Annotated in this window: 116 protein-coding genes and 1 pseudogene (2 of these 117 only partly in view); 51 read left to right on the top strand and 66 right to left on the bottom strand. The window is 56.4% G+C overall.

Translation table 11 applies throughout. The features are described from left to right. The 8 genes from AO242_RS12450 to AO242_RS12415 all read right to left on the bottom strand — a co-directional run. Positions 1-607, bottom strand: the beginning of a protein-coding gene (locus tag AO242_RS12450) for a phage tail tape measure protein (protein WP_099268905.1). The gene continues 2,357 nt to the left of window position 1, outside the view; only the first 607 of its 2,964 coding nucleotides appear in the window; the start codon lies at positions 605-607; its stop codon lies off the left edge, out of view. A 10-nt stretch (positions 608-617) separates the two neighbouring features. Continuing rightward, positions 618-866: a DUF1799 domain-containing protein gene (locus AO242_RS12445; protein ID WP_099268904.1), complete on the bottom strand. Its 249-nt coding sequence runs from the start codon at positions 864-866 to the stop codon at positions 618-620. Between the two features lie 62 nt (positions 867-928). Then, the gene (locus tag AO242_RS12440; RefSeq protein ID WP_099268903.1) at positions 929-1,312 is read right to left on the bottom strand and encodes a phage tail assembly chaperone; all 384 of its coding nucleotides are present in this window, start codon (positions 1,310-1,312) and stop codon (positions 929-931) included. A gap of 3 nt (positions 1,313-1,315) precedes the next feature. Next, positions 1,316-1,969 carry a phage tail protein gene (locus tag AO242_RS12435; RefSeq protein WP_099268902.1) on the bottom strand — a complete coding sequence of 218 codons (654 nt, stop codon included), beginning with the start codon at positions 1,967-1,969 and terminating at the stop codon, positions 1,316-1,318. 69 nt (positions 1,970-2,038) lie between these two features. Continuing rightward, positions 2,039-2,272, bottom strand: a complete 234-nt coding sequence (locus AO242_RS12430) for a hypothetical protein (RefSeq protein ID WP_099268901.1) — start codon at positions 2,270-2,272, stop codon at positions 2,039-2,041. A 14-nt stretch (positions 2,273-2,286) separates the two neighbouring features. After that, positions 2,287-2,697, bottom strand: coding sequence for a phage tail terminator-like protein (locus AO242_RS12425; protein ID WP_099268900.1), 411 nt, complete (start codon positions 2,695-2,697; stop codon positions 2,287-2,289). Beyond that, positions 2,694-3,347, bottom strand: coding sequence for a hypothetical protein (locus AO242_RS12420; RefSeq protein ID WP_099268899.1), 654 nt, complete (start codon positions 3,345-3,347; stop codon positions 2,694-2,696). Before AO242_RS12420 ends, AO242_RS12425 begins: the two co-directional genes overlap by 4 nt. Further along, a complete protein-coding gene (locus AO242_RS12415) occupies positions 3,344-3,712 on the bottom strand; it encodes a hypothetical protein (RefSeq protein ID WP_099268898.1) in 369 nt (122 codons plus the stop codon). Before AO242_RS12415 ends, AO242_RS12420 begins: the two co-directional genes overlap by 4 nt. Positions 3,713-3,732: 20 nt before the next feature. On the opposite strand from AO242_RS12415, the gene AO242_RS12410 reads away from it, so the two are divergent. Continuing rightward, a complete protein-coding gene (locus tag AO242_RS12410) occupies positions 3,733-4,044 on the top strand; it encodes a hypothetical protein (protein ID WP_099268897.1) in 312 nt (103 codons plus the stop codon). Here the strand turns inward: AO242_RS12410 and AO242_RS12405 are convergent. The 11 genes and pseudogenes from AO242_RS12405 to AO242_RS12360 form a co-directional block, all read right to left on the bottom strand. Continuing rightward, a complete protein-coding gene (locus AO242_RS12405; RefSeq protein ID WP_099268896.1) occupies positions 4,041-4,541 on the bottom strand; it encodes a DnaT-like ssDNA-binding protein in 501 nt (166 codons plus the stop codon). The two genes, AO242_RS12410 and AO242_RS12405, sit on opposite strands and share 4 nt — an antisense overlap. 3 nt (positions 4,542-4,544) lie before the next feature. Beyond that, positions 4,545-4,970, bottom strand: coding sequence for a CTP synthase (locus AO242_RS12400; RefSeq protein ID WP_257153423.1), 426 nt, complete (start codon positions 4,968-4,970; stop codon positions 4,545-4,547). Between the two features lie 45 nt (positions 4,971-5,015). Further along, positions 5,016-5,966 carry a major capsid protein gene (locus AO242_RS12395; protein WP_095093848.1) on the bottom strand — a complete coding sequence of 317 codons (951 nt, stop codon included), beginning with the start codon at positions 5,964-5,966 and terminating at the stop codon, positions 5,016-5,018. 12 nt (positions 5,967-5,978) lie between these two features. After that, positions 5,979-6,707 (bottom strand): hypothetical protein, encoded by a 729-nt coding sequence (locus tag AO242_RS12390; RefSeq protein ID WP_099268894.1) that lies wholly within the window; start codon positions 6,705-6,707, stop codon positions 5,979-5,981. A gap of 83 nt (positions 6,708-6,790) precedes the next feature. Next, a complete protein-coding gene (locus AO242_RS29690) occupies positions 6,791-7,060 on the bottom strand; it encodes a hypothetical protein (RefSeq protein WP_257153422.1) in 270 nt (89 codons plus the stop codon). A gap of 45 nt (positions 7,061-7,105) precedes the next feature. After that, positions 7,106-7,351: pseudogene (locus AO242_RS30150) on the bottom strand (HNH endonuclease signature motif containing protein); the annotation flags it as partial. A gap of 37 nt (positions 7,352-7,388) precedes the next feature. Then, positions 7,389-8,465: a minor capsid protein gene (locus AO242_RS12380; RefSeq protein WP_099268892.1), complete on the bottom strand. Its 1,077-nt coding sequence runs from the start codon at positions 8,463-8,465 to the stop codon at positions 7,389-7,391. Beyond that, a complete protein-coding gene (locus AO242_RS12375; RefSeq protein ID WP_099268891.1) occupies positions 8,440-9,873 on the bottom strand; it encodes a DUF4055 domain-containing protein in 1,434 nt (477 codons plus the stop codon). The genes AO242_RS12380 and AO242_RS12375 overlap by 26 nt, the downstream gene beginning before the upstream one ends. Continuing rightward, entirely contained in the window at positions 9,870-11,171 is a 1,302-nt protein-coding gene (locus AO242_RS12370) for a terminase large subunit domain-containing protein (RefSeq protein ID WP_099268890.1), read from the bottom strand. Before AO242_RS12370 ends, AO242_RS12375 begins: the two co-directional genes overlap by 4 nt. Beyond that, entirely contained in the window at positions 11,158-11,619 is a 462-nt protein-coding gene (locus AO242_RS12365) for a DUF2280 domain-containing protein (RefSeq protein WP_099268889.1), read from the bottom strand. The genes AO242_RS12370 and AO242_RS12365 overlap by 14 nt, the downstream gene beginning before the upstream one ends. 31 nt (positions 11,620-11,650) lie before the next feature. Beyond that, complete coding sequence (locus tag AO242_RS12360) at positions 11,651-12,274, bottom strand: putative metallopeptidase (RefSeq protein WP_099268888.1); 624 nt, start codon at positions 12,272-12,274, stop codon at positions 11,651-11,653. Positions 12,275-12,350: 76 nt separating this feature from the next. Here AO242_RS12360 and AO242_RS12355 point away from each other — a divergent pair, with 76 nt between their 5' ends. The 3 genes from AO242_RS12355 (at position 12,351) to AO242_RS12345 (ending at position 13,764) form a co-directional block, all read left to right on the top strand. Further along, a complete protein-coding gene (locus AO242_RS12355; protein ID WP_099268887.1) occupies positions 12,351-12,797 on the top strand; it encodes a hypothetical protein in 447 nt (148 codons plus the stop codon). A 61-nt stretch (positions 12,798-12,858) separates the two neighbouring features. Beyond that, entirely contained in the window at positions 12,859-13,206 is a 348-nt protein-coding gene (locus AO242_RS12350) for a hypothetical protein (RefSeq protein ID WP_099268886.1), read from the top strand. A gap of 213 nt (positions 13,207-13,419) precedes the next feature. Continuing rightward, positions 13,420-13,764, top strand: coding sequence for a hypothetical protein (locus AO242_RS12345; RefSeq protein ID WP_099268885.1), 345 nt, complete (start codon positions 13,420-13,422; stop codon positions 13,762-13,764). Between the two features lie 44 nt (positions 13,765-13,808). Here AO242_RS12345 and AO242_RS12340 read toward each other — a convergent pair whose 3' ends face one another. The 12 genes from AO242_RS12340 to AO242_RS12285 form a co-directional block, all read right to left on the bottom strand. After that, a complete protein-coding gene (locus AO242_RS12340) occupies positions 13,809-14,147 on the bottom strand; it encodes a hypothetical protein (protein ID WP_099268884.1) in 339 nt (112 codons plus the stop codon). Beyond that, the gene (locus tag AO242_RS12335) at positions 14,147-14,518 is read right to left on the bottom strand and encodes a chemotaxis protein (RefSeq protein WP_099268883.1); all 372 of its coding nucleotides are present in this window, start codon (positions 14,516-14,518) and stop codon (positions 14,147-14,149) included. Before AO242_RS12335 ends, AO242_RS12340 begins: the two co-directional genes overlap by 1 nt. Before the next feature lie 152 nt (positions 14,519-14,670). Further along, entirely contained in the window at positions 14,671-15,162 is a 492-nt protein-coding gene (locus AO242_RS12330; RefSeq protein WP_099268882.1) for a hypothetical protein, read from the bottom strand. Positions 15,163-15,342: 180 nt separating this feature from the next. Next, a complete protein-coding gene (locus AO242_RS30145; RefSeq protein ID WP_099268881.1) occupies positions 15,343-16,014 on the bottom strand; it encodes a hypothetical protein in 672 nt (223 codons plus the stop codon). Next, positions 16,011-16,595, bottom strand: a complete 585-nt coding sequence (locus tag AO242_RS12320; protein WP_099268880.1) for a recombination protein NinG — start codon at positions 16,593-16,595, stop codon at positions 16,011-16,013. The genes AO242_RS30145 and AO242_RS12320 overlap by 4 nt, the downstream gene beginning before the upstream one ends. Further along, positions 16,592-17,062, bottom strand: a complete 471-nt coding sequence (locus AO242_RS12315) for a hypothetical protein (RefSeq protein WP_099268879.1) — start codon at positions 17,060-17,062, stop codon at positions 16,592-16,594. Before AO242_RS12315 ends, AO242_RS12320 begins: the two co-directional genes overlap by 4 nt. Next, positions 17,059-17,844 carry a hypothetical protein gene (locus tag AO242_RS12310; protein ID WP_099268878.1) on the bottom strand — a complete coding sequence of 262 codons (786 nt, stop codon included), beginning with the start codon at positions 17,842-17,844 and terminating at the stop codon, positions 17,059-17,061. The genes AO242_RS12315 and AO242_RS12310 overlap by 4 nt, the downstream gene beginning before the upstream one ends. Next, complete coding sequence (locus tag AO242_RS12305; RefSeq protein WP_099268877.1) at positions 17,831-18,733, bottom strand: helix-turn-helix domain-containing protein; 903 nt, start codon at positions 18,731-18,733, stop codon at positions 17,831-17,833. The genes AO242_RS12310 and AO242_RS12305 overlap by 14 nt, the downstream gene beginning before the upstream one ends. Continuing rightward, a complete protein-coding gene (locus tag AO242_RS12300) occupies positions 18,730-19,521 on the bottom strand; it encodes a Rha family transcriptional regulator (protein WP_257153421.1) in 792 nt (263 codons plus the stop codon). Before AO242_RS12300 ends, AO242_RS12305 begins: the two co-directional genes overlap by 4 nt. An 84-nt stretch (positions 19,522-19,605) precedes the next feature. Continuing rightward, positions 19,606-19,848: a hypothetical protein gene (locus AO242_RS12295; RefSeq protein ID WP_099268875.1), complete on the bottom strand. Its 243-nt coding sequence runs from the start codon at positions 19,846-19,848 to the stop codon at positions 19,606-19,608. A gap of 20 nt (positions 19,849-19,868) precedes the next feature. After that, entirely contained in the window at positions 19,869-20,063 is a 195-nt protein-coding gene (locus AO242_RS12290; RefSeq protein WP_095093870.1) for a hypothetical protein, read from the bottom strand. 30 nt (positions 20,064-20,093) lie between these two features. Further along, a complete protein-coding gene (locus AO242_RS12285; RefSeq protein ID WP_373562218.1) occupies positions 20,094-20,303 on the bottom strand; it encodes a helix-turn-helix domain-containing protein in 210 nt (69 codons plus the stop codon). A 119-nt stretch (positions 20,304-20,422) separates the two neighbouring features. On the opposite strand from AO242_RS12285, the gene AO242_RS12280 reads away from it, so the two are divergent. From AO242_RS12280 to AO242_RS12265, 4 genes are all read left to right on the top strand, one after another. Then, positions 20,423-21,247, top strand: coding sequence for an XRE family transcriptional regulator (locus AO242_RS12280; protein ID WP_099268874.1), 825 nt, complete (start codon positions 20,423-20,425; stop codon positions 21,245-21,247). A gap of 291 nt (positions 21,248-21,538) precedes the next feature. Next, a complete protein-coding gene (locus AO242_RS12275) occupies positions 21,539-21,778 on the top strand; it encodes a hypothetical protein (protein WP_099268873.1) in 240 nt (79 codons plus the stop codon). Positions 21,779-21,868: 90 nt separating this feature from the next. Continuing rightward, positions 21,869-22,927, top strand: a complete 1,059-nt coding sequence (locus tag AO242_RS12270) for an N-acetyltransferase (protein WP_099268872.1) — start codon at positions 21,869-21,871, stop codon at positions 22,925-22,927. Further along, positions 22,905-23,276 (top strand): ASCH domain-containing protein, encoded by a 372-nt coding sequence (locus AO242_RS12265; protein ID WP_099268871.1) that lies wholly within the window; start codon positions 22,905-22,907, stop codon positions 23,274-23,276. The genes AO242_RS12270 and AO242_RS12265 overlap by 23 nt, the downstream gene beginning before the upstream one ends. A 133-nt stretch (positions 23,277-23,409) precedes the next feature. On the opposite strand, the gene AO242_RS12260 is transcribed toward AO242_RS12265, so the two are convergent. Further along, complete coding sequence (locus AO242_RS12260) at positions 23,410-23,712, bottom strand: DUF1654 domain-containing protein (protein WP_099268972.1); 303 nt, start codon at positions 23,710-23,712, stop codon at positions 23,410-23,412. Between the two features lie 375 nt (positions 23,713-24,087). Between AO242_RS12260 and AO242_RS12255 the strand changes: the two genes are divergently transcribed. From AO242_RS12255 to AO242_RS12200, 13 genes are all read left to right on the top strand, one after another. After that, complete coding sequence (locus AO242_RS12255; protein ID WP_141562212.1) at positions 24,088-24,441, top strand: hypothetical protein; 354 nt, start codon at positions 24,088-24,090, stop codon at positions 24,439-24,441. 137 nt (positions 24,442-24,578) lie between these two features. Next, positions 24,579-24,746, top strand: coding sequence for a hypothetical protein (locus tag AO242_RS29415; RefSeq protein ID WP_176560612.1), 168 nt, complete (start codon positions 24,579-24,581; stop codon positions 24,744-24,746). Between the two features lie 128 nt (positions 24,747-24,874). Further along, positions 24,875-25,177, top strand: a complete 303-nt coding sequence (locus AO242_RS12250; RefSeq protein WP_099268869.1) for a hypothetical protein — start codon at positions 24,875-24,877, stop codon at positions 25,175-25,177. 474 nt (positions 25,178-25,651) lie between these two features. Next, positions 25,652-25,897: a hypothetical protein gene (locus AO242_RS12245; protein WP_099268868.1), complete on the top strand. Its 246-nt coding sequence runs from the start codon at positions 25,652-25,654 to the stop codon at positions 25,895-25,897. Continuing rightward, entirely contained in the window at positions 25,894-26,121 is a 228-nt protein-coding gene (locus tag AO242_RS12240; protein WP_099268867.1) for a hypothetical protein, read from the top strand. The genes AO242_RS12245 and AO242_RS12240 overlap by 4 nt, the downstream gene beginning before the upstream one ends. Continuing rightward, positions 26,118-26,297: a hypothetical protein gene (locus AO242_RS12235; RefSeq protein ID WP_099268866.1), complete on the top strand. Its 180-nt coding sequence runs from the start codon at positions 26,118-26,120 to the stop codon at positions 26,295-26,297. Before AO242_RS12240 ends, AO242_RS12235 begins: the two co-directional genes overlap by 4 nt. A gap of 214 nt (positions 26,298-26,511) precedes the next feature. Next, positions 26,512-27,684 carry a hypothetical protein gene (locus tag AO242_RS12230; protein WP_257153420.1) on the top strand — a complete coding sequence of 391 codons (1,173 nt, stop codon included), beginning with the start codon at positions 26,512-26,514 and terminating at the stop codon, positions 27,682-27,684. A gap of 55 nt (positions 27,685-27,739) precedes the next feature. Beyond that, complete coding sequence (locus AO242_RS12225; RefSeq protein ID WP_099268865.1) at positions 27,740-28,720, top strand: RecT family recombinase; 981 nt, start codon at positions 27,740-27,742, stop codon at positions 28,718-28,720. Further along, positions 28,717-29,385 carry a lambda exonuclease family protein gene (locus AO242_RS12220; RefSeq protein ID WP_099268864.1) on the top strand — a complete coding sequence of 223 codons (669 nt, stop codon included), beginning with the start codon at positions 28,717-28,719 and terminating at the stop codon, positions 29,383-29,385. The genes AO242_RS12225 and AO242_RS12220 overlap by 4 nt, the downstream gene beginning before the upstream one ends. Before the next feature lie 2 nt (positions 29,386-29,387). Further along, on the top strand, positions 29,388-29,621 hold the full coding sequence (locus AO242_RS12215) for a hypothetical protein (protein WP_099268863.1): 234 nt from the start codon (positions 29,388-29,390) through the stop codon (positions 29,619-29,621). Continuing rightward, positions 29,618-30,079 carry a hypothetical protein gene (locus tag AO242_RS12210; RefSeq protein WP_099268862.1) on the top strand — a complete coding sequence of 154 codons (462 nt, stop codon included), beginning with the start codon at positions 29,618-29,620 and terminating at the stop codon, positions 30,077-30,079. The genes AO242_RS12215 and AO242_RS12210 overlap by 4 nt, the downstream gene beginning before the upstream one ends. A 91-nt stretch (positions 30,080-30,170) precedes the next feature. Beyond that, the gene (locus AO242_RS12205; protein ID WP_099268861.1) at positions 30,171-30,518 is read left to right on the top strand and encodes a hypothetical protein; all 348 of its coding nucleotides are present in this window, start codon (positions 30,171-30,173) and stop codon (positions 30,516-30,518) included. A gap of 38 nt (positions 30,519-30,556) precedes the next feature. After that, positions 30,557-31,372 carry a YfdQ family protein gene (locus AO242_RS12200; protein WP_099268860.1) on the top strand — a complete coding sequence of 272 codons (816 nt, stop codon included), beginning with the start codon at positions 30,557-30,559 and terminating at the stop codon, positions 31,370-31,372. 57 nt (positions 31,373-31,429) lie between these two features. Here the strand turns inward: AO242_RS12200 and AO242_RS12195 are convergent, their stop codons facing one another. From AO242_RS12195 to AO242_RS12175, 5 genes are all read right to left on the bottom strand, one after another. Then, the gene (locus AO242_RS12195; RefSeq protein ID WP_099268859.1) at positions 31,430-31,972 is read right to left on the bottom strand and encodes a hypothetical protein; all 543 of its coding nucleotides are present in this window, start codon (positions 31,970-31,972) and stop codon (positions 31,430-31,432) included. Positions 31,973-32,164: 192 nt separating this feature from the next. After that, complete coding sequence (locus AO242_RS12190) at positions 32,165-32,599, bottom strand: hypothetical protein (RefSeq protein ID WP_099268858.1); 435 nt, start codon at positions 32,597-32,599, stop codon at positions 32,165-32,167. Between the two features lie 10 nt (positions 32,600-32,609). Beyond that, on the bottom strand, positions 32,610-33,017 hold the full coding sequence (locus AO242_RS12185) for a hypothetical protein (protein ID WP_099268857.1): 408 nt from the start codon (positions 33,015-33,017) through the stop codon (positions 32,610-32,612). Between the two features lie 186 nt (positions 33,018-33,203). Further along, on the bottom strand, positions 33,204-33,422 hold the full coding sequence (locus tag AO242_RS12180; RefSeq protein ID WP_099268856.1) for a hypothetical protein: 219 nt from the start codon (positions 33,420-33,422) through the stop codon (positions 33,204-33,206). A gap of 35 nt (positions 33,423-33,457) precedes the next feature. Further along, positions 33,458-33,658 (bottom strand): hypothetical protein, encoded by a 201-nt coding sequence (locus AO242_RS12175; protein ID WP_099268855.1) that lies wholly within the window; start codon positions 33,656-33,658, stop codon positions 33,458-33,460. A gap of 104 nt (positions 33,659-33,762) precedes the next feature. Between AO242_RS12175 and AO242_RS12170 the strand changes: the two genes are divergently transcribed. Then, complete coding sequence (locus AO242_RS12170; protein ID WP_099268854.1) at positions 33,763-34,881, top strand: DNA-methyltransferase; 1,119 nt, start codon at positions 33,763-33,765, stop codon at positions 34,879-34,881. Between the two features lie 14 nt (positions 34,882-34,895). Here the strand turns inward: AO242_RS12170 and AO242_RS12165 are convergent, their stop codons facing one another. Then, positions 34,896-35,162, bottom strand: coding sequence for a hypothetical protein (locus AO242_RS12165; RefSeq protein WP_099268853.1), 267 nt, complete (start codon positions 35,160-35,162; stop codon positions 34,896-34,898). An 85-nt stretch (positions 35,163-35,247) separates the two neighbouring features. On the opposite strand from AO242_RS12165, the gene AO242_RS12160 reads away from it, so the two are divergent. Further along, positions 35,248-36,111 carry a hypothetical protein gene (locus AO242_RS12160; protein WP_099268852.1) on the top strand — a complete coding sequence of 288 codons (864 nt, stop codon included), beginning with the start codon at positions 35,248-35,250 and terminating at the stop codon, positions 36,109-36,111. A 22-nt stretch (positions 36,112-36,133) separates the two neighbouring features. Here the strand turns inward: AO242_RS12160 and AO242_RS12155 are convergent, their stop codons facing one another. Continuing rightward, positions 36,134-36,796, bottom strand: a complete 663-nt coding sequence (locus AO242_RS12155; RefSeq protein ID WP_099268851.1) for a hypothetical protein — start codon at positions 36,794-36,796, stop codon at positions 36,134-36,136. A gap of 60 nt (positions 36,797-36,856) precedes the next feature. Here AO242_RS12155 and AO242_RS12150 point away from each other — a divergent pair, with 60 nt between their 5' ends. Continuing rightward, positions 36,857-37,162 carry a DUF4406 domain-containing protein gene (locus tag AO242_RS12150; protein ID WP_099268850.1) on the top strand — a complete coding sequence of 102 codons (306 nt, stop codon included), beginning with the start codon at positions 36,857-36,859 and terminating at the stop codon, positions 37,160-37,162. A gap of 150 nt (positions 37,163-37,312) precedes the next feature. On the opposite strand, the gene AO242_RS12145 is transcribed toward AO242_RS12150, so the two are convergent. Next, positions 37,313-37,528, bottom strand: a complete 216-nt coding sequence (locus AO242_RS12145) for a hypothetical protein (RefSeq protein WP_099268849.1) — start codon at positions 37,526-37,528, stop codon at positions 37,313-37,315. A gap of 183 nt (positions 37,529-37,711) precedes the next feature. On the opposite strand from AO242_RS12145, the gene AO242_RS12140 reads away from it, so the two are divergent. From AO242_RS12140 to AO242_RS12130, 3 genes are all read left to right on the top strand, one after another. After that, positions 37,712-37,921: a hypothetical protein gene (locus tag AO242_RS12140; RefSeq protein ID WP_099268848.1), complete on the top strand. Its 210-nt coding sequence runs from the start codon at positions 37,712-37,714 to the stop codon at positions 37,919-37,921. 247 nt (positions 37,922-38,168) lie between these two features. Then, positions 38,169-39,371, top strand: coding sequence for a tyrosine-type recombinase/integrase (locus AO242_RS12135; protein WP_099268847.1), 1,203 nt, complete (start codon positions 38,169-38,171; stop codon positions 39,369-39,371). Positions 39,372-39,383: 12 nt separating this feature from the next. After that, a complete protein-coding gene (locus AO242_RS12130; RefSeq protein ID WP_099268846.1) occupies positions 39,384-40,970 on the top strand; it encodes an ABC-F family ATPase in 1,587 nt (528 codons plus the stop codon). Between the two features lie 212 nt (positions 40,971-41,182). On the opposite strand, the gene AO242_RS12125 is transcribed toward AO242_RS12130, so the two are convergent. After that, a complete protein-coding gene (locus AO242_RS12125) occupies positions 41,183-42,310 on the bottom strand; it encodes a lactonase family protein (RefSeq protein ID WP_176560611.1) in 1,128 nt (375 codons plus the stop codon). Positions 42,311-42,483: 173 nt separating this feature from the next. Between AO242_RS12125 and AO242_RS12120 the strand changes: the two genes are divergently transcribed. Further along, entirely contained in the window at positions 42,484-43,695 is a 1,212-nt protein-coding gene (locus AO242_RS12120; protein ID WP_099268844.1) for an MFS transporter, read from the top strand. A 106-nt stretch (positions 43,696-43,801) separates the two neighbouring features. Next, positions 43,802-44,560 carry an endonuclease/exonuclease/phosphatase family protein gene (locus AO242_RS12115; protein WP_049827046.1) on the top strand — a complete coding sequence of 253 codons (759 nt, stop codon included), beginning with the start codon at positions 43,802-43,804 and terminating at the stop codon, positions 44,558-44,560. A gap of 207 nt (positions 44,561-44,767) precedes the next feature. Here AO242_RS12115 and glgB read toward each other — a convergent pair whose 3' ends face one another. The 3 genes from glgB to AO242_RS12100 are packed head-to-tail and all read right to left on the bottom strand — an operon-like array spanning position 44,768 to position 52,362. Continuing rightward, the gene (glgB, locus tag AO242_RS12110) at positions 44,768-46,999 is read right to left on the bottom strand and encodes a 1,4-alpha-glucan branching protein GlgB (RefSeq protein WP_099268843.1); all 2,232 of its coding nucleotides are present in this window, start codon (positions 46,997-46,999) and stop codon (positions 44,768-44,770) included. Next, entirely contained in the window at positions 46,999-50,322 is a 3,324-nt protein-coding gene (gene treS / locus AO242_RS12105) for a maltose alpha-D-glucosyltransferase (RefSeq protein WP_099268842.1), read from the bottom strand. The genes glgB and treS overlap by 1 nt, the downstream gene beginning before the upstream one ends. Before the next feature lie 12 nt (positions 50,323-50,334). Beyond that, positions 50,335-52,362 carry an alpha-1,4-glucan--maltose-1-phosphate maltosyltransferase gene (locus AO242_RS12100; protein ID WP_099268841.1) on the bottom strand — a complete coding sequence of 676 codons (2,028 nt, stop codon included), beginning with the start codon at positions 52,360-52,362 and terminating at the stop codon, positions 50,335-50,337. Between the two features lie 347 nt (positions 52,363-52,709). On the opposite strand from AO242_RS12100, the gene AO242_RS29410 reads away from it, so the two are divergent. Beyond that, a complete protein-coding gene (locus tag AO242_RS29410) occupies positions 52,710-52,886 on the top strand; it encodes a hypothetical protein (RefSeq protein WP_164581897.1) in 177 nt (58 codons plus the stop codon). A gap of 9 nt (positions 52,887-52,895) precedes the next feature. On the opposite strand, the gene AO242_RS12095 is transcribed toward AO242_RS29410, so the two are convergent. After that, positions 52,896-53,426 carry an MgtC/SapB family protein gene (locus AO242_RS12095; protein ID WP_099268840.1) on the bottom strand — a complete coding sequence of 177 codons (531 nt, stop codon included), beginning with the start codon at positions 53,424-53,426 and terminating at the stop codon, positions 52,896-52,898. A gap of 365 nt (positions 53,427-53,791) precedes the next feature. On the opposite strand from AO242_RS12095, the gene mapR reads away from it, so the two are divergent. Beyond that, positions 53,792-55,222, top strand: a complete 1,431-nt coding sequence (gene mapR, locus AO242_RS12090; protein ID WP_099268970.1) for a GntR family transcriptional regulator MpaR — start codon at positions 53,792-53,794, stop codon at positions 55,220-55,222. 5 nt (positions 55,223-55,227) lie between these two features. Here mapR and AO242_RS12085 read toward each other — a convergent pair whose 3' ends face one another. The 10 genes from AO242_RS12085 to AO242_RS12040 form a co-directional block, all read right to left on the bottom strand. Continuing rightward, on the bottom strand, positions 55,228-55,974 hold the full coding sequence (locus AO242_RS12085) for an SDR family oxidoreductase (protein WP_099268839.1): 747 nt from the start codon (positions 55,972-55,974) through the stop codon (positions 55,228-55,230). A 259-nt stretch (positions 55,975-56,233) separates the two neighbouring features. Further along, the gene (locus AO242_RS12080) at positions 56,234-58,321 is read right to left on the bottom strand and encodes a putative bifunctional diguanylate cyclase/phosphodiesterase (RefSeq protein WP_099268838.1); all 2,088 of its coding nucleotides are present in this window, start codon (positions 58,319-58,321) and stop codon (positions 56,234-56,236) included. Positions 58,322-58,648: 327 nt separating this feature from the next. After that, positions 58,649-60,127 carry an efflux transporter outer membrane subunit gene (locus AO242_RS12075; protein WP_099268837.1) on the bottom strand — a complete coding sequence of 493 codons (1,479 nt, stop codon included), beginning with the start codon at positions 60,125-60,127 and terminating at the stop codon, positions 58,649-58,651. Continuing rightward, entirely contained in the window at positions 60,124-63,231 is a 3,108-nt protein-coding gene (locus AO242_RS12070; protein ID WP_099268836.1) for a multidrug efflux RND transporter permease subunit, read from the bottom strand. The genes AO242_RS12075 and AO242_RS12070 overlap by 4 nt, the downstream gene beginning before the upstream one ends. Then, the gene (locus tag AO242_RS12065; protein WP_099268835.1) at positions 63,228-66,338 is read right to left on the bottom strand and encodes an MdtB/MuxB family multidrug efflux RND transporter permease subunit; all 3,111 of its coding nucleotides are present in this window, start codon (positions 66,336-66,338) and stop codon (positions 63,228-63,230) included. The genes AO242_RS12070 and AO242_RS12065 overlap by 4 nt, the downstream gene beginning before the upstream one ends. Continuing rightward, complete coding sequence (locus AO242_RS12060; protein ID WP_099268834.1) at positions 66,335-67,645, bottom strand: MdtA/MuxA family multidrug efflux RND transporter periplasmic adaptor subunit; 1,311 nt, start codon at positions 67,643-67,645, stop codon at positions 66,335-66,337. The genes AO242_RS12065 and AO242_RS12060 overlap by 4 nt, the downstream gene beginning before the upstream one ends. A gap of 159 nt (positions 67,646-67,804) precedes the next feature. Continuing rightward, positions 67,805-68,305 carry a thiol peroxidase gene (tpx, locus tag AO242_RS12055; protein WP_095093918.1) on the bottom strand — a complete coding sequence of 167 codons (501 nt, stop codon included), beginning with the start codon at positions 68,303-68,305 and terminating at the stop codon, positions 67,805-67,807. Positions 68,306-68,463: 158 nt separating this feature from the next. Continuing rightward, positions 68,464-72,153, bottom strand: a complete 3,690-nt coding sequence (locus tag AO242_RS12050; RefSeq protein WP_099268833.1) for a translocation/assembly module TamB domain-containing protein — start codon at positions 72,151-72,153, stop codon at positions 68,464-68,466. Further along, positions 72,150-73,883: an autotransporter assembly complex protein TamA gene (locus AO242_RS12045; protein ID WP_099268832.1), complete on the bottom strand. Its 1,734-nt coding sequence runs from the start codon at positions 73,881-73,883 to the stop codon at positions 72,150-72,152. Before AO242_RS12045 ends, AO242_RS12050 begins: the two co-directional genes overlap by 4 nt. 66 nt (positions 73,884-73,949) lie before the next feature. Beyond that, positions 73,950-74,600 (bottom strand): GNAT family N-acetyltransferase, encoded by a 651-nt coding sequence (locus AO242_RS12040; RefSeq protein WP_099268831.1) that lies wholly within the window; start codon positions 74,598-74,600, stop codon positions 73,950-73,952. Between the two features lie 1,041 nt (positions 74,601-75,641). Here AO242_RS12040 and xthA point away from each other — a divergent pair. The 3 genes from xthA (at position 75,642) to AO242_RS12020 (ending at position 78,496) form a co-directional block, all read left to right on the top strand. After that, the gene (gene xthA, locus AO242_RS12030) at positions 75,642-76,454 is read left to right on the top strand and encodes an exodeoxyribonuclease III (protein ID WP_099268830.1); all 813 of its coding nucleotides are present in this window, start codon (positions 75,642-75,644) and stop codon (positions 76,452-76,454) included. Between the two features lie 215 nt (positions 76,455-76,669). Beyond that, positions 76,670-78,007: a substrate-binding domain-containing protein gene (locus AO242_RS12025; protein ID WP_099268829.1), complete on the top strand. Its 1,338-nt coding sequence runs from the start codon at positions 76,670-76,672 to the stop codon at positions 78,005-78,007. A gap of 312 nt (positions 78,008-78,319) precedes the next feature. Beyond that, positions 78,320-78,496, top strand: a complete 177-nt coding sequence (locus tag AO242_RS12020; RefSeq protein ID WP_099268969.1) for a DUF2970 domain-containing protein — start codon at positions 78,320-78,322, stop codon at positions 78,494-78,496. Here the strand turns inward: AO242_RS12020 and AO242_RS12015 are convergent. After that, positions 78,449-79,591: an ABC transporter substrate-binding protein gene (locus tag AO242_RS12015; protein ID WP_099268828.1), complete on the bottom strand. Its 1,143-nt coding sequence runs from the start codon at positions 79,589-79,591 to the stop codon at positions 78,449-78,451. The genes AO242_RS12020 and AO242_RS12015 overlap by 48 nt on opposite strands. 496 nt (positions 79,592-80,087) lie before the next feature. Here AO242_RS12015 and AO242_RS12010 point away from each other — a divergent pair, with 496 nt between their 5' ends. Together AO242_RS12010 and AO242_RS12005 are read left to right on the top strand one after the other, a co-directional pair. Next, positions 80,088-81,746 (top strand): nitrite/sulfite reductase, encoded by a 1,659-nt coding sequence (locus tag AO242_RS12010; protein ID WP_027902229.1) that lies wholly within the window; start codon positions 80,088-80,090, stop codon positions 81,744-81,746. Next, complete coding sequence (locus AO242_RS12005; RefSeq protein WP_027902228.1) at positions 81,730-82,224, top strand: DUF934 domain-containing protein; 495 nt, start codon at positions 81,730-81,732, stop codon at positions 82,222-82,224. The genes AO242_RS12010 and AO242_RS12005 overlap by 17 nt, the downstream gene beginning before the upstream one ends. A gap of 308 nt (positions 82,225-82,532) precedes the next feature. Here AO242_RS12005 and AO242_RS12000 read toward each other — a convergent pair whose 3' ends face one another. Further along, the gene (locus AO242_RS12000) at positions 82,533-86,150 is read right to left on the bottom strand and encodes an NEL-type E3 ubiquitin ligase domain-containing protein (protein ID WP_099268827.1); all 3,618 of its coding nucleotides are present in this window, start codon (positions 86,148-86,150) and stop codon (positions 82,533-82,535) included. A gap of 140 nt (positions 86,151-86,290) precedes the next feature. Next, complete coding sequence (sohB, locus tag AO242_RS11995) at positions 86,291-87,313, bottom strand: protease SohB (RefSeq protein WP_027899115.1); 1,023 nt, start codon at positions 87,311-87,313, stop codon at positions 86,291-86,293. Between the two features lie 192 nt (positions 87,314-87,505). Between sohB and AO242_RS11990 the strand changes: the two genes are divergently transcribed. From AO242_RS11990 to AO242_RS11970, 5 genes are all read left to right on the top strand, one after another. Further along, positions 87,506-88,213 (top strand): histidine phosphatase family protein, encoded by a 708-nt coding sequence (locus AO242_RS11990; protein ID WP_099268826.1) that lies wholly within the window; start codon positions 87,506-87,508, stop codon positions 88,211-88,213. Positions 88,214-88,256: 43 nt separating this feature from the next. Continuing rightward, positions 88,257-88,571 carry an SCP2 sterol-binding domain-containing protein gene (locus AO242_RS11985; protein ID WP_027899113.1) on the top strand — a complete coding sequence of 105 codons (315 nt, stop codon included), beginning with the start codon at positions 88,257-88,259 and terminating at the stop codon, positions 88,569-88,571. 362 nt (positions 88,572-88,933) lie between these two features. Beyond that, the gene (locus tag AO242_RS11980) at positions 88,934-90,001 is read left to right on the top strand and encodes a phosphotransferase family protein (protein WP_099268825.1); all 1,068 of its coding nucleotides are present in this window, start codon (positions 88,934-88,936) and stop codon (positions 89,999-90,001) included. Positions 90,002-90,038: 37 nt separating this feature from the next. Then, a complete protein-coding gene (locus AO242_RS11975) occupies positions 90,039-90,806 on the top strand; it encodes an SDR family oxidoreductase (protein ID WP_099268824.1) in 768 nt (255 codons plus the stop codon). A gap of 263 nt (positions 90,807-91,069) precedes the next feature. Next, positions 91,070-91,849, top strand: coding sequence for a TSUP family transporter (locus AO242_RS11970; protein WP_027899110.1), 780 nt, complete (start codon positions 91,070-91,072; stop codon positions 91,847-91,849). Here the strand turns inward: AO242_RS11970 and nudC are convergent. Next, complete coding sequence (nudC, locus tag AO242_RS11965; RefSeq protein WP_027899109.1) at positions 91,817-92,653, bottom strand: NAD(+) diphosphatase; 837 nt, start codon at positions 92,651-92,653, stop codon at positions 91,817-91,819. The genes AO242_RS11970 and nudC overlap by 33 nt on opposite strands. A 45-nt stretch (positions 92,654-92,698) precedes the next feature. Continuing rightward, positions 92,699-93,511 carry a crotonase/enoyl-CoA hydratase family protein gene (locus AO242_RS11960; protein ID WP_099268823.1) on the bottom strand — a complete coding sequence of 271 codons (813 nt, stop codon included), beginning with the start codon at positions 93,509-93,511 and terminating at the stop codon, positions 92,699-92,701. Between the two features lie 283 nt (positions 93,512-93,794). Here AO242_RS11960 and AO242_RS11955 point away from each other — a divergent pair, with 283 nt between their 5' ends. Both AO242_RS11955 and AO242_RS11950 read left to right on the top strand, forming a co-directional pair. Then, a complete protein-coding gene (locus AO242_RS11955) occupies positions 93,795-95,279 on the top strand; it encodes an ATPase domain-containing protein (RefSeq protein ID WP_099268822.1) in 1,485 nt (494 codons plus the stop codon). Beyond that, positions 95,276-97,306 carry a response regulator gene (locus AO242_RS11950; protein WP_099268821.1) on the top strand — a complete coding sequence of 677 codons (2,031 nt, stop codon included), beginning with the start codon at positions 95,276-95,278 and terminating at the stop codon, positions 97,304-97,306. Before AO242_RS11955 ends, AO242_RS11950 begins: the two co-directional genes overlap by 4 nt. A gap of 55 nt (positions 97,307-97,361) precedes the next feature. Here AO242_RS11950 and AO242_RS11945 read toward each other — a convergent pair whose 3' ends face one another. From AO242_RS11945 to AO242_RS11925, 5 genes are all read right to left on the bottom strand, one after another. Next, positions 97,362-97,739, bottom strand: a complete 378-nt coding sequence (locus AO242_RS11945) for a response regulator (RefSeq protein ID WP_027899105.1) — start codon at positions 97,737-97,739, stop codon at positions 97,362-97,364. Positions 97,740-97,835: 96 nt separating this feature from the next. Further along, the gene (locus tag AO242_RS11940; RefSeq protein WP_027899104.1) at positions 97,836-99,017 is read right to left on the bottom strand and encodes a hybrid sensor histidine kinase/response regulator; all 1,182 of its coding nucleotides are present in this window, start codon (positions 99,015-99,017) and stop codon (positions 97,836-97,838) included. Beyond that, positions 99,011-99,628, bottom strand: a complete 618-nt coding sequence (locus AO242_RS11935) for a chemotaxis protein CheB (RefSeq protein WP_099268820.1) — start codon at positions 99,626-99,628, stop codon at positions 99,011-99,013. Before AO242_RS11935 ends, AO242_RS11940 begins: the two co-directional genes overlap by 7 nt. After that, entirely contained in the window at positions 99,625-100,446 is an 822-nt protein-coding gene (locus AO242_RS11930; protein ID WP_099268968.1) for a CheR family methyltransferase, read from the bottom strand. The genes AO242_RS11935 and AO242_RS11930 overlap by 4 nt, the downstream gene beginning before the upstream one ends. A 49-nt stretch (positions 100,447-100,495) precedes the next feature. Further along, a complete protein-coding gene (locus AO242_RS11925; protein ID WP_099268819.1) occupies positions 100,496-104,020 on the bottom strand; it encodes a response regulator in 3,525 nt (1,174 codons plus the stop codon). A gap of 255 nt (positions 104,021-104,275) precedes the next feature. Between AO242_RS11925 and AO242_RS11920 the strand changes: the two genes are divergently transcribed. Together AO242_RS11920 and AO242_RS11915 are read left to right on the top strand one after the other, a co-directional pair. After that, the gene (locus AO242_RS11920; RefSeq protein WP_027899100.1) at positions 104,276-104,635 is read left to right on the top strand and encodes a response regulator; all 360 of its coding nucleotides are present in this window, start codon (positions 104,276-104,278) and stop codon (positions 104,633-104,635) included. Beyond that, positions 104,628-105,965, top strand: coding sequence for a glycosyltransferase (locus AO242_RS11915; RefSeq protein WP_373562214.1), 1,338 nt, complete (start codon positions 104,628-104,630; stop codon positions 105,963-105,965). The genes AO242_RS11920 and AO242_RS11915 overlap by 8 nt, the downstream gene beginning before the upstream one ends. A gap of 313 nt (positions 105,966-106,278) precedes the next feature. On the opposite strand, the gene cobF is transcribed toward AO242_RS11915, so the two are convergent. Beyond that, on the bottom strand, positions 106,279-107,037 hold the full coding sequence (gene cobF, locus AO242_RS11910; protein ID WP_099268818.1) for a precorrin-6A synthase (deacetylating): 759 nt from the start codon (positions 107,035-107,037) through the stop codon (positions 106,279-106,281). 297 nt (positions 107,038-107,334) lie between these two features. Here cobF and AO242_RS11905 point away from each other — a divergent pair, with 297 nt between their 5' ends. The 6 genes from AO242_RS11905 to AO242_RS11880 form a co-directional block, all read left to right on the top strand. After that, complete coding sequence (locus AO242_RS11905) at positions 107,335-108,240, top strand: AraC family transcriptional regulator (RefSeq protein WP_099268966.1); 906 nt, start codon at positions 107,335-107,337, stop codon at positions 108,238-108,240. A gap of 251 nt (positions 108,241-108,491) precedes the next feature. Further along, complete coding sequence (locus AO242_RS11900; RefSeq protein WP_099268817.1) at positions 108,492-109,802, top strand: ABC transporter substrate-binding protein; 1,311 nt, start codon at positions 108,492-108,494, stop codon at positions 109,800-109,802. A 72-nt stretch (positions 109,803-109,874) separates the two neighbouring features. Further along, positions 109,875-110,807 (top strand): carbohydrate ABC transporter permease, encoded by a 933-nt coding sequence (locus AO242_RS11895; RefSeq protein WP_257153419.1) that lies wholly within the window; start codon positions 109,875-109,877, stop codon positions 110,805-110,807. 10 nt (positions 110,808-110,817) lie between these two features. Continuing rightward, positions 110,818-111,651 carry a carbohydrate ABC transporter permease gene (locus AO242_RS11890; protein WP_027899094.1) on the top strand — a complete coding sequence of 278 codons (834 nt, stop codon included), beginning with the start codon at positions 110,818-110,820 and terminating at the stop codon, positions 111,649-111,651. A gap of 159 nt (positions 111,652-111,810) precedes the next feature. After that, the gene (locus AO242_RS11885; protein WP_099268816.1) at positions 111,811-112,914 is read left to right on the top strand and encodes an ABC transporter ATP-binding protein; all 1,104 of its coding nucleotides are present in this window, start codon (positions 111,811-111,813) and stop codon (positions 112,912-112,914) included. Positions 112,915-112,932: 18 nt separating this feature from the next. Further along, a protein-coding gene (locus tag AO242_RS11880) for a mannitol dehydrogenase family protein (RefSeq protein ID WP_099268815.1) crosses the window boundary here: on the top strand, positions 112,933-113,006 show its start. 1,411 nt of this gene lie beyond the right edge of the window; only the first 74 of its 1,485 coding nucleotides appear in the window; the start codon lies at positions 112,933-112,935; its stop codon lies beyond the right edge, outside the window.

Here is a 113,006-nt window from a genome sequence, read left to right as displayed (position 1 = left end):
CCTGGTAGTAAGCCAGCGCCAACACGCCCATCGCGGCCGCAGCGACAGTGAACGGGTTGACCAAGCCGAGGACGTAGCCTCCCAAGGCTTTTGCAGCCGGTACAGCGCCGCCGAACATGTCCTTTAGCTGTCCGCCCTGCTGCAGGAACACAGTCAGCGGAGCCTGGCCACCTTGCAGCGATACCGCGATATCAGTGAACTGCGCCGGGACGCCGCGTAGAGCAGCGGCGGTTTGCTTGGCGGTGTTGCCGGTGCGGGTTAGGCCGTCATCAAAACGGCCGAGGTTCGCGCGGGTCTGATCGATCTTTGCCTGGTATTCGCTGAACGTTGCAGCATCCAGCCCGACGCCTTTGTGCTTGGCGAGCTTTGTCTCCAGCTCATCCAGGCGGCCCAGCGCTTTTACCGTTGGGTCGATCTCGCCCAGGAGGTCGTTGAGTTCGTCCCGCTGCTTGTGAATGGCGGCAGATGCTTTGTCTGCCCCCTTCGCCACTCCTTCAGCAGCCTTCTCTGCCCTGCCGCCTGCCACCGTGAGCTTTTCGAGGTCAGAGCTCGCCTGCGCGGCATCGGTCGAATCAACCCTGATGCCGAGTTCAGCAATGGTTGTCATGCGCGCTCCGTTACTTCGATTCGCTCATAACGAGCATGGCTTCAGCCTCCATGACACGAATGTCCTGGAATGCTTTAGTGGTGTCGGTTTTCTTCATGCCCAGCAGTTGTGCTACTGCGGGGATTGCGGTGTAGTCCAGACCGATAGGCCCGCCCATACCAACGCGCCATTGCGTGGACATTGCTTCGAAGAGGAGGAAGGAAGGCCAAATGTCCGGCCATACCTCGAATTCAACCTCGGGGATGTCAGCCTTGGTCATGCCGAAAGCTGCGAGGTCTGCGTCGGACGGCCCAGGCTCATAAAGTGCCCGGGCCGCCTGCGTCAGTTTCCCAGTCGGGCCGGGTTGTATGAGCCCTGATAGGCTTCCAGCACTGCCTGAGGCGCGCCGACGCAAGTGGTGACCAGAGCAGTAACGGACTCATCGTCGAACTTGTCGTCGAAAGCCCAACCAGTGACGATTTCCTTGATTTGAGAAACCTGCAATGCGATCTCGGAGGCCGTTGCCTCCTGCCACGACATGCCCTCCTCCTTGACCTTAGCGGCATGAGCGTCCCGAGCCTGATTCCACTTGTCGAACAGAGCCGACAACTCTAGGCGATTCAGATAAGCGAAAGTGAACTCGACCTCCACAGGTTCGCCACCCACGCGAGGGATACCGACCTTCGCCGTGAAGGTCGGGGTCTGAGCGATCTTGATCTTCGCCATGGATTACGCCGCCGCCTGATAACGAGTCGGGCGCGAGGCTAGCGACAGAGTGATGGTACGGGTCATGATGTTGTTGCGGGACAGCGAAGGCGTCGAAGTGATCGACACATACGCGTTGTAGTAGATCTCGGAGCCATTCGGCAGCTTCAGCCGGACCACGCGAGATTCCTTGTCCTCGTCTGCTGCTTCGCAGATCGGCACATACGGCAGCAGCGGGTCATCCGCGACGGTGATGGTCATGCTGATCGGCGACTTGGTGGTTGGCAGCTGACGGTCGTCATCATCTTCAAGGAAGCCGAAGGTGGTGAACTGCTGGTCGCCGCCGCTGGTGGCCACTTCGGTAATCTGAGCAATCTGTGCCCAGGCACTGACGGTGCGAACCGAGCCAACACCGGCACCTGCCGTGTAGACATTGGTCTTGGTGGTGTCGATGCCTTCCAGAGCGAACGAGTCAGCCAGCGCAGCGTCAACGCGCGCCACACGATCATTCAGACGAGTCCAGCCGGAGGTCACGACGATGATGTCGCCATCTTCCAGGTCATGGCCAGCCGCCTGAACCACAGCGGGCGCTGCGTTGCTGATGGCAGTGGCCAGCACTGCTGCGCTGAATACCGAAGCGATTTCCATGATCGCGCCGTTGGGGAGCTTGAACGCCATTGGTGTTTCCTCTTTTCAGAAATGAAAAAACCCACTCAATGGCGGGTCTTGGTTTGCCCAATGGGCGGGTTAATCACTGAATGTGCTTGGGGCGCTCCGCTCATTGACGGCGACCTTGTCTGCCGACACAAGGAACTGCGAGTCGATGTAAGGCTCGCCATTGATGACAATCAATGGTTTCGGTTCTGGCTTGTCAGCGGCAGGCTGCCCCAAGACGACGCGAATAGCGCCCTCCACTTCCAGTCGTCCCTCTTTATGCATCTTCCAGCCGGAAACGCCCGGCACATAGTTGGCACTTTGCATTGGTGTCTCCTAATTCAATTGGTGTCAGATCGATACTGGAACGAGGCAGAGACGGTCAGAGTCGTGTCGCCAGTGATTGGCGGGCCAGGCTCGACCGGCGTCAGCACCATTACCTCGAAGTCGTCACGCTTGAGCCTGAGGAAAGCCGGGAACAGATCGGCCAGCTCATCGACCAGGCCCTCTGCGTCGCCGCTTCCGTTACCGACTGGCGTTACCACGTTGATCTGGAATACGCCGGTGTAAACCCGGTGATCGCCTGACAGCGTGTTAGTGCCGGTCCCAGCCGGGAGCATGAAGGCGCTCAGGTAGGTCTCATCGGATGCGGGGGTGAAGTTCACGCCCTGGTATGCAACTCGAAGTTCGCGCTCGGCAGCCCACGCAGCAAGGCGCGTTTCCAACAGAGACCTGATTATCTTATGGCTCATACCTGGTTGTTCCTGATGGCTTCGGCCACGATCTGTTGAAAGCGGGCAACCGTCACGCGGACCATGCCTGATGGGGCCTGACTGCTATGGCCGTACTCCAGCGGAATGGCATAAGGCAGATTGTTCACGATGTAGGCTGTTTGGCCCGCAGTGAGCGAAGCGACCTGCCCCCTCAGTAGGGCCAGAGACATGCTTCCACTCGGGTCGACGATATCGAGCGTCCCGTCTGCAGGAGCCTCGATAGAAAATTGCCAGTTGCCGCGAAAGCGACCGCCGACATAATCCTTTCCGGCGACCAGTCCATTGACGTTGTAGTTCTGGTCTCGCTCGGTCTTCGTCAAGGGCTTGGCATATTTAACACCCTTGCGCAGGTTTCCTGACTTAGTGAAATTAGAGTCGGTCAGGTTGATGACGGTGTTACGGACGGACACCTTAAAGTCGTAGTCGTCGGCTGCACGGGTATTCTTGGCTCGGAAAGCCACGTTACTAGCCCAAAGCTCTTGGTTTCCGACTGGAGACATTCGAATCAGAGAGCCGCCCAGCTCGATGATGATCTCTCGGAAACTAACGTCCATCGCCTGGCGTGCGCCTTCGGCGAATTGGGCGATCTGCTCAGCGAAACTGCCATTGAGGCCTGCGTACCTACTCATGCCCGCACCTGCAATTCATAGAGCAAAGGCGTCCCCGCCGGGTTGATCTCTTTCAACGGCGGAATTATTGACCAGGTGCGACCCTGAACGATGACCTTGCTCAGCAGTGTCGGCGGCTGAGTCAGTCCCTTTGCTGCGAGCTTCAGCTTCTTGTCACCGACCTTGATCAGGGTATTGGTCTGGAACTCATCGCCAGTGAAGTCGAGCATGATGCCTTGGGCGGTACGCTCGGTGACGGTATCCGGTGCAGTGGCGCCCTTGCTCGGGTCATAGCCACCCTTCGTAACGTCGCGGATGGTGACGGGCTGGCCGAACTCAGTGATAAGGTCGAGAGCCATCGTGGCCATTTCTTCGTAGAAAGCCATTCAAGCACCTTGGAGTAATCATGACAAACGAGGAGAGGCGTGTCGCGCTGCAAGAAGCAGGCGTAGCGCTATACGATGCGACACTTACCGACCAGCCCGAGAAGTTAATGCTCAAGCTACGCGCTAGAGACACCATAGAACTGGTCCTGTCTGGCACGGTCGCGGAAGGCATCGCAGGCCAACTTAAAAATGAAATTGTGCCGCTCTGCCAACCATTCAGCGAGGCTAACTTCATCTTGATCGCAGCACTTGCCGGTATGGTTGCTGGGGGCGACAAAGATTTATCAGAAGCTTACAAAATAAGGTTGCTGGCTGCAGATTGGGGAAGTTAAGCGCGAACGGTAAAAAGCCCGCGTCTTTGCAGGTAATCCGCAAACTGCGTAGCGCTCGGCCGATCCGGAGCAGCGGGCAACAATCGCTTACTAGTGCTGTTGATCACGGCGTATTCCCGCTCCACCGCGCCATCGACCTTGTCCTTCGTCACCGCGCCTTTGCGCTGATCAATCGGATCGATATCGTCTTTGTGGATCTCCGCGGCCAGAGCCATCTGGCCGTACTGAATTCTTGCCGGTAGGTAGCGATCCGGCTTGTTCTCGCCATCAAGGCGAACCTCCCGACGAGGCCAGGACAAAGCCTGTTCGCCGGATGATTTGCGTCCCTTCCATGTCATCCCGTCCATTGCCAAGGCGGCACGGCGCAGTAACGCTTCCTGCGCAACCAAGTCGGCTGGAATCACTGCACCGAACTTCATGGCATAGAGAACCAGGTCCTCAGCGGTTGCGTAGCTTTCGGCGTCCGGCTTACCGGTACCGTCCTCGACAATGAGCATGGGTTATTCCTTGTTGTTCAGGCGGTCAGCTTCTGCCTTTGTGGCGTCTTCATCACCAGCGAAATCGCCGAAGCGCAGGCCGTCACGCGTGATGATGATCCACTGGTTATCCGCTTCCAGCTTGGGGATGTAGATCGGCTCGTCCTCGGTCCCATCGTTCTGGGTGCCATTGGACTGCTGCTTGGCTGGGCCTTTGCCCGACTTCGCAGGGGTTTTGTCGGCGGACTTTGTTTTGCCCTTAACCGGAGTTTTGCGGGTTTCGACTTCTACGTCGATTTCGAGCGCCTTGTAGGCATCCACGATCTCGGGGTAGTCGCCAACCACGGTGACTTTGGTCACGCCGCGCTCCACGTTCCGGAAAAGATCTGGGTTGCGATAGCGCTTGTTCGGATCAAAGTCACCGCGCTGGTTACTGTAAACGAGTTCCATGATGTTCTCCCTGGCGGCCATCGCTGGCCGCGCCGTTCGGATGATTTAAGCGGCCGGAGTGAGTTCGATCATCACGCCAGCAGTGACCTTGTCGCTGGTGGAGTGCTTGGCCCAGTTGGCCGAAGAGCCCACAGCGGCGAGCGATGGGTTCGCGCCGCCGGCGGTTTCCTTCCAGCTGTAGCCCAGCACGTCGATGTTCACGACGCCTTCAGCGCGATAGCCGATGCCGAGGTTTTCTTGGTCATTGACTTCGTACGAACGGAAGCCCGGTGCTTGCGACTCGGTGATGGTCACTGCGTTAGGCAGCAGACCGAAGATGACATCGACCGGCGCGGTGTCGGTGACCAACACCGGCTTACCCAGCGTGCCAGGCAGACCGCCGTAGATCACGACACCGGCTTCTTCGTAGATTTTGTTGGTGATCGCTTCATCAACGATGTCGAAGTAAGCGGACGAATGCATGACCCACAACGCGATACGGCCGAATTTGTCGCCGAACTTGCGCATGCCACGGGTCAGCGTCTTCTTGCCGTCGGTTTCGATGCTGGCCTCGACCACCATGCCCGGGTTGGATCCGATAGATGCGCGCAAGGCCGCAGTTGCGTACTGCACGAAGCCTTCCAGCGTTGCATCAGCCACGTCCTGACCGATGATCTGGGAGAACTCTTCTACCGGACGACCGCGACGCTTGAAAGCTTCCTCGGTGGTTTCGTACGGGCCGTATTTCCACGGCGCTTTGACACCAACCGCTTCACCGGCGCTGATCTTCTTGGCGACGACCTTCGCTTCGGAGTTGACGTCGCGGTGATCCAGCGAGCCCGCCAGCTTGTAAAAGGCACGCTTGCGGAAGTCGCCTTCGATCAGCTCGTTGTCGAGGATGATCGCGCCGTTGGACGATTCGTTGAAGATGTCCAGGTTGTCCTGAACACGTTCGAGGTACGCGGTCTGGGCTTCATCGTTGTAGATGATCAGATCGCTGTTAACAGTTGTAGCCATGGGTGAATCCCCTTACTTGGGCAATTGCAGGAATGCGGTTTGGCCGTGCTTGCGCTGGTAGTCGCGCTTTTGCGTGGCTGACATTTCGGAGCGCTTCAATGCAGCCTGGCCGCTACCCCCGCCCGGGGCATTCGTTCCTGAGGCCCTTGGCCAGAGGTGAGGTGCGCTTTCGCGCAGGGATTCCGCCCATTCGAGCGGGGTCAGAGGGGTCTTGCCGTCCTTGCCAAGGATGGTCTGGCCGGACTCATCGACAGCGACCGCTTCGCCCTCTTCGTTCAGTGAGAACACGCCTTTGGCGCGCAGGATGATGTCGTCTGTTGCTTCGGGGAGAGCACCGGCCTTGAGAGCCGCACCGCGAACCGAGTCACCGAGGACTTTGCCTTGGAACTTGGCGGCAAACGCCTCTGCCTTCGATGCACGCTCGCTCACAGCCTTCAGCTGCTTGTCGTAATCGCCGCGCAGGCGCTCAGTGCGCTTATTGAAGACCTCATCCACCTTGCCCTCTGTCAGCAGCTTGGTTTCTTCGTCCTGCCCGGCACGACTGAGCAGACCTTTGACGGCATCAATGTCGATGCCCTCAAACTGGGTTTCGAACTGAGTCAACTTGGTGGACGTGTCCTTCAACTTGCCCAGCAACTCGGAGTTTTTGGTTTTCAGACCTGAGACGGATGCTTCGACGGCAGTCGCGATAGCGGCCTTGATTGCCGGGTTTTCCAGGTCGATTTCGTTTTCTTCTGCCACGGTGATGCACCCCTTGGGTATGAGTTGCCTACTTTGCAGGCATAAAAAAACCCGCCGAAGCGGGTCAGTTTTAATAACTATGGCTACTTACAAGCAGGATTTCGCTGAACTAGCTCAATGGCTCTATCTAAGGCCATTTCCACCCCAGCCATCTTTGTACTGATCGAATAGTTAGATCCATGTGTGGAGATGCGACCGCCTGAGTCAAGATATTGCTCGCTCAGGGCTGCTTGTACCGCCTCAGCTTTTTCAGGCTCCTGCTCACAAAATTCCAACAATCGATTAGTCATTCTTTTGAATGTTTCCGCGAAAGCCGTATTGAACCTACCAGCGTGGCGGTTGATAAATTCCACGAAGTATTTCGGGTCGCTGCAATCTGGAGATGTCAGGTGACATTCCGCGCACAACAAGAAGCTGTTGATAGGCAAATGCGTTCCGCCTAAGGAGTGAGGGATAATATGGGCGACTTCCTGATACCCCGTAACTCCGCAACACCAACAGACTCGCAAGTCCTCGTAATCATCCTCTATAGCCTCACGGGTGTAGCTGCAAAACCCATAGTCGCTGATCCAAGCTAGGTTCTCCTGCCACGCCTTACGCACAGCACTCCTAGTGACAGCACGGCGCTTTCCCGTCAGTCCCATATGAAAGATCCTTAAGTAGCGGCTCACAAGGCTCGAATCATCTCAAACCCGCTCTCTCAAAAGCCAGCGGCTCAAGCCCTTTCATCTGAACCAAGGTCAGCGGCTTGAAATTCCTATCGAGTTGAAGCTCAGTGAATCGCTCAACGCTCAGCCCACCATTACGGAACAGCTTTGCCCGCACAGGGCCAATCGCTGCATCCTGAAACGACGCCGGTTGCTGCTGAAGCCAGTGGTAATAGTCGAGATCAGCACTCACCTGTCCGATCTGGGATGCTCTGGTTGCGCCCTGAGCGAACAGCTCGCTGAATTTTGTGATCATCACAAAGGTGGTACGGCAATTCGGGTGAAATGGTGGCCGAGGCCCTGAATTTACCGGAAACCGGCGCTTGTCCAAGCTGCGGCACACCTGGCTGGTCTTGCTATCCAATGTGGCAACCAGCTCGATCTCAGGAACCACGTCGCTGTTCGCATTGGCCGTTTCCATCCGCGCCTGGCTGGCTACGTGCTGGATTGCAGTGCGAACAACCGTCGATGCATTGCGGTCCGTCGTAGCCAGGATGCCGTCGGCGTACTTGAGCGCTGCAGAACCGCGAATCTTCTGAATGATCTGGAAGTTTGTCTGCCCCTCGAAGAAACCTTGGCGAATCGCGCCTGTGATGCGGTTACGCTCGGCAGTCGTCCAGTCCTTGATGAATGGCTTGAGCAGCTTCCCACCGTCTGTACCACGAACACTGAGCGGGTTGCTCAGCACCGCTGTGCGGATCGCGGTAGCTGTCGGCACGGCAGCCTCAAAGCTAACACCGACCGGCGCGGCCTTCGTCAGACTCGTCGCCTCGAACTGGGCCTCATAAGTAGCCAGGTCGATCAGGTCCAGCGTGAGCTGATCGGTGAAACGGGTGAAGATGCCCAGCAGCAGGCTGTCTACTTCGTCGAGAAGCTGCTCCAGACGCTTGCGGGTGTAGCTGGTCATATCCGACTGGGTCAGGCGATCACGCAACGACCGGTCAATTTCCTTGAGGAACGGTGCGAACTTCTGCACCTCCCCCGCCTTCAGTCGCTCCAGAAAGACCGCATGCCGAATCGTTGCATCAAGCAGCGCTTGGTTGGTGGCCATCGTTCAAGTCCTCATCATCGAGGCCGAGGCCATCGGTCTGTTCGCTGATCTCGTTATCGATCTGCTGATCAGTACGTTCCGGTGCGATCAGACCAAGTTTGCGCAGGTAGCCGCGCAAATCAGCCTTAGCGAACCCACCGCTTTGCCACAATTGGACCAGCGCGGCGATCATCTGTGGATCCGCTGACAGCTCCACGAACTCCTGATTCACCAGGTATGCAGTCTTGCCAGTTGCTCCGATGAACTCGCCACACCACATCAACGCCCGGGTGTAGGCCTCGTTGATGTTAGATACACAGATAGCAAGCACGGACGTCGACGCTGACTGATCACCGCGGGACTCTGTTGCCGTCTTCGCAGCCAATGAAGCAACGACCATGCGTGCGCCCAGTTCAATCATCATCTGGTTCTTATCGGCCATGGCCTCTTTAACGAGCGTATTAGGCTGCGGCTGAGCAAAGGCGAATGTTTCACCAGCAGGAACAGGGATTGGAGCGCGAGAGCCAACATAGACGCCCTCTTTCCGGGCCATCTCCAGCCACTGCTCATCGACACCGCTTATCCACGGTTGCGCCTGTCCACACCAGAAGACGCTGTCTTCATAGTCCGCGCTGTTTCGGTAGTGGCCAAGGTTGATCATGGCGATATCGTAGAGTGGCGACTCGTCAATACTCGGATCGTTGTTCTGAGCGCCGATGAAGGTGAACGGAATCTCTTTGAGTCGCCCCTTCTTACCGGCCGGCCGGTACTCTTCAACAACCTCAAGAGGGCCGCCGCCGCGCACGCCTTTGCGACGCCACACACGGCAGACATAGAGACCTCCGTCTTCGCTGCCACCGTCCCCAAGCGCAAGCTCACGGAACTGCTCAGTGCACTTCAACCCAAAACCATCAGGCTCTTCATGCATCTCTCGCAGTACAACCATAGTCAAGACGTTATGCCCGTCGACCATGCCGGTGCGCCAATTGATGATGTCCTCAGCTGAATACGTGAGGATGACCGCATGTCCGCCAATACCGCTGTCTTCGTGGAAGTCCACGAACAGGCCATGCCGCCCCGCCTCTAGCACCTTTTCCAGAGAGCCTTGCGACTGCTGGTAGATGCTCACGCCTGCCCCGTTAGCGTTGTCCTGCAAGTATTCGAGATTCCTGGGTACGGTCAGCGTCGGATCTTTGTGGAAAGCCAGGCCGATCAAACCGTTTCGGGTGTGGCCAGTAGCGTTCTTGAACACAGCACGTTCGCGGTAAGACTTGTTGCGCTCGATGTTCTCTTCCGTTTTATCGTGCCGGTTAATGTACGGCAGCCGGTCGACCACTCGGTGCTGGCCCGCGCAGACGTCACGAACGGTCAGCCAGCGGTCCAGCGCCTCGATGTACTCGGGCCGCTTGAAGGAAACGTCGTTGCTCATCGGGCGTATCCCAGTTTTAGAGAGGTGACCGGTTTGATAATCGGGTACTCGCGATGGATGAAATAACCACCACCGTCGTTGGCGTGGTCATTGCCTTGTGATTTGTCGGGCTCGCCATTGGCCGCCCAAACCTGTTGTTCCAGGCCGTCGGCGTATGTCGGACACGTGAACGGGTTGACCAGGTAACGACGCTCGCCCTGCGCATTGCAGAACATGGCGTTCACCGCGTTGATGCGGTCCTTCACAGGCGGGTTGGCCGCTGGAGCAATGACCGTGAACCCCGCCTGTTTGAGCATGGCGATGTCCGTAAGGCTGGCATTCACTGACTTACGCGAGTCGCCCGATGCATCCGGGTAAATCCTGATCTCGCACGTCTTCCTGAAGCTGTTGCCGTCGTGCTCCCAGTAGCGCTCTTTGATGCGCCGGATCATGTCTGGCGTGTCGTAGCCATCCATGAGCTCATCAACAGCCCTAGGCATACCTTTATCGCGCTTAACGTGGGTGATTGCAGCCATCTTGCCGACGTTGAAGTCCATGCCGATGAAAAGCGGCTCGCCGGGCTGAACGGTATCAAAGCACTGATTCAACTTGCGGTCGTATGAGTGGTAGATCGAGCCGGATGTCAGGTTGACGAACTGGCCGTTCAGATAAGCCCTGATCAGTTGCTCGGGGTACGACTCCATCAGCGATGGAATGTAGTCATCCGGCAGATTCAGTTCATTGTCGAACGTGCTGGCCTGAACCAGACCATACATCTCATTCAGCGATGGCTTGTCGCGAAGCTGCTTTACGAATTGCAAAAAGACGAACTTGAAGCCCTCAGGTGTCGTCGTTACATCTACGCCATTCTTCAACCCGGGCACGTTATAACGCATCCGGGCGATGATCTTGCGCCAAGCCTGCTGGGCTTTGATTGCCGTAAGTACGTCCAGCTCATCGACCAGGGCGTGCCCGATCTTGAAACCGACAATCGTCTGCGGCTTCTCCATCGACCGGCAAATTACGGTGCCCCGATACTGTCGGCCGCTGTAGATGTGAACTTCGTGGTTCGCTTGGTTGATCTTGGTCTTCAAACCCCAGTCGTAGGCCACTTCATCCATCGTCGGATAGAAAATGTCCCGGATCTGCGGGTACGTCGGCGCAAAATAGCCTGCGTTGACGCCAGGCCACTCCATGAAGTGCCTGCATAGCGCTGAACACCCTACCCACGTTTTGCCTGAACCAAACCCCGCAACAAACGCCCGGAACTTGTGCTCCATGCGCAGGAATGTCGCCTGCGGAACGTTAAGGCTCGGCATTCGGCTTCCTCGCATCCACAACGTCAACCTGAATGCGGCTTGGAATTACCGGTTCATCACCGGAGTCTTCCTTCCGGTGCCGGTTGACGTACATGTCACCAGCTTCTTTCGCTGCCTGCTCCAAGATCTGCATAGCGAGCACGATGTTCTTCATCGTCTCGGCCTTCTCTACAAACCGGTTCATGGCTCGGAGCCGATAGGCACGATTGGCGATCGGTATCTCAGCCGTCTCTTCGCGGAATCGCTTGCGGGTGTCGTGAAACAGGGTTGCCCATTTCACTGCGAGGCCCTTTGCTGCGCTCTTTGTTGGATCGTGCGTCTCTACCTGCTGACGACTCACAACCAGGCCGAATTCGTTCTTGACCGCCTCCACGACTTGAGAAGGGGTGTCAAAGCATGCCAACGCCTGAACGATGAAGCTCTTCACCTCATTTTTCAGGGCTGCCATAAATTTTCATCCGTCTAGGGCCTGTCAAGATTCAGGCCGATCTGAGCAGACAGGTTCCGCAGGCCCTCGATATGTTCAATTTGCCTACCTCGGCAGGTTTGTTTGCTGCATCCACCAACTCTTGAACTTCAGGGCTCGCACCGTAGCGGCGAACCACTCCAACGAACTCTTCGACGTCATGACCGCGCATCTCAAGCTTGGGCAGACCTTCCTGCGTGAACTTGGGCGCACCGTACTGATCTTTGGCCTGGGCGATGTGATACAGCTCGTGCTCAACCAATGCGCAGAAGTCTTCATCTGAGCATTGAGCGCAGTAGTCAGCGGCAAGCGTGATGATGTAGGTCGGTATGTCGCCGAACCAGTCGCGCATCTGTTGTTCCATCCGGGCTTTCTGCCAGCCCCCAGCTCGGAACATGACTTGCTCAGCCTGACCAAGGACAGTGCGCCCCTGCTTGCCATAACTGGACGATGCCCACATCACCTGGATGTCAGCGTCGATGAGATGGGCATGGTCTTCGTTGTGGATGCTGCCGGTGTCGGCAAGTATCTCGGCTTGTAGCCACTCCCAAACCTCAGGCGCGGGTGTTAGGCGAATGCCGAAGTCGGACAGGTCCGAAAGCTCAAGCAATGATGCTGGAGGCATTGGTCTATCCATAGCCTCACCTTTATCTTGAAATAGTGGCTGGTTGCCGGTATTGGTGTCGGCTTTTACCAGTAAGGACGCTCACCCTATGTCACTCATAAAAACCAGCTCGCTGGCTGTTTGCATTCTCGGCTTGTCATTGCTCAGCGGATGCGCTGTAGGACCGCAACCTACGTGGACCAATTTAGGCCCCGGTGCAATTGCTGCCCAAATCGGCTACCGGAGTTGTTATAGCGACGCCAACATAATCGACGGTGAGCGCAAGGTTGGTACTTTGTGCGCCACCCCGACATCCGGATTCATGGGTGATGGCGAGCCTGCAGTGATCGGCCAGATGGGTTATACACAGAAATACACAATTCCGTTCAGCAAGACATTGGCCGGTTTCGAATTACCCTTCGACGACAAGAAGGGAGTATTGAAATGCGACCCTATGAAAAATGAACCAACAAAGGCTTTGCCGGAAACCTTCTGCACACTCACAGTAAATGGTCAGCACTTGGTTAGCGCCAAAATCATCTTCGAACGAAAGTGATACTCAGTGTGCCGCACTAACCCTGCGGCACACCCCACTTAACAAAGGCTGGAGATCGGAAGTGAGTGATCAGTATCTTCCCCACCACCTCTGGGTGGGAGCAATCCACTATGTCGCTGCAAAGATCGTTCTATCCGCTCCAGAGTTCAGCGAAGCAGATAGAGACAAGGCTTCAATCGTTGTTGAATATACCGGCAGCAAGCTGTCTTCGGCTGGCTTTGCGCCTAACGCAGGGTCTTGGCTTTCGCCGCAAAGTCTGGAAGTAGAGAATGTGGGCGGTCCGGTCTACAGGATCCCAATGGCTGATGGCGATCAAGTAATCCATCTCCCCAGTGAATCGTATCGCAAAGCGATCCAGATTGCTTACAGCTGCCCCCTGATATCTGACCCATCGAAAACTATTACGTAGCCCGCATAGTCGTTGCAGCCCCGCTATAGACGCCCGGCAGGACCGCCAGCGTCCTAACCCGTCCACCAGTACACGTATCCCGCTTCTTGACCATCTCAATGTCATATGAGCCCCTCGGCTGTGGAAATGAGTCGAGCAACGCAAGCTAGAGCATCTAAAATGCGGCGCACTCAAGAGTGCAGACCTACATCAATCAGATAAAGGAGTATCGGCATGGAGCCAACCCTCACGAAGCTTCAAACAATTGCAGCAATCGCCTCAGTACCCCTACTCATTTTCATCATCGTCAATGTCTTTGATCAGATTCGCGCTCCAGGGGTGAGATTTGGGCCGATTAAGTCGACCCTCTACGTCTCGTTAATAGCCGCGGGCACTACGGCAAGCGGAGTCTTCGTGTATGACCTCGCCAATCTCCAGAGCACGGTTACACCCCTGCTCGTCTATTCGATGGTTGTCTCGGTGCTGAGCACGTACCTATACGCCGGCAGAACACTTACCGTCGCAGTCGCTACGTTTCTTGAGGCACGCAGAAAGGCAGGAAAGCGAAAGCAGAGTTAGGTAGCACTCGCGCCACGAATGGCAGTTTCTGAAATCGAGGCGCGCTACGGGCTAACCCGCTCCACCGCCTTATTGACCTTGTCGGCCGCTTGGCTCGCTGTATCTGCGGCCTGTACCGCGCTGGCAGATGCTGCCTCTACTTTCCCAGCAGCCTCAGTAGTCTTATCAGCCAGCTTGCCCAGGCGGAGGTCGCGCTGGGCGGTTGCCTCGTCGTAGCCGCGGCGCACTTCTGCTACTTGTTTGGTGTACCAGTCGCCGAGGGCCCATTGAGAAACCTGAAAGCCCATCGAGAATGACCCAGCAGCGAGCAGGATCGCAATGACCCAGATCTCGATACGACGCCACCAGCGGCGAGCGATGAATTCCATTGAGCATCTGTCCATCAGTTGATTCCTCCCAACTTGGTTCGCAACCGCGCGATCTCTTCGCTCTGCGTCGTTACCTTGTCAGTGAGCTGGGCGACCTGGCTGGTGAGGGCTTCAATCTTCCCTTCCATTCGGCCGACCGCTGCGGCGAGCTCGTTACGCTCTTTGGCGAATTGGTCAGCGCGGGCCTCAGCCTCTTTACGGGCCACACGTTCGGAGTCGAGCAACTCATTCAGTCGTCGGACGGTGCCGATATCGGCGTTGTCCATTGCCCGATCTGCTGCATCGCGCGAGAGAAACTTACGCAGCCACAGGAAGCCAGCAAGCAATACGGTGCCAGTACCGCCCAGCCAGGTGACTGTGCCTGGGCCAAGGTCGGTAGGGTCCATCTTTACCTCTGAAAAAAGGACCGCTGGAAACGGTCAAAGGGGCGCAGTGCTGAATGAGGCCCTCGCTGAACGTGACGATCAGAGTGCCAAATGATGGGTAAGGTCTGTCGGACTCAGAAAAAAGCCCCGCACTTGGCGGGGCTTCACGAATGTTAATTTGTAAAAATCTCCGGATCGAACCAGCGGTAGCCCAGTTCAGTAAGTGCACTCCAGAGCGGATCAAATTGGCCAGAATCTCCTTCGGACAAACCAACCTGAACAGGCTTCTCCAAGCCATTTACAAAAAAAACATAAGCGTTAGGTCCCTCTTTTGCCGAGATACTAAAGAAAAGCTCTTCGCTAGACTGTGTTGGGGTTTCGGGATTAAGAGTCAGCTTTAGCGTGAAAGGCAATGTGGCTTCATCGGTTCCGCTAAGCAATTGGGCTCTTTGTCCGACAAAGGCATCCCCGATGCCTATACCTAGCTGCACATAGGAGTGCACCGAACCATCGGGGTTCTGCCAGCCAGGCTCAGACAATCCTAGAAACAGCCTGTAACTTTGAGGAAGCTTAGCAACCATTGTGGCAAGGTTGTCCCAATAGCGATCTTTCTCCAAGTTGAAACTCGAAAGTCGCTCCAGCAACAGCTCATACGTTGTAGACATGCCCACCTCCCTTTGTGAAAGAAGACGATGTCATAAAGTCTGGGATCCAAACAAGAGGCGCTAAATAAACGTAAAAAGCCCAGCGGTTAGGCCGGGCTCTTGTTGTCACTCCTATACACGTAGAAACGACAGGATGGTGCTATTAACTCTCACTTTATCACTTTATGCAATGGCTTTTTGCTACGCCGCGTAATTTTCTATCAATCCCTCTGAATCTAACAGTTCCTGAGCAGCGGTCAGTGCCTCGTTGACCTGATCTTCAAGCCCTTTCCGGATGCTCGATCGCCACCTGTAACGAGTCGATTCCGGCTTGCCGTCATTGTCCCAATTGGTGATGTCGTACCAGGCTGCCGGGAGCACTGCGGTAGATCGCTTAAGCGTCTGCTTGCGGTCTACCTTGTCGGTCATGCCCTCCAAGCCTTTCGCATTGTAAGAGTCGGCCAGCGCTTTGTTCCGTGGGACGGCCTCAGCCTCGCGACTTACCACCTCGATGGCTGAGGGTTCGTGTTTACCGCCCACCTGTGGGATGGCCCAGGTAAGAACCGCACATTCCCGAAAGCGTTGCGGAGCCGGAGAGCGCACAACCTTGATCAATTCCAGTATGGCGGCATGTTTGCGTTCGTCATGCGTGGAGAACTTCGCCACCAATGCCCGCCAATGCGCCGGGGTCAGCCCCTTATGCAGGCGTCCGAACACCCAGCAATCTGTGAGGAAAGCCGCTTCCTTACCGACGATCTCCCCTTTCTGCTTGGCACACTGCACCTTTGGTTCGAAATCGCACCCGCCCGCGCTGTTGATCGTCTCGGCGGCCAGGGCACGCACCACTGCTGAAACTACGTTGCGATAAGTCATGCTGCCTGCCCCTTCTTGAGTTCTCTGGTCTTCGCCCGGTAATCGGCGGTCATCGCTTTCAATTCTTCGACGGTGTACTTCTGGGGCTCATGAGGCCCTTCCAGCCAATCCACTTTTTCCGATCCGATGCGCAGCAACAGGTTGATCCGGTACTCCACAATGTTCCCAGATAGCTGGGTGTTGCACGGTGAGCACTGCTTGTGGCAATTCAGCGGCTCGAAGCGCAGCGCGGGATTGCTCCCCACTGTCCGGTAATGCCCGGCGTCGTACTTGCCTTGGTGATGACGGCCGCAGCTGATACACGGCAGCAATGCGTCACGCTCACGAACCCAAGCGTTGAAAGCCTGCTGAGTGTCCTTGAGGTGATCCGCCCTGCTCTTCAGCTTCTCCTTGCGGACTTTGATCTCCTGCCGGTTGCGCTGGGCGATAGCTTTACGTGCGCGGTCCAGATTGGCGGGAGCGTCAACGATTGCACAGGCTGGACTGCACACCGCTTGGCCGAGCCGCTGAGGGACGAATGAGGCCCCGCACTGTTCAACTCTGCATTTCTTGGATTTGCGCTCTTTGATGGCGAGTCTCATGCGGCGGCCTCGCCCAGCAGATCCGAGAACACAACGCCGTGACGGGTGAAGTGCGTAACGATGCGGTCGGTGTACTGGATGCCCTGCGCGCGGTTGAACAGACTGGTCACCGGGAACCCATCAGGACCGAACAAATGGCACCCACCCATCATGTCCAGCTTCGTTTCGTAGGACAGATGACGCATGACCCGATACCAGTCAGCCTGAAACCCGGCGTCCTCGTTCAGCAGGATCTGAACGCCAATGTGCAATTTGCAGTATTTGCGCGCCTCGGCTGGATCTCCGATCTGGGTCATCTCGGAAATGCGCTTGTACATCGCGAACCATAGTGCGTTCTGATCCAGTGTGCGGTCCTTGCCTGGGCGCATCGACACGACCACGAAACGCTTTTCGCGGAACATGGTGGTCAGGCTGGTGATTGCCTCGGTCAGTTTGGCCTGGCAGTTGACGCTGATCTTGTCGGTCATCGCGCAGCCCTCTTCAATTCCAAATCCTCGGCCTGCTGCTGAAGCAATGCCAGACGGTCAGCCAAATCATTGGCTGCTTGAATCTTCAATTCGGTCCGGCGCTCAGCGCTCGCCCGGCTCATCTCAGCCATGCTGTCCTTCACCGCCTTGAGCTTTTCCCGGACGGTCGCGCTCGGCCGTGTGACCTGCCCGGTGAGAAGTCCTGCGATGGCTTGACCGTCTTGGCTGATTGGTACGACGTTGAGGTCGGCCAGATACAACTGCCCGCGCTCCTGAGGAATGCGCTGCATCTGCACAGCCTTGGTGATGGCCTGCACACGGCGGTTCGCGTCAAAGCCGATAGACGCGTGCCAGTTCACCGCCTTGTGATCCTCGCGGGCCTGGCTGACCAGACGCTCGTAAGCGCTGATGAACGCCATTCGCGCACCGATCTTGTCGCCTGCATCGAGCACGGGTTTGGCGGCAGCTAGGGCGAGCTGGATCTCGTCAGTGAGCACCACTGTTTCGAATTCGTCGTTGGTGATCATGGCGATCGCCCATGCTTCGTCCTTGCCCGGACGGCCATCCTCAGCTTCGATGCGCTGCAGCACAGCAGCCAGGGTGAAGCGGCCGGTCAGTTCGCGGCGGCACGACTGAAGGGCTTTGCGGATCTCGCCGGGCGGATACACAGACAGGTCTTCGGCCATCAGCTCAGCAGCAGTCGCGCTGATCGTTTGCCCGAGAGTTTCGGCAGTGGCGCAGATCGCACCGGCCAGCTCTGCAACTTTGTCAGAGGAAAGCATTGCGCGGCCCTCCCTCACGAATCTTGCGGCCAGCTTCCTGTGCCGCATTCATGTTGGCCTGGGTGTCTTCCTGCTGGCGGGCTGTCCGGCCGTTCATTTGGGTCTGCGTAACCCATTGGGTGTGGTAGCCCTCAGCGTTGGCCAGCAGTTCGTTGAGGCTGTGGCATTTGCGGATCAGTTGCGCGTCGTTGATGCCGAGGTAGTACGCAGCCACGCTGTGCGCGACATCGATACCGAGACGGCCAATCAACAGCCCGACCTGCCCTCCCACCTTCGCATTCCAGACCGGCCACGCCTTGTAGCGCTTGCGGTAGGACATGGCGTAGTTCGCCCAGGTCTTGAAGGTTTTGCAGGACTGATCTTTGGGGCCGGGCATGTCCGCGGGAATTTCAACGCGGGACTGCTGTTGGCTGAATGGGACAACCTGCCCAGTCGCGGCCTTGGCGGAAGCCGGGGCTGCAATAGGTTCATTGACCGGTTCATTGACTGATTCAGAAGAGTGACTGATTCTGGGTGCAGCTCCTGCACTACCCCCTAGTGAATCTGCTGCACTAGGGGGTGAATCTCCTGCACTACCCTGATGAACCTGATTCACTACCCCTGGTGCAGGAGGTGCACCACCGTCGAGGGTCAGAAAATAAACGTTTGATGAGTTCCCCTTAGGGCCACCCTTTCGGATTTCTTTGCGAAGTAGTCCGGTCGCACACAACGCCGTGATGTGGTTCATGACTGAGCGCTTACTGATCTCGCACTGATCGGCGATATGCTGGTAGGAAGGCCAGCACTCACCTACATCGCTGGCATTATCGGCCAACTTGATCAGCACCAGCTTGCGCAGGGGATTGCCAACGCGAAGCTTCATCGCGGCGACCATGAGGGTCATGCTCACGCGGCACCCCGCAAAGCCTTGTCGTGCGTGAAGAGGCCGTCCCACGTCTTCTTCATTGGCAGCTCACCAGCTAGGTACAGGTCGTACAGGCGGACGGCACCCTTCTTGAGCAGGACGGGCGTATAGGAAACGAAAGGCTCTTTGCCGTGCGGAGTGACTTCGTGCTGGTGCTCGGTCATGTACTTGTCGCGGGCATAGGAACCCACGCGGTGACGGGTACCGGATTTGCTCTCGTTGTAGAGCCAGCTCCGGCCTTCCAAATACTTGCCAACCTGCATCACGTTGACCCCATTGAGGCCCTTGCAGAATTGGGTATGAGTCATGCCCTCCTTGAACAGGTTCTCCAGGGAGTGGATCTTGGTGGCTTGTTGATCGACTTGAATGGTCAGCAGAACCCTGGCCTTTTCAGATTCCAAGGCAAGCTGCAGGATTTCAAGTGTGGAGAGTTCGCGGGGCTGAGCGACTTGCTGCTCCAGCTCCTGCCAGCGATCAACCAGAGCCGCGGTGAATTCAGGGCTGAGCTGGGCAACCACAATGAAGCTATCGCGCTTGCTGACTTGGAAGACCGAAACGGATTGGCCGAGGTGATTTCTAACTACCCCCATTGGGGGAAGTTGAATAGCGCCGCGCTCTGCCAGCCTTTCTATGGATTGCTTCACCTTGTCATGCCGGGAGCCGACAAGATCGGCAATCTCCTGCGATGACATAGTTCGCGCCACGTTTTCGTGATTCGAAAAATGTGGCGCGGGATTCTTCAGGGCCTGTACATCGGTATTAGAGGTATGCATAATCGGCCTCACAGAGTTGTTACGAATGCAGTTGAAAGAGCCCGGTTGCAGCCGGGCTTTTTTGTGGCTGCAATTCGGGTTTTGCTATTGGGAGCCTTCATCAGTCCCTCCTTTTTCAGGGCCTATTAAGTCCTGCGGCGGGTCACGCCGTGTTGTGGGCAGGTGTCGGATTTTTCCGGCTCCCTTGGGCCTGGTTTTTTCGAAGATCCGCTCTGCTCCAAGCTTTGTGGCGTACTCATCCGGGGTCATACCCGCAGCCTTTGCCAGCCTTTCAAGCTTTTCGTAGAGCTTCCCGTCGATCCCGTGGCAGATCGTGTTTTCGGGCACGTTGGCCTCCTTCAGGGACTTCAGGCCATCTGGTGTTTGTCGGTAACATCCTGCTCAACGATGCTTTCCAGCTTCTCTTCCACGCACATGCGTACGAAGACGGCCAATTGCAGTTTGTGAAGACGCGCCACTGCCTTGAGCGCTTCATAGGTCTCATCGTCGTAGCGGGACTTAATCTCCCGGTCTTTCACGTGGCGCGAATCGTCGTATGCCATCGAAGGCTTCCTTGTGTGGTTGGAATGGGGTTAAGCGGCTGTTAACGGTTGTTTTTCTGGAGGAAAGGCTTCGTCGAGAACGCACTTCGCACCGAGTACGTTTAGTGCGTTCACGATCAAGCGCGCCTCGCTAAGCCCTGGGCTGCGAAGGCCTGACTCGTAATTCGCTAGGCGGGACTGATTCCAGCCGAGCGCCCGGCGCAGCGCTGCCTGAGTTACGCCAGCCCTCTCGCGGATCATTCGGACTTGATTCATGTGGTGCTCCTCCATAATTAAACACAGGATAAAACACGTATCGTGTTATTAGCAATCACAATAAGTGAAAGCCGGGTATTTCAATACGTGATTGAATCCCGCGCATGAACGAATTAGCTAAGCGCATCAAGCGCGCCAGACAGAATGCAGGTATGTCCCAGGCTCAGCTGGCAGACGCCTGTGGGTGGAAATCTCAGTCGCGAGTCGGCAACTACGAAGCAGGCAGCCGCGAGCCGTCGTTTGCCGATATCGAAGCAATGTCTAAGGCTTTGGGTGTAGACAAGTCCGAGCTGTTGATCGGCTTGCCGGAGCCTGAGAGCAGCCTCGAGGAGCCTAATGATGTTCCAGGCTCCTCTGCCGATCTGGTTCGGCAAATGCTAGCGAAGCATGGAAAGAATTTGCCTGATGAAACGAGGCAGCGCATCTCTGCAGCTGTAGAAGACACTGCCATGGTTGCTGCGAGCAACGTCATCAATGTCGACTTCTCCAGGCCAGGCCAAGTCGGAGATGAAGTGTGGATCGCGCACTACGATGTCCGCGCAGCGATGGGCGGCGGGCAGATACCGCACGAATACCCCGAAATGCTCCAGGACATCAGAGTCAGCCCCAAACATCTGCGCGAGATGGGCGTCTCGTTCAAGGAGCACTTCCACCTCAAGATGATCACCGGCTGGGGTCAGTCGATGGCCCCGACGATCAAAGACCGCGATCCTCTACTGGTTGACGTCACGATCCGGGAATTCACGGGCGACGGTATCTACCTCTTTTCTCACGACGAAATGCTTTACGTGAAGCGCCTGCAGAAGAAAGGCAAGGATCGATTCAAGATGATCTCGGACAACAAGCACCACGATCCAGAAGACATCCGGGTCGACGATACCCATATCCTGGCTCGCGTGCTGTACGTGTGGAACGGCCAACCGGTGTGAACCTAGCGCGACGCGCGGATATCGAGTCGTAGCCAATGGGAGAATTTGGCATTGCGTGCAAACATCGGTGATATTTTTGAGCTGCTAAGGATTCTGGACCTTTGGGATTGGTGGAAGGACGCAAGGGATGCACCTCAGGGGACCCGCCTCTACCGCTGGAGATATGTTGTTCAGGGTTTAGTGTTGCTGATCGGGGTGCCTTTGGTACTCGCACTCCCATTGTGGGTAATGTTGCTGCTTTTGAAATCGTGAGCCCGGATTACCTAAAGAAAAGGATTTATAGGAGACGGCATGAGCCTGAACAAACCAAATCAGCAGCTTCGACGCGATCTGACAGGTTCCGCGTCGGACTTGAAATGGTCTGCGGTTGAACTCATGCGTATTGCTGAGCGATTGAGCCTGGCCGGTAACGAGCCTGATGCTTGGGCGCTGCTCAAAATGTGCCAGGTGCTTCAGGCCGCCGAGGAAAAGCTCGCCGGATATGCGGATGAGGTACGTGATGGGCGAATTGTCCGGGAAAGGGCTGAGTAGGTAGGTGATGTGCTTCCTACGACTCGAATATAACGTTTGACATCTGTCGTTGAAAACTCAAATCAAATCAAATTAATCAGGGATGAACGTATGAACCTTCAATATAGTAAGTTTTCCGAAATCAATTTTAACGACCCTTTTTTTGACTCATTAAAAAATGATTACCAAGAGCTGCCAACATGGTTTTCAAAGAAAAGCGCAGAAGGCTCTAGGGCGTACGTATTTACCAGCGACGACGGCAAGCTTGATGGCTTCTTGTATTTAAAACTTGAGAAAGGCATTATCGATGACGTCCATCCGGCACTTCCAGATGGAACGCACTTGAAAATTGGCACACTGAAAATCAATGCACACGGGACCAAACTTGGGGAGCGCTTTCTCAAAAAAATATTTGATCATTTGATTCTTCACAAAGCAGATGATGCTTATGTCACTGTATTCGAGCGGCATATAGGCCTCATCGCTCTGTTGGAAAAATATGGATTCGTTCGACACGGAAGCAAAACCACCGACAACGGGGAAGAACTAGTATACAAAAAAACAATACCCTCAAACACTGGTGATCCAGTCCTTGACTATCCTACAGTCAACCTGACCGGAAACAAAATCCATCTACTGGCAGTCAAACCTGAGTTTCACTCGATTCTGTTCCCGGACTCAATCTTGAGAAATGAAGACGCCGCATTAATTGTAAGAGATGTATCGCACACCAACAGCATACATAAGGTTTACCTTTGTAATATGCCAGGCGTAGCCTCAATGAAACGTGGTGATGCTTTAGTAATCTATAGGACGGGGGATGGCGCCGGGGCTGCGCGATTTCGCGCCGTTGCTAGCTCCGTTTGTGTAGTAGAAGAAACCAAGCATATGGCCGACTTCACAAATCTTGAAGATTATCTACGTTATTGCAAGCCGCACAGTGTCTTTCCTGAAGAAGAACTCATTGACTTTTACAACAAAAAAACCAATCAATTTATAGTCAGATTCACGTACAATATTGCTTTTCCAAAGCGCCCTAATCGCGGTAAGCTTATCGACGAAGCAGGGATAGATGAAAGCTTGCGATGGAGCTGTATCGGTCTCTCACGCAAGCAGTTTGATGAAATTATTAAAATGGGGTCCCCCGATGAACGTCTTATTATCAATTAAACCAGAGTTCGCGGATAAGATCTTTCAAGGCGAGAAGCTTTTTGAGTTCAGAAAGAACATATTCAAAAGAGAGAATATATCCAAAGTAATTGTCTATGTGACAATGCCAGTAGGGAAGATTGTTGGAGAATTTTCGATAGACGGTGTGATAGAGGGGTCACCATCTAGCGTTTGGAAAGCTACAAAAAACCATGCCGGGATTAGCAAGGACTTCTATAGTGAGTACTTTTCAGGGCGCGAAAAAGCATTTGCGATAAAAGTCGGTGAGGTTACCAAATACCGAACCCCAATTAATTTATGCGACTATGGCGATAACATTAGTGCTCCTCAGTCATATCGATATCTTTGAATAATTTCGCCCGGCCAAGCGCCGGGCTTTTTCATCCACCCCTTCGCGGCTTTTTAACACCCTCGGTCGTAATCAGAAATCTATCAGTATCAGGCCTTTGACCGCTCCCCAATCGAGGGCTGTTTACGCCTGATCAGAAAGGCGCGGACTCCTCTTCCCTATCCTCGACAGCTTCAATCGGGCGATCTTCAAGCGATATCGGTTCCCACCTCACAGTCACCGCGCCATCGTCCTCGAACGTCAAATCCAACTCGTCCGTAGCTGCTAGCACTCCCATCACCTCCTCCCACTCCCGATCGCCATCTGTATCCAGGCGATGGATAGTCACCCAGCGCTGAATCTGTGCGACAGGATGATTGATCATCTCGGAGACCCTCAGGCTCAGCCGCTCTATCCCGGACATCTCAACTCTCTCTGCTGCGCTCGCGCTTCCCATGCTTTCCTCCCATAACTGTACATGCATCCAGTTCTGCGGAGGATAGCGAACCCTTTTCCCGAGGTAAACAGCCCGAAAGCTAATCCCAAGAAATCACACGTGGTGTGTTTATTTTCAAATAAATCACATTTCGTGTTGACGAAATAAACACATTGCGTGATAGTTCACCCATCGCAGCGACACAGCGACAGGGACTGAAAAGACCCGCCCGCTCTTTAACAGCTTAAGACCCTCGCCATGGACTACCCCGGGAATCACCTGGTAAGTGCGAGCAATAAATAGTCGATGCCATGCCAGCTCTGGGACTGGCCGTGCTTACCAGATGTGAGTACGCGAAACCACGCAAGCCAGCCGAAGAAGAACACCGGACACGAAATGTGTGACGACGGCCAGAGATACGAATCCGGCGATGCGCGTGGTGGAGAACAGATTTTCTCGGTGCCCTTGGAGACAGGGGCATCTGGAAAATCGAACGGAGCAGAAGAGATGAGCGCGTCAAATTTTGAAGCAAGTGATGAAGTGGTTAATGAGGCGGCTGCATCGTGCGCCAGGCTGCTGGAGAAGTGGTTCGGCGGTGTAGAAGAGGCATTCGCTGCGCTGGAGGCTGAGCCTGCTGGCTTGGCAGATCTGGCGATGCGCAGTCACATCAATCAGCGCAAGGCCATGACGGTATGCGCCCACATAAATATTCACGCATTCAGCCGCGAAGTGCTGCAGCAGGTTTCTTGATGATTTCACTGGCAGCCCTTCTCACGAGGGGCTGACGGGAAACCAATTCTCTGGTTTTCACTAGATCGGCATTTCGCTGCTCCAAAGGAATGCAATCAAAATGATATGATTTCTGGTTCTTCTTAAAAGGAATTCACATGAAAGGCATATTCTCCATTGCACTGATGATTTGGCTCGTAGCATCTTGGCTTACCCACGTAGTTGTTTGCTTCAAGACAGCAAGTTGGGGGTTCCTGATTGCCGGAGCAATTTTCTTCCCGGTCGCTGCGGTGCATGGAACTGGCATCTGGTTCGGTGCATGGTGAAGTTCGCTGTAGTTTTTTGAGCACGCCCTGCATAACAAATAGCCCGATCCGCTCGGGCTTTTTTGTGCGTGCGATTTACTGATGCCGCCTGTATGAGGCGACATTGGAAATCAACGGAGAAAAAGACAATGGCTCTTGAAGTCGACACTACGGAAGTAACTGGTGGGTACCGGATCATCAATACAGATCGGCACCTGTCATACCAGGGCGTGGCGTTGGTAATTCAGCGCGACGCACACCCGACCATTCGTGATTGCGAAATCACTCGTGACGAGGCGCTGCGGCGGGCCAAGATGATGGCAGCATCAGAAGAGCTGCTTGAAGCGCTGACGAATCTTGTAGGTCTTGCACGGCTTGGCGCTGCGCACCTCGACAAGTACCACGCAGCGCTTGCCGTCGCCGATGCGGCAATCCTCAAGGCAACCGCATAAATTGCCCGATCCTCTCAGAGAGAGTGCATCGGCCTGCAATCNCGTGAATCCCGGTTCCCCGTCAGCCTGTCACGGGGCAGCCAATACGGCGGGCTGAGGGTTCGCCCTCTGAGATTGCAGGCCGATGCGGATGAGTACACACCGCGAAGGCGGCCCCCTGCATCAACTCAACAAAGCAGATGAATGCCCGGGCTGACGGGCGAGTTTAAGACCTGAGGGATCGCGGGAATCGTGGCCGGTAAAGTGAGTAAGCGCCCAGATGGCCACGGCGAGTCCAAGAATAAGCGGCTGAAACCTTCGCCCCGGTGAAACTCCGGTGTCACTAAGGCCGCTAATAGTCATGCCGGGATCAGCTCCGGCCATCTGTTCTCCTCTTCCCGAATCCACCCGTCAGTCCTCCCCTTGCGCCCACCGGCAATAGCGAGCGGCCGAGGGCTGAGCGAGTGGATTTGATCCCAACCCACAGAGGCGACCATGCCCGACTTCGACCTTGAGCGTTATCAGGACAGCGCCCAAGGCCGGGCGTCTGTCCGCAGCCGTGATGAGTGGGGCAACGAAAAGCCTAGCTACGACGAGTTCGCCCACGACTACGACAACCCTATCGACCGCACAGCCCGCCGCGAACGCGAGCTAGATTGTCGGTTGAAGCTGAAAGCAAACATCCAGGCATGTATCGCTCAGATGGAGCTGATCTGCCCACCAAAAGGAGGTGCCGCGTGACCAAGTACGAAATTGCGGTCGGCATGATCGACTCGCGCATTCAGAAGCTGATTGAAAACGCCGACGACTACAGCCTGCACTGTGAAACGCAGATGGCGGTGGAAATGGCGTATGCGCTCAGCGCAATAGATTGCAAAGATCACACGCGCTACACCCAGTGCCTGATGTTTATCCGGGCTCGAGCAAATGAAGAGCTGCTCTCAAGAATGCGGAGGTGCGCATGAGTCAGCCAATTGTGAAGTCGCTGATCGACGAGCAGGTCGAAGAGCTTGATGCGCGCGCCAAGCCCGCTCAAGTGCGCGGCACTTTCACCCCGCCCCGCGGCATGCGTGTCGCCGATCTGCCCTACCCGATCAAAGCGGACTGGCTGAAGCGTCGACCGATAAAGGGCTGGGGATGACCAGCTTGCAGCGCGCCCGTCGCATCTACATCTGGCGAGGCTCAGCCATCGCCATCACGGGTTCAACCATCTGGATGCTCGCCAGCGCTTACGCCGGGCACATCACCGGCTGATCAAACAGCCGTCAAAGACGCAGGCGGCGCAGTTCGCGGCGCTCAGAATCAAATCCCCTTTCCAATCAAACAGGCTGCGTATAGCGCGGCAAGGAATTGTCATGTCTGCCAATGCTAAACAAAAGCTCGCTCAGGAACCCCTGGAGATCGGCGAAACCGTCGACAAGGTAGAAAGTAATCCGGTAGGCCCGGCTGCAGCTGTCACCGACATCGCTGAATACCGCCCGCACGAAGAGCAGATCGTTCGCCTGGAAACCACATACGCAAAGCTGGTTGTTGACTGCTCGACCAGCGAAGGGCTGGCGAATGCGAAGGAGGTCCGCGTCGATATTCGCGACGTTCGCTACGCCTTGGATAAAACCACCAAAACCGCGCTGGTCCCGTACCAGCAGAAGGTTAAAGAAGCACAAGCGCGCGTCAACCAGGTTAAGGAGTTCGGCGAGACGCTCAGGACTCGCGTTTTGGCAATTGAAGAGCCTGTAGACGAAGCGATCAAGGCCGAAGAGAAACGCATCGCCGCCATCAAGGCCGAGCGTGAGCGCGTCGAGGCTGAACGCGTCGAAGCCATCCGGGTAAAAATCACGCGCTTCAGCTCTGTCGCTGCTGCCTATGCAAGCAGGAGCGCCGCCGATGTCGCGACCATCCTTCAAAGTGTGAAGGAGTCGGTGATCCTGCCCGAGGAGTATGGCGAGTTCGAAGCAGAAGGAACTATCGCTCGCGACAATGCAATCGAGCAGCTGGAAACGCTGCACAGGTCTGCGGTTGAGCGGGAAGACGCTGCTTCCAAGCTGCTGGCTCAGCAGAAAGAATTGGATGAGCTGCGCGAAAAACAACGCATCGCCGACGCTCAAGCCGAAGAGCTGCGTAAGCAACGCGCCGAGGAAGATCGCCAGCGCTTGAAGAAGCAGCAGGAAGAGCTGGACCAACAACGCCGAGACATGGAGGCACAGCAGCGGCAACAGCGTGAGCAGCAGGAAGAGCAACAACGCCTGCAGCGCGAACGAGACGCGCAGTATCAGCGTGACCAGGAAGAGCTGGCTCGCTTGCGTGCGCTGGCTGCTACACCCGCCCCCGTTTCCACTACGAACCTCGCGGCTCCCGCGACAGCCGACACAGCGTCCGCGGCTCAGGCGCAAGTTGACCCAGCTCCAACAACGAACGAAGTCACTGATTCAAACATGCCGAGCGCCGACGATGTGGTCGAGGTGGTGGCCATGGCCTTCTGCGTCACCACTGACGAGGCGTCGGCCTGGCTGCGCACCCTGTCCTTCTGATCAATCCTGAAATCACCCCGGAGGCCGACCAAAGTCGTCGGCTATGGAGTAAGTAATGAACGCTCAAACCCAGATCGCCACCGTGCAAACGGACACCAGCCCCACGGGGCTAATCCTCAATCGCGACAGCATGCAGTCAATGACAGAGCTCGCGGGCATCATGGCGGGCGGGAAAACCACCCTCCCGAAGCACTTCCACGGCAACACTGCCGACTGCATGGCCGTAATCATGCAGTCCATGCAATGGGGCATGAACCCATTCCAGGTGGCGCAAAAGACTTTCATCGTCAACGGTGGCCAGCTGAGCTATGAAGCACAGCTGGTGAATGCGGTCATCACCACGCGAGCGCCGACACTTGATCGAATCCATTACGAATGGTTTGGAGACTGGGAAAAGATCATTGGCAATTTCCGTGAGATCGAAAGCAAAAAGCAAATGGACGACCATGGGCAGCCGAAGAAGTACCGCGTCCCAAACTGGAACATAAACGACGAAAAGGGTCTGGGCGTCCGCATATGGGCGACTTTTGTGGGTGAGGACTCCCCACGTGAACTGACCACCTTGATGACTCAGGCGCGAACCCGGAACTCGACACTCTGGGCGGACGATCCGAAGCAACAAATAGCATATCTGGCCCTTAAAAAATGGGCTCGCCTGTATTGCCCTGACGTGATTTTAGGCGTGTATACCCGCGATGAGTTAGACGATGGCTATACGCTTCCGGAAACAGACGTCACTCCGAGATCTACCAACGAAAAGCCAGCAGACGTGGGTGCCGCCTCAGTCCCTCAGGGTGACACTACCGACGCAACCGCAGACTTGTTCGAGCAGCTAAAACAGATCGCTCAAGAGCAAGGAATTGATGGTTACGAAAAGGCTTGGAAGGCGCTGAAACCGCAGCAGCGCGGCGCTATTGGCGTGACTCGTCACGGTGAACTGAAATCGATTGCCCAGACGATCGATGCGGAGTTCACGACACTCAAAGAAGGCTCTGACGTTACGTCCGGAAGCGATCTGCAAGGCGATGCGCAATGAACGCCGCAGTTGACCTTCAGCGAACAGAGCAATGGCACCAAGACCGCAGCGGACGCCTGACAGCAAGCAGGTTCAAGGATGTCATCGCTTGGGGTGATCGTGACAAACACGGCAAGCGCAAACCTCTTGCCGCCCGCACTACCTACATGCGCGAGTTGGCCTTTGAGCGCCTCGCCAACAGATCGAAGCATTCAGTCAGCAGCAAGTCGATGGCCTGGGGTACTGAGGTTGAGCAGTCCAGTCACGACTTTTACGAAATCCTGACAGGGAATACCGTCATCAAGTCGGGCTTCTTAGTTCATCCGAAGTACGACTGGCTGGGCTGCTCGCCGGACGGGTTGATTGGCGAGGACGGGGGTATTGAGTCGAAATGCCCTTTCAATGAGGCCGTCCACGTCCGCACCTGGCTCGAAGGAATGCCCGATGAACACAAGCCGCAGGTTCAGGGCTGCATGTTCATCACGGGCAGGGAATGGTGGGACTTTCTGTCATTCGACCCACGCCAGGATGAGGACTGCCGCCTCTATATCGAAACCATCAGACGAGATGACGAGTACATCGCGATGCTCCACCAAGAGCTGGTCCAGTTCAACCTGGAGCTTGGGAGGATGGTTGACGAAGTCGCGGATAAGGCACGGGCGCAAGCCCAACGACTGGAGGATTGACCATGACAGACAACTTCATCCTTGCCGCCAACCAACGGCAATCTCAACTGGAGGCGGCGAAAGCTGCCTTCTTCGCATCTGGCGGTCAGATGCAGATCGGCCCGGGCGTTCCGGACCACCCGCTGCCCCCAGTCCGAAAAAGCACCATCGATCCTGAGACGGTGCTCAAGCGGAAGAAGCCAGCGCTCAGCCGCACTGAGCGAGGCACGCTGCGCAAGATGGCGGCCTCCATATGAAACGGCGCAAAGCCAATAACTGTTTCGCACGGGCAGAGCGCAGTTGCCGGGCCCTGCTCAACACAAACCACGTCGCCGTCGTGAACATCGATCCCAGTGGCCTGCAGATCATGGTGAACTGGAAAAGCCACAAGCAGATCCGCAGTCTGGCGATCGCCAACGCCCTCTTCGACTTCTCCTACCGCTGGACGATCTACATCAGCGCCATGTGTAGGGACGAGCGCGGCGTTGAGTACGTCAAGTCGGTGGAGATATCGCCCGAGGGTATCTACAAGGTCGAGCACCTGACAGATGCCATCGAGCACTACTACCTCGAGCTGCGCGGTAGCTGCAATCCCAACCACCTGGTGGCGTCGGGGTGGATCGCTATACCGGCTCAGGTTTCACTGGACGAGGCGCAGGCGGCAAGTCTGTTCTACGCGGCCGGTGCATGGCATCAGGCGAAGGTCGCTGCATGAGACGCCTGCAACATCGCGCCAACCATCGACGCCGCTCCCTTCAATTATCCATCCCACCCAGCGGGCTAAAGGCCCTTCCGGAGAAATGCCCATGTCTACCGCAACCGATACCGCCGAGTTTCTCGAAGAACTGAACGGCGGTGCTTTCGCCAGCCAGATCGGCCACGCCCTTTCCGAAGTAGCCGCCGGGGTCGTTGACCATGGCAAGGCCGGAAAGCTGGTCATCACCCTAGACTTCTCCCAGATCGGCGAATCGCACCAGGTGAAGATCAAGCACAAGCTCGACTACAAGGTGCCAACCAAGCGCGGCACCCGCAGCGAGAACACGAGCCTCGACACGCCGATGCATGTTGGTAGCGGCGGCCGCATCTCGTTGTTCCAGGAAAAGCATGACCAACTGTTCAGTCGCGACGAAGCGCCAATCAAGCCGCGCACCTGATCGCCCGCATCAAACCCTTCCCCACCGAGACCTGAAATATGTCCCTTACGAAAGAAGCTCTACAACTGATCACCGATACCGCGTTGATCGCCTCCGCAAAGGCGCTGGAAACGAATACGCCGACAGTCGTGCTGCCTGAAGGCGCAAAGATTGTCAGTCTGGAACAGTTCGGCGCTGGCCGTAGCCGCTTCCGTGGCACCTTCTCCACCAACTCGCTCCTGGACTTCAGCAAGTACGTCATCGACCGCAACGTCGCCGACGCACAGGGCTTCATCAATCAGGACGAAATGACCTGCTCAGTGCTGTTCAACCTCGGCACCGAAGAAGTGCCAGGCCATGCAGACGACCGGGCCGTGTTGAAGCTCAAGGCGACCGCAGGTTATCAGGCCGTGCAAGCAATCAACGGCCGGGCCATGTCGCAGAAAGACATGAGCGATTGGATCGAGGACTGGCACAGCACTCTGTCAGCCGTCGGCCAGGACAATCAGGACATCAGTCTGGTTAAAGCCATCGCAGCCGTACGCACCATCTCGGTGAAGGCCACTTCGGAAAGTGATCACACCGTCAGCGAGACCCGCGCCAGCCGCAGCGCCATGGACGCCATCGAGGCAACCAGCAAAGAAACGCTACCGACATCACTGATTTTTACGGTAGTGCCGTTCGAAGGGCTGTCGGTTCGCGAAATCATCCTTCGTATCTCGGTGATTACCAGCGGCGCGCAACCAGCTTTGAAGCTGCGTTGGGTCGGCGAGGATGTGCAGCGAGAGGAAATCGCGCAGGAGTTCAAGTCAGTGCTGGACGCACAAATCGGTGAAGCAGCAAAGCTGGCTCTGGGTTCATTCAACCCGAGCTGATCGTTTAGGATTATCATCCGCCACTAGATAACGACTAGGTGGCGGGTTGTCCAAGGCTCAGGAGAGGCCGAAATAGATACCGTTTCCCATAAATGTGTTTCCGAGGTGCATTGATCCACTGCCATCATCAATCGAGAACAACACGGACCTCTCCAATAGAACAGACTTTAGCTGTTCAAGCTCGATGGGGTCACTGGGCAGCTTGACCATCAAATGTCCAACACCATGCTCATCTAACGGGTTGTTTGCATGAAGGATCTCATAGCCTGCGAGCCCTTGAATGAGATCACGATAACCGCCGATCATGCGGCCGCTCTCCTTGAGCTGCGCTATTAGGGTGAACACAACGGCATATCCAGAATAGACGACTTCGGGAGATGGTTTTTCCTTCCATTCGTTCGAGGAGTCCGAATCAACCCAATGCGGCCCTATCCCGAAGAAGTCAGGATGAGACTGGGAAATATGAGCAAGCTCATATGCGGACTTGAAGGTCGACCCGATTTCTAAAGTTGGCGACGTAATCGCGAGTACAAAACCACCCGCTAAAGCCAGCTCACGAAAATAGGCAGTAAGCCCACCCACCGGTACTAGAGTTTTCATCAATCACTCCTCATACGGCTCCATGCCGGTCACCCGTAATACCCCAACTCAAACCAAATAGCCACTGCGTTACACCTCTTCACCAGAAGCCGAACGCAGTATAAATAGCCGGATATTGGGTGGCCCGGCCAGCGAAGAATGTTAGCGCAATCAGCTCACAGCAAATCGCCCACCCTTATCACAACTTTTTTACTAATTCGGCGGCAGCGGATTATTACGATTGGGAGTTGTTCTCTTCGGCTTTTTAACGGCATCCTCCACACCCAGGTCAACCAGCCTAGTATTTATCAGGGCAATCTGAGTTTTCTTTATCGCCTCATTATACTCATTCACTACATCCGCGTCGGCATGATCAACCTTCATATATTCGATACGTTGTGCGGAAAGACTGTCGTAGTGGGATCTCAACAACATCTTTCTGTAGGCAAACCTGCAGTACTTCAATGAAATATCGATGAAATTATTAATTATTATAGCTGCGACTGGTGAGGCGTACAGACACAGTGTCCGCGCATCGCTACTCTCAGGCATTTTCTGCACGAAATAGAGCAGTACAGCGGCAATACATCCCGCGGACGCGTCCGCTAAGGCTAACGGGGGCTTTTTGCTTTTTTCTAGCTCGTCCATGACTGCGCCCCTAGTCGTCAGACCGTAAAACTTTTACAAGTTCTTTGAGCGCCACATGCATGGCTGGAATTGAGTCCTCGATAAAATCCTGTAAATTGGATACATCGTACAGAAACTGCTCGCAAGAAAACTGCGCAGATTCGTCATCAAAATAGACCTTCACACATTTTATATTCTCATTGACGTACTGAACGGCATTGAATCGCCTCATAGGATCTATGTCATCCACGAAGCCGGAAATACCAAAAACTACCGCTATATACGTTGGTGTTTTTTCATCAAAAACTAGTCTATAGATAAACCCTTCTTTATCATGAAAGTATACTGCGTCATCTTCAACACTTGAAATTTTATAATTCAGGCTCAACAGTAAGCTTTCATACTTAGAAGAGAGGCGGCTATCTCTTAGTTCAACCACAATAAAGGCTCCAGTCTAATCAATATCGATGAAATGTCTGACTATACAGCAGCTAGCATGCCGTACAATAGTCGGCTGGCTGCACCTAGTGCGCATCGCCCGCCGCACTACTCGTCACATAAGGGCAGCATAAAGGCATCCTGCAAGCGGAGCCCCAAGGGGAGGCAGATTGCCTGAAAGCCTGAGCTAATGATCAACCAGATCGAAGCCTTTCACCATGTCGCGGCAGTATCGAATCTCATGCACAGCACCTGGCTTGAACTGGTCGAGCCACCCTGCTTCCTCATCGGCCAGATCACTCGCCGCTTGCTCTGACAGCTCGTCGATATCGATACCCATGCTCGCTGCTGTAGCGAATACAGCAACGAGCGCCTGCTTCAGTTCCATTGCGTGCTTGTCGGTCATGTCGGAACCCTCGTGGGTTTAGACTTAAGTTTGCTTCACGCAGATTCAATAGAGTCGGCAGTCACCTCAATTTCACTGACGGCCCAAGCAACATCCTCTGCTCCATAGGCTGCGTCGTTGAGCATCCAATCGATCGATGCCTCGCATAACGCTTCCAGCTCCAATCCTTGCTTGATAGCGGTGGCAAGTACGGCTTTTAACGCCAACCTAGACACCTCTTCCGTGCTTGCGCCCATGACTCACTCCTTTGGGTTGAGCTTTAAGCATAGCCCATTACCTCTTCAACAACTTGCGCCACCTCATCCGGTAACGGGAGGGCTGCGCCTAACTGGAATCCGATATGAGTCAGCTCCACCAGATACTGGTTGGCGACTGCATCGAGATGATGCGGACGCTGCCAGACCAGTCAGTGCAGACATGTGTGACTAGCCCGCCCTACTTCGGTCTGCGCGACTACGGTGTCGAGGGTCAGATCGGGCTGGAGGAAACACCGGCTGAATTCATTTCCCGCCTGGTGGAAGTGTTCCGTGAAGTTCGTCGGGTGCTGCGGGACGACGGCACGGCCTGGGTGAACATGGGCGACAGCTACGCAGGAAGTTGGGGCGCGCAAGGCAGGCCTCAAGGCGCCGGCCAGATGTCCGGACGCAGCGTCACGTCAGCCCGCCAGATCAACGAACATCCCCGTTTCAAATCCGGTACCGGCGTGCGCGGCCGAGAGATGGGTATGAAGCCAAAAGATTTGATGGGTATGCCTTGGCGCTTAGCGCTCGCGCTGCAGGACGATGGTTGGTACCTGCGTCAGGACATCATCTGGAACAAGCCCAATCCGATGCCGGAAAGCGTGCGGGATCGGTGCACGAAGTCGCACGAGTACATTTTCCTACTCAGCAAATCGAAGAAATACTACTTCGACCAGGCCGCGATCCTTGAGCCATGCTCGCCGAACACTCACGCCCGGCTTTCGCAGGAGGTTCAGGCGCAAATAGGTAGCGAGCGGGCCAACGGCGGTACCAAGAGCAACGGCAACATGAAAGCGGTAGCCCGAAAGTCAAACGGCGTCGGCTGGGGTCATGGCACCGATTCAGATGAGCGCCAGCGCGGGCGGATCAAGGATAACGACTCCATGAATTCCGCATTGGCGATCATGCCCGCGGAGCGCAACAAGCGAAGCGTATGGACCGTGTCCACTCACAGTTTCAAAGGTGCCCACTTCGCAACCTTCCCGCCCGATCTGATCCGGCCATGCATTCTGGCTGGAGCCCCGCGCGGAGGTGTAGTGCTTGATCCGTTCGGCGGGGCCGGTACCACGTCGCTGGTTTCGATGCAGGAGGGCCGGCGGTCAATTCTTTGCGAGTTAAACACAGCATACGCAAAAATAGCGCAATCTCGCATAGATGCCGCTTGGTTAGACGGCGCGACGCAAATGGATGTATTTCATGACGCACTACCAGCTGTTTAGTTAGAAACTGAAAACTAAACGGGCTTCATCTTAGATAGGTCGTCAGCGAATAGCTTTGCATACCTCTTTGTTTTGGCGACCGCATCTTCGTAGCTGCTCCATGTATCCCGAATGGAGCTAGCGTTGAAATGCTTACTTCTATCGGCATTCGCGACATCAATGCGAGCCGCGGAAGGAATGGAGCCGTCATTGCCCCATGCGAACATGATGAATACGTCGAAAGCACCAATCTTATCTATGATATTCCTTTGGTCCTTTGGATCAAACACATCTTCTAACATTGTTTATCTCCTGTAATCCGGCTCCATGCCGGGCCAACACAAATACCCCACTTCAACGAATCACGCCACACCGGCGAGGACGCAAATGACCCCCTACCTGATCACAGGACCGGCCCAGATCGGGCTCAGTGGTGGCCGAACCAGCGGCCACATGGCTTGGAAAATACTGGAAGCACACGATTTCAATCTGCCTTCTGATGTTCACTTCTTCTTCCAGAACACCGGCAAAGAGCGCGAAGAAACCTTGGTTTTTATTGACCAAATGTCAAAACGCTGGGGAATAAACGTCGTGTGGATGGAGTGGTGTCGTGTGTACGGCCAGCCTGACGATGCACAGTGGTACAAGCTTGTCGACTTTGAAACCGCCAGCCGCAACGGCGAACCATTCTCCATGATGCTCGACTATTTCGCCGAATACCGGAGGCAGGAAAAAGGCCTCCCAATGTGGCTGCCGAATTTTTCTAACAATGCGTGCACGGCTTATCTGAAGATCAAGATCGGCGAAAAGCACATGCTATCTCTGGGCTACGACCATTGGGACTGTGTGGTTGGCATTCGAAAGGATGAGCCCGGCCGGTATCACCGCATGATGGCTGCCAACGCGAAGGGTGGAGCCCGCTGGGAAAGTGTCTGTCCATCCTACACCGCGGGAGTCATCAACGACGATGTCGCAGCCTTCTGGGAGGCTCAGGACTTTGACCTCGGAATGGACTCTGACCTGGGCAACTGCGATCTCTGCTGGAAAAAGAGAGAGGACAAGCTTTTCAAGGCCATCCAGGCAGAGCCAGAGCGCGTTATCTTCTGGTCCGGACTGGAGGAAAAATTCAACCAGGTCTTTCGCATGGACCGGCCGAAGTACTCCCACCTTGCGTGGTATGCCGAGAACTATAAAGGTCAGATGGATGCCTTCGGTTATTCCGAAGACATCGACTGTTTCTGCGGCGACTAAACAGAAGACTTTATATAATCATTTATTTTGGTCTAGCGCAGCTCGCCAGTAAAGCATCCGCTGCATCAGATAAATTACTTCTGGCGTTATAGATCAGCTCTAGTCGAATGACTCGCTTCTGAAAATACTCATCATACTTATCAATTGGCTCATCGATCATTGCCCCGCAACGAGTACTGAAAGAAATGATCTCCGATTCGCCGAAGCTAACCTGATTCATGTATTCATAATAGCTTTCTGAGAGTCTATCAACCTCTTCAGTAGACAGATGATGCTTCAAAACCAAGTATGCCGACTCCATCCTGCTTTTGCTCTCACTTGCCGCCGCCCTATAGGTGTCCGACTGATCGTGAAACCAGTTATCAATATGTTTATTCTTCCAAACTTCATCGATCAGATCATAACCGGCAGCCACATACCAATAACTGTTCCAGGCACCCTGGCATGCGGCATGAAAATCGCGAACCACTTGATATTTTTCGGTATGCGAAAATTGTGTCTTCCAGACATTTAGAGCGGAAACGGCAACAATCGCAGCTATCGTAGTTGAGATAACCCCAACAATCTCAAAAAAATCGTGGATATTACTCACCAACCAAAAATTACTGGGGAATATAAGTTTCGACCATACAACCCCGGCTAAAAAAACACCCAGACACAGCAATAGTTCAAAGCTAAACTTCATCTATTTACTCCAGCCAATGCTGGCCAATGCTAGCAGCTAAACAGCACGCGAGGTATAACAATGCTCATTGAAAATAATTCAGGGGGCCCATTCAGGCATAACGGCTGCACCTTTCACAGCATGACCGCCAGCCTGCGCGTCGGCGGTCAGACCGTCGAGCTAAACCCTGAGGGTGGCACTTGGCATGAATGCATGCGCAGCGACATGGAGCAGATGGTTCGCTGCGACCACGTGGCCACCCTGCCCGGCTGGGACAAATCGCAAGGCGCACAGCTGGAAGTCTACATCGCCGATCGCCTGGGCATTCGCGACAGCCCGGCGCACACCATCACCGAATACCAGGTGCAACCATGCTCAAACCTCTGACAGCCAGACACGCCGAATGGCGAAGCCTAATCGTCAACAAAGAAGATGACGATCAGGCCCGCAATCATTAGAACAGCAACGACCAATACCAGAATGGACCAGATGCCAAGCTCGTCCATGGGGTACTCCCCAATTTAACGAGCTGAAGGGCTAGCGGCATCGAAGTCGTGCCACCAAAAGCGACTCGTTTATTACCCTATCAGCAGCCCAAGCGATGAGATTGGAGCCATCTTCGCTTTCTCCATCACCGAGCAATTCCATCTTTGCCTGTAACGCCAAGGCATATGGATCGAAACCCAGCCTGAATGCTGCGCTGAATACCGCTACGAGTGTGTGGCAGTAAATGCCTTCCTGTGTGGTGCTCATCATTCCTCCTTGATCCTTTTCACCAGCCGCCAGCACTCCATTGGTGGCCTCCAATATTCAGTGAAGCTTGCTTTACCTCGCACCACAAACATTCGACCGGTGCACGTCGCTATTTATGACGGCCGGTGTAATCACACTATCCCTACGTCAAGCTTGCCGGTGATCGGCGGGCGAGGATTCGCTATGCCGGTATTTATTTGCGCGGCTACAAAAATCGGTAAATGCAACACGCTGGGTGACCAGATTCGCGTCAAGGCACTGCGTCTAGGCGGCGGTTGGAGTGAGGTTCGCGAGGATCTCGCCAACGAGGCAGAGAGATGGTTTGGCAGGGAGCCGGTAAAAACGCATGAAGACTGGCGCTCAGTCCGCGCCGAAGTATTCCGAATCGAATAACCCCTTCTGCCGCCATAGGGCGGCGTGGAGCAGCACGCCTCCAGACCAACGAGGACGCAATCATGGCCGCCCAACAGAAAATCAGCGACTTACCAGAACCGGACAAACTTACTGAGAAGCAAATGGCCGACCGCCTCGGTACGACCGTTAAAGCACTCCAGGCAAGGCGCAGTCGCGGACAGATACCCAATGGCATCTGGAACAAGATCGGAAATCACATCATTTACAGCGTCAGGAGATATGACGAATGGCTAGAAAGTCTATGGGTCTCCCCGCCGGGCTTGATCTCAGGGGGGAGACATTCCGTTTCAGGTTCAGTTGGAACGGGAAGCGTTGCTCCGAAACGCTCACGTATCCCCCCACGAAAGCGGGGATCCAGGCTGCCACCCGTTTTAGAGATCAAGTAGTCGGTCTGATCAAGCACGGTTTGATGACGGACCAAAAATACGCCGAGCTGTTTCCTGACTCGGCAATTGCTGCCGATGCGACAGTTCTATTCGGCGAATACGTTCAGCTCTGGCTTGATGGGAGAGAGATCGAGGAAGGTGCACGCAGCAACTATGTTGGCACCATGAATTTGTACTGGATGCCTCACTTGGTGCTGACTCCGGTCAGCACCATCACCACCATGATGCTCAGGCGCATCATTGGCAAAATTGATTGGTTCTCACAAGGAGTGAAGCGTAACGCGATCACCAAACTGAAAACCATTTTGGATGATGCCGTTCGCGAGGATCTGCTGGACAAAAACCCGGCCGAGCTTCTGGACATGCCAAAGCGGAAGGCACCCAATCCTGACCCACTGACCATAGACGAGGCCAACCAGATTATCGCCAGCCTTTACGCTGCCGAGCATTGGCCCAGCCACATTTATGCGGCGTTCTTCGAGTTTGCTTTTTTCACCGGCATGCGACTTCAGGAAGTCATCGCGCTGCGTTGGGACGAGATTGATTTCGAAAAACGCCAGGCCCGCGTATGCAGAGTGATCGTACGGGGCGAGATCAAGGAGCGCACCAAGACACGAAAAAACCGCTACGTACTGCTGAACGATCGGGCAATTCATGCTCTTCGCTTTGCACAATGCTATCTGGAGCGCAGGAAAAATGGGAAAGGCAAGCTAAAGGACTTTCCGTACTGCTTCCCGCCGTCAAAGAACACTGTGCACATTCGCCAGACCTCCGACCTTCATAAGCAATGGATTCCTACGCTCATCAAATTGGGGGTGCGACATCGCCCGCCGTACAACTGTCGTCACACTTATGCGACAATATGCATAATGTCTGGAATGAATCCCTCTTTTATCGCCCAACAGCTCGGACACTCAGTCCAGATGCTGCTCTCGACATATGCGCGCTGGCTTAGCTCAAGTGGCGATTGGGGTGAGATGGAAAAGCTTAATATTGGTCCAGAGTTGGTCCAAGGCACAAACCAGAGCCGCGTAACTAATTGAAAGGTAAGGTAATTGATCTCCACAGCGAATATCACCATGCAGTTCGGCGCCAAACCCTTGTTCGAGAACGTCTCGGTCAAGTTTGGTGCCGGTAACCGTTACGGCCTCATCGGCGCCAACGGCTGCGGTAAATCCACCTTCATGAAGATCCTGGGCGGCGATCTGGAGCCTTCTGGTGGGCAAGTGATGCTCGAGCCGAATGTGCGTCTGGGTAAATTGCGTCAGGACCAGTTCGCCTACGAAGAATTTACCGTGATCGATACCGTGATCATGGGCCACGAAGAGCTGTGGAAGGTCAAGGCAGAGCGTGACCGCATCTACTCGATGCCGGAAATGACCGAAGAAGACGGCATGGCTGTCGCCGAACTGGAAACCGAATTCGCGGAAATGGACGGCTATACCGCCGAATCCCGTGCCGGTGAATTGCTGCTGGGTCTGGGTATCGGCATCGAGCAGCACAACGGCCCGATGAGCGAAGTTTCGCCGGGCTGGAAACTGCGCGTGCTGCTGGCTCAGGCACTGTTCTCCGATCCTGAAGTGCTGTTGCTCGACGAACCGACCAACCACCTGGACATCAACACCATTCGCTGGCTGGAAAACATCCTGACCCAGCGTAACAGCCTGATGATCATCATCTCTCACGACCGTCACTTCCTGAACAGCGTGTGCACCCACATGGCTGACCTGGATTACGGCGAGCTGCGTCTGTTCCCGGGCAACTACGACGAGTACATGACCGTGGCGACCCAGTCCCGGGAGCAACTGCTGTCGGACAACGCCAAGAAGAAAGCACAGATTTCCGAGTTGCAATCGTTCGTCAGCCGCTTCTCGGCGAACGCCTCGAAAGCCAAGCAGGCCACCTCCCGCGCCAAGGCAATCGACAAGATCCAGCTGGCCGAAGTCAAGCCTTCGAGCCGTGTCAGCCCGTTCATTCGTTTCGAACAAACCAAGAAGCTGCACCGTCAGGCGGTCATCGTCGAGCGCATGGCTAAAGGCTTCGACGGCAAGCCTCTGTTCAAGGACTTCAGCTTCCAGGTTGAAGCTGGCGAACGCGTGGCGATCATCGGCCCCAACGGTATCGGCAAGACCACCCTGCTTCGCACCCTGGTCAGCGAGCTGACTCCGGACGCCGGTAGCATCAAGTGGACCGACGCGGCAGAACTTGGTTACTACGCTCAGGATCACGCTCACGACTTCGAAAACGATGTCACGCTGTTTGACTGGATGGGCCAGTGGACTCAGGGCGAGCAGATGATCCGCGGGACCTTGGGGCGCATGCTGTTCTCCAACGACGAGATCCAGAAGTCGGTGAAGGTGATTTCCGGTGGTGAGCAAGGTCGCATGCTGTTCGGCAAGCTGATCCTGCAAAAGCCAAACGTACTGATCATGGACGAACCGACCAACCACCTGGACATGGAATCCATTGAAGCGCTGAACCTGGCGCTGGAAAACTATCCGGGCACGCTGATCTTCGTCAGCCATGACCGTGAGTTCGTTTCCTCACTGGCCACCCGCATCATCGAGCTGAGCCCGGACGGCGTAACCGACTTCAGCGGCACCTACGATGACTACCTGCGTAGCCAGGGTGTGGTGTTCTGATAAGGCTGCTTAATTTCTGAGCTTGCGAAACCGGTAGGAGCCAACTTGTTGGCGAGGCGGATTGTCAGGCAGTAAGGCTGTTACAGGAATGACGCATCGCGAACAAGTTCGCTCCTACCGGGGCATCACTACAGTTCCGCGACCTTGCACAGAGCCTCAAAACGCAAAAAGCCCGGTCAGTCTGACCGGGCTTTTTTATTTCCAGCTCTGCTCTACTTGATCTGCAGCACTTCAATCCACAGCGCGCCCTTACCCGACTCGGCCTCACTGACGCGCTTCAGTGCGCCTTTGTCGCCTACCCCATAAACACCCACCTTGTCGGCTTTCTCACCCGTCACCAATAGCCATTTACCGTTTGGCGAGAAGGCGATGTTGCGTGGCTGTTTCTCTTCCACCGGGTAGTTATCGAGAAAGGTCAGTGCACCGGTTGCACCATCGACCGCGAAGGCCGATACCGAACTGGTGGTGCGCTCAGTCATGAGCAGCAGCTTGCCGTCTGGCGACAAGCGCAGATCAGCCGCCCAGATGCGTGGCGTCGGGTCATCCTTCAGGTCGTTGTTGCTCGCATCCCGCACTTCACCATGGGCCAGTTTCAGACGCTCTGGAATGCCGCTGGCCTGGGCGACTTGAGTCAGTGCGCCGGTCTTGTCGTCAATGGAAAACGCAGTGACGGTGCCGCTCATCTCACCGTCGACAAACAGAAACTTGCCGTCGCTGGAGAACGCCAGATGCCGCGGGCCGGTTTTCGCGGGAACGCTGACAAAACCAGTGCCTATCGGAGCGAGCGCTCCGGTCTTTTCGTCCAGTCGGTATTGCAGCACGTGATCAGCACCGAGGTTGCCGGCGTAAGCAAAGCGGTTGCTGGGATCGGTGCGGACCGAGTGGGCGTGCGGGCCGGTTTTGTAGGTCTGAATTTTTTCGTCGGGCTTTTTCGCTTCGTCGATGGCCTGCACGGTAATGGCATCAGCCCCATAAGAAGCCCCCATCAGGAAGCGGCCGCTGCGATCAGTCGACAGATAAGCCAGACTTTCAGCCAGCGGGCCCCGGGACAGTTCAGTCAAGTGCCCGTTTTTCGGATCAATGCTGAAGCCCACTACCTGAAAAGGTTTGACCCGCAAGGCGGCGTACAACACTTTCCCGTCCGGACTGATGGCCATTGGATTGACCATGTCTCCTGCCTTTGTCTGCTGCACCAGGTTCAGCTTCCCGCTGGCTTCATCCAGACTGTATTGGGAAATCAGTCCGTCGACAGGGCTGGAGATATAAGCGAAGGTCGACGCATTGGCGTTCATGCTTAATCCGCAGATAACGGCCGCAGCCATGAGAAGAGGTTTGCTCACAGGAGGATCCTTTGTTTTTATGATTGTGGTCAGTCATCCTATGACCACTTGAGAGTTCCAGCAATTACTGTTTTACAGATTGTTGCGCCTTTACATCGTTAGCATGCTTTCATTTGTTTGCGGTCGAGGCCATGATGTGGTCACTCCCTACCGCCTGCCAGCGAAAGAGCCCCATGTCTGTTGCCACCCCGCCGCCCGTTGCACAGCCCAGCTCCATGACGATCACCCTGCAAATCGTTTCAGTGGTTTTCTACACGTTCGTTGCCTTCCTCTGTATCGGCTTGCCGATCGCGGTGTTGCCCGGTTATGTGCATGACCAGCTAGGCTTCAGCGCAGTCGTTGCGGGCCTTGTGATCGGCTCCCAATACCTGGCCACCCTGCTCAGCCGCCCAACGGCAGGCAAGATATGCGACACCATCGGCACCAAGCTCGCCGTGGTGTACGGCATGTCCGGTATCGCGATCAGCGGCGTGTTGACTCTGGCCGCAGCGCTGCTAGAACACCTGCCCGAAGTCAGCCTGACTATTCTGATTGTCTCCCGGCTGTTCCTGGGTGTCTCGCAAGGCCTGATCGGCGTGGGCAGCATCAGTTGGTGCATCGGCAAGGTGGGCCCGGAGCATACAGCACGGGCGATTTCCTGGAACGGTATCGCCTCCTACGGCGCCATCGCCATCGGCGCGCCGTTGGGCTACCTCATGAGCCATGAGCTGGACTTCTTCACCCTCGGTATCGCGCTGACGGTGATGGCCTCCCTGTCATTGCTGGTCATCCGCAAACAAACGGCGCCCCCCGTGATCAAGGGCGAGCGCCTGCCCTTCTGGTCGGTGTTTGGCCGGATTGCCCCCTACGGTCTGAGCCTGACCCTTGCGTCGATTGGCTACGGCACGATGACTACGTTCATCACCCTGTTTTATGTCAGTCGCGGCTGGGAAGGTGCAGCTTGGTGTCTGAGCGCATTCGGTGTGTGCTTCATCGCCGCGCGGCTGTTGTTCATCGGCGCGATCAATCGACTCGGCGGCTTCACCTCCGCCATTCTCTGTATGGGCGTCGAAACTCTGGGACTGGTGCTGCTCTGGGTGTCGCCCAACACGACATTCGCCTTGACCGGGGCCGGTCTGACCGGCCTCGGGCTATCGCTGGTTTATCCGGCGCTGGGCGTCGAAGCGATCAAGCAAGTGCCGTCCAGCAGCCGTAGCGCCGGGCTGAGTGCTTACGCCGTGTTCTTCGATCTGGCACTGGCCATCGCCGGACCGATAATGGGCGCGATTGCTCTGGGGCTGGGTTATTCGTGGATTTTCTTCTTCGCTTCACTGCTTTCAATTGGCGGGCTGGGCCTGACGGTACTGCTGTCGCGCCGCGCACAGGTCAGGGTTAGCGGGGCATAAAAAAGATGAACTGGAGCATCACGCACCAGTCCGATCTACATACCCCGTTTATAGGAGCATCCGCGTGCCCCCTGGCCCAGCTGGCGTAAGCGCCGACATCATGGACATGAGTGATATTCCCGATATTCATCGCTTGCGCGTGCTCACGGTGAATACGCACAAAGGCTTCACCGCGCTCAATCGACGTTTCATCCTCCCCGAACTGCGCGAAGCCGTGCGCAGCACCAGTGCTGATCTGGTGTTTCTCCAGGAAGTGCTGGGTAGCCATGAGCGCCACGCGTCGCGACACGCTGACTGGCCAGAAACGTCACATTACGAGTTCCTCGCTGACAGCATGTGGAGCGACTTCGCTTACGGTCGCAACGCGGTGTACCCCGACGGTCACCATGGCAACGCCATACTCTCGAAATACCCGATCCTGCAGCATCGCAATCTGGATATTTCCATCACCGGTCCCGAGCGCCGAGGCCTGCTGCACTGCGTATTGCAAGTGCCCGGCCACGATGAGGTCCACGCGATCTGCGTGCACCTGAGTCTTCTTGAAAGTCATCGGCAATTGCAGCTCGACCTGCTGTGCAAGCTGCTGGATTCACTGCCCAGTCATGCGCCGGTGATCATCGCGGGGGATTTCAATGATTGGCAACTGCGCGGTAACAAGCGCCTGGCGCGTTGCGAGTATTTGCACGAAGTGTTCGAGCGCCATCACGGCGCGCTGGCAAAATCCTATCCGGCACGTTTCCCGATGCTACGTCTGGACCGGGTTTACCTGCGCAATGCCAGCAGTCATGAGCCGCGGATTCTAGGTAACAAGCCCTGGACGCACCTCTCTGACCATCTTCCCTTAGCGGTTGAAGTGCATCTGTAACTGCGAACGTCTGAAAATAGGTTGTAGCGCAGCCAGCACATAACTATGTGGGAGCTGGGCTTGCCCGCGATATGGGCAACTCGGTTCACCTGAAACACGGCAGCGTCTGCATCGCGGGCAAGCACCACTTCCACAGGAGATCGAGGTCCATCTGTGGGAGCGGTGCTTGCCCGCGATAAGTGCAGCGCCGGCTTTCAGATTAAGCGATTACCCCTCACTCGCCTTAGGCTTGAGAATCAGCACCGCCAGCGGCGGAAGATTCAGCGAAAGTGACACTGGCTGACCATGGCTCTTAACCTCTTCAGTGTGCACACCGCCGCCGTTACCCAGGTTCGAACCTGCATACATTTCAGCATCGCTATTGAGCAACTCCGTCCAGTTGCCGCCGAACGGAACGCCCACGCGATAACCCTCACGCGGTACCGGTGTCAGGTTGGCTACCACCAGCAGCGGCTCGCCCTCCTTGCTCCAGCGCATGTACGCAAACACGCTATTGGCAGCGTCATCCCCGATCAACCACTGGAAGCCCATTGGCTCGGTATCACGCTCGTGCAGGGCCTTCTCTTCGCGATATACCCGATTGAGATCGCTGACCAGCTTTTTCACGCCAATGTGCTCGGCGTACTGCAGCAAGTACCAGTCCAGCTGTTCGTCGTGATTCCACTCACGCCACTGACCGAACTCGCAGCCCATGAACAACAGTTTCTTGCCCGGATGGGTCCACATGAACGTCAGGTAGGCGCGCAGGTTTGCGAATTTCTGCCAGCGATCACCCGGCATTTTATCGATCAGGGAATGCTTGCCGTGCACCACTTCATCGTGGGAAATCGGCAGGATGAATTTCTCCGACCAGGCGTACATCAGACCGAAACTCAGCTCGCCGTGGTGATGGGCGCGATGGATCGGGTCCTGCTGGATGTAATGCAGCGTGTCGTGCATCCAGCCCATGTTCCACTTGTAGGCAAAGCCAAGACCGCCCTGTTGGGTGCTCTGACTGACACCTGGCCATGCGGTGGATTCTTCGGCAATGACCAGCGTACCCGGTGCTTCCAGCGCGACCACGTCATTGAGGTGGCGCAGGAAATCAATGGCTTCCAGGTTTTCGCGACCGCCGAAACGGTTAGGCACCCACTCCCCGGCTTTACGCGAATAATCGCGATACAGCATCGAGGCCACAGCATCCACGCGTAGACCATCGATGTGGTAATGCTTGAGCCAGTGCAGTGCGGACGCCAGCATGAAGCCGTGCACTTCGGTGCGGCCCAGGTTGTAGATCAGCGTGTCCCAGTCCTGATGGAAGCCTTCCTGTGGGTTGGCGTACTCATACAGTGCCGTGCCGTCAAATTGCGCCAGACCGTGGGTGTCGGTAGGAAAGTGTGCAGGCACCCAGTCCAGGATCACACCGATCTCGGCCTGGTGACAGGCATCGACGAACGCAGCGAAATCTTCGGGCGAACCGTAGCGCGACGTCGGGGCAAATTGCGCCAGCAGTTGATAGCCCCACGAACCACCGAAAGGATGCTCCATGATCGGCATCAATTCGATGTGGGTGAAGCCCAGCTCCTTCACATACGGAATCAGACGATCTGCCAGTTCACGCCAGTTGTACTGACGCCATTGGCCTTCGTCGTTCTGCTCCATCTGCCAGGAGCCGGCGTGCAGCTCGTAGATCGACAACGGCGCGTTGGCGCCGTGACGGTCGCCACGGGATTGCAGCCAGTCGTTGTCGTGCCATTCAAAATGCAGCGGTGCCGACACTTTGGACGCGGTATCCGGTGGCAGAGTGGTTGCCAACGCCATTGGGTCAGACTTGAGTGGCAGAATCCCGTGAGCGCCCAGAATCTCGAACTTGTAGAGCTCACCCGGTTGCAGTCGGGGAACGAACACTTCCCAGACGCCGGTAGGATGGCGCAAGCGCATTGGGTGACGGCGACCGTCCCAATTGTTGAAGCTGCCGACCACCGAGACGCGTCTAGCGTTAGGTGCCCAAACCGAAAAACGCACCCCTTGAATGCCTTCGGCCGTGGTCACCTGTGCGCCCAGGCAACTGCTCAGGTCACGGTGATTGCCCTCGGCAAACAGGTACAAGTCCATCTCGCCCAGCAGCGGGCCAAAGCTGTAAGGGTCTTCAGTGATCTGCTCACCGCCCGCCCAGTTGATCTTCAGCAGGTAGGGCTGGACGTCGGGAAAGCGCCCGACAAAAAAGCCCGGCACCTCGCTCATTTCCAGCGCGCCCAGCTCATGCCCGCCTTCACGGGCAAGGACTGTGACGCTCAACGCAGCAGGCAGATAAGCCCGGATGATCTGCCCGTTGGCACCATCGCCATGTGGGCCCAGGATCGAGAACGGATCACGGTGTTCGGCACGGATCAATGCATCCATGTCTACGGCAGCGGGCATCAGTTGCAGACCCGCACCAGTTTTGTCAGGCGCATTCATCAAGACTCTCCATCAGACAGATTGAGCAGACCACGCAAACCTTGCAACGGCACGGACAACCAGGTCGGGCGGTTTTCAGCTTCGTAGACTACTTCATAAGCGGTTTTTTCCAGAGTGAACAACTCAAGCGCTGCTTTTTCACCCTTGGCGTCTTTCCAGGCATGGGCCAGTCCGGCAGTGGCCGAACCATAACCTTCGATGAAGGCAGCACGGGCCTGGTTCAAATAAGTTTCAGCCACACGGCGGCGCGCCTCAGCGGCCTCCGGCGACGTGTCGACGCTTTGTGCGCTGCGTACGGCCATGGCCGCCGCGTAATCAAAGGAACGCAGCACGCCGCTGACATCCTTGAACGGACTGTATTTGGCACGTCGCTCCTCAACAGATCGCGCCGGCTCACCTTCGAAATCGATCAGGTAAGCGTCGCCTTTGACCACCAATACTTGCCCGAGGTGCAGATCACCGTGAACCCTGATGCGCAGACCGCCCACCGAACGCTTGGCCAACGCTTGCACGTGGGCCAGCACCTTCTTGCGGTTGGCCAGCAAATCACTGACCAGTTGCTGATCCACCGGCTCCAGCGCCGCTTTGTTCTGCTCCAGCAACTTCAGCGCGTGTTCCATTTGAGCAGTGACGCTTTTACCGGAAGCCTGGCTGTCTTTGACACTGGTGACTTCCACAGCAAAGTCCGGGTTGTCGGTGGACGCCGCCAAAACCTGGTGCATCTCACCCAGACGCTTGCCGAGATTGCCTGCGAAATCCTCCAGTTCCAGCAGCGCGTTGTAGTGCTGCTCCTGGCCGGAAATACCGTGGGACATCTCATCGCGAACAGCCCGTTCCAGATTGTTCTGCGTCCATTCCCACGCATCGCCCTGGTTGCTCAGATAACCCTGTGCAATCATCAGCAAGTGATGCTGACCATCGTTGCCGACGCGCACCACGGAGCCCAGCAATGGCGAGATGTATTTGTAACCGGCGTTAGTCAGATAGGCGCCCATCTCCAGCTCCGGATGGATGCCCGGGTTGACCCGGCGAATCATTTTCAGCACCAGGCTGCTGCCGACGACCACGGAACTGTTGGACTGCTCGGCCGACAGGTAGCGAACTTCAGATTCACTGCCAAGACCCAGCGGCTGCAATTGAGAGGTGTGCTCGAAACGCAACTCCCCTTCACTGCTAGGCAGCACGGTCTGCACTTGCATGCCGTGTGCCACCGCACGAATAAAGGTTTCCAGTGTGAATGCATCGGTGACCAAACCCACCTGACGACCGCGACGCACGCGAGCCAGAGCCAACTGCTGAGGCAAGGCGCTGCTGATATCGTCTTCAGCCAGCATGCCGAACGGCAACTGGTAACGTGCGTGATGGTCGCCCGCCGTGACTTCGATTTCGCTCAGTAGTACCGGATGCGCGGCATCGCCAAAGCGCACCGCGTATGCGATATGCACCTTGTCGATGGCTTTGTCCTTGGCCGCAAACCAGCGACGCTTGGGCAAATACTGCGCCAGCGAATTCTGTTCCATCACCGTGCGCAAAGGTTCGTCGAGCAATTCTTCGAGGCGTTTTTTAAGGACCATAGTGGGGAAATCCGGGATGCTTTGCGCAGGCTCCACATGCCAGGAAGGCATCTGGTTTTCTGCAGCCAGCAGGAACCAATAGAAGCCGTAAGGCGGCAAGGTCAACAGATAATTCAATTGACCAATAGGCGGAAAGGCACTGCCGCCGAGCATTTCCACGGGCACCGTGCCCGCGTAGGCAGAAAGCTCCAGCTCGGCCGCCTGGGACGCGCTGGACATGTTGGCGACGCACAGAATGATCTCGGTCTTGCCATCCGCTCCGGTGTACTCACGGGTATAAGCCAGGATGCGTCGGTTACTCGGCGACAGCATTTTCAGCACGCCACGCCCGAACGCCTTCTGCTGTTTGCGCACTGCCAACATGCGCCGGTTCCAGTTCAGCAGCGAATGCGGATCACTGTTCTGGGTCTCGACGTTGACCGACTGAAAGCCGTACAGCGGGTCCATGATCGGTGGCAGCACCAGGCTCGCCGGATCGGCGCGCGAGAAGCCGCCATTGCGGTCGATGGTCCACTGCATCGGCGTGCGCACCCCGTCCCGGTCACCGAGGTAGATGTTGTCGCCCATGCCAATCTCGTCGCCGTAGTACAACGTCGGCGTACCTGGCATCGACAGCAGCATGCTATTGAGCAGTTCAACGCGGCGGCGATCACGCTGCATCAACGGCGCCAGACGACGACGAATCCCCAGATTGATCCGGGCGCGACGGTCAGCAGCGTAGTAATTCCACAGGTAATCACGCTCACGATCGGTGACCATTTCCAGGGTCAATTCATCGTGGTTACGCAGGAAGATCGCCCACTGGCAGTTGGCCGGAATTTCCGGGGTCTGGCGCAGGATATCGGTGATCGGAAAGCGGTCTTCCTGAGCCAGCGCCATGTACATGCGCGGCATCAACGGGAAGTGAAACGCCATATGACATTCGTCGCCGTTGTCACCCTTGGTGTCGCCAAAATACAGCTGGGTGTCTTCCGGCCACTGGTTGGCCTCTGCCAGGAGCATCCGATCCGGATAGTTGGCGTCGATCTCGGCACGAATCTGCTTAAGCACCGTGTGGGTTTCAGGCAGATTTTCATTGTTGGTGCCATCGCGTTCGATCAGGTACGGAATAGCATCCAGACGCAGGCCATCAATACCCATATCCAGCCAATAACGCATCACGTCCAGCACTGCTTCCATAACCTGCGGGTTATCGAAATTCAGATCCGGCTGGTGGGAATAGAAACGGTGCCAGAAATACTGCTCAGCGACCGGATCCCAGGTCCAGTTGGACTTCTCGGTATCGAGAAAAATGATCCGCGTGCCGTCGTACTTGTCGTCGGTATCAGACCAGACGTAGAAGTCGCGTGCCTTGGAACCCTTCTTGGCCTTTCGAGCCTTCTGAAACCACGGGTGCTGATCCGAGGTGTGGTTGATCACCAGTTCGGTAATAACCCGCAAACCACGTTTATGCGCCTCGGCGATGAATTTCTTCGCGTCAGCCATGGTGCCGTAATCACTGTGCACCCCTTTGTATTCAGCAATGTCGTAGCCGTCATCCCGCCGCGGCGACGGGTAGAAAGGCAGCAACCAGATAGTATTCACGCCCAGTTCGGCGATGTAATCCAGCTTGGAAATAAGCCCGGGAAAGTCACCGATGCCGTCGTTGTTGGAATCGTAGAACGACTTCACATGGACCTGATAGATCACTGCATCTTTGTACCAGAGCGGATCTTTGATAAAGGCCGCGCTCTTGGGTTTCTTTGCCATGGTCATTCCCTGTTAATTGGACTGGATACGCCAGATGCCGAAAGGCTGGTACGAAGGATCGAGACGCATGAACTGGGTCTTTCCATACCAGGTCCAGCGGTGTCCGGTCATCAAGTCCTCACCGGAAGTGGCCGCATCATCGGGTAAACCCATTTCCCACAGGGGTAATTCGAAATGCGCTTCCTGCGCATTAAATGGATCAAGATTGACGGCAACCAGCACAAAGTTGCTGCCGTCAGCACTGCGTTTGCCGAAGTACAGAATGTTGTCATTCCAGGCCGTGTAAAGCTTCAGACCCAGATGGCTTTGCAATGCCGGGTTCTGACGCCGAATGCGATTGAGCTGCGCGATCTCGGCAATGATATTGCCCGGCGCGGTGTAATCCCGAGGGCGCAACTGGTACTTCTCGGAATCCAGATACTCTTCCTTGCCCGGCACTGGTGCCGACTCACAGAGCTCGAAGCCGGAATACATGCCCCACAGACCCGAGCCCATGGTTGCCAACGCAGCGCGGATGAGGAATCCGGCACGCCCGGACTCGTGCAAAAAGTGCGGATTGATATCGGGCGTATTGACGAAGAAATTCGGCCGGTAGCAATCACGCCAAGGGGCCTGGTTAAGCTCGGTGAAGTACTCCGACAGCTCGGCCTTGGTGTTGCGCCAAGTGAAATAGGTGTAGCTCTGGGAATAACCGACCTTGCCCAACCGCGCCATCATCGCTGGCTTGGTGAAGGCTTCAGCGAGGAACATCACATCCGGATGCTGGCTGCGGACGTCATCAATCATCCACTGCCAGAATGGCAAAGGCTTGGTATGGGGATTGTCGACACGGAAGATTTTCACACCCTCCTCGACCCAGCCCAACACGACATCGCGCAATTCCAGCCACAGGCTCGGAATCGCATCCGGCGCATAGAAATCGACGTTAACGATGTCCTGATACTTCTTCGGCGGATTCTCCGCATAACGGATCGTCCCGTCCGGACGCCAGGTGAACCAGCCCGGATGCTGCTTGAGCCACGGGTGGTCCTGAGAGCACTGAATGGCGAAATCCAGGGCGATTTCCAGACCGTGCTCGGCCGCAGCCGTCACCAGATTACGGAAATCCTCGCGGCTGCCCAGTTGCGGGTGAATCGCGTCGTGGCCGCCGTCTTCACTGCCGATGGCATACGGACTGCCGGGATCATCCGGACCAGCCGTCAGGGAGTTGTTGGGACCTTTACGATGGGAACGACCGATGGGATGAATCGGCGGGAAATACAGCACATCAAAGCCCATGTCCCGAATTGTCGGCAACCGGCTGTGCACATCGTTAAAGGTGCCGTGGCGCTCCGGATCATCAGTGATCGAACGCGGGAACAGCTCGTACCAGCTGGCAAACTGTGCCAGCTCACGCTCCACATCAAGCGGGAACTCAATGCTGCGACTGAGGAACGCATGGTTGTCAGCCTGACTCATCAGCGCCGACGTTTCGCTGTTCAACAGCAGCGCCACGCGGGCTTCGGGTTCGGCTTTTTCCAGCTCGCTCAAGACACCCAGAATTTGCGCCTTCAGCTCGCCGGAACTACGTTCGGCAGCGTGCTCAAGGTGAATCCGGCCTTCAGTCAATTCCAGCTCAATGGAAACGCCTGCGCCAAACTTCTTCTCAAGCTCATAGCGATAACTGGCGAACTGATCGATCCACGCTTCGAGACGGAAAATGTATCGGCTGACGCTGGTCGGCGTGAACTCACCGGTCCAGCTGTCATTGCCCAGTTCCTGCATGGGGGCGCTGTGCCAGGTATCCTCGGTGACAGAACGCCAACGGATATGTACGGCCATTTTGTCGTGGCCGTCTGCATACACTTTACTGGTCACTGTCACGGGTTGACCAATAATGCCTTTGACAGCAAACAATCCGCCCTCAATCACCGGAGTCGTGTCTTCAATCACGATTCGCGGCAGCTGAAGGGCTTGGGTCAAAGGTAGAGGTCGAGTCGGGTTAGAAACATCACGGGCCAGGGAATCCGGGCCGTACGGCTGATCAGCGGTCACATTCATCGAGCATCACTCCTCACGCCCCACGGGGACGCTCCTGTGCAATCCATGCATTGACGATGGTCAGGCCGCCTTACCGCTGGCTACCTGAGCAAGAATTTTTGAGCGGCCACAGTCAACTGACTGAATCCGGCCTACTGGTTTCCGAGCGGTCCTGGACGGGAAAAGTTCAAAGAGGTTTGCAGTCGATGCACACATGCCGTGTGTCAGCTTAGACGCAGATCCGGGCCGCGCCTGTTAATCGCTTGAGCCATCCGTGATTACCTGCGGTCCAAAGAGGCGTGTCCAGAAAATGTCATATTGAAAACGCACTTGCCCCTGTGCATTTGCCAAACGTAGAGGTGACGCCAATGAGCATTCCTGTCCCAGCTGAAACCCCCGATCCGATGATCGATGATCCAGCCTTGCCTGAGCCCCCACCCGATCAGGAGCCGCCCTCGACTCCACCCGAGGTAACGCCAGGCCCTATAGGTGACCCGCCGCCGAACGAGCCACCGGCTGTGTTGGGCGAGGACTTCCCTGAATAGATTTGCTTATCAGGGTTTTTCCGAACCGTCCTTTTTGTCTGGATTGTCTTCTGCCGGGTCAATCTTGCCGACGACAATGGGCATCAGGTTCAGGATTCCCAACGCCAGGATGGTACTTAATACCGCTGTAGCCTCACGCCCCATCCCCGCCGCGATTCCGATCGCGGCGGTCATCCACAACCCTGCCGACGTGGTCAGGCCCTTGACCTGATCAGTATGTTGCGCGCGGTCCTTTAGGATCGTTCCGGCACCCAGAAAGCCAATCCCGGCGACGATGCCTTGAATGACCCGGCTAAGCGCAGCGTCATCAGCACCCGCCATGTGCGGAGCCAGGACAAATAAAGCCGCCCCCATGGCCACCAGCATGTGCGTACGTACCCCGGCAGCTTTGCCCTTGTGTTCCCGTTCAAACCCCAGAATCCCGCCCAGCAAGGCCGCGAGCGTGAGGCGAACCGTGATCCGGGTCAACTGTGAGGCATCAGTGATATCGGAGAATTCGGATTGCAGCGTTACCCAGACTTCTTGCCACCATGCGGTCATTGTTGCTCCTTGGAGTTCATGTACGGAACGCTACAGTATTTTTACGCCTCGCCCGTAGGACTGGCTTTAGCCGGGAGAGCTGCATTCCTGACCAAAACATTTGCTGAATGTGCAGGCCCTCTCCCGGCTAAAGCCAGTCCTACGGATCGGTGTTGATCATTAGAGGTGCAGTCAAAAACACAGCAGCATCTACCGAAAATGGACAGCAGCACTCTGCAAGAGTGCAGCAGTCACCCGCTATCTGATCCGGTTTTTTATCGTTAAGCTGACGCTGTTCTCCATTCCCTCCGCCGCTCACCCTATGGCTATCCGCCAAGCCGTAGATATGAGCGTCCGACATGATCGAACAGAGCCCGCGAGATGCCATGAAGCGCTACGAGAAGTATGCCGACACCATCGCCGAGCTGATCCGGACTGGCGTTCTGGCCCCCGGGCAGCGTGTGCCGTCGGTACGCTATGCGAGCCAGACCCACGGCATCAGCCCGTCAACCGTGTTCCAGGCCTATTACCTGCTGGAGCGCCGAGGGTTGATCAGTGCACGGCCCCGCTCCGGTTATTTCGTCAACCCAAAGGCGCTGGATCAACCCGGCCACAGCTTCAACGAACCGCTGAAAGACGCTCAAGTGGGCGAATCCACTGAAGTGGATGTCAGCGAACTGGTCTTCTCGGTGCTCAGCTCTATCAAAGACCCCGACACAGTGCCTTTTGGCTCAGCGTTCCCCAGCCCGATGCTGTTTCCTATGCAGCGCTTGTCGCGATCACTGGCCAGCGCCAGCCGGGACATGGACCCGCGGATGGTGGTCACCGACATGTCTCCGGGCCATCCACAACTGCGGCAACAGATTGCCCTGCGTTACAGGATTGGTGGGCTGACACTGCCCATGGAAGAACTGCTGATCACCAACGGCGCACTGGAAGCCCTAAACCTTTGCCTGCAGGCCGTCACTGAGCCGGGTGATCTGGTTGCCATCGAAGCGCCGGCTTTTTACGCCTGCCTGCAGGTGCTGGAGCGCCTCAAGCTCAAGGCGGTGGAAATTCCGGTTCATCCTCGAGACGGCATCGACCTGGACATCCTCGCGCAGACACTGCAGCGCCACCCCATCAAGGCCTGCTGGTGCATGACCAGCTTTCAGAACCCCACCGGCGCGCTGGTACCTCAAGCCCGTAAACAAGGGCTGGTCGAGCTGTTGCGCGAACATCAGGTGCCGCTGATTGAAGACGATGTCTATGCCGAGTTGTATTACGGTCCTCACGCACCCAGACCGGCCAAGGCGTTTGATACGGAAGGTCTGGTGTTGCACTGCGGTTCGTTTGCCAAGAGCCTCGCCCCCGGTTACCGGATCGGCTGGGTGGCGGCCGGGCGCTATGCGCAGAAAATCGAACGCCTGAAGCTGATGACATCGCTCTGCGCATCGATGCCCGCCCAGGCGGCGATTGCTGACTATCTGCAGCACGGCGGTTATGACCGGCATTTGCGCAAACTGCGCTACGCCCTTGAGGATCAGCAACGGGCGATGCTGGGGGCCATTGCGCGCTACTTTCCGGCACAGACCCGAGTCAGTCGGCCAGAGGGCGGCTACTTCCTGTGGCTGGAACTGCCAGAGCAAGTCGATTCATTGCAGGTATTCAAGACAGCGCTGACTCAGGGAGTCAGCATCGCGCCGGGCCCGATCTTTTCTCCGACCCGACGTTTCCGCCACTGCATTCGATTGAATTACGGCGGCGCCTGGAACGACGCGTCGGATAAAGCCATGCAAACCCTTGGACGGATCATTCACTCACTGCTTGCGAGCTGAACAGATCAGCGACCACCACCCAGATCAATGAATGTGCCGGTCGCATACGACGCTTTCTCTGACAGCAGCCAGACAATTGCTTCAGCAACTTCTTCGGCGACGCCGCCACGGCCCATGGGGATACCGGATTCCAGTTTGCTGACCCGGTAGGGATCACCGCTCAGGGCGTGGAAGTCAGTGAAAATATAACCCGGTCGAACGGCGTTGACGCGAATGCCCTCGCCTGCCACTTCTCGAGCCAGGCCCGTGGTGAAGGTGTCGAGCGCGCCCTTGGAGGCTGCATAGTCGACGTATTCACCGGGGGAGCCAAGACGCGACGCGACCGAGGACACATTGACGATGCTGCCGCCTTTACCGCCATGCCGCGGGGACATGCGCAGCAGCGCGTGTTTGCTGCACAGGATCGGACCGACCACATTGGTCATCATCATTTTCAGCAAACGGAATTCGGTCAGTTCTTCGACACGAGAGGCATGGGCAACTGTTGCAGCGTTGTTGACCAGATGGGTCACAGGCCCGAACTCGGCATCGACCCGGGCGAACAGGCGAATGATTTCATCTTCATTGCTGACGTCAGCCTGAACGGCCATCACCGAAGCGCCCATGGCCCGGACCTTCTCACAGGTCGTTTCGGCGGCCTGATGATCGGAGTGGTAGTTGATGCAGATTCGATAGCCTTGTGCTGCGGCAAGTAAAGCAGTGGCGGCACCGATACCTCGTGAGCCACCGGTGATGATGAGAACTTTATCCATAAATGTCTCCTGTAGAGGTACGCATGACGCTGATCAAACGAAACTCAGTACTCTGAATTGAAATGCATTTGCCGTGAGAGCTGACACGGCGCTGCATTGAGGCAGCCATTGGCCTGTAGGAGTGAGCTTGCTCGCGATGGCGTCAGATAAAGCGATAAATTCGTTAACCATGAAATCGAATCGCGAGCAAGCTCACTCCTACAGGGTCCGTGTTTACTTAGCGACAGCGAGGTGTCAGAAATTGCTCGAAGACTACCAGTCAGCCTGCCAGAACGGTAGCGCCTCTTGCCGCATGGATGTCAGCCATGAAGCGTTCGGCAGGTTGTGGATGGCCTAGCAGATAACCCTGCAGTGCATCACAGCCCAGACGCGTCAGGAAACTCTGCTGACGGTCCGTCTCGATCCCTTCGGCAACGATCCGCAGATTCAGCGCCTGCCCTACTGCGACGATGGCCGAGATGATCGCTGCATCGTCACTGTCATGCTCAAGATCACGAACGAAGCCACGATCAATCTTCAGTTCATTGGCAGGCAGTCGCTTGAGATACATCAGGCTCGAATAGCCCGTGCCGAAATCGTCAATGGACAGGTCGACGCCCATTTCCGATAACTTTTGCAATACGCTGATGCTCGCCTCAGTGTCGCTCATGGCCGTGGTTTCGGTGATTTCCAGGGTCAGGTTATTGGCCGGCAAGCGGTGCAGTTCGAGCGCTTTGGCAACGGTTTCCACAAGGCTGGAATGACAGAACTGAAGCGTCGAAAGATTCACCGCGACACGCCAGTGGCCATAACCCATGTCCGCCCAGATACGCATCTGGCGACAGGCTTCGTCCAGTACCCATTCACCGATACTGACAATCAGCCCGGTCTTTTCGGCCAGGCCCATGAAGGCATCGGGCAACAGCAGCCCCTTTTGCGGGTGATTCCAGCGCAACAGCGCTTCGGCCCCCATCGGCTCACCGCTGACAGCATCGAATTTGGGTTGATAGTAAAGACTGAAATGCTTGTACTTGATCGCAACACGCAGTTCCTGCAACAGCTCCAACTGATTGCGCGCGTTGGTATTCATACTCGGATCAAAGAAGCTGTAGCCATTTTTACCCGCTGCCTTGGCGTGGTACATCGCGGCATCGGCGTTCATCAGTAGCTCTTCCTGAGTCTGTCCGCAGCCTGGATAAAGCGCGATGCCAATGCTGACGGATATCTGCAACAGTTGATCGGCAATATGAAACGGCTGTGCAATCACATCGACCTGACGTGCAGCGATACAGGGCGCATCATGAATATCCTCCACATCCACCAGCAGAACGAACTCATCGCCACCGATCCGCGCCAGAGTATCCCGACGATGCAGGTTGGCCCGCAAACGCAAACCCACATCCCGCAGCAGTTGATCGCCAACATGATGACCAAAGGCATCGTTGACGGGTTTGAAGCCATCCAGATCCATGAACATCAGGGCGAAACCACCGCCTTTCGCGTCAACGCGCTGCATGGCCTCCTCAATCCGCTCCGCCAGCAACACCCGATTCGGCAAACCCGTCAATGTGTCATGCAGTGCCAGATGCTGCAGCTCACGGTTGACCTGGATCAGGGACTGCGACAGCTCGGCAGTCCTTGCCTCAAGCCTTGCATCCAGTATCGACGTCAGCAAGGTGAAGGTCAGCACCGCGAGACTTCCCACTAATACCAGCGAGAACAGGCCGTTGTAGCGAATGCCGTCAGCGAGTGCGCCGCAGTAGCTGTCCTCGGAAAATCCTGCCGCCGCCATGCCGGTGTAATGCATGCCGACAATGGCCATACCCATCACCACCGCCGCTGCACCACGGGCCAGGCGTACATGGGGCGTCTGTCGGCGCAAGCGAAAGGCAATCCAGAGGGCAGCGGCCGAGGCGGCAACGGCAATAGCCAGTGAGGCCAGCACCGTGGCGGGGTCGTAGGTGATTCCGGGATACATACGAAGCGAGGCCATGCCGGTGTAGTGCATGGCACTGATGCCTGCGCCCATGAACAAAGCCCCCAGGGCCAGCACTGACAGAGGCAGCTGCGGCTGGCTGACCAACCACAGGGCAAATCCTGAAGACAGGACCGCAATCAGCAGGGAAAGAGACGTGATGGGGAGATCGAAGGCCAGCTCTATCGGCAGGTCAAAGGCGAGCATGCCAATAAAGTGCATGGACCAGATACCAACGCCCATGGAACAGGCACCGCCGAACATCCAGAAGGCAGCGGCCCGGCCTTTCGCAGACGCGATACGCCCGGCAAGATCAAGTGCGGTGTAGGAAGCGAGGATAGCGACGAAAACTGAAACCAGAACCAACGACGAGGTGTAACTGCCAATCAGCATGGATGACCGCGACCTGGATAAATGAGCGTATCCATGCCCAGTCAAAAACCCGATTCTACCGTTTGTTCAATGGGTTGTGGCGGTCACTCGTCGAAAATATGGCGCATAGCCATCAGCTGGTGTTTTAAAGTAACGGATTTATTGTTGGAACGAGTGGGCGCATATCCCTTGTGGGAGCCGGGCTTGCCCGCGATGCATGAGACGCAGCTTAGAGACATTCCGCGTTATCGTTTATCGCCGAGATGCCGCCCAGATCAAGCTCTGCCCCCACAGCTTGATCGCATTCGAATTCACACTCTTTGAATAACCAGAGCAAAATCAGTCCCCTCAATCCTTGTCCGCCTGCATATCCAGACCACTCTGCGCATCCCATCCACCGCCCAGTGCAGCGATCAGTTGAACACTGGCAATCAGACGACTTTGCAGCAAGGTCAGCACGCTGCGCTCATTGCTCAGGGCGGTGGCCTGGACGTTGACCACGTCCAGGTAACCAATGAGGCCAGCCTTGTACTGATTGCTGGTCAGGCGCAGAGATTCACGGGCAGCGTCCAGTGCCTCGGCGCGCACGCTGGCTTCGTCCTCATAGACTTTCAGCTGGGTCAGGTAATTTTCCACTTCCTGAAAGCCAGTCAGGACAGTCTGCCGATACTGCGCCACGGTCTGGTCGTACACCGCTTCGGTGCGGTCCACTTCTGCCGAACGCTGACCGCCATCGAACAGCGTCATCGCCAGCTGTGGGCCCACCGACCAGAAACGATTGGGCAAGGTGATCCAGTTGGAGAATGTACTGCTGCTGTAACCACCGCTCATGCTCAGGGTGAGGTCCGGGTAATACGCCGCCTTGGCGATCCCGATGTTGGCGTTGGCGGCCATCACCGAACGCTCGGCCGCGGCGATATCCGGGCGACGCTCAAGCAGCTGCGAGGGCAACTCCAGTGGAATCGCTGGTAGCGCCGGAATAGAGGTGCTGGCCGCCAGATTAAAGTCCGCCGGGGCCTGCCCCATCAGCACGGCAATAGCGTTCTCGAACTGCGCACGCTGCCAGACCAGATCAATAAGATCAGCCTGCGTACTTTTCAGCTGGGTTTGCGCCTGTGCGACAGAGTCACGCCCGGAAATACCCGCGCGGTATTGATTCTGGGTCAGCGTCAATGAGCGCTGATATGCTTCGACAGTGGCCTCCAGCAAGCGCTTTTGCTCGTCAATCACCCGCAGTTGCAGGTAGTTCTGCACTAACTCTGATTGCAGGCTCAACCGCATGGCAGCGAGGTCGCCAAGACTGGCCTGGGCGCTGGCAGTGTCGGCTTCCAGTCCGCGGCGCAACTTGCCCCAGATATCGGCTTCCCAGCTCACGCCCAACTGCGTGTTGTACGTGTCACGAATACCGCTGCTGGAACTGCTCAGGCTCGAACTGCTGCTGCCTGTGCCCTGGCTTGAACGGGTTTTGCCAGCGGAGAAATCGAGAGTCGGGAAGAACGCCCCGCGAGAACTGCGAACCAGCGCCCTGGCCTGACGGTATTGAGCCTCGTACTGGGCGACGGTCTGGTTGGAGCTGTTGAGTTTCTCTACCAGGCCATTGAGTTGCGTGTCGCCGTAAACCTCCCACCAGGCGCCCCGGGCCATCGCATCACTGGGCGCAGCCTGGGTCCAGCCTTCAGCCGCCTTGAACTGCGCAGGCGTCGGCATTTCAGGCTTTTGATAATCCGGGCCGACCGCGCAGGCACTCAATAGCGCAGCACACAACGCCAGACACAGCGTGCGTCCAGGCCGGTGTTTGAAGGATTTGATCTTCTGCTGTGCGGTCATAGCGGAGTTTCCAGAGCGGCATCGGTGCGCACGCCACGCCATTTATTGAAACGATGGCGTAAACGGTCGAGATAGAGGTAAACCACCGGGGTGGTGTAAAGGGTCAGGACCTGGCTGAACACCAGACCGCCGATGATGCACAGACCCAGTGGACGACGCATTTCAGCGCCATCCGCTGTGCTCAACAGCAGCGGCAGAGCCCCGAGTATGGCTGCCATGGTCGTCATCAGAATAGGCCGTAGACGCTGCAGGCAGGCGGCGCGAATCGACGCTTCGGGACTCATGCCACTGTCGCGCTCAAGTTGCAGCGCGAGGTCAATCATCATGATCGCGTTTTTCTTCACGACCCCAATCAGAAGGAACAGGCCCAGCAACGAGATCAGGCTGAATTGCGAACCCAGCACGTAAATGCTCAGCAAGGCCCCTACTCCGGCCGACGGTAGCGTGGACAGAATCGTCAGCGGATGAATGTAGCTTTCGTACAGGATGCCCAGCACCAGATAAACCGCCAGCAAGGCACCGAGAATCATCCACGGCTGGCTTTTCTGGGTCGCGGCGAACGCATCGGCGGTACCGGCCATCTTCGCGATCACATCCGAAGGCAAGCCGACCCCCGCGACGGCGCGCTCAATGGCAACTGTGGCCTGATCGAGGCTATAGCCTTCGGCCAGATCGAATGAGATGTTTTCCGAAGCAAACTGACCGTCATGGGAAACCGTGTCGTCGGCCAGACTGCGCTCATAGCGTGCGATGCTCGACAGCGGCACGCGATTGCCGTCCGCAGTAATCACCTGAACCTGCTCAAGGGTCGCCGGGTCCTGAGCAAACCGGGGATTGACCTCCATCACCACTTTGTACTGGTTGAGGCTGTCGTAAATCGTCGACACCTGACGCTGGCTGTAGGCGTTGTTAAGCACCGCGGTAACCATGTCCATGTCGATGCCCAGACGTTTGGCGGCGTCGCGGTCAACCTGCAACGTGACCTGCTGGGCACCGCGTCCTTCCCGGGCATCGATGGCAGTCAGCTCCGGCAGGGATTTGAGCGCTGCCACCACTTTCGGATACCACTCACGCAACGCATTCAGATCGCCGCTTTGCAGAATGTATTGATAGGCCGATGTGGTCTGCTCGCGGCCACCGCCCAGTTGCAAGTCCTGATCAGGGGCCAGAAACACCCGCCCGCCCGGCACCTTGGGCATTTCCTTGCGCAAACGTTCTACGACCTGTTCGGCGCTGAGTTTGCGCTCGGATATGGGCTTGAGCCGCACCAGCATGAACGCGTTATTGGTGCCGTTGGTACCACCGATGAAGCCTGTCACCGTGTCTACAGCGGGATCGGTAAGTATCGCATCGCGGAATATTTCCATCTTCGGCTGCATGACCGTGAACGAAAGGCCGTCATCACCCCTTACAAAACCCACCAGTTGCCCGGTGTCCTGAGTCGGCAGGAATGTCTTGGGCACCACCACATACAACGCAACGTTGACTACCACTGTGACCAACAGGCTCAACAGCGTCAGACGTCGATGACGCATCACCCAGCCGAGACTGCGGTCGTAGCCTGCCACCATGCGGTCATTGACCCGGTTGCTCCAGCGTTGCAGCCTGTTCTCGCTGCCCGGCACATGCGGCTTGAGCCAGCGCGCGCACAGCATAGGCGTCAGTGTCAGGGAAACCAGCAACGAGACGATGATCGACGCCGAAAGCGTAATGGAGAACTCGCGGAACAGGCTTTCCACCAGCCCGCCCATGAACAGAATCGAGATGAACACCGCCACCAGCGACACGTTCATGGCCAACAGCGTGAAGCCCACTTCCTTGGCACCGAGGTACGCCGCCTGCATCGGGGCAACGCCTTTATCGATGTGTCGGGAAATGTTTTCCAGGACCACAATGGCGTCATCGACCACCAGCCCGGTGGCCAGAATCAACGCCATCAGCGACAGGTTATTCAAGGAAAAACCGTAGAGGTACATGATCGCGAAGGTGCCTACCAGCGACACCGGAACTGCAAGGGTCGGGATCAGCGAAGCCCGGAAGTTGCCGAGAAACAGGTACACCACGAGGATTACCAGAATCACCGCGATCAACAGCGTCATCTCTGCTTCGTGCAGCGTCGCCTTGATGACTGGCGAACGGTCCATCGCCAGCTTCAGCGTGGCGCTGGCGGGCAAGACAGCCTCCAGGGCCGGCAATTGCGCCTTGATCTGCGCCACGGTTTCAATGATGTTGGCCCCCGCCTGCCGGTTTATAACCAGCAGCACGGCAGGTTTTTTGTTGAAGAAACCTGAGTTGTAGCGGTTCTCCACACCATCGCTGACTTTCGCGACATCCTTGAGCCGCAGCGCTGCGCCATCCTGATAACGGATGATCAACGACTCATAATCCGAGGCTTTTTCCAGTTGGTCGTTGGCCTGAACCTGCCAGTTATACCGGGAGTTTTCCACTGCCCCTTTCGGACGACGGACGTTGGCGTTGTTGACCGCCGTCCGCACCTCATCGAGCGACACGCCATACTGGTCAAGCAACTGCGGCTCAAGTTCGATACGTACCGCAGGCAACGAGCTGCCGCCGATCTGTACTTCACCCACACCACTGACCTGAGACAGGCTTTGGGAAAGGATGGTTGACGCCAGGTCATACAGTTCGCCCTTCTCCAGCACCTCGGACGTCAGCGACAGGACCATGATCGGCGCCTGGGACGGGTTGACCTTTTTGTAGGTGGGCATGCTTCGCATACCGCTGGGCAGCAGGTTTCGCGAGGCATTGATCGCCGCCTGCACTTCCCGCGCCGCGCCGTTGATGTCGCGGTCCAGGTCGAATTGCAGGATGACCCGTGTGGACCCCTGGCTCGAACGACTGCTCATGGTGTTGATACCGGCAATCGAACCCAGCGAACGCTCAAGCGGCGTCGCGACACTGGATGCCATGATCTCGGGGCTGGCACCCGGCAAACTGGCGGACACCACGATGACCGGGAAATCCATGTTTGGCAGCGGTGCGACGGGCAGCAAGCCGAAACTGACGCCGCCCAACAGCATGATCGCCAGGCTCAGCAGCATGGTTGCTACCGGCCTGCGTATGAAAGGACCGGACAGGTTCATGCGTCGGCCTGCTCCAGACGCGCATCAGCGTCCGGTTTCCGGCCCCAGCGGCGGCCCATACGATCGAAGTACAGGTAAATCACCGGTGTCGTAAACAAGGTCAACACCTGGCTCAACATCAAGCCGCCGACCATCACAAGCCCCAACGGTTGACGCAGTTCAGCGCCAGAACCGCTGGCCAGCATCAGCGGCACGGCGCCAAACAATGCCGCCATTGTCGTCATCAGAATCGGCCGGAAGCGCAGCAAAGCCGCCTCATAGATGGCTGTTTCAGGATCCACACCCCGGTTGCGCTCTGCATCGAGGGCGAAGTCGATCATCATGATGGCGTTTTTCTTGACGATACCGATCAACAGGATGATGCCGATAATCGCAATCATGCCCAGATCGTTGCCACTGATCAGCAACGCCAGCAAGGCCCCCACCGCCGCTGACGGCAATGTTGAAAGAATGGTGATCGGATGGATGTAGCTCTCGTAGAGCACGCCCAGCACGATATACATGGTCACGACAGCCGCGAGGATCAGCAGCAAGGTGCTGGACAACGAAGCCTGGAAGGCTTGCGCTGCCCCCTGAAACTCGGTCTGTACGCCAATGGGCATGCCAATGTCTTTCTCGACCTGCTGAATGATCTCCACCGCTGACCCCAGTGCAACATTCGGCGCCAGGTTGAAAGACATCATGACTGCCGGGAACTGCCCCAGATGTGTTATCGCCAGTTGCGCCTGACGTTGTTCCACATGGGCCAGACTCGACAGTTTGACCTGTGCACCGTCGGTGGTCTTGACGTGAATCTGCTCTAGCGCCTGAGGCCCCAATTCGCTGGCAGATGCGGCCTGCAACACCACCCGATACTGACTGGCCTGAGTGTAGATCGTCGAAATCTGCCGTTGACCAAACGCGTCATACAACGCATCGGTGATGTTTGCCACCGTCACGCCGACACGACTCGCCGCATCACGGTCGATTGCCAGATAGACCTGTAAACCCTTGTCCTGCAAATCGCTGGCAACATCCGTCAGTTCCGGACGCTTGCTCAGCGCATCCACCAGCCGACCGCTCCACAGACTCAGTAATTCGGCGTCCGGGGAGGACATGCTGAACTGATACTGGGTACGGCTGACCCGGTCCTCAATGGTCAGGTCCTGAACAGGCTGCAGGAACAGACGTATGCCGGACAGCTTGTCCAGTTGCGGCTGCAAGCGCTGGATGATCTCGGTTGCGGTGACATCCCGATCGCCGTGGGACTTCAGGTTAATCAGCAGACGCCCGCTGTTCAGAGTCGCGTTATCGCCATCCACACCGATGTAGGACGAAAGACTGGTCACGTCGGGATCTTGCAGAATGATTTTCGCCAGTGACTGCTGTCGCTCGCTCATGGCGGCGAAGGAAATCGATTGCGGTGCCTCGGAAATCCCCTGAATCACGCCGGTGTCCTGCACCGGGAAGAAGCCCTTGGGCACCACCATGTAAAGGAAGACGGTCAATGCCAGCGTGGCAATCGCCACCAGCAACGTCAGCGGCTGATGCTTGAGCACCCAGCGCAACTTGTTGCCGTACGCTTCAACCAGCCAGTCCAGCCAGGCACCGCTAGCGTGGTAGAAGCGGCTTTGCTCTTCTTCCCTGGGTTCACGCTTGAGCAACCGGGCGCACATCATGGGCGTCAGGGTCAGCGACACAACCAGCGATATCAGGATCGCCACCGCCAGGGTGATCGCAAACTCGCGGAACAACCGCCCTACTACGTCAGCCATGAACAGCAGCGGAATCAATACGGCAATCAGGGAGATCGTCAGCGACACCAGCGTAAAGCCAATCTGCTTCGCGCCCTTGAGCGCCGCCTGCATCGGTGATTCACCCTCTTCGATATGCCGTGAGATGTTTTCCAGCATAACGATGGCATCGTCGACCACGAAACCGGTGGCAATCGTCATGGCCATCAATGTCAGGTTGTTGACCGAAAAACCCGCCAGGTACATCACCCCGAAGGTGCCCACCAGAGACAGCGGTACTGCAATCGACGGAATAATCGTGGCGCTGAATCGACGCAGAAACAGGAAAGTCACCAATACCACCAACACGATGGCAATAAGCAATTCGTGTTGCACGTCTTTGACCGAGGCCCGGATCGTCTGGGTCCGGTCCGTCAGAACCACAACATCCAGCCCCGCAGGCAAGTTATCGGTGATGCTCGGCAGCAACGCCTTGATGCGATCCACAACCTCGATAACGTTGGCACCCGGCTGACGCTGGATGTTGAGGAGCACCGCCTGATTCTCGTTGGCCCAGGCCGCAAGACGCTCGTTCTCGGCACCATCGACGATTTCCGCTACATCCTTGAGACGCAGTGGCGCGCCGTTGCTGTAGGCCAGAATCAGATTGGCGTATTCCTCAGGGGATTTGAGCTGGTCGTTGGCGTCGAGCATCGACACCCGGGTCGGACCGTCGAAGTTACCCTTGGGCTGATTGACGTTGGACGCACCAATCAAGGTACGCACATCCTCAAGGTTCAGGCCGTTGGCGGCCAGTGCCTCGGGATTGACCTTGATCCGCACCGCCTGACGCTGGCCACCGGCGATGCTGACCATGCCGACGCCACTGATCTGGGAAATCTTTTGCGCCATGCGCGTGTCGACCAGATCGTTGAGTTTGGGCAACAACATGGTCTTGGACGTAATGGCCAGGGTCAGCACCGGGGTGTCTGCCGGGTTGACCTTGTTATAAACCGGAGGCGCCGGCAAATCAGTGGGCAGAAGATTGGTCGCAGCGTTGATCGCGGCCTGTACCGACTGCTCGGCCACGTCCATATTCAGGTCGAGACTGAATCGCAAGGTAATCACCGACGCACCACCGGAACTGGTGGACGCCATCTGACTCAGCCCCGGCATTTGCCCGAACTGGCGCTCAAGAGGCGCGGTGACGGCGCTGGTCATCACTTGCGGACTGGCGCCCGGGTACAAGGTCATGACCCGGATGGTCGGGTAATCGACTTGCGGCAGTGCAGATACCGGCAGCAACTTGTAGGCGATCAAACCGGCCAGAACGATGGCGAGCATGCTCAGGGTCGTTGCGACCGGCCGCAGGATGAACAGTCTGGAGATGTTCATGCGCGGGTGCTTTCCGCCTTGCCAACCGACGCCGACTCATCAGTGCTCTTGCCCGGCTTACCCTGTAGCTGCTGACCCGGGGTCGTCGGGACATCCTTGCTGTCGCTGACCACTTCTACCGTAGCGCCATCCCGCAGACGATCAGTGCCTTCCAGAACGACACGATCCCCGGCAGACAGCCCTTCGCTGACCACTGTCAGTTGTTCGTTGTTGGCGCCAGTCTTGAGTGCGCGGATCTTGACCTTGTTGTCGCCATCCATCGCGTACACAAAGGTGCCGTTGGTACCGAACTGAATCGCGGCGGTAGGCACCAATACAGCCTGCTTGAGGGTATCGGCCAAAAGATGCACATTGACGAACTGGTTAGGGAACAGCACTTCGTTCTGGTTCTCGAAGCGGGCCTTGAACTTCAGAGTTCCGGTGGCCACATCGATCTGGTTGTCGAGACTCGCCAGCACGCCTTGGGCCTGCTGTTTCAAGTCACCACGATCCCAGGCCTCCACGGGCAACTTGTCGCCACTGCGGTAGCGGGTAATCACATTGGCCAGGTCTTTCTCGGGCAGTGTGAAAGCAACGGTGATGGGCTTGGTCTGGGTGATGATCACCAGCGCCGTGGTGTCATTGGCCGCCACCAGATTGCCGACGTCCAGCTGCTTGAGGCCGATACGCCCGGCAATCGGGGCACGAATGCGAGTGAATTCAAGATTGAGTTTGGCGTCACCTACCGCTGCCTGGTTAGTCTTGATCGTGCCCTGATACTGATTGACCAGCGATTCGGCGGTATCCAGCGTCTGCTTGGCAATACTGTCTTCGGCATACAGACCGCGATAGCGCTGCACGTCCAGTTGGGCGTTTTTCAGCAGAGCCTGATTGGTCGCCAGCGTACCTTCCGCCTGCTGCAGGGCGATCTGATAACTGCGTGGATCAATCTCGGCCAGCAAGTCCCCGGCCTTGACCATTTGCCCTTCCTGAAAGTTGATCTTGACCAGTTCGCCCGCCACCCGGCTGCGCACATTGATGGTGTTCATCGCGGTCACGGTGCCCAAGGCCTTGTAGTAAATCGGGAAATCGCCCAGCACTGCCGGAGCCACCCGAACCGGCACGGGAATAGTAGAACCACCAAAGCCAGGACGCGCCACGCCACTTTCGGCCGTACTGCCTGATTTGCGGTGCGCGCCGTCTTTGCCCGGCGCAGATGCAGGCCACAACCACCAGCACAAGCCGACGATAATCAACAGGACCAACAGGCTGATGAGCCAGCGACGGGAACTACGGGGGCCAGACGATTGCATGAATAAATCAACCATTGCGGATGGGGCTTTTCAGGAGGCTGAACAATAAGCACAGATGCGTGACAAGCAAAGCGCCTTTACCGGCAATTTACTTTGTCCTTACCTTTGTTAAACAGCTGAAGCGTAAACGAAAACGGCCTGAACATATTCAGGCCGTCCAGGTATTGCCAAGTGTTACTTCAATACGGCCAATGCTGCATCGTAGTCGGGTTCCTGGCCGATTTCCGGGACCAGTTCGCTGTGCAGCACTTTATCGTTCTCATCCAGTACGACGACAGCGCGAGTGGTCAGACCAACCATCGGACCATCAGCAATGGCAACACCGTAGTTTTCCATGAACTCGCCGCCACGCAGGGTGGAGAGATTTTTCACGTTTTCCAGACCTTCCGCACCGCAAAAGCGCGCCTGTGCGAACGGCAAGTCGGCAGAAATACACAGCACGACGGTGTTAGTCAGGTCATTGGCCTGGGCGTTGAACTTGCGAACGGAAGTTGCGCAGGTCGGTGTGTCGACGCTTGGGAAGATGTTCAGCACTTTGCGCTTGCCAGCAAAGTCAGCCAGGGTCACGTCAGCCAGATCACCGCCGACCAGCGAAAAGGCCGGGGCCGCAGCGCCGACTTTTGGCAGTTCGCCATTGATTTGGACAGGGTTGCCTCTGCGAGTCACTTGAGCCATGAACTGAGTCCTTTTTCCACGGGTTGATTAGACGGAGAAGTTAACCATGAAAGTGTTGATCGACCTAGAGTGCAGGTGGTTGTTAATAAAATCGCGTACTGCTCTGGAACGCGTGCGCCTGCGGGAGCACCCCAATTCCAGCAGATACATGGGTTTTGTCAAAAATCCCGTTTGTAAAAAATATCCAGCGAACTGGCCAGACCACTTGCAGCTTCCAGGTAGACCTTTTTGCTCAACATGTAGCGCAGGGCAATGGTATTCGCTGGTTCGAACACCCCGACGCCATAGCGCAAACTAAGCTTGTCGGTAATTTTACCGCTGGCGACGACGTTGGTTTTTTCCCCCGAGCCCGAGGTGTCCAGTTCAAAGTCACGAATACCCAGATCCTTGGCCAGCTTGCCAGTGGTGGACTCACTGCCCGCCAGCCCTAGCGCCAAGGCAGCCTGGGCCATCATGTTGCTGTCTTCGCCCGTGTTGTTCAACGGCCTTCCCAGCACCAGGTAGGACAACGCCTGCTCCTGACTCATGGCGGGCTCGGAGAATACGGTAGTGGTCGGTTGCTCGGCACTGCCCGACAACCGGATGCCCGCCACGACATCATCTGTTTGCCGAATAGCCTCCACATCCAGATACGGTTGATCGATTGGCCCGGCAAACAACAGCCGTGCCTTGCGAATCGTCAATCGCTGCCCATAGGCGCGATAGCGGCCATTGTTGAGGTTGAGTTCGCCGCGAGTGTCCAGGTTGTCACCAATGTGCACCCGGCCCGCAAGGTCGGCGGTCAACCCGAAGCCTGTAAAGCTCAGCTTTTCCTGCCCGACCTGAACGTCGATGTCCATGGCCATCGCCAGTGGCGGCTCGCCCTCCTCCGTTTGCTGCCCAACGATCACGGTGTCGCCTGACAACTTGACTGTGGACGGCGGCAGCTCACGAACAGTTATCGTGCCTTGGGGAATCAATACTTTGCCGGAGATGCCCAGACGACCGCCCTGCATGGAGATTTTCAGGTCAGGTGCAGCTTCGAGTCTGGCATAAGGTTCAACCATGATTGGCAGACGCGAACCTTTGACGCTCAGATCGACCGCCAACGCCTGACTCCAGCCAATCTGCCCGGCCAGACGCCCTACCCCGGTATCGCCGCTTTTCCAGATGCCGTCGAGCTGAACGTTTTCTCCGGCGATCAACGCCTGAATCTGCAAATCCTGCACGCTCATCGGCAACTCTGGCCCGGATACCTCGCCACCACTGAGGTTTACGCTGCCGTTCACTTGCGGCGCAAGAAGACCACCAGACAAACGTCCGCTGCCATTCAGTCGCCCATTGAGTTTCTGCACCATGGGCAGGAACGGGCGGGCAATGGACAGATCAAGCCCGCTCAGGTTGAAATCGCCGCTCAAGGTCTTGTTCTGCGCCAGCGGATCAATGCGGGCGTTTACCTGCAACGTCCCAAGCTTTCCACCACGGAAATCCAGGCGACTGTCGATGAGTTTCGGGGTCAGTTTGCTGGTCAGAACCAGACTCTCGTAAAGGAAGTCCAGCCATTGTTCCTTCTCTTTGATGCGCAGCGCTCCACCGCTGGTATTCACCGTAATTTGGCCGTTAGGGCCGGCGGCAGGCACATCGAGTTGGACGTCAGCATTAAGCGCGCCTTTCCAGGCAAAATCCTTTGGAAGCCACTGAGCCAGACTGTCGAGAGGAAAATTCTTCAAGTGGTAACGCAGACGCGGTTCGGGCATCAGGCGCTGATCTTCACCACACAGACTGGCCGCGCCGGAGAGCCAGCAATGTGCACCAAAGTTCACCTTGCCGTCAGCCAGACGCTCCAGCCTGGCCGGCTGCTGCAATTGCCAGCGTTGCCCCCCCGTCTGCACATCGCCACTGGACAGCCTTCCGCGCCAGTTGCCCTTGTCGAGGTTGCCGTCCAGACCCAGCGCCAGTTTTAGCAGCGGCCCCTGCAAGTCGAGCTTCATCTGCTGGCGTTTGATATCGCCCTGAGCATCAACAATAAGAGTGCCCAGCTGCTTGTCGCCGACTTGAATACCATTGCCTTTGATATCGACATTGGCGCGCTGGGCGTTATCGAGTCTGGCGTTCACGTTCAGCGTTTTTAGTTGATTGCCTTGAAAGGCCAATTGCGAGCCTTGCATGCCCAACTGGCCTTGGGGCGCGTTCAACGTTCCGGCCACATCAAGACGGCCTTTGACCTGTCCTTGCAGCCCCGGCCATAGCTGTCCCAATCTTGGCAGGTTGATATCCAGTTGACCCAGCAGACGCTGCTGGAGGCTTCCATTGCCTTGAACCCGGTTATCCCCGAGGCGTACCTCAAGCGCGCCGACATTCCACTTGTCACCCGCGCCATCAGCTTTGACCTGCAAAGCCGCAGGCTGACCACGCAGACGGCCCTTGAGGTCCAGATCCGCACTCAGGCTCAGCTGCTCGTTTCTGATCTGCCCTTTGCTGCGCAGCGGTCCGGCCAGCGTGCCCGGCATTTGTGCGACCCAATAGGCAGGGTCAATGGCGCTCAGGTCCAGTGCAGTATCCCAGCCGATGCCATCGGCAAATTGCAGGTTCAGGTGCCCTGTGGCCTTACCCTGCCCGGCAACCATTTCCAACTGCGGCAGGAAGATCTGAGTCAAATCACCACTGAATGGACTCACAAGACTGAACGCACCTGCCGGACCGTCAAGATTGGCGTTGAAATTTCCCAGATATTTACCGTCGGTGTAGGACACTTCCCCAGTGAATTTGCGCAAGGCCACCTGTGGTTCTTCGATCAGTGGATACAAGCGGTGCCAGGGGAAATCAAGCCAGTCGAGCTTCGCATCGGCACGAAACTCATGTTCCCAGTTCAACGCCCCTTTGAGACTCAAGTGCTGCTCGGCACTGGCATTCAGATCAAGAGCCTCGATCACTGCACCCTTGGCATCAACGCGCCCGTTGAGTGCCAGAGCCACAGGACCTTGCTCGGCAGGCAGACTGGCCGAGCCCTGTAGCTCATAACCGTTTTGAAGATCGCCCTTCGCATCCAGTAGTAACTGATTGAGTTGCAGGGTATCCGGCAATGAGCCGGTCGCTTTGAACGGTTCGGCACTGATCCTTAACTGTGCGGGCAGGTTCTCCGCCAGCGGTTGCAGTTCGCCGTCCAGCAAGCCCTGCAGATAGCCACTGCTGATGCCCTTGAGCTGCAGGGTTTTGAGCAGATCACCCTGGATATCCAGATTGAGTGTCCAGGCGCGACCGTCGATGTCAGGTAGTTTCACTAAACCGGTGGCGGACAAAGGCCACTCCCCGGACGGCTGAATCAGGCCGGCCAGATCCAGCACCAGATCATCCCGACGCGCATGAACGTTATCCAGACGCAAACCTTCTGCGGTCCAGTGCGCGGCCAGTTTCAGGTCGGCGACCTGCTCGTTGCCATCCAGTGACACACTGCCGATACGCACATCGCCCAGACGGATCGCCAAAGGCAGCTTCAGATCGGGCAACTGCAAAGGTTCGCTTTGCGCTGCATCGTTAGCCGGGGCCAGTTGCAGGCGAACCTGATCAGCGTGAAGCTGCTCGATACACAGGGTCATTTTCAGCAGGCACCCAGGCGACCAGTCCAACACCGGTTTGTCTATTTCGACTCGAGTGGCCTCTTGTTGCCAAATCAAGTGATCAGCCTGCCATTGCCCGCCCAGGCGGCCATTGAAGTTTTGCAGCTGCAAACCCGGTACGCGTGCCAACACCCATCGGCTACCCGTCTCAGTGCCCAGTAGCCCCCACAGACTGACAAACACCAACAGGACAATGACGAGCAGGGCCAACCCAAGCGCTTTCAGCGAACGTCGCCAACTCAACGGCTTCATAGCTCAGGCCCCATGGAAAAGTGCAGCCGAATGCCGCCGTCATCGTCCAGTGCATGAGCCAGATCCAGGCGCAACGGACCTACCGGTGAAACCCAGCGCACGCCAATGCCGACGCCAGTCTTGAGGCTTGGCAATTCCAGCGTATCGAAAGAGTTGCCTTGATCGACGAAGGTCGCCACTCGCCATTTTTCAGCGATGGAGTATTGGTATTCGACACTGCCCGCCACCATGTAACGTCCGCCAATACGGTCACCGTCGGAGTTTTCCGGTGAAAGCGTCTGATAGTCGTAACCGCGAACGCTTTGGTCACCACCCGCGAAGAAGCGCAGAGACGGCGGGATCGATTTATAGCCATTGGTGGCATTACCGCCAAACTGCACGCGAGCGAGGAAGCGGTGATTGTCCCAAAGCGTGGTCAGGCCCTTCAGCAACACATTGCCATGCAGCAGGTTCGAATCGGACATCAGCCCTTCCTTGGCCACTTGAGCGTCGAACTGCAGGCGATAGCCATTGTGCGGATCAATGCGGTTGTCGCTTCGCAGATAGGAATAGCTGACGCCCGGCATCAGCAGCGTGCTGAGGCCCGAATCATTGCCCAGTCGATACTCCTCGCGCTGCCACTTCAATGAGACGACCCGCTCCCAGCCGCTGGGTAATTTGCTGTGCCATTCCGGGCCAACCGTGAGCAGCTTGCTCAGCGTGTCAGTCCCGGCGATCTCTTCGTATTGATAGCCACCTGCAAAGCGCAGCTTGTCAGTCAGCGGCGGGTCCAGCGGGATGTCATACCAAAGGCCGACGTTCTGACGCGGTGCAGACAATTCACTTTCGATGCCGTAGCTGTGGCCTTGGGGATTGACCCAGTGCCGGGTCCAGTTGGCCTTGCCCCGCGGTCCGACGTCCGTTGAATAACCCAGCCCGAGGCCCATGGTGCGAGGTTTACGTGTCTCCAGCTGGACAGTGACAGGAATCTCTTGGCCCACAGCGGCGGTCGGCGCCGCATCCACACGCACGCCCTCGAAATAGCCACTGGTTTGCATCGCCTGATTCAGTTCGGCAATCAGTTCGGAATCGTAAGGCGTGTTTTCCTTGAACGGCACCATGCGCTTCAGCAAGTCGTCATCAAAAGGCGCGTCGCCACTGAAGCTGACTTTGCCCAGCGAATAGCGTGGACCGCTGTCGTAAACCAGATCGATGTCGGCAATACCGGCAGCAGGATCGACCGAGAGACGCTGCTGGATGAACCGACCGGAGAAGAAACCATAGCGAGATGCCTGATTCAGGATCAGGCGCTTGGCGTCTTCGTAATGACCATGATTCAGCACCGCACCACTTTTCAGCGCATCGCCTTCGGGGACCCGAAATGCCTTGAGTGAAGCGGCTTCGCCTTCAATGCGTACCGTGACGTTGCGCAAATGAATGGGCTCACCCGGCTGAACCTTGATAACCAGGTGTGGCTGATTGTCTTTACCGGTCTTTACTTCACTGGTGATTTTCGCTTGGTAATAACCCAGCGCCTGCGCTGCGCGCTGCGCCTGCTCTTCGGCACCGATGCTGAAATGCTGCAGGCTGTCAGCATCACGCTCGCCGGGACTGCCCACATAGCCTTCGATGTTGGCTTTGAGCGCGGAATTGGCAGGCGTGACCTTTACATCCAGCTGTCCTTCGGCGAACGCCGTGACGCTGGATACACCAAGAATCAAACCGCTGGTAAACATTGCAAGAAACTTCATGGCGCGAATGCTAACACGGGCAACGGCTATCACTGGAACACGCCAAGCAGTTGAAATTTCATGCCTTTATGCCGTGGCTTGCAGTGAAACCTGCGGATTTGGGTGGAAAAATACGTGTTCGCGGACGGGTCCTACAGCCACTTCACCGATTTCCTCGTAACCCTGTCGCTTAAAGAACTCAAGATATCGCGCATTTCCCGTATCGAGGACGATGCCCTGGGAGTTTTCATCTTCGGCGCACCAATTATGTACAGCCTGCAACAGTTGCTCACCAAGCTGTTCACTTTGAAATTCTGGATGAATTCCGAGCAGAGGTAATACATGCACGGACTCTGAAGGCAGGCACGCCAGGACTGCGTTGTAGTATTCCAGGTAACGGCGCGTGCAGTTGAAGCCGGCGCTGAGCACCATGCGCAGGCGCCACGCCCAGCTTTCGGTAATACCCAGGCGGCGCTGCGGAGGTGCGATCAGCGCTGCACCGACCAGTCGGTCATTGATGAACAGGCCGATCGCGGGCAGTTGCTGAAGAAAGTGCTGTTTGACCAATGCTTTGACTGTGGCGCGTACGCGCTGGTCAAACCCGCTGCGTTCAGCGTTGAGCAGGTAGGCGAAACTCGGTTCGCGGCGATAGGCTTCGTAAAGCAGAGAGCGGGTTTCCCTCGAGTAACCGCTGTCGAGCTGACGCACTTCAGCCACGATGGCAGACGATTCTGGCATGGAACAACCTCTCATTAACGGCGCAGCTCGGACGGCAGCGCTCCATTGCTACAAGGGTTCGAGTCATGGCTCGCAGCCACAGTTCCAATATCCTTTTGGGATGTCTTTTGGTGCGTAGGTGCCTGGGCATTTTTGGAAGTATTTGCTAGAAGCTATGGTGGTTTGTGTACATATCCGTTGTCGGAGTCACGGCTGATATTGGTTGCGCTTTTACAGCGCGTCACTTTTGGTTCCGGAAGCCGGCCCAGCCAAAAGTAACCAAAAGGCTCTTGCCCCACCACTGGGTACCTCGCTGTCGCTCGGCATACCCGTAATCCGACATTGCTGCGTGGGGCCGCCGCCACCGGCCATCCATGGCCTGAGGCGGCTAAACCGGCATCCCTGCCGGTTTGTCCCACGCAGCAATGTCGAATTCCGGCCGGCGTGGTTTAACGGGGCGCGTAAGATCAAAATCAAAAGCAGAGCAGATCAAAAGCAGAGCGAAAACGGCAGGATCGCCTCGGACCGGTAGGAGCGAACTTGTTCGCGAGACGTCACCACGGCCAATGTATTCGTTGCCTGACACATCGCTTCGCAGCCTTCGGCAGCTCCTACAAAATATCGGTAAGTTCACAAATCAGGTCGGCTGTCAGGCCGCCGCGCTTTTGATTTTGATCTGAGGCGCCCCGTTAAACCACGCTGGTCGAACGCAGATTCTGAAGCGTGGGCAACCCGGCAGGACGCCGGGTTAGCCGCATTGGGCCATGAATGGCCCGTTGCGGCGGCCCACGGTTCAGGATCTGCGGGCGGGTACACCAAGCGACAGCGAGGGACCCAGTGGTGGGGCATGAGCGTTTTGCTTACTTTTGTCTGGGCCGGCTTCCGGATGTTCAAAAGTGAGGCGCTGTAAAAGCGCAACCAATATCAGCCCTCACCGCAGAAACGGATATGTACACCCAAAGACATGTGTAGAACTCCACGCTGAGTTCCCACCTCCCACTGGAGATGAAACGCCATGTCAGCTAGCATCGCTTTTTTTGTATCTGCCAGGACTGCCTGCCCATGAAAATCGTTTCATTCAACATCAACGGGCTTCGCGCCCGCCCTCATCAGTTGGCAGCACTGATCGAAAAACACCAGCCCGACGTCATTGGCCTGCAGGAAACCAAAGTCTCGGATGAACAATTCCCCCAGGCCGACATCGAAGCGCTGGGCTATCACGTGCATTTCCATGGACAGAAAGGCCACTACGGCGTCGCACTGCTCTCCCGCAAAATGCCTTTGGCGATGCACAAAGGCTTCGAAACAGATGATGAGGAATCGCAAAAACGTTTCATCTGGGGCACATTCGCTGACGACAACGGACAGCCGATTACCATCATGAATGGCTATTTCCCACAGGGAGAAAGCCGCGATCATCCAACCAAGTTTCCCGCCAAACAACGTTTCTACAACGACCTTCAGACACTGCTGGAAACCCGCTTCAGCAACGACCAACCACTGATTGTCATGGGCGACGTGAACATCTCTCCGGAAGACAGCGACATCGGCATTGGCCCGGACAACGCCAAGCGCTGGCTGAAAACCGGTAAATGCAGCTTTCTTCCTGAAGAACGCGAATGGATGGCACGCTTGAAAAACTGGGGGCTGGTGGACAGCTTTCGCCACTTGCACCCAGAAGTCATCGACCAGTTCAGCTGGTTTGATTACCGTAGCCGCGGTTTCGAGGATCAACCCAAGCGCGGCCTGCGCATCGACCTGATCATGGCGTCCAATGGACTGCAGCCTCGCATCAAGGCAGGCGGAGTGGACTATGAGCTGCGCGGCATGGAGAAGCCGTCGGACCATGCGCCGATCTGGCTCGAGTTGAGCTGATTCCCGGTTGATTGACCACACTACACTGCAGGACCGGCTTTAGCCGGGAGCGCGATATACCTGGCGAACAGAGTCAGCGAATGCGTCAGCGTGCTCCCGGCTAAAGCCGGTCCTACAGGATAAGCGTCCTCACAGCCCCAAAATTCAACTGTCATCTTCCCGTAACCAATCCGACTTAATCTCCCGGCACTTCCCTGATATTTAAGGTGCCGCACATGCTGCGCGCTGTGTCTTTGCTGGCCGCCCTCGCCTTCTTGGCGTTTGACGCGACAGCCAGTCTCCCCTCATCCACACGCGACGATCCTGTGCTACGCATTCATGGCTCAAACACCATCGACGCGCAGCTGGGCCCTGCGTTGGTTGAAGGACTCATGCGCAAACAAGGCTTGCGTGACGTGCGTACCGAACCCGGCCCCTCGGTTAACGAACTACGGGTCGTAGGCACGAGCGCTGATGGCAAGCCGCTCAAGGTTGAGATTGCCGCTCATGGCTCCGGCACCGGATTCAGCGCACTGAAGGCCAGGAAAGCTGACATTGCCGCGTCTTCACGACCGATCAAGGAAAAAGAAATCCAGGATCTCGCAGAAATCGGCAACCTGAAAAGCCCGGGCGCCGAGCAAGTCATCGCCATTGATGGGGTTGCGGTCATCCTGCACCCCGGCAACCCCATACGGGAACTGACCACTGAGCAACTAGCCCGCGTGTTCGCCGGGGAAATCCGTAACTGGCAGGCGTTGGGTGGCAAGGATGGGGAAATCCATCTTTATGTTCGCGACGAACAATCAGGCACCTTCGAGACGTTCAAGGAGCTGGTTCTGCTCAAGTACGGCAAGACACTCGCTGCCGGTGCGAAGCGCTTTGAGTCCAGCGAACAACTCTCCGACGAGGTCAGTGGGGATCGCAACGGTATCGGGTTTATAGGCCTGCCTTATGTTCGCCACGCCAAGGCTGTCGCAGTGGCTGACGGCGAGTCGCGACCGATGTTGCCAACGGTGAGCCTGATTGCCACCGAGGATTATCCGTTGTCTCGACGTCTGTATCTTTATCTGCCGACCGAAGCGCGTCAGCCCTGGGCAACTGCGCTGGTCGATTTTGCCCAGAGCGCGGAAGGTCAGGCGATCGTCGCGCAAAACGGCTTTGTCGCGCAGACGGTGCAGACCATCAAGGTTCAGGCCACGGCGCAAATGCCAAGTGAATACCAGACACTGACCCGGGAAGCCGAGCGTTTGTCGGTCAATTTCCGCTTTGCCCAAGGCAGCGCCAAACTGGATAACAAGGCTTTGCTGGACGTGCAGCGGGTCGCGGATTATCTGAAGCAGCATGGCAAGCTCGACCGGCGCGTTACCCTGGTTGGCTTTGGCGACGCCAAAAGCGATCCCCAGCGCGCGCAACTGCTTTCCCGGTTGCGCGGCATGGCGGTTCGGCGGGAGTTGATGAAGAGCAATATTACCTTGCGGGAAGTGGTCGGTTTCGGTGACGAAATGCCCGTGGCCGCCAATGATCTGGATGACGGTCGTATCAAGAACCGGCGGGTGGAGGTCTGGGTGGATTGAGAGGGAGCGCCTATAATTGCACGGTTCTCAATGGGAAGTTTATGTCCGCCTGCAAGTTTGATCGAACGCTTTTGACCTTGTAGGACCGGCTTTAGCCGGGAGGGCAGTGTCACTGGTAAATGAGATTTAGCGAATGCCCGGACGCCCTCCCGGCTAAAGCCGGTCCTACGGAAGCATACGGGGCGTCCTAAAGACTCCCGGCTCGGCTATCCTCCAGATACAAGAAAAGCAAGAAAAGGAGGCACCGTGAACCTGCCATCCGAAGATGAGACTTCAAAGCCTCAAGACAGCAAGCCACCCACGTTCTGGCAGATGTTACACAGCGCCCTGGCCGCTGCATTCGGTGTGCATGGCGGGAAAAATCGGGAGCAGGACTTTACTCACGGAAAACCGATACATTTTGCAGTCATAGGGCTGTTGTTCACCCTGTTCTTTGCAGCGCTATTGTTCGGGGCCGTGCATCTGGTCCTTTACTTCGCCCTGAGCTGAAGACAATGGCGAATGAGGGGGCTGACTCGACAAGAATGAATAACCTGTTCCAGCAGGTTTGCCCTCCAGACTCAAGGCACGAAAATCAACGCCGTAATCATCGCGTTTGCTGTCGATACGGATCTGTTTCAAATCACTGATACGCACTTCTTTCATGACAAGGGCCAGGCGAACACCGATACTTTTCCGAGTCGCCAGATCACCAGCGTCGTAATCATACAGGAGAATCATCGCCAACCCACCCAGCATGAAGTGCCCGCCGGCCAAAGCGCTGATACGCCCATCCTGTAAAGCGTCCAGGGATTGCGGCGACCAGTTGATTGAACTGAACAGCACACTCTTGCCCGGTTCCCGGCCGGTAGCTCGGGCTGCATCCATAGCGCCGAATGCCATCTGATCATTCGCAGACCAGACCAGGCTGATATGCGGGTAGCGCTTGAACAGCATCAGCGCTTGCTCATAAGCCCGATCGCGTCGCCATCCGCCCAAAACGATCTGCCTCAGACGGATTTCAGGGTGCTCGGCCAGCGCACGATGCAAGCCCTGCTCGCGCTTCAAGGAAACCGGTGTGGTGTTGGTACCCGCGAAGGCGAGCATTTCTATCGTTTCGCCTGCGGCTAACGGCGCATGCAGGCCAATAAGGCGTTTAGCCGTCAGATAACCGCCCTCCTCGTCATCCCCGACCAGGCTGCCGATAAAGTTTGGATAGCGTTGCGGCAGGTCGCCAAGAATGCGCAACTGGTCAGCGGTCAACGTGTTGTTTACGGCAAAAAGCTTCACATCGCTGCCTTGGGACAAGCGAAGAATTTCAGGGGCGATATTGAGCTCGTTCGAGAACATCAAATAATCCGGACGACTCTCTCCCTGCAGGGCATCCCGCGCCAATTCAACCAGTTTTCGCGTATCACGATTGCTGTAGCGCACGGTGAGGCTCATGTCGAGCCGGGTTGCCGCAGCCTGCATGAAGCGCGCGTAAGTCGACCAATAGCCGTCCGATGACGGACCGGGGCTTAGAAATACCACTGAAGCAGCGCTGGCTGAGTTCAGCCAGCAACCTAAAGCAATAGCGAGCACGCCGCAGAAAAATCGGGTCATACCAACAAGCCTTGAGAAGTAGTCAAAGATCAATTGAAGATCTTTGACTAGCTATCGGCCGCCGACCCGATTGTCTGCACCGTGAAATTTAGCTGATGGCGATTATTAGTGACTGACCCAGAATAAGGCCGCGCCCATAACGAGGATAATAATGAAGAAGATAGCCCAGGCGTCGACATGGCTATCTTTTCTGGACATTTTCGGGTGATTGCTCATACACATTGCCTCTTGTCTGTTTTATTAGTGGCAGCACGGATCAAACAATGAGTCTTTGGTCATTTCAGGTCAGACTCGACCCTAGTAAAGCCGAGGGATGCCCTTACCACAAGCAGGGTTAAGGGCGTCAGACCGAATGCTTATCACTTTTAGCTATTTGCATATATGTAAACGCCACTTTTGCGTATATCCGCAAACTGGTATCTTCCCCCGGCTCCGTAAGGAGTGCGCGGCCGTGCGCGCAGATTTGCTGTGGTAATTGCCTGAGAACAGGACCTATATGTACGTATACGACGAGTACGACCAGCGGATCATCGAGGACCGTGTAAAACAGTTCCGTGATCAGACCCGACGCTACCTCGCGGGAGAACTCAGCGAAGAAGAGTTTCGCCCGCTGCGCCTGCAAAATGGCCTCTATATCCAGCGTTTTGCGCCAATGCTGCGCGTGGCTGTGCCTTACGGCCAGCTGACTTCACGCCAGGCACGGATGATGGCAAAAATCGCTCGCGATTATGACAAGGGCTACGCGCACATCAGCACACGGCAGAACGTTCAGTTCAACTGGCCCGCGCTGGAGGACATCCCCGATATCCTGGCTGAGCTGGCAACGGTGCAGATGCACGCCATTCAGACCAGCGGCAACTGCCTGCGCAACGTCACCACTGATCAGTTCGCCGGCGTAGCGGCTGACGAGTTGGTTGACCCGCGACCATGGTGTGAAATTGTCCGTCAATGGACAACGTTCCACCCGGAATTTGCCTATCTGCCGCGCAAGTTCAAGATCGCGATCAACGGCTCCACCAGTGACCGCGCCGCCATCGAAGTTCACGATATTGGCCTGGAGCCGATTCGTAACGAAGCAGGCGAGCTTGGCTTCCGTGTTCTGGTTGGCGGTGGTCTTGGCCGTACGCCCGTCGTTGGCGCCTTTATCAACGAATTCCTGCCGTGGCAGGACCTGTTGAGCTATCTCGACGCGATCCTGCGGGTTTACAACCGCTACGGCCGTCGTGACAACAAGTACAAGGCGCGGATCAAGATTCTGGTCAAGGCACTGACACCGGAAGTCTTCGCCGAGAAAGTCGAGGCGGAAATGGCCCACCTGCGTGGCGGCCAGACCACATTGACCGAAGCTGAAGTGCATCGCGTCTCCAAACACTTCGTCGATCCTGAATACAAAGCGCTGGAGGATTTCAGCGCAGAGCTGGCGAAACTGGATCAGGAGCATCCTGGCTTTGCTCGCTGGCGCACGCGTAACACCCTGGCCCACAAGAAGCCGGGCTATGTCGCCGTTACCCTGTCCCTCAAGCCTACCGGTGTTGCACCGGGCGACCTGACCGACAAGCAACTCGATGGCGTCGCTGATCTGGCCGATCGTTACAGCTTTGGCCAACTGCGTACCTCTCACGAGCAGAATATTATTCTTGCCGACGTCGAGGAGTCTCAACTGTTCACGTTGTGGCAGGAACTGCGTGAGCAAGGCTTCGCCACCCCTAACGTGGGTTTGCTGACCGACATCATCTGCTGCCCTGGCGGCGATTTCTGCTCGCTGGCCAACGCCAAGTCGATCCCGATTGCCGAATCCATCCAGCGCCGTTTCGACGACCTGGATTACCTGTTCGACATCGGCGAGCTGGACCTGAACATTTCCGGTTGCATGAACGCATGCGGTCACCACCATGTCGGCCATATCGGCATTCTGGGCGTGGACAAGAAAGGCGAAGAGTTCTATCAGGTCTCCCTGGGTGGCAGCGCGAGTCGTGACGCCAGTCTGGGCAAGATCCTCGGCCCTTCCTTCGCCCAGGACGCCATGCCGGACGTGATCGAGAAGCTGATCGACGTTTACGTTGAAAAACGTAACGAAGACGAGCGCTTTATCGACACTTACCAGCGTATCGGCATCGACCCTTTCAAGGAGCGCGTCTATGCAGCGAATAATTAAGAATAACGAAGTCATCGATGAAACCTGGCACTTGCTGCCCAAGGAAACGTCTTTTGATGAGTTGTCCAATTGTGACGACCTGATCGTCCCGCTTTCGCTGTGGCGCGAGCACGGTCACGCCCTGGCTGCCCGTGACGGCGGCCTGGGTGTCTGGCTGGACAGCGATGAAGAAGCTGAAGAAATCGGTGCTGATGTCGACAAGTTTCAGGTCATCGCCCTGAACTTCCCGGCCTTCACCGACGGACGCAGCTACTCCAACGCCCGCCTGCTGCGTGATCGTTATGGCTACAAGGGTGAACTGCGCGCTATCGGCGACGTACTGCGTGATCAACTGTTTTACCTGCATCGCTGCGGCTTCGATGCATTCGCGATTCGCGCTGACAAAGATCCCTACGAAGCTCTCGAAGGCTTGAAGGACTTTTCGGTGACGTATCAGGCTGCAACCGACGAGCCACTGCCGTTGTTCCGCAGACGTTAAGTCTTTCGTTGCACGATCAAGCCCAGGTCTGGATTTCCAGCCTGGGCTTTTTAATACAGCTGATTATTGGGGGGGCTGTAGTGCCTGGTATGTCCGACACGACGATCTGTAGGAGCGCACGAGCACCGCGAGGCCGCGATGGCGGTGTCTCAGGCAGGACGCCATCGCAGCCTCGCATTGCTCGTCAGCTCCTACAGAAAAGCATTCCAGGTCAGGTGATTGCATTTTGTTTGGGAAAGATACCTTTTTGACGACACCAATTCAGCGACTGTATGGGCCCCTTCCCGGCTAAAGACAGTCCCGCGTCGTCACACCCCATTGGCTACAAGACCTCCTCCCACCCACTCCGCCTGGGTCAATTGTGTCATCAGCTCCTCTTCATCTCGCTGCCGCTGTTTCATAATCGCGTCCGCCTCATCTTTGTAATCCGCGTCCGACATGGGGCGTTCGCTCTGTAGATCATCAAGGGCCTCCATACGCAATGCAGTGGCCCGCTGACAGGCTGCAAACTCAGCGGCGTACTGGCGTTTCAAGTGATCAATCCAGAAATCACGTCTTATGGCAAAGGCAGTCAGTTCCTCGGGCGTTTCACGGCTCAACACGGATTGCTCAGCCCTGTTCAGCGCATCATCGGTAACGTCCGCGGAGGTGGAAAACTGCATGGTGCGGGAGTTGATCGGTAACTCCAGGCGACTGGCAAGGCCGACACGATAAGCCAACTGCACTTCAACCTCCTCGGTGAAGCCGACACGTGCGGCGGCATCCAGGCGCGCAAGACCATCGACTTCTTCAAGACGAAACAGCCCCCGTAACAGCTTCAGCAATTGCGGACCTTCTCTCCCGCCAGTTGCCAATGAGCGGGCGCGACTGACAAGGACCTCCAGTTCCATGTTGCTGAAAATCACGGCCGCACCATCGACGCAGGTTTCAGGGAACGCCGCCATCGCGATCAGTCTGGAGCGCAAAAGGTCATCTTCGGCGCCCGCCTCCAGAAGATCCCAGACCCTTTGCGTGACGGCTGCACGACTCAAGCTGAAATCTGCCGAGCCCTGCAAGCGCGAGATAATTTCAAAGAAGTCATCGGCATGCATCTCGCTCCAGAACAGACTCCATATGGCTCGCCGATGCACACGCTCCATCGCCGGCGTCTGAGCCAGCCAGAACTCTACGTTGTCGGCCACTTCAGTAAAAACCATCGGGCCGCCAACCGTACCGATACGGATTCGGGTGCCAATGGAAAGAGGATTGCCGTCCAGCAGCGTGTGATCGGCAGCGCCGGGCATTTCGAAGAAGGACTCAGGCAGCGTCGTAATCTGATTGCCGCGCAGGTCCAGTGCCACCAGACCGGGAATATCAAACACGCCGACCGGAGCGTCCACAAGGCCGGTCCCGCGCAGAAAAAGATTGAGCAGTTGCGGCATGCCCCGGACATCAAGCAGCGGCCCTATGGGATTTCGTTCAAGGTTGAGCAACCGCAGGTTAGGCAGACGCCTGAGCGTTTGCACCATGTCGGCAGTGAGCACGATGCGGTTGTTGGCAAGAGTCAGACGAGTCAGGTGTCGCAGATTGCGAATACCTGCGGGTATTACTGACAGGAAGTTGTTTTCGGCATTCAGCCAGCTCAGTCCGGGGCATTTAGCGACCAGAGCGCTCACCGACTGTTGCGACATATAAGTGCGCGAAACGTTAATAGCCGTGACATGGCTGAAGTCGCCGGGCAGATAAGGCAGATCGCCAATCACCAGACCAGACAGGTCGATCATATAGCCATCGAGATGCCGGGCAGCAACACCCGTGACCGGTGTTTGGCGCTGCCAGCAGCGCTTGATGATGTCAGCCGCATTGCGCCGGGACATGCTGGATACTGGTATCGAATGGGTTTCAGTCACCGGTCGCCAGCCCACCGGGCCGTTGACCCAGCGCTCAAGGCTGCGGTCCAGCGCCTGAAAGTCCATCGACAGTCGGGCCAGCTGTATCTCGATTGAAGTACCGCTGGCGCGTAGGCCGCCAATAAACTCAGCGGTCTGCTGCGAGGTGAAGCCGGGATAAAGCGCCTTGACCTGTTGGTGCAATGAAGCCTGAGGCATGCCCGAACTGGCGCCAGAGACTGCGCTGTCGTCCATTCCACCTTTAAGGCCACCGAGATCAATGTCCCACTGATCGGTGTCCAGCTGCTTGATGAAAGGGCCAACCCTGCCCGTTCCATCCGGAGCAGTAATACGCCACTGACGCGCAGACTGCTCCCAGCAAACTTCGTAAGCCTTGTCATGAATCGCCACGAAGTAATGCCCATCTGCATAGTGGATATCCAGCATGCCATTGGGCCCATGCACAGTCGGCTCGCCCAGCAATGACGCGGGCGGTGCCTCGAATGATTTCAAGGACTGACGCAGGCCGGAATCCAGTGATCGCAGATTGGGAGGCGCCATTTCGAAGCGCAGACGCGGCCCGCTCCCAGGCACTGCGCTTTGCCCGGCGAATGACTCTGTCTCATCGACAACAGTCAGCGGCTCAATGGTTGATGTTGCATCGGACAAATCGACAGCGACTTTGACAAAGCCTTCCGCGGCCAATGGCAGCGCATTGAAGACGCCAAATTCGATGCGCTGCGCTGCTCGTTTGCGCTCTTCAAAGGTTTTGCCCTGATGTGCCTGAACCGCTCCCACGCCGATCAACGTGGTGGAAAGACCGATAATGAACGGCACAGCCTCAGGCACCATCAGCGCGATCAACCCTGTAAACACCAGACTGCGCGTCAGGCCTTCGGCCAATCCCTCCAGATGCGCGTCGCTTCGGGTATGGATAACCGACCTGGCGTCAGCCCTCAAGCGCGCTTGCAAACTGTCACGCACGGCGTCAAAGGGATCGCCGACAATCTGTTTGCCCGCATGCACATATTGGTGCGGCGGCCAGCTGCCGGTCGCTCTGTTAAGCCAGTGCGGATAGGCAGCAACACCCTCCAGGGCCGTATACAAACCACTCAGGAACAACCCGTCGCTGTCGTCCCGCTCTTGAAAATGCGCCGCCAGGGCCAGACGCTTGGCGGGTTCGCGGCATTGGGTCGCCAGCCAATACGAGAGTTTGCTTTCATTTTCAAAACCCTGCAGGGGCGATGAATTTCCAGGGATATACAGCAGCGTGCGGTGACTGCGTTTGTTCTTGATCAGCAGGATGTCGGTAGCGGTGTAGTGATGGACTTTCAACGGTGAAACGACAATATGACTTGCTACTCGAAACTGCTCGGCAAGCTTGGCCGGGGTGAGCGTTTCCCAACGCTGTGCTGCCGTAAAGCCCGCGGACTCAAGTGCCAGTTGCCAGTCAACCTCGCTCAATGTTTTTTCACGCACCTGCAGGAAAGCGGCTTTGATAAAGGCTGCTTTAGCCAGGACCGGAAAAGACTGAGCATGGGCCGAGAGCAACTGCTCGATGTAATGGCTGTAGAGGGTGCGCAGGTCCGTTTCTTTGACGAACTGCTTGAACTGGTCAGGGCTGATACTGAGGTGAGTTGAAGCGTCATAGCGCTGTGGCGTGGTTCGTTTGTAAAGACCTTCATAAGTGCGCACCGTGAAATTCGGTAGCAGAGTCTCGACTCGTTTCAAGGCAATGCCGCCAGGCCTCCAGGTCTGGACGGCATCCAGTAACCTGAACAAACCTGAACGACGCTGTATATGACTTAGCAGCGCCTCAGTCAGCGTCAGCGACTTCTGCACAACTGCAGGGTAAGGAGCGGTAGCGGGCGGCGAGTTGAAACGAAGTGTTGTCAGGCAAATGGCGTCCGGATCAATGTCCATCGCCCAGAATCGAGTGGCGTGAGCCTTGATCAGCTCCCGGGCAAAGCTCGCCGGGCCTTTGATGACAGCCCCATGATCGGTGACGAAGGTGTCCAGTATCGGGTTGTTGGCTAGGTAATCGACAGGTGTCGGCATTTTGGGCAATTTCCTTATTGCAAAGAGACTGCCAGTCTTGTCGATGTAGCGCTGCAGAGTGGCCTGTATAAATACCGCGCGTTGATTTATTCGAGACAATAAAAAGCGCCGCCTGCAATTGCAGGCGGCGCTCGAAGGTTTTACCAGAAGCGCTGCTGAGTCAGACGACTCCACCAGCCCAGCAGGAGTCGGTCCACTGAACCGGCCGCAGCCATGCCCATGCGCTCTTGCAGGCTTTTACGCTGCACATAATGCAAGTGGAACACTTCAGCGGTCTTGGCGCGCTCACCGATGTACTCGTCGCTGGTCTTGAGCTCATCGACCAACTGCTTATCGAGTGCTGCAACGCCCAGCCATACCTCGCCGGTGGCCACTTCATCAATGGCCAGTTGCGGACGGTAATTGGCAACGAAGTTTTTGAACAGGTCGTGGGTGATGTCCAGATCCTGTTGAAATTTCTCACGGCCTTTTTCGGTGTTTTCGCCAAACACAGTCAAGGTGCGCTTGTACTCACCAGCGGTCAGCACTTCGAAGTCGATGTCATGTTTTTTGAGTAGACGATTGACGTTAGGCAACTGCGCGACAACGCCAATCGAACCCAGAATGGCGAAAGGCGCGCTGATGATCTTGTCTCCGATGCACGCCATCATGTAACCACCGCTGGCTGCCACTTTGTCGATACAAATGGTCAGCGGGATACCGGCCTGACGAATGCGGGCCAGTTGCGAAGAGGCCAGGCCATAGCTGTGAACCATGCCACCGCCGCTTTCCAGGCGCAGAACCACTTCGTCCTTGTCGGTGGCCAGGGTCAACAGCGCTGTAATCTCGTGACGCAGGCTTTCAGTGGCAGAAGCCTTGATATCGCCATCGAAGTCCAGCACGTAGACGCGGGACTTGGGCTCGGCCTGCTTCTTGTCTTTCTTGAGACTTTTGGCCTGCTCTTTACGCAGCGCCTTGAGACGATCCTTGTCCAGCAAGGATTGCTCAAGACGCTCACGCAGGGCTTTGTAAAAATCGTTGAGTTTGGTGACTTGCAACTGCCCGGCTGACCGACGGCGACCTTTGCCGCGCATAGAAGCAATAGCCACCAGCACAATGACGATAGCGACAACCAGGGTGACCGTTTTGGCCAGGAAGCTGGCGTAATCGGCTAAAAACTCCACAGAGACTCCTCACTTGGATTGCGCCCTTACCATTCAAGGGTCGCGGATGGATCAAGCATACCGGTGCGACCAGATGGCGACCAGCCGCCAATCGTTTCATAATGGCCATTCAAACAAGCGTATGTTTTTTTATTGACACGCCTTAGGCATCCTCATAACCTCGCAAACACTTCAACGTACCGGGAAACGGACGTGGGCAGCATCTATCTGATACGACATGGACAGGCATCCTTTGGTGCCGACGATTACGACGTGCTGTCGCCGATCGGCATTCGTCAGTCAGAATTACTCGGTGCACATATCGCCCGGACCAACTTCAGGTTTGATCGCTGTATCACTGGCAGCTTGCGCCGTCAGCAGCACACTGCCGAACTGACGCTGGGTCAACTTGATGCTGCCGGGCTGAAAGCCCCGAAACTGGAAATCGATCCAGCGTTCAATGAATTCGATGCTGAATCCGTCATCCGCGCCCTGCTACCCACTCTTGAAAACGAACCCGAAGCGTTGCATGTGATGCGTAATGCCGCTCAACACCGTGCCGAGTTTCAGCGCCTGTTTTCAATGATCGTCTCTCGCTGGCTCAGCGGTAGCCACGACGATGAAGGCTTGCAGAGCTGGCAGGCATTTGTTGCTCAGGTTCAGGCTGGATTACGTCGAATACTTGAGCGGGCTGAACGCGGCGAACATATTGCCGTGTTCACCTCGGGCGGCACCATTACCGCCCTGCTCCACCTGATTACTCAAATGCCGGCCGAGCAGGCTTTCCAGCTCAACTGGCACATCGTCAACACCTCGTTCAGCCACCTCAAATTTCGTGGTCACGAGGTTGCCCTGGCAGGCTTCAACAATTTTGCACACTTGCAACTAATCAATACGCCGGAACTCATCACTTATCGGTGATCCAGGCAAACCTTGCAGAACAACCACTAGAAAGGACCGAACCATGACCTCCGTAGCCGACGCCGTTCAAGCCATGAAAGCCAAGTTCAACCCAAGTGCCGCCGCTGGCCTGGACCTGGTTTTCGGCTTCCGTATCGATGAAGACAAACATTTCTCGCTGATCGTCAAAGACAGCACTTGCGAGCTGCAGGAAGGCGAAAACCCTGATGCGCAGGTCACGCTGGTGATGGACGGCGAAACGCTGGAAGGTATTGTCAGCGGCGAGACCGACGGCATGCAGGCGTTCATGGGCGGCAAGCTGCGCGCTGAAGGCGACATGATGCTGGCGATGAAGCTCAGCGAATTGTTCCCGGCCTGATTGCAGCGCCCTGAACATGAAAAACCGAAGCCTGCGTGCTTCGGTTTTTTTTGGCTGTTTTTTCTGGTTTTCTATAAAAATACAACTACCTGATTTTAATTATTTTCTGTAGGAGCTGCCGAAGGCTGCGAAGCATTTCTCCTGATACATCGCGATCGCAGCCTTCGGCAGCTCCTACAGGTCACCCGTTTGCTGCGTGATGGCGTGGGGTCAGGGATATCAAGGCTATTTCTACAGTATCAATTCCATCAAAACCGATGATCAACCGGCAACACGGCGGCCAATAAGACAGTTTGAACATTGTTAGCTACATTCGATTAGTCAATGATCTACGCGCACCATAATAAGCAGAAGGGATAAGCATGGCGCTTACTGACCAGTCCACAGAGATCCGTGCAGGCGAAGAGCTGGATGCCGCGCTCATAGACCCGTACCTGAAAGCGCAGATTCCCGGCCTTGAAGGGATACCGCACATCAGCCAGTTTCCCGGTGGCGCGTCTAACCTGACGTATCTGCTGCAGTACCCTGATCAGGAGTTCGTACTGCGACGCCCGCCCTTCGGCCACAAAGCCCGGTCGGCCCATGACATGGGGCGGGAATTCCGCATCATCAACCAGCTCAAGGATGCCTTTCCATACTGCCCGAAAGCTTATCTGCACTGCGTGGATGAGTCAGTGATCGGTTCCGAATTCTATGTAATGGAGCGAATTAAAGGCATCATTCTGCGTTCGGACTTGCCAGCGGATCTGAACCTGGATGCCAGCCAGACCCAAACCCTGTGCAAGAGCTTCGTTGACCGCCTGGTGGAATTGCACCGCGTGGATTATCAAGCCTGCGGCCTGGGGGACCTGGGCAAGCCCGAGGGCTACGTGGAGCGCCAGATTCGCGGCTGGACGGATCGCTATGACAACGCCCGCACTCCGGATGCGCCCGAGTGGACGCAGGTCAAGGCATGGCTCTCGGATAAAATGCCTGCTGACCACCCTTTACCCGCCATCGTCCACAACGACTATCGCTTCGACAACGTGCTGCTCGACCCCGCCAACCCGATGCAGATCATTGGCGTACTGGACTGGGAAATGACCACTCTTGGCGATCCGCTGATGGATCTGGGCAACACGCTGGCTTACTGGATTCAGGCCGACGACCCGGCCCCGGTGCAGTTGATGCGGCGTCAGCCCAGCCACGCGCAGGGGATGCTCACCCGACAGCAATTCGTCGACTATTACGCCGAACGTTCCGGCATCCGCATCGATAATTTCGATTTCTACTACACCTACGGATTGTTCCGTCTCGCCGGGATCGTGCAGCAAATCTACTATCGTTTTTTCCACGGCCAGACACAGGACAAGCGCTTTGCGCAGTTCATTCATATGAACAAGCTGCTTGAGCACATGAGCCTGCAGGTGATTGGCAAATCTACTCTCTGACTGCAACCCGACACTGCGACCCGACAAGGAAAATAATATGTCCAGAACCGAACTGTTCGACCTAGACGGCAAGATCGCCTTCGTCTCAGGAGCCAGCCGCGGCATTGGCGAGGCCATCGCCAGATTGCTCGCACGGCAAGGCGCACATGTGATTGTCAGCAGCCGCAAGATCGACGGCTGTCAGCACGTGGCAGACGCCATCATCGCCGATGGCGGTCAGGCGACGGCAATGGCTTGCCATATTGGTGAGATGGAACAGATCACCGCGGTGTTCGCGCAGATTCGTGAGCAATTCGGGCGGCTGGATATTCTGGTCAACAACGCGGCCACCAATCCGCAATTCTGCAACGTGCTGGACACTGACCTGGGCGCATTTCAGAAGACCGTGGATGTGAATATCCGGGGCTATTTCTTCATGTCGGTCGAAGCTGGCAAATTAATGCGCGACAACGGGGGTGGCAGCATCATCAACGTGGCTTCGATCAACGGCGTTTCTCCAGGGGTTTTCCAGGGTATCTATTCAGTCACCAAAGCGGCGGTGATCAACATGACCAAGGTGTTCGCCAAGGAATGCGCGCCTTTTGGCATTCGCTGCAACGCCCTGCTGCCCGGCCTGACCGACACTAAGTTCGCCTCGGCACTGGTCAAGAACGACGCGATACTCAAGACCGCCCTGCAGCAGATCCCGCTCAAGCGAGTGGCAGACCCTTCTGAAATGGCCGGTGCCGTGCTGTATCTGGCAAGCGCGGCGTCCAGTTACACCACAGGTGTGGCGCTGAATGTGGATGGCGGGTTTCTTTCCTGACAGCTCCCGCAGGTTCTGCGCAATCGTAGGACCGGCTTTAGCCGGGAGGGCGTGACCGCTGACGCAGGAAGTGCGTTGAATGTACCGGCCCTCTCGCGGCTGAAGCCGCTCCTACGTCGGACGCCCCGATGCACCGCACCAGAAGATTTACGGGCAAAGCTGGATTTCCATCAACGTCAGCTTTCCAACTGCGCCACTACCTGCAGTAACATACGCCGCTTCCGGGCAGCCTTTTCTGCCCGACTGCCAAGTAAGCCCTTCCCATGCCTTTTGAACTGAGTGTCGAACCGGGCACCCTCGCGGTGCTGGTTGTCGTTGCCTTTGTTGCCGGTTTCATTGATGCCATTGCCGGAGGCGGCGGCTTGCTGACCACCCCGGCGCTGATGACAGCGGGCCTGCCACCGCATCTGGTGCTGGGCACTAATAAACTCAGTTCGACCTTCGGCTCGGCGACTGCGAGTTTCACCTTCTACCGGCGCAAGCTGTTTCATCCTCGGCAATGGACCCGTGCCCTGATCGGGACCGCTGTCGGCGCACTGATCGGTGCAGCGATCGCTCAGTACCTGCCCGGTGAATGGATCAACCAGATGCTGCCGGTGATTGTTTTCGGTTGCGGGCTCTACCTGCTGTTCGGTGGCACGCCCAAGGCGCCGTTGAACAGCGATGCGCCCATCAAGAAAAAATGGCAGTTGCCTCAAGGCCTGGGGCTGGGTTTTTACGACGGTGTTGCTGGTCCGGGAACGGGTGCCTTCTGGACGGTCAGCTCACTGCTGATCTACCCGCTTGATCTGGTCAAGGCCAGTGGCGTGGCACGCAGTATGAATTTCGTCAGTAACGCGGCCGCGCTGTCGGTGTTTATCTTTTCCGGTCAGGTGGACTGGCTGATCGGCCTGAGCATGGGTATCGCAGTGATGCTGGGGGCCGCGCTTGGCGCCCGTAGCGCCATCAAAGGCGGGGCGAAATTCATTCGCCCGGTGTTCATCACGGTCGTGCTTTGCCTGACCGCCCGCCTAGCCTGGCAGCACTGGTTCGGGGGCGCCTGAGCGCTGCGCCAGATACAGTTCGATCAGATGCCGGGCAATCGAGCGGCTGGCAGGCAATGGCGGTAGGTCATTGATATTGAACCAGCGTGCGTCTTCGATTTCGTCCGGCTGGGGCACAATTTCGCCACTGTCGTATTCGGCATGGAAGCCCAGCATCATGGAATGCGGGAACGGCCAGCACTGACTGCCCACGTAGCGAATGTTTTTCACCTTGACCTGCACCTCTTCCATGACTTCCCGGCGCACGCAGTCTTCGGCGGATTCACCCGGCTCAACAAACCCGGCCAAGGTGCTGTAAACCCCGGTCACGAAGCGTGGCGACCGCGCCAACAGCACTTCATCGCCCCGGGTAATCAGCACGATCATGCTCGGCGAGATGCGCGGATAGAAACGCAGGTTGTCATGCTCGCAATACATGGCACGCTCCCCCGCCACCTGCACGGTGGGACGTCCGCAACTGCCGCAGAATCGATGCTCCCGTGCCCAGGTGCTGATCTGGGCGGCGTAACCCAGCTGCTGGAAGACGTCGTAATCACCGGACAACATGAACTGACGCAACCCTTGCCAAGTGCAGCCTTCGACTTCGACGGGGTCTTTCAGAACGTATAGATACACCGGCTCGCCATCAAAATGGCCAATACCGTGCTCACTGATGAGGGGCAGCGCCTGTTGCTTGAGCCACTCACGAGGAAACATTGCCCCGTTACCATCCAGCAGGAAACCTTGCTCGCTGTGCACAACAGCCCAACCGCCCGGAGTCTGAACATCCAGTACAGCGGTGGTCCAGCGACTGGGGACTGACATAAGAACTCCCTGATGAGTTGATCTGATTCTCGCGCTATTTTTGCTCTAGTTGTCGAAGACAGGCTTCTGCTTGCTCATCTGCGCAACCATGGCCGTATTCAAGTCCGCCGATTGCAGCATGGCTGCGTTCCAGATGGCAACGTGCTCAAGCCCGTCATCGACACGGTGATCACGCATGTAGCTGATCATTTCCTTGGTTCCAGTAATAGCAATTGGCGACTTGGAAGCGATTTGCGCAGCGATGCCCAGAACACCTTCAAGCAGCTTGGCGCTGTCGGCGAAAACGCGGTTGACCAGGCCAATTTCGCGAGCTTCCGCGGCTTCTACAGTCCGCCCAGTGTAAGCCAGTTCGCGCATGATACCGTCCCCGATGATGCGTGGCAGGCGTTGCAAGGTGCCGACATCCGCAGCCATGCCCATATCGATCTCCCGAATCGCAAACTTCGCGTCCTCGGCGCAATAGCGCATGTCGCACGCTGACACGAGGTCAATGGCACCACCGAGGCAATAACCCTGAATGGCTGCAAGTACCGGCTTGCGACACTGGTCGACCGCAGTGAACGAGGCTTGCAACTGCTGAATCTTGCGTCGCAACGTCCGGGCATTACGCCCGGCGTCCTTACCCAGCTCGTTGGCGACCGAAGCCAGCAGTGTCAGATCGATGCCAGAAGAAAAGTGCTTGCCCGCCCCGCTCAGCACCACGACGCGAACTTCATCGTTCTCATCAATCCCCTGGAAAATTTCAATGATTTCAGACCAGAATGCAGCGTCCATGGCGTTGACCTTTTCCGGTCGATTGATCTGCACGTGGGCGATGTGATCACTAAGCTTTACGACAAAGGATTGGTAGTCAGACACGGAGGTTCCTCTCTTGATTTTTCTTGTTCTAGCCACGACTCGATTCAGCCAAAGACTATATCAACACTGGCCGTTACGCGATAAGGCGGCAGTTGTGCCATACGCTGGATATCCGTCCCGAAACCCCGCTGAAAGCGGGCTGCACGGTGCGAAAGTCTGAACGCTCCCGACACTCAGCGGTCCGTTAATAGGTAAGTGATAGTGAGCTGCGTCATAGGCATTGACAGCGCAGCGGCCGATTTCAAGGCTATGCCACACCCCTAAGGTCGCAAGAGGGCGATTCTTGACTACATCAAAAGCAGCAACCGGTATTGTGGGCCTCGATGACATTCTGGCGGGTGGTCTTTCCCGGCGGCATGTGTTTCTACTCGAAGGCGAACCCGGCACAGGCAAGACGACTGTAGCTCTGCAATTTCTTCGTGCAGGTGCCCTTGAAGGCGAACGCTGCCTGTATATCACCCTGTCGGAAACCGACATCGAACTGCGCGACGGTGCAGCTTCCCATGGCTGGACGCTGGACGAGAACATCGTTATCTACGAGCTCACGCCACCTGAAAGTCTGCTCGATGCAGACAATCATCAAAGCTTGTTGTATTCCTCGGACCTGGAGCTGGGCGAAGCAACGCGTCAGATTTTTGAAGTGGTCGAACGCGTGAGACCTACCCGGGTCGTCATCGACAGCCTTTCGGAAATCCGCTTGCTGGCGCAAAGCTCCCTGCGCTACCGACGGCAGATTCTGTCCATCAAGCATTACTTCACCCGCTATGACGCGACGGTGCTGCTGCTGGATGACCTGACCACCGAAGCACTGGACAAGACGGTGCACAGCGTCGCCCATGGCGTGATTCGCCTGGAAGAACTGAACCCGAATTACGGCGCCGAGCGCCGTCGACTGCGAGTGGTCAAATATCGCGGGCAGAAATACCGCGGTGGCTTCCACGACTTCACCATCAAGGGTGACGGCATCCATGTTTTTCCTCGGCTTGTGGCTGCAGAACACCGTACCCGATTCGAACGCGGAATACTGTCCAGCGGCGTGCCTGAGCTGGATGCATTGTTGGGCGGCAGCATCGACGGGGGCTCCAGCACCTTGATTCTGGGACCAGCGGGTACTGGTAAATCGCTGATCTCTCTGGTATTCGCGGCTGCAGCTGTGGCCCGCGGCGAACGTGTCGCGCTGTTCATTTTCGACGAAGAGCTCGGCCTGCTGTTCACCCGCATGCGTAAGGTCGGCATCGATCTGGAAGCGCTGGAAAAGAGCGGCAACCTGCTGATTGAACAGGTCGACGCCGCTGAACTGTCACCGGGCGAGTTCGCTCACCGGGTACGTGCCAGCGTCGACGAAAAGCAGATCAAAACCGTGGTCATCGACAGTATCAACGGCTATACGGCGGCCATGCCGGAAGAGAATGCACTGATTCTGCATATGCACGAACTGTTGCTCTATCTCAATCGCCAAGGCGCCTCGACATTCATGACCGTTGCGCAACATGGCCTTGTGGGTGACATGCGTGCTCCGGTTGACATCACTTATCTGGCCGATACGGTCATGTTGTTACGCTACTTCGAAGCCCAGGGTGAAGTGCGCCGCGCAATCTCAATCATCAAGAAGCGTACTGGCACTCACGAATCTACCATCAGGGAGTATCGCATCAGTCATCAAGGCCTGAGGATAGGCAAACCGCTCTCAGCGTTTCAGGGTGTGCTCAGCGGCATTCCTCAATACGCCGGATCAAACAGTCCCTTGATGCAGGATGACGAGGAGTGAGCACCCTCGGACTGCTATCGGAAAGGGCAATTATCCTGGCCCCACGGGGCCGGGACAGCCAGATCGCTTTAATGATTCTACAAGAGGCGGGTTTCCCCGCCCTCGTCGCCCATACCCTTGCCGACCTGAGCGCTGAGCTGAGCCTCGGCGCGGGTATGGCGATCATCGCCGACGAGGCCCTGCGCGGCAAAGACATCGGCATTCTGGTGCAGACCCTGGAGCGCCAGCCGCCCTGGTCGGACCTCCCTGTGGTGCTCCTTACCCATCACGGCGGCCCGGAAAAGAGCCCTTCGGCCTACCTGGGCACTATGCTGGGCAACGTGACCTTCCTTGAGCGCCCTTTCCATCCCTCCACACTGGTCAGTCTGGTCACCACCGCAATCCGCGGACGTCGGCGACAATACGAAGCCAGAGCGCGCATGGAAGACCTGGCGGAAGGCGAGCAACGTTTACAGAACGCACTCAAAGCCGGACGTCTGGGCTCATGGCAACTTGAAGCCGAGTTCCTGACCCTCGACTGCTCGGATATATCCCGCTCTCATTACGGGCGCAGCGAGAGCGAGCGCTTTGACTATGAAGACTGGCTCGACGCGGTCTTCGCCGAAGACCAGCCTCGCATGCAATCGGCGCTGCAGCGCAGCCTGGACAGCGGCGACGATTTCATCATCGAATATCGCAACGTATGGCCTGATGGCTCATTGAATTGGGTTGATGTCCGGGCGCGTGCGATTCGCGCCAAGAATGGCCGGGTCAGCTCTTTGGCGGGGGTGACATCTGACATCACCGAACGCAAGCAGGCTGAAGCGCAACTGCGACAACTCAACGAAACCCTTGAGCAGCAGGTCGAAGAACGCACTTCCCAGCTCAAGCACAACGAAGAAGTGCTGCGCCAATCGCAGAAAATGGAAGCGGTTGGCCAATTGACCGGGGGCATTGCCCACGACTTCAATAACATGCTGACCGGCATTATCGGCAGCCTGGAGTTACTGCGAAGGCGCTTGGCTCGCGGGAATACCGAAGACCTGAACAGCCTGATCGACTTGGGCGTTACGTCCGCCAACCGTGCCGCCGCCCTGACCCACCGATTACTTGCCTTCTCCCGCCGTCAGTCACTGGACTCCAAACCGGTCGAGATGAATCAGTTGATCAGTTCCATGGGCGAGCTGCTCAACAGGAGCCTTAACGAGAGCATTCGTCTGGAGCTTCACCTGCACGAGCAACTGTGGACCGCGGAAGCCGACCCCAACCAACTGGAAAGCGCCCTGCTCAACCTGGTGCTCAACGCCCGGGACGCCATGCCTGATGGCGGGCTGTTGATCGTTGAGTCGTCCAACGAGAGTCTGGACAGGTCCTTCACCAATGCCCACGAGAACCTGCTGCCTGGCGATTACGTGGTGCTCAGCGTCAGTGATACCGGTTACGGCATGCCGGACAGCGTAATCAGCCGCGCCTTCGACCCGTTCTTCACGACCAAACCCATTGGTCAGGGCACCGGGTTGGGCCTTTCGATGATCTACGGTTTCAGCAAGCAGTCTCACGGCCATGTCGCAATCAAAAGCGAAGTAGGCAAAGGCACCACGGTTCAGCTATACCTGCCACGCTTTAAAGGCCAGCAGACTCAGGACGAGCAGATCATCCACAGTCCGGAGAGCTTTGCCAAGGAAGGCGAAACGGTGCTTATCGTTGAGGATGATGCCGCCGTTCGGGTACTGGTCAGCGAAGTCTTGAGCGAATTGGGTTATGCCTACGTCGAGGCAGGTTCCGGACCTGAAGCCGTGCCTATACTCGAGTCCGGCCAGCGTATTGACCTGCTGATCAGTGATGTCGGTCTGCCGGGCATGAACGGTCGACAACTGGCCGAAATAGGCCGTCAGTTGCGTCCGGATCTCAAAGTACTATTCATCACCGGTTACGCTGAGCATGCTGCCGTCAGGGCGGGCTTTCTCGATGATGGCATGCAGATGATCACCAAGCCGTTCGCTTTCGACAACCTGACGTCCAAGGTTCGGGAGATGATAGAGGAATGAATGACTGTTGCGGCGCCATCAACCCGATAGGTGATGGCGCGGGGAGATGATCGATTCAGGCCAGAAGCTTTTCGATCTGGGAGTGCAGGGTTTCCATGTTGAATGGCTTGGCCAGAATCGGCGCCTTTTTGGCAATGGGGCTACCAGACTCGACGATTTCTGCCGGATAACCGCTGATAAAGATAACCTTCAGTTCCGGCCGAAGTTTCACGGCAGGCTCTGCGATCATCACGCCGGATATCCCGCCAGGCAGGCGGTAATCAGTGATCATCAGATCCAGATGGGGCTTGGTGGCAAGAATTTCGAACGCCTGCTCACCGTTCTCCGCCTGCAACACTCGATAGCCCTCGCCCGACAGATAGTCGGCAAGCAACATCAGGATCAGCGGCTCGTCTTCGACGATGAGGACGACATTTTCTGCATCAGAGCTCATGGAACTGCCTTCGGTTAAATAGCTGCCATTACGACCATGATGATGGCCGTAGGTTGCGTAAATATCGGATAAATCTGACGTTGATTTCTTGCGCTGCTAAACCGGCAGGCAGACCCTGAACATAGAGCCTTCGCCTTCTGCGCTTTCCACAACAATGCGCCCACCATGAGCAGACACAATCTGGTCAGAGATAAACAAACCGAGGCCCAGTCCATGCACCGCATGGTTGGCAGCAACTCGTTCGAATTGCTGAAAAATCCGCTGCTGGTTTTCCGCGCTGATACCAATGCCCTGATCATGGACCTCAACCCGCGCCTCACCGTCCTCAGCGTAAACGCGGACCTTGATGGGCTTGCGGGCGCCATAGCGCAGGGCGTTAGTCAGCAGGTTGGCAATCACTTGCTCGATGCGGAACTCGTCCCACACACCGATGACTGGCTCTTCAGCCTTGAACGTCACACTGGATTCGGCCGCTGCAATCTGCGCGGAGAAGCTTTCGAGCAGGTTACTGACCAGTTCGGCAAGGTCGAAGGCGCTGGTGCGGATCGACAGCTTGCCAGTGCGAATACGTGAGACATCAAGCATGTCTTCGATAAGGCGGATCAGGCTCTGAATCTGGCGCTCGTCACGATCAACCATGGCCCGCAGCTTTTCCATGGTGAACGCTGCGGCGTTGTCTTTGGCCAGGTGCAGCTTGCGCAGCTGGGTTTCCAGAATCAGTCCGTTCAGCGGCGTGCGCACTTCGTGGGAGACGATTGACATGAAGTCGTCGCGCATCCGCACGGCGTGCTCCAGTTCGTTCTGAGTCACCTGCAGCTTTGCCAGCAACTGCTCCTGCTCTCGACGACTCTGCTCCAGCGCTTCGACCTGCAGTTTCATCGCCTTGCGTTGGCGATACAGGTCGACGAATACGTTGACCTTGCTCTTGACCGCATGAATGTCCAGAGGCTTGTGCAGAAAATCTACAGCGCCGCTTTCGTAACCCTTGAAGGCGTAGTTGAGCTCCCGCCCTGCGGCACTGACAAACACAATTGGAATATTTTTGGTGCGATCCGTGCCGCGCATCATTTCCGCGAGCTCAAAGCCGTTCATGCCCGGCATCTGAACATCGAGGATGGCCATGGCAAATTCGTGCTCAAGCAGCAACGACAAGGCCTCATCGGCCGACAAGGCTTTATAGACCTCACGATCTTCGCGCTTGATCAGCGCTTCGAGCGCCAACAGGTTTTCCGGCAGATCATCAACGATCAGCAACTTGGCTTGAATGTCACTCAGCATGCAATTCGTTCCAGCTCGACCAACAGTTGGCCTATATCGTTTAAAGGCAGGAGGTAATCAGGCTTATGAAGCGCCAGGGCGGCATCAGGCATGGTGCGCGCCTGAGCCTCGTCCGGATCCTGAACCACCGTCATGCCGCCGGAAAGCTTGATACACGACAGACCATAGGCGCCGTCGTTATTGGCGCCTGTCAACAGGAAACCCGCCAGACGCGGCCCGTAGGCATCCGCGGCTGACTGAAAAAGAATGTCGATACTTGGCCGGGAATGAAATACCCGATCCTCCTGACTCAGCGACAGGCTCAAATCATTTTCCACCGACAAGTGATAACCCGGTGGCGCGAAGTACAGCGTACCGGGAGCAACATCTTCCTTATCGTCCGCCTCTTTGACCTTCAGCGGTACCCGCGCCTGAAAAACCTGGGCCAACTGACTAATGCGCTTTTCAGGCACATGCAGCACAGTCAGGATGGGCAACCGATAACCGACCCTCAGCGATGCAAATATCTTCAGCAGCGCATCGACTCCGCCGGCGGACGCACCTACCACAATGGCGTCTACGACCGGCAGTGGTGGTTCACCTGCGTCATTGCCAGAGAATGATCTTTTCATGTCTTGCGGTAGATCCGTTCCGGTTTAACCAAAGGCTCGAAATGGCTGCTGTAGCCGGAAAAATCCAGCGTTTCCTTGCTGCCCAGCACCAGAAACCCCCGGTGACAGAGCGACTCATGGAAGAGCCCGAACGCGCGATCCTGCAATTTCTTGTTGAAGTAAATCAGTACATTTCGGCATGAAACCAACTGTGTTTCGGAGAACACACTGTCAGTTGCAAGGCTGTGGTCAGCAAACGTCACGTTTTCCCGCAGCGTTTTGTCGAAGATCGCGTAATCGTAGGCACTGGTGTAGTAATCGGAAAACGCGCGCTGACCGCCCGCCTTCTGGTAGTTATCGGTATAAGCGCGGACATTTTCCATCGAGAAAATCCCCTGCCGGGCCTTGTCCAGCGAGCTCGGGTTGATATCAGTGGCGTAAATGATCGTGCGGTCCAGCAGGCCTTCTTCACGCAGCAGAATGGCCATCGAGTAAACCTCTTCGCCCGTGCTGCACCCGGCAATCCAGACCTTGATTGACGGGTAGGTGCGCAACAGCGGAACTACTTCCTGACGAATCGCCAGAAAATGCGACGGATCGCGGAACATCTCGCTGACCGGGATCGTCAGAAATTGCAGCAATTGCATGAAGGCCTGAGGGTCGTGAATCACCCGTTCCTGCAATGCAGAAATAGTCGTGCAGTCAAACTGGCGCAGCGCGTGACTGATGCGGCGCTTCACCGATGCGCCGGAGTAGTCACGAAAGTCGTAGCTGTACTTGAGATAAATAGCCTCAATCAACAGACGTATTTCGATGTCCGTGTTTCTGTCTTGAGACATGGCGGAACCTTTAGGTGCGGGCTGGATGCTCAGCTTGGGCTCATCCAACTCAAATACGTTCCATTTTGGGCAGCCAGACACGTATCAGCGAGAACAGTCGGTCCAGGTCAATAGGTTTGGCCAGATAGTCATTTGAGCCAGCCTGCAGACAACGCTCCTGGTCATCCTTCATGGCTTTGGCAGTCACGGCGATGATCGGCAGCTTGCGCCAGCGTGGATCCTTGCGAATCTCGATGGTTGCTTCATAGCCATCCATCTCCGGCATCATCACGTCCATCAACACCAGATCGATATCTTCGATTTCGTTCAGCTTGCTGATGGCCTCGAAGCCGTTACGCGCAACTTCGACCACCGCGCCCTTGTGCTCGAGCGCGCTGGTCAGGGCAAAGATATTGCGTACGTCATCGTCGACGACCAGAATCCTGCGCCCTTCAAAGACCTTGTCACGACTACGTGCGGTCTTGAGCATCTTCTGGCGCTCGTTGGAGAGCTGCGACTCAACCTTGTGCAGGAACAGCGTGACTTCATCGAGCAAGCGTTCGGGTGAGCGCGCGCCCTTGATGATGATCGAGCGCGAATATTTCATCAGCTCGGCTTCTTCATCGCGGGTCAGGTTGCGACCGGTGTAGACGATGACCGGCGGGAACGAGCAGATTTCATCGGTGGACATACGTTTGAGCAGCTCATTGCCCAGCATGTCCGGCAACTTCAGGTCGATGATCATGCAGTCATAGATATTGTCGCGCAGCAGGTCCAGCGCATCCTGGGCGAAACCTACTGCGGTGATTTCAATGTCGTCGTCCCCGATCAACCGCGCAATGCTGTCGCGTTGCAGGGCGTCATCTTCCACCAGCAAGATACGTTTGACCTTTTGGGTCAGTTTGGATTCGAGCTTGGCGAAGACATCCTTGAGCTCTTCACGGGTGGTGGGCTTCACCGCATAGCCCACAGCGCCCATGTGCATGGCCGCTTCCTGGCGATCTTCAACGGAAATCACGTGAACCGGGATGTGTCGTGTTGGCGCCAGCTCTTTCAGGCGCTGCAGAACCGTCAGCCCGGAATGATCCGGCAGACGCATGTCCAGCAGAATTGCGTCCGGCGTGAACTGAGCCGCCAGGTTGAAACCGTCATCGGCGGCATGGGCAACAAGGCAGTGGTAACCCAGCTCGTGAGCCAGGTCGAAGAGGATTTTGGCAAAAGCCACTTCGTCTTCAATCACCAGAATGCAGCGCTTGCTCGACGGCAGCTTTTCGCGGTCATCGGCGAAGCTCGGCACGGGTGCTTTAGCGGGGGTCGCGGGAACCGCTGCCGCAGCCGGCGGCAAAGATGCCAATGCATGCACAGGCATCACCGGCATGACCGGTGCGGGGGTTGGCGCAGGGACTTCGCCATATTCCAGTTGCACCGACTCGACATACTGTTCAGGCAGAACCAGGGTGAAGATACTGCCCTGCCCCGGCTCGCTGGTCACACTGATCGAACCACCGAGCAGGCGCGCCAGATCCCGGGAAATGGACAACCCCAGACCGGTGCCGCCATAACGGCGGTTGGTGGTGCCATCAGCCTGACGGAAGGCTTCGAAGATGCTTTCCTGCTGCTCCGCGGCAATGCCGATCCCGGAATCACGCACCGTAAAGACAATCCCTGCGCCCGGTTGGCGCGAGACGATCATGCTGACAGTGCCGGTTTCGGTGAACTTGATAGCGTTCGACAGCAGGTTTTTCAGGATCTGTTCCAGTCGCTGGCGATCGGTGTACAGCATGGTCGGCGCACCGGCCTGCAGCTCCACATGGAAATCCAGCTTCTTGTCGAGGGCCAATGGCTGGAACATGTTGCGCAGTCCTTCGACCAGGCGAGACACGCTGCTGTTTTCAGGACGCATGTCCAGCTTGCCGGCTTCGACCTTGGAAATATCCAGAATATCGTTGATCAGGTTGAGCAGATCATTACCGGCTGAATAGATCGATTCGGCGAACTTGACCTGTTCGGCGGTGAGGTTTTCAGTCGGGTTTTCGGCCAGCAGCTTGGCCAGAATCAACGAACTGTTGAGCGGCGTGCGCAGCTCGTGGGACATGTTGGCAAGGAACTCGGATTTGTACTTGCTGGAGCGTTGCAGCTCGTCAGCACGATTTTCAAGCTCGACCTGAGCAATGTTCAGCTCTTCATTCTTGCGATCAAGGGCATCACGCTGCTCGGAAAGGACCTGAGCCTGATCAGCCAGTTGCTCGTTGGTCTGCTCAAGTTCGGCTTGCTGGGTTTCCAGATGCGCCTGAGACTCCTTGAGAATCCTCGACTGCTCCTCCAGCTCCTCGTTGGCGGTGCGCAGCTCTTCCTGCTGGACCTGCAGCTCTTCGTTGAGCTGTTGGGTTTCAGCCAATACTTCCTGCAAACGCTGACGATAACGCGCCGCTTCGATGGAGGTGCCCACGTTCTCGGCAATCAGCTCCATGAACTCGACATCGCTCTCGGTCAGAGGACGCAGGAAACCCAGCTCGATGACGCCGTTGACCTGATCATCGTTGCTGGTGGGGACCACGAGAATGCTGCGTGGGTCGCCCTCGCCCAGCCCGGAAGACACCTTGAAATAATTACTCGGTACATCATCAAGACGGATGATTTTGTCTTGCTGCGCAGCCTGGCCGATCACGCCTTCGCCACTGTAGAGGGACTGCTCGTGCTGTTCCTGCTCACGGGAGAAACCATAGGACGCGACGCGCCTGAGGCCGCCGTGCTCCTGGCGCACGTAAACCGCTGCAACCACACTGCCCAGATACTGAGCAAAGAATTGCAGGACGTTGGACCCCAGGGTGTTCAGCGTTAATTGACCCAATACTTGTTCAGCCAGCTCACTCTGGCCATTGCGCAGCCAGGCGACTTTTTTCAGGCGCTCGGCGTTTTCTTCCTGAAGCTTGAGGTTGTCGCCATAAGTACTGGACAAGGCCAGCAGATCCCGACGACCGATGTACGCAAGAAATCCGCTGACGCACAGAACAAAAACAAGGTAAAGGCTGACTGACAGGACGGTTGTGCGTGTGACGTCGGCATTGCGCGCAAGTCGCAGTTGCTGCTCTACAGCGACAACTTCCTCGTACTGGCTGCGAATCTCGTCCGTCAGGCGCTTGCCTCGCCCAGTCCGTAGCGGGGCCACGAACTCGCCTTTTATCCGCCGCTGATTGATCATCTCCTCAGCGTACTGACCCCAGTCATCCTGTAATGCCTGGATACGCTTGAGCCGGTCAACCTGAGGCGGGTTATCGGCAACGAGTACCTCAAGCCCCTTCAGCTCTGCAGTGAGCGCCGGTTTCGCCAACTCATACGGGTCGAGATAACGCTCGTCACCCGCCAGCAAATAACCACGCATACCGGTTTCCATATCGATGGAAAGCTTCAGCGCGCGATTGGTATTGTTGATCACTCGGTCGGTGTGCTCGACCCACTGGATGACTGACAGCAAATAGCTGATCAGACCGATGAAAAAGACCGCGCTGATAACACCCACACTCAGGGGTAAAGTGACGTTGCGGCCAAGCAATTTACGAAAACGTTGCTCATCGACAGTAGACGGACGGATCATGAGTCATCCTTGGTGATCATCAAACCATGAAGTTTGCCGTAATATTAAGAAAAAGACTCTCATTTCTCACACAGATATCTGAATTTTCTGACATTTAGCTGCCTAAGAACGCATTATTCGTTTCATCAGTGGTACAGCTCGCGTTACCACTCACTCAAACGAGTGCAAATGTTGCTAGCTGGCACCTCCAGCGTTATTTTGCTTACCCGTACCGGTCGCATTACGCCGACCCTGCAGATTTTAAGGAAATCACCTATGTCCGTTCCTGCCAGCACCATTCTAGTGGTCGAAGACGACGCCATTGTCCGCATGCTGATCGTCGACGTGCTGGAAGAGCTGGAATACACAGTGCTCGAAGCTGAGGACGGTGAAGAGGCTCAAAAAGTGCTTGAAGACGAATCGAAGGTCATTGATTTGATGATGACCGACCTTGGCCTTCCAGGCATGGATGGCAAAGAGCTGGCTGCGATTGCGTGCAAGCTTCGCCCGTCCCTGCCCGTTCTTTTCGCCAGCGGTTATGCCGAAAGCATTGATGTCCCGGCAGGCATGCACAACATCGGCAAACCGTTCTCGATTGATCAATTGCGTGACAAGGTAAAAAGCATTCTTGGATAAGCACGATTCGCAGCCATTACCGGACAGCTCCGTTTCGGACGCGACAACCCATGTATTGATCATTGGCTATGTGTGGCCCGAGCCTCGCTCCTCGGCCGCCAGCGGTCATGTCATGCAATTGATCCAGTGCTTTCTGGAACAAGGCTGGCAAATCACCTTTGCCAGCCCAGCCACCGAAGGCGAGCACAAGGCAAACCTGGCTGAGCTGGGGATTCGTGAGGTCGACATTGAGCTGAACAACAGCAGCTTCGATGTGTTCATCAGTGAATTGCAGCCGGATATCGTCCTCTTCGATCAGTTCATGATCGAGGAGCAATTTGGCTGGCGGGTAGAGAAACATTGCCCCAATGCCCTGCGACTGCTGGAGACCTCAGACCTGCAAAGCTTGCGTCACGCGCGCCACATGCAGCTCAAAAACTACTTGAGTAATGCAGAGCAACCTGATGATTTGAATAGCTTTTTTGAAGAATCAGAGCGTGACATTTTTTCTGCGATGGCAACCGGCGATCTGGCCCAGCGCGAGATCGCCGCGCTGTACCGCTCCGATCTCAGCCTGATGACGTCCGACGTGGAAATGCAGTTGCTTACCCGTGAATTCCGGGTGCCGGAGGGGATCTTGCACTGGTGTCCGCTGATGGTCAGCGATGTCCCTGCGACAGCGCGCCCGTTCAGCGAGCGAGCGCACTTTCTGAGTATCGGCAACTTCCGACACGCCCCTAACTGGGATGCGGTGCTCTGGATGAAGAACGCCATCTGGCCGCTGATACGTCAGCAACTGCCCAAGGCTCAGCTGCATATCTACGGCTCCTACACGCCACCCAAAGCCACTGCGCTGCACAACGCGGCGCAGGGCTTCCATGTGATGAATTGGGCGGAAGACGCTTTGAAGGTGATGTCCGAGGCGCGTATTTGCCTGGCGCCGTTACGCTTTGGCGCGGGGGTCAAAGGCAAGATTGTCGATGCCATGTTGTGCGGCACGCCAACCGTCACCACGCCGATCGGTGCTGAAGCCATGAACGGCAACCTGCCCTGGCCCGGCTGCGTTGCAAGCAGCGCCGCCGAAATCGCTGATGCAGCAGTGCGCCTGTATCAGGATGAAGAGCGTTGGCATGAAGCGCAGAGCGCTGGCTGGGAGCTGCTTGACGCGCGCTACAGGCACCAGAAGCATTGCACAAGCCTGATTACCCGTATCCAGTACCTGCGTCAGAACCTGCAAGCCCATCGAACTGCAAACTTCACCGGCGCAATGCTGCGACACCACCATCACAAGAGCACCCAGTACATGGCGCAGTGGATTGAGGCGAAGAATCGTAATCCGGTGAATCCTTGAGTCATGTATCGACCCCATGCGGGAGCGAGGCTTGCCCGGCTCCCACATAACCTGCGCAGTCCCGTAGGACCGGCTTTAGCCGGGAGGGCGTCGGAATACTGGCTAATTTTCTTCAACTGAAACACTGTTCTCCCGGCTAAAGCCGGTCCTACGGCGATTCAAGTGTCGCGGGGCATCAGGTACATCGAGTCATCGTTGATCGCGGGCAAGCCCGGCTCCCACAGAGATTCGTTCACGCAACAAAACCCCATTCCATTTAAATTTTTTGCGTATTAGCCAATAAAAACAGTGAGTTGGGATTAATACCTAGAATCTAGATATCATTTCTCAACAGATACGTATCCATGATCCAGCCCTTCTCCTGCCGCGCCTTCGCTCTCGCGTTCTTGATCTGCTCACACACCTCATCCAGCGGCCCTGCAATCAGGATTTCATCTGGCGTCCCAAGATAAGCTCCCCAGTAAATATGCAGGCCCTGGTTAAGAAACCGCTCAAACGTGCAGTGTGCATCAAGCATTACGACGGTGTTCTCAGGTGCTGCATTGTGCTCAAGCGCCAGCCTGCGCCCGGTGGTGATATGGATAGGTTCGCCAATACGATTCAACGGAATACGATGCTGCGCCGCCAATGCCTGCACACTACTTATGCCAGGAATAACTTGATAATCAAAGAGTTGAGGCGAGTTATCAAGAATCAACTCGAAGACTCTTAAGGTGCTGTCGTACAGCGTCGGCTCACCCCAGACCAGGAAAGCCGCCGTTTGCCCCGTTTCTACTTCATCAATGATCAGGCGCTGAAACAACGCCGCCCGCTGCTCATGCCAGCGTGCAACGCCTTGCTGGTAGGAATGTGGATCATCCTCCCGGGAGGGGTCGCTGACCTGCAGCAAGCGATAGTCATCACAGGTGATGTAACGCTCACAGATATCCTTCCTCAGGCGCAGCAAGTCGTCGTTTGCGTAACCTTTATCAAGCACGAAGAACACCTTGGCGCGATTCAGCGCATTGATGGCCTGAATGGTGATCTGCTCCGGATTGCCGGAACCGATGCCGATCAGGAGGATGGTTTTCATGAGTTCACTCCAGACGGAACTGAATGGCGCAGGTAGTGGATCAAACTCAAAGCCCTATGGAAGAGATGCCTGGTCTGGGCGGAAATATGGCGATAAACGATAACGCGGTGTGTCTTGTGGCTGCGTCTCATGCATCGCGGGCAAGCCCTGCTCCCACAGGTCATACGCGATCATAGAATCTTCCACACAGGTTGCATCCTGAAGCGAGCGTGCCAGTTGCCACAGGAAACTCTGGATGCTATCGCACACTCAGATAGTGCACATTAGCAGCCTGGCATTCTGGATATCGGCCACATGATGACAAAAACAACAAGAGTCACAGACCCCTCATATGAATTGATGGACGACCATAACGGCTTGTCGATCATCTATCGCGAACACGGCTTCCCCTGTCCTTTGGTGCGTTGGCACTTTCACAAGGAATACGAACTGCACCTGATCGTGGCCAGTTCCGGCAAGGTCTTTGTCGGCGACTACATCGGTAACTTCTATCCCGAGTCCCTGTTCCTCACCGGGCCCAATCTGCCTCATAACTGGATCAGCCAGATCGAAGAGGACGAGGTCGTCACCAAGCGCGACATGCTGGTGAATTTCACTGACGAGTTATTCGAAAGCGGCAGCCAGATTTTCGCCGAGCTGAAGACTCTGGCCCCACTGCTGGAGCGCTCGCAGTACGGCATCGAGTTCCGCTGCAAACGGACCATTCGCCAAGCCACGAAACTGATGCAGAAGATCGCCGACTCCAAAGGCATCACCCGCCTGGGCCACTTTCTCATCCTGCTTGAATTGCTGGCGAGCAGCGATGACTACCAGTTGCTGTCCGGCAGCAACTCGGCACCGATAGCCGATGAGCACAGTGTCGACCGCACCAATAAGGCCGTCGATTACATCTTCGCCAACTACGCACGGGAGCTACCGCTGGAAGAAGTGGCCGATTATCTCGGCATGAAGCCTACCTACTTCTCGAGGGTCTTCAAGCAAGCTACCGGCCGCTGCTACGTCGAATTCGTCAATCGTCTACGTATCAGTAAATCCTGTGAGCTACTGGCCGACGGAGACAAGCCTGTGACGGACGTGTGTTTCGAATCAGGCTTCAACAATATTTCAAATTTCAATCGGCGCTTTCAGCAACTCAAGGGCATGACCCCGTCGCATTATCGACGACTGGCCGTTCAGCGCCTCACCGAACAAAACCTGTACTGATTCTCCGCGTGCACTCAATCAACGTCTACGCTGAAACTGCGTCGCAGACGGTCGCGATAAGGTTGCGGCAGTCTTGCGTGGATTTTTCAGGCGCCAATCGAGTACAAAAAAGTATCAGTCCAAGTGTCATGCAGGATTTGTCATCTGCGCCTGCGCCCGCTGTAATCAATCCACATCTTCCACACCTCCGGAAGACACAAAAACAATAACCGACCTTCTGTAGCTCTAAGGGCGCGGAAGAGGAGTGATAAATGAAGACCTCTGCAAAAGTTCTGCTTGCCGGTACCTGTCTGACACTCTGCGCCACCGCATCTGCGGGCGAAGTCACTATCGCTACGGTCAACAACAGCGACATGATCCGCATGCAGCGGCTGTCGAAAACCTTCGAAGAACAACATCCCGATATCAAACTCAAGTGGGTCGTCCTCGAAGAGAACGTCCTGCGCCAGCGCCTGACCACAGACATTGCCACCAAGGGCGGCCAGTTCGACGTGCTGACCATCGGGATGTACGAGGCGTCGCTGTGGGGCGCCAAAGGCTGGCTGCAGGAGATGAAGGACCTGCCCGCCAGCTACGCGCTGGACGACGTTTTCCCGTCAGTACGCGATGGCCTGTCGGTAGACGGCAAGCTGTTTGCACTGCCCTTCTATGCGGAAAGCTCAATCACCTACTACCGTACCGACCTGTTCAAGGCTGCGGGTCTGACCATGCCTGAACGTCCGACTTGGACGCAGATCGCCGAATTCGCTGACAAACTCACCGACAAGTCCAAAGAACAGTACGGTATCTGCCTGCGAGGCAAGGCCGGCTGGGGCGAGAACATGGCGCTGATCACCACCGTCGCCAACTCGTTTGGCGGGCGCTGGTTCGATGAGCAATGGAAACCGCAGTTTGATCAACCGGAATGGAAAAACGCGCTAACTTTCTACGTCAACACCATGAAGAAATCTGGCCCACCAGGCGCCTCGAGCAACGGCTTCAATGAAAACCTCGCCCTGTTCAACAGCGGCAAATGCGCCATCTGGGTCGACGCAAGCGTGGCCGGGTCATTCGTTACTGACAAGAGCCAAAGCAAGGTCGCTGACAGCGTAGGCTTCACTTACGCCCCTCATGAAAAAACCGACAAAGGCTCGGCATGGCTGTATTCATGGGCATTGGCGATCCCGACCAGCGCAAAAAACCAGACCGATGCAAAAGCCTTTACCGAATGGGCGACCTCAAAAGAGTACGCAGCATTGGTGGCCGAGAAAGACGGCGTGTCCAACGTACCGCCAGGGACTCGCGCTTCGACCTACACCGATGCCTACAAAAAAGCTGCGCCGTTCGCCAATATCACCCTTGAATCGCTGAAGGCTGTAACGCCAAAGTCGCCAACCCTCGAACCAGTGCCCTATGTAGGCATTCAACTGGTGACCATTCCCGAGTTCCAAGCCATCGGCACTTCAGTCGGTCAGCAGTTCTCCGCTGCTCTGGTAGGTACGGCAACGCCTGACGCCGCCTTGAAAAACGCGCAAAACTCCACCGAGCGAGACATGAAGCGAGCAGGTTATCCAAAGAAATAGTCGCTGCTGACTATCAGTCGGGGCGCGTGCGCCCCGACACCCTGCTCTCCTTTTGCACCCAGGATCGCCATCATGACAACCTCAACTATCAAGCATCAGGCCGTCACGCCTGACGACAACCCGTCAGTTAAGGGCAGCGTGACCAAACCCGGCTGGTTTCTGGTCAGCCCATCGGTCCTGCTGTTGCTGGTGTGGATGATCGTCCCGCTGGGCATGACCATCTACTTCTCGCTGATCCGTTACAACCTGCTCAACCCCGGCGAGAACGAATTCGTCGGTCTCGAAAACTTCGAATACTTCGTCACCGACAGCGGATTTCTTCCCGGCGCAACCAATACGCTATTGCTGGTCGGCAGTGTGCTGTTGATCAGCGTGGTGCTGGGTGTGCTGATTTCTGCCCTGCTGGAAGCCAGCGAGTTTCTCGGTCGCGGCATTGTACGAGTTCTGCTGATTTCGCCTTTCTTCATCATGCCCACCGTGGGCGCGCTGATCTGGAAGAATCTGATTTTCCATCCTGTGTCCGGCATCCTCGCCTGGGTCTGGAAGCTGTTTGGTGCCCAGCCGATTGACTGGCTAGCCAATTACCCACTGCTGTCGATCATCATTATTGTCTCGTGGCAGTGGCTGCCGTTCGCCATCCTGATTCTGATGACTGCAATGCAATCGCTGGATCAGGAACAGAAAGAAGCGGCCCGCCTTGACGGTGCCGGGCCTATCGCGATTTTCTGGCATTTGACGCTGCCGCATCTGGCCCGGCCGATCGCCGTGGTGGTGATGATCGAAACCATCTTCCTGCTCTCGGTATTCGCGGAAATCTTCACCACCACCAATGGCGGTCCGGGTTTCGCTTCGACCAACCTGGCGTACCTGATCTACAACCAGGCCTTGCTGCAATTCGACGTGGGCATGGCGTCCGCTGGCGGCTTGATCGCCGTGGTCATTGCCAACATTGCTGCAATCATCCTGATCCGGATGATCGGCAAAAACCTCACTGACAAGTCCTGAGGGCCGAATCATGATGACGCTCAAACAATCCCGACGCCTGCAAAGCGTGCTGCTCGGCACCTTGTGCTGGGTGATCGCCGCGCTGATCTTCTTCCCGATTTTCTGGATGGTCCTGACCAGCTTCAAGACTGAAATCGACGCGTTCGCGACGCCGCCGCAATTTATCTTTACGCCGACCCTGGAAAACTACCTGCATATTCAGGAGCGTAGTGACTACTTCCACTTCGCCTGGAACTCGGTGGTGATCTCGTTCAGCGCAACGATTCTGTGCATGCTGATCGCTGTACCTGCGGCTTACTCCATGGCTTTTTTCGAGACTAAACGCACCAAGAGCACCCTGCTGTGGATGCTCTCGACGAAGATGCTGCCGCCGGTAGGCGTGCTGATGCCGATCTACCTGCTGGCCAAGACCTTCGGCCTGCTGGACAGTCGCATTGCGCTGATTGTGATCTACACGCTGATCAACCTGCCCATCGTGGTCTGGATGATTTACACCTACTTCAAGGATATCCCCGGGGAAATCCTTGAGGCCTCGCGACTGGACGGTGCCAGCACTCGCCAGGAAATCTTCAAGGTGCTGATTCCGATCTGCAAAGGCGGCCTGGCATCCACTGCGCTGTTGTCGCTGATCCTGTGCTGGAACGAGGCGTTCTGGTCGCTGAACCTCACCTCGTCCAACGCTGCGCCACTGACTGCGCTGATAGCGTCCTACTCCAGCCCCGAAGGGTTGTTCTGGGCCAAGCTCTCCGCTGTCTCGACCCTGGCCTGCGCGCCGATCCTGATCTTCGGCTGGATCAGTCAGAAGCAACTGGTGCGCGGCCTGTCGTTCGGGGCCGTGAAATAACCCGCTGTGTTGTACTAAACACCGCCCCCTGTAGGAGTGAGCTTGCTCGCGATAGCGTCATATCAGGCGATATTTTTGCCGAGCGTCTGCCCCCATCGCGAGCAAGCTCACTCCTACAGAAGTACCCATCAGGTTTAAAGAATAAGAACGGAGGCCACCATGGCTAACCTCAGCATCAGAAATCTGCAAAAAGGCTTCGACGGTCACCAGATCATCAAAGGCATTGATCTGGACGTGAAAGATCGCGAATTCGTGGTCTTCGTGGGGCCGTCGGGCTGCGGCAAATCCACCCTGCTGCGATTGATCGCCGGGCTGGAGGATGTCACCTCCGGCACCATTGAGCTGGATGGCCGGGACATCACCCAAGTGACGCCTGCCAAACGTGACCTGGCCATGGTCTTCCAGACCTACGCCCTGTACCCGCACATGACCGTGGGCAAGAACCTGTCTTTTGCTCTGGATCTGGCCGGTGGCGACAAAGCCGTGATCAAAAAGAAAGTCGATGAGGCAGCGCGCATCCTTGAGCTGGGTCCACTGCTGGAGCGCAAACCCAAACAGCTGTCCGGCGGTCAGCGCCAGCGGGTAGCCATTGGTCGCGCCATCGTGCGTAACCCGAAAATCTTCCTGTTCGATGAACCCTTATCGAACCTCGACGCCGCCCTGCGCGTGCAAACCCGTCTTGAGCTTTCGCGCCTGCACAAAGAACTGCAAGCGACGATGATTTACGTGACCCACGATCAGGTCGAAGCCATGACCCTGGCCGACAAAGTCGTGGTGCTCAATGGTGGCAAGGTCGAGCAGGTGGGCTCCCCGCTTGAGCTGTACCATCATCCGGCCAATCTCTTTGTCGCGGGTTTCCTCGGCACACCGAAAATGGGCTTTCTCAAAGGCATGATCAGCCGCGTCGATGCAGGCGGCTGCGAAGTGACGCTCGATGCGGGCGCAGTCATTAACCTGCCGTTCGGCAGTGCACAACAGAGCGTCGGCGATCCGGTCACCCTCGGCATCCGACCGGAGCACTTGAACCTTGCCAAAGAAGGCGACTGCCAGATGCAGGTCATTGCCGACGTCAGTGAGCGTTTGGGCAGCGACACTTATTGCCACGTGCGCACCCGCTCCGGGGAAGCCTTGACCATGCGTATACGCGGGGATCTGGCCAGCCAGTATGGCGACACGCTCAATCTGCATCTGGATAGCGCTCACTGCCACTTGTTCGACGCTCAGGGCCTGGTGATTGCCAAAGCCCTGCCGGTCGCCGCCTGATACTCAGGGATCATCGCCATGAAATTGAACAAACAGAATCTGTCTCAGCTTGAGCGCAGCATCGCCCTGCCCGGCTACAACCCGCAAAGTAC

Origin of the sequence: Pseudomonas sp. ICMP 561, assembly GCF_002699985.1 — a bacterium.
GTDB lineage: Bacteria > Pseudomonadota > Gammaproteobacteria > Pseudomonadales > Pseudomonadaceae > Aquipseudomonas > Aquipseudomonas quasicaspiana.
The sequence above is the reverse complement of the archived record's forward strand: the minus strand, read 5'-3'. Positions and strand labels throughout refer to the sequence as shown.

What these genes read in the sequence shown, in the direction of transcription:
- AO242_RS12445 (WP_099268904.1), bottom strand. Translation starts at nt 866, where the DNA reads ATGACCAAGGCTGACATCCCCGAGGTTGAATTCGAGGTATGGCCGGAC.
- AO242_RS12440 (WP_099268903.1), bottom strand. Translation starts at nt 1,312, where the DNA reads ATGGCGAAGATCAAGATCGCTCAGACCCCGACCTTCACGGCGAAGGTC.
- AO242_RS12435 (WP_099268902.1), bottom strand. Translation starts at nt 1,969, where the DNA reads ATGGCGTTCAAGCTCCCCAACGGCGCGATCATGGAAATCGCTTCGGTA.
- AO242_RS12430 (WP_099268901.1), bottom strand. Translation starts at nt 2,272, where the DNA reads ATGCAAAGTGCCAACTATGTGCCGGGCGTTTCCGGCTGGAAGATGCAT.
- AO242_RS12425 (WP_099268900.1), bottom strand. Translation starts at nt 2,697, where the DNA reads ATGAGCCATAAGATAATCAGGTCTCTGTTGGAAACGCGCCTTGCTGCG.
- AO242_RS12420 (WP_099268899.1), bottom strand. Translation starts at nt 3,347, where the DNA reads ATGAGTAGGTACGCAGGCCTCAATGGCAGTTTCGCTGAGCAGATCGCC.
- AO242_RS12415 (WP_099268898.1), bottom strand. Translation starts at nt 3,712, where the DNA reads ATGGCTTTCTACGAAGAAATGGCCACGATGGCTCTCGACCTTATCACT.
- AO242_RS12410 (WP_099268897.1), top strand. Translation starts at nt 3,733, where the DNA reads ATGACAAACGAGGAGAGGCGTGTCGCGCTGCAAGAAGCAGGCGTAGCG.
- AO242_RS12405 (WP_099268896.1), bottom strand. Translation starts at nt 4,541, where the DNA reads ATGCTCATTGTCGAGGACGGTACCGGTAAGCCGGACGCCGAAAGCTAC.
- AO242_RS12400 (WP_257153423.1), bottom strand. Translation starts at nt 4,970, where the DNA reads ATGGAACTCGTTTACAGTAACCAGCGCGGTGACTTTGATCCGAACAAG.
- AO242_RS12395 (WP_095093848.1), bottom strand. Translation starts at nt 5,966, where the DNA reads ATGGCTACAACTGTTAACAGCGATCTGATCATCTACAACGATGAAGCC.
- AO242_RS12380 (WP_099268892.1), bottom strand. Translation starts at nt 8,465, where the DNA reads ATGGCCACCAACCAAGCGCTGCTTGATGCAACGATTCGGCATGCGGTC.
- AO242_RS12375 (WP_099268891.1), bottom strand. Translation starts at nt 9,873, where the DNA reads ATGAGCAACGACGTTTCCTTCAAGCGGCCCGAGTACATCGAGGCGCTG.
- AO242_RS12370 (WP_099268890.1), bottom strand. Translation starts at nt 11,171, where the DNA reads ATGCCGAGCCTTAACGTTCCGCAGGCGACATTCCTGCGCATGGAGCAC.
- AO242_RS12365 (WP_099268889.1), bottom strand. Translation starts at nt 11,619, where the DNA reads ATGGCAGCCCTGAAAAATGAGGTGAAGAGCTTCATCGTTCAGGCGTTG.
- AO242_RS12360 (WP_099268888.1), bottom strand. Translation starts at nt 12,274, where the DNA reads ATGGATAGACCAATGCCTCCAGCATCATTGCTTGAGCTTTCGGACCTG.
- AO242_RS12355 (WP_099268887.1), top strand. Translation starts at nt 12,351, where the DNA reads ATGTCACTCATAAAAACCAGCTCGCTGGCTGTTTGCATTCTCGGCTTG.
- AO242_RS12345 (WP_099268885.1), top strand. Translation starts at nt 13,420, where the DNA reads ATGGAGCCAACCCTCACGAAGCTTCAAACAATTGCAGCAATCGCCTCA.
- AO242_RS12340 (WP_099268884.1), bottom strand. Translation starts at nt 14,147, where the DNA reads ATGGACAGATGCTCAATGGAATTCATCGCTCGCCGCTGGTGGCGTCGT.
- AO242_RS12335 (WP_099268883.1), bottom strand. Translation starts at nt 14,518, where the DNA reads ATGGACCCTACCGACCTTGGCCCAGGCACAGTCACCTGGCTGGGCGGT.
- AO242_RS12330 (WP_099268882.1), bottom strand. Translation starts at nt 15,162, where the DNA reads ATGTCTACAACGTATGAGCTGTTGCTGGAGCGACTTTCGAGTTTCAAC.
- AO242_RS30145 (WP_099268881.1), bottom strand. Translation starts at nt 16,014, where the DNA reads ATGACTTATCGCAACGTAGTTTCAGCAGTGGTGCGTGCCCTGGCCGCC.
- AO242_RS12320 (WP_099268880.1), bottom strand. Translation starts at nt 16,595, where the DNA reads ATGAGACTCGCCATCAAAGAGCGCAAATCCAAGAAATGCAGAGTTGAA.
- AO242_RS12315 (WP_099268879.1), bottom strand. Translation starts at nt 17,062, where the DNA reads ATGACCGACAAGATCAGCGTCAACTGCCAGGCCAAACTGACCGAGGCA.
- AO242_RS12310 (WP_099268878.1), bottom strand. Translation starts at nt 17,844, where the DNA reads ATGCTTTCCTCTGACAAAGTTGCAGAGCTGGCCGGTGCGATCTGCGCC.
- AO242_RS12300 (WP_257153421.1), bottom strand. Translation starts at nt 19,521, where the DNA reads ATGCATACCTCTAATACCGATGTACAGGCCCTGAAGAATCCCGCGCCA.
- AO242_RS12290 (WP_095093870.1), bottom strand. Translation starts at nt 20,063, where the DNA reads ATGGCATACGACGATTCGCGCCACGTGAAAGACCGGGAGATTAAGTCC.
- AO242_RS12285 (WP_373562218.1), bottom strand. Translation starts at nt 20,303, where the DNA reads ATGATCCGCGAGAGGGCTGGCGTAACTCAGGCAGCGCTGCGCCGGGCG.
- AO242_RS12280 (WP_099268874.1), top strand. Translation starts at nt 20,423, where the DNA reads ATGAACGAATTAGCTAAGCGCATCAAGCGCGCCAGACAGAATGCAGGT.
- AO242_RS12275 (WP_099268873.1), top strand. Translation starts at nt 21,539, where the DNA reads ATGAGCCTGAACAAACCAAATCAGCAGCTTCGACGCGATCTGACAGGT.
- AO242_RS12270 (WP_099268872.1), top strand. Translation starts at nt 21,869, where the DNA reads ATGAACCTTCAATATAGTAAGTTTTCCGAAATCAATTTTAACGACCCT.
- AO242_RS12265 (WP_099268871.1), top strand. Translation starts at nt 22,905, where the DNA reads ATGAACGTCTTATTATCAATTAAACCAGAGTTCGCGGATAAGATCTTT.
- AO242_RS12260 (WP_099268972.1), bottom strand. Translation starts at nt 23,712, where the DNA reads ATGGGAAGCGCGAGCGCAGCAGAGAGAGTTGAGATGTCCGGGATAGAG.
- AO242_RS12255 (WP_141562212.1), top strand. Translation starts at nt 24,088, where the DNA reads ATGTGTGACGACGGCCAGAGATACGAATCCGGCGATGCGCGTGGTGGA.
- AO242_RS29415 (WP_176560612.1), top strand. Translation starts at nt 24,579, where the DNA reads ATGAAAGGCATATTCTCCATTGCACTGATGATTTGGCTCGTAGCATCT.
- AO242_RS12250 (WP_099268869.1), top strand. Translation starts at nt 24,875, where the DNA reads ATGGCTCTTGAAGTCGACACTACGGAAGTAACTGGTGGGTACCGGATC.
- AO242_RS12245 (WP_099268868.1), top strand. Translation starts at nt 25,652, where the DNA reads ATGCCCGACTTCGACCTTGAGCGTTATCAGGACAGCGCCCAAGGCCGG.
- AO242_RS12235 (WP_099268866.1), top strand. Translation starts at nt 26,118, where the DNA reads ATGAGTCAGCCAATTGTGAAGTCGCTGATCGACGAGCAGGTCGAAGAG.
- AO242_RS12230 (WP_257153420.1), top strand. Translation starts at nt 26,512, where the DNA reads ATGTCTGCCAATGCTAAACAAAAGCTCGCTCAGGAACCCCTGGAGATC.
- AO242_RS12225 (WP_099268865.1), top strand. Translation starts at nt 27,740, where the DNA reads ATGAACGCTCAAACCCAGATCGCCACCGTGCAAACGGACACCAGCCCC.
- AO242_RS12220 (WP_099268864.1), top strand. Translation starts at nt 28,717, where the DNA reads ATGAACGCCGCAGTTGACCTTCAGCGAACAGAGCAATGGCACCAAGAC.
- AO242_RS12215 (WP_099268863.1), top strand. Translation starts at nt 29,388, where the DNA reads ATGACAGACAACTTCATCCTTGCCGCCAACCAACGGCAATCTCAACTG.
- AO242_RS12210 (WP_099268862.1), top strand. Translation starts at nt 29,618, where the DNA reads ATGAAACGGCGCAAAGCCAATAACTGTTTCGCACGGGCAGAGCGCAGT.
- AO242_RS12205 (WP_099268861.1), top strand. Translation starts at nt 30,171, where the DNA reads ATGTCTACCGCAACCGATACCGCCGAGTTTCTCGAAGAACTGAACGGC.
- AO242_RS12200 (WP_099268860.1), top strand. Translation starts at nt 30,557, where the DNA reads ATGTCCCTTACGAAAGAAGCTCTACAACTGATCACCGATACCGCGTTG.
- AO242_RS12195 (WP_099268859.1), bottom strand. Translation starts at nt 31,972, where the DNA reads ATGAAAACTCTAGTACCGGTGGGTGGGCTTACTGCCTATTTTCGTGAG.
- AO242_RS12190 (WP_099268858.1), bottom strand. Translation starts at nt 32,599, where the DNA reads ATGGACGAGCTAGAAAAAAGCAAAAAGCCCCCGTTAGCCTTAGCGGAC.
- AO242_RS12180 (WP_099268856.1), bottom strand. Translation starts at nt 33,422, where the DNA reads ATGACCGACAAGCACGCAATGGAACTGAAGCAGGCGCTCGTTGCTGTA.
- AO242_RS12175 (WP_099268855.1), bottom strand. Translation starts at nt 33,658, where the DNA reads ATGGGCGCAAGCACGGAAGAGGTGTCTAGGTTGGCGTTAAAAGCCGTA.
- AO242_RS12170 (WP_099268854.1), top strand. Translation starts at nt 33,763, where the DNA reads ATGAGTCAGCTCCACCAGATACTGGTTGGCGACTGCATCGAGATGATG.
- AO242_RS12165 (WP_099268853.1), bottom strand. Translation starts at nt 35,162, where the DNA reads ATGTTAGAAGATGTGTTTGATCCAAAGGACCAAAGGAATATCATAGAT.
- AO242_RS12160 (WP_099268852.1), top strand. Translation starts at nt 35,248, where the DNA reads ATGACCCCCTACCTGATCACAGGACCGGCCCAGATCGGGCTCAGTGGT.
- AO242_RS12155 (WP_099268851.1), bottom strand. Translation starts at nt 36,796, where the DNA reads ATGAAGTTTAGCTTTGAACTATTGCTGTGTCTGGGTGTTTTTTTAGCC.
- AO242_RS12150 (WP_099268850.1), top strand. Translation starts at nt 36,857, where the DNA reads ATGCTCATTGAAAATAATTCAGGGGGCCCATTCAGGCATAACGGCTGC.
- AO242_RS12145 (WP_099268849.1), bottom strand. Translation starts at nt 37,528, where the DNA reads ATGAGCACCACACAGGAAGGCATTTACTGCCACACACTCGTAGCGGTA.
- AO242_RS12140 (WP_099268848.1), top strand. Translation starts at nt 37,712, where the DNA reads ATGCCGGTATTTATTTGCGCGGCTACAAAAATCGGTAAATGCAACACG.
- AO242_RS12135 (WP_099268847.1), top strand. Translation starts at nt 38,169, where the DNA reads ATGGCTAGAAAGTCTATGGGTCTCCCCGCCGGGCTTGATCTCAGGGGG.
- AO242_RS12120 (WP_099268844.1), top strand. Translation starts at nt 42,484, where the DNA reads ATGTCTGTTGCCACCCCGCCGCCCGTTGCACAGCCCAGCTCCATGACG.
- AO242_RS12115 (WP_049827046.1), top strand. Translation starts at nt 43,802, where the DNA reads ATGAGTGATATTCCCGATATTCATCGCTTGCGCGTGCTCACGGTGAAT.
- glgB (WP_099268843.1), bottom strand. Translation starts at nt 46,999, where the DNA reads ATGAATGCGCCTGACAAAACTGGTGCGGGTCTGCAACTGATGCCCGCT.
- treS (WP_099268842.1), bottom strand. Translation starts at nt 50,322, where the DNA reads ATGGCAAAGAAACCCAAGAGCGCGGCCTTTATCAAAGATCCGCTCTGG.
- AO242_RS12100 (WP_099268841.1), bottom strand. Translation starts at nt 52,362, where the DNA reads ATGAATGTGACCGCTGATCAGCCGTACGGCCCGGATTCCCTGGCCCGT.
- AO242_RS29410 (WP_164581897.1), top strand. Translation starts at nt 52,710, where the DNA reads ATGAGCATTCCTGTCCCAGCTGAAACCCCCGATCCGATGATCGATGAT.
- AO242_RS12095 (WP_099268840.1), bottom strand. Translation starts at nt 53,426, where the DNA reads ATGACCGCATGGTGGCAAGAAGTCTGGGTAACGCTGCAATCCGAATTC.
- mapR (WP_099268970.1), top strand. Translation starts at nt 53,792, where the DNA reads ATGAAGCGCTACGAGAAGTATGCCGACACCATCGCCGAGCTGATCCGG.
- AO242_RS12085 (WP_099268839.1), bottom strand. Translation starts at nt 55,974, where the DNA reads ATGGATAAAGTTCTCATCATCACCGGTGGCTCACGAGGTATCGGTGCC.
- AO242_RS12080 (WP_099268838.1), bottom strand. Translation starts at nt 58,321, where the DNA reads ATGCTGATTGGCAGTTACACCTCGTCGTTGGTTCTGGTTTCAGTTTTC.
- AO242_RS12075 (WP_099268837.1), bottom strand. Translation starts at nt 60,127, where the DNA reads ATGACCGCACAGCAGAAGATCAAATCCTTCAAACACCGGCCTGGACGC.
- AO242_RS12070 (WP_099268836.1), bottom strand. Translation starts at nt 63,231, where the DNA reads ATGAACCTGTCCGGTCCTTTCATACGCAGGCCGGTAGCAACCATGCTG.
- AO242_RS12065 (WP_099268835.1), bottom strand. Translation starts at nt 66,338, where the DNA reads ATGAACATCTCCAGACTGTTCATCCTGCGGCCGGTCGCAACGACCCTG.
- AO242_RS12060 (WP_099268834.1), bottom strand. Translation starts at nt 67,645, where the DNA reads ATGGTTGATTTATTCATGCAATCGTCTGGCCCCCGTAGTTCCCGTCGC.
- tpx (WP_095093918.1), bottom strand. Translation starts at nt 68,305, where the DNA reads ATGGCTCAAGTGACTCGCAGAGGCAACCCTGTCCAAATCAATGGCGAA.
- AO242_RS12050 (WP_099268833.1), bottom strand. Translation starts at nt 72,153, where the DNA reads ATGAAGCCGTTGAGTTGGCGACGTTCGCTGAAAGCGCTTGGGTTGGCC.
- AO242_RS12045 (WP_099268832.1), bottom strand. Translation starts at nt 73,883, where the DNA reads ATGAAGTTTCTTGCAATGTTTACCAGCGGTTTGATTCTTGGTGTATCC.
- AO242_RS12040 (WP_099268831.1), bottom strand. Translation starts at nt 74,600, where the DNA reads ATGCCAGAATCGTCTGCCATCGTGGCTGAAGTGCGTCAGCTCGACAGC.
- xthA (WP_099268830.1), top strand. Translation starts at nt 75,642, where the DNA reads ATGAAAATCGTTTCATTCAACATCAACGGGCTTCGCGCCCGCCCTCAT.
- AO242_RS12025 (WP_099268829.1), top strand. Translation starts at nt 76,670, where the DNA reads ATGCTGCGCGCTGTGTCTTTGCTGGCCGCCCTCGCCTTCTTGGCGTTT.
- AO242_RS12020 (WP_099268969.1), top strand. Translation starts at nt 78,320, where the DNA reads ATGTTACACAGCGCCCTGGCCGCTGCATTCGGTGTGCATGGCGGGAAA.
- AO242_RS12015 (WP_099268828.1), bottom strand. Translation starts at nt 79,591, where the DNA reads ATGACCCGATTTTTCTGCGGCGTGCTCGCTATTGCTTTAGGTTGCTGG.
- AO242_RS12010 (WP_027902229.1), top strand. Translation starts at nt 80,088, where the DNA reads ATGTACGTATACGACGAGTACGACCAGCGGATCATCGAGGACCGTGTA.
- AO242_RS12005 (WP_027902228.1), top strand. Translation starts at nt 81,730, where the DNA reads ATGCAGCGAATAATTAAGAATAACGAAGTCATCGATGAAACCTGGCAC.
- AO242_RS12000 (WP_099268827.1), bottom strand. Translation starts at nt 86,150, where the DNA reads ATGCCGACACCTGTCGATTACCTAGCCAACAACCCGATACTGGACACC.
- AO242_RS11985 (WP_027899113.1), top strand. Translation starts at nt 88,257, where the DNA reads ATGACCTCCGTAGCCGACGCCGTTCAAGCCATGAAAGCCAAGTTCAAC.
- AO242_RS11980 (WP_099268825.1), top strand. Translation starts at nt 88,934, where the DNA reads ATGGCGCTTACTGACCAGTCCACAGAGATCCGTGCAGGCGAAGAGCTG.
- AO242_RS11975 (WP_099268824.1), top strand. Translation starts at nt 90,039, where the DNA reads ATGTCCAGAACCGAACTGTTCGACCTAGACGGCAAGATCGCCTTCGTC.
- AO242_RS11970 (WP_027899110.1), top strand. Translation starts at nt 91,070, where the DNA reads ATGCCTTTTGAACTGAGTGTCGAACCGGGCACCCTCGCGGTGCTGGTT.
- nudC (WP_027899109.1), bottom strand. Translation starts at nt 92,653, where the DNA reads ATGTCAGTCCCCAGTCGCTGGACCACCGCTGTACTGGATGTTCAGACT.
- AO242_RS11945 (WP_027899105.1), bottom strand. Translation starts at nt 97,739, where the DNA reads ATGAGCTCTGATGCAGAAAATGTCGTCCTCATCGTCGAAGACGAGCCG.
- AO242_RS11940 (WP_027899104.1), bottom strand. Translation starts at nt 99,017, where the DNA reads ATGCTGAGTGACATTCAAGCCAAGTTGCTGATCGTTGATGATCTGCCG.
- AO242_RS11935 (WP_099268820.1), bottom strand. Translation starts at nt 99,628, where the DNA reads ATGAAAAGATCATTCTCTGGCAATGACGCAGGTGAACCACCACTGCCG.
- AO242_RS11930 (WP_099268968.1), bottom strand. Translation starts at nt 100,446, where the DNA reads ATGTCTCAAGACAGAAACACGGACATCGAAATACGTCTGTTGATTGAG.
- AO242_RS11925 (WP_099268819.1), bottom strand. Translation starts at nt 104,020, where the DNA reads ATGATCCGTCCGTCTACTGTCGATGAGCAACGTTTTCGTAAATTGCTT.
- AO242_RS11920 (WP_027899100.1), top strand. Translation starts at nt 104,276, where the DNA reads ATGTCCGTTCCTGCCAGCACCATTCTAGTGGTCGAAGACGACGCCATT.
- cobF (WP_099268818.1), bottom strand. Translation starts at nt 107,037, where the DNA reads ATGAAAACCATCCTCCTGATCGGCATCGGTTCCGGCAATCCGGAGCAG.
- AO242_RS11905 (WP_099268966.1), top strand. Translation starts at nt 107,335, where the DNA reads ATGACAAAAACAACAAGAGTCACAGACCCCTCATATGAATTGATGGAC.
- AO242_RS11900 (WP_099268817.1), top strand. Translation starts at nt 108,492, where the DNA reads ATGAAGACCTCTGCAAAAGTTCTGCTTGCCGGTACCTGTCTGACACTC.
- AO242_RS11895 (WP_257153419.1), top strand. Translation starts at nt 109,875, where the DNA reads ATGACAACCTCAACTATCAAGCATCAGGCCGTCACGCCTGACGACAAC.
- AO242_RS11890 (WP_027899094.1), top strand. Translation starts at nt 110,818, where the DNA reads ATGATGACGCTCAAACAATCCCGACGCCTGCAAAGCGTGCTGCTCGGC.
- AO242_RS11885 (WP_099268816.1), top strand. Translation starts at nt 111,811, where the DNA reads ATGGCTAACCTCAGCATCAGAAATCTGCAAAAAGGCTTCGACGGTCAC.